This is a genomic window from Neoroseomonas marina, assembly GCF_012927745.1.
In the GTDB taxonomy this organism is placed as follows: Bacteria; Pseudomonadota; Alphaproteobacteria; order Acetobacterales; family Acetobacteraceae; genus Neoroseomonas; species Neoroseomonas marina.
Window position 1 is genome coordinate 1 of the sequence record NZ_JABBKX010000005.1, and the last position, 110,402, is coordinate 110,402.

A 110,402-nucleotide genomic window follows, 5' to 3' on the forward strand; every position below is an offset into this window, starting at 1 on the left:
ATGGCCGCCTCGACACCTCCCGCCTGCAGGCCACCTTCGGCGCCTCCCTCCCACCCTGGACCGCCGGCCTCGCTCGAACCCTCGCGGCTCTACCGCCTTGATCCAGCGACGCTTCATGGCCTGCAGCCATTCGACTGCGGGCCCAAGATCTCCGCGGAAGATCAGTCAGACCTGCGCGCCCCAGGCAATGAAGGCGCTACATGCATCACTTCCAATTGAATATCCGCCCGAGGTCTTTCACCTGATGATCTCGCCGATGGAGGATGCGGCGCCCTCTCCGACCCTGGCGCTACATGCGGGGAGGATTGTGTAGCGTGCTGGCGTTCCTGATTTGGGGCTTGAGACTGGCGTCGGTCGTCCTCGCCATTAGCGGCGGGGCGAGCCTGTGGCACTCGGCGCCCCCGTCGCTGCCCGCCTTTCAGGCTGCCCTGCGGCTTTCCAGCGAATGCCGCCTGCATGCCATGACCCGGAACGTCCAATCACCCGATTGGATCCGGCGCCAGCATCAGCTGCTCGCGCAGTGCCCGCCGCCGCCGCGGCTCGCCTGGGACGCCGACCTGCGCCTCCGGGGCATCCTGCTGGTGATCGCGGCGACGAATTTCCTGCTCATCGCCGAACTGATCTCCTTCATCGCCCGGCGCCAGCGCCTCGACGATCTCCTGCTGCACGTCCATCGTCCTCAGGACTGATCGGATCGGGCCGATGGCCCCGGACGGGCCAGGAAGCCCGCCCGGAGCACATTCACCCTCGGCGGCGGCCGGGGGACCGCGCCGCCCGGCGTCAGGGCCGCAGCGGCCCCTTGAAGCTCTCGCTGGCCTCGCTCGTCCAATGATCCCCGATGGAGGAGGTCCACACTTCCTCCCACGTCCCGGCCGTGCTGGCCTTGGAATACTCGGTGGCACGGTTCTCGAAGAAGTTGGTGTGCTCCACGGCGTTGAGCATCTCGTCGAGCCAGGGCAGCGGATTCTTCTCGATGTTGAACAGCGGCTCGAGGCCCAGCTGCTGCAAGCGACGATCCGCGATGAAGCGGATGTAGTCCTTGGTCTGCTGGGCATCGAGGCCCTGCACGCCACCGAGCTCGAAGGCGAGATCGATGAAGGCGTCCTCGTGGTCCACGATCGTCGCGCAGATCAGGTAGAGGTCCCGCCTGAGCTCCTCGGTCCAGATCTCCGGGTTCTCGTGCACGAAGGTACGGAACAGCCGGATGACGGACAGGCAGTGCAGCGTCTCGTCGCGCACCGACCAGGACACGATCTGCCCCATGCCCTTCATCTTGTTGAAGCGCGGGAAGTTCATGAGGATCGCGAAGGAGGCGAAGAGCTGCAGCCCCTCGGTGAAGGCGCCGAAGGCGGCCAGCGTCTTGGCGATCTCGGTCTTGGAATCGACCGAGAAGGTCTGCATGTAGTCGTACTTGTCCTTCATCTCCTTGTACTTCAGGAAGGCCGTGTACTCGATCTCCGGCATCCCGATGGTGTCAAGAAGATGGCTATAGGCCGCGATGTGCACCGTCTCGATGTTCGAGAAGGCGGACAGCATCATGAGCACTTCCGTCGGCTTGAAGACCTGGGAATAATGCTTCATGTAACAGTTGTTCACCTCGACATCGGCCTGGGTGAAGAACCGGAAGATCTGGGTGAGCAGGTTGCGCTCGCCCTCCGTGAGGTTCTTCTGCCAATCCTTCACGTCGTCGGCGAGCGGCACTTCCTCGGGCAGCCAGTGGATGCGCTGCTGGGTCAGCCAGGCATCATAGGCCCACGGGTAGCGGAACGGCTTGTAGACGGGGTTCGCGGTCAGCAGGTCGAACTTCACCGGAAGTTCGTCGGTCGAAATGCCATCGGCCATGAGCCATCCCCCAGGAACGGTGCGTTGGGCTGATTCCTACCATGATTGGTGGGCACATCAACGGCCCACCCACAACATCTAGTGGGCTGCGGGTTTGCGGCGCGACTCGCCGCCGCGACTACTCCACCCGGATGCCCGCCTCGCGCGCGATCACGGCATTCTCGGCCAGTTCGCGCCGGATGCGGGCATCGAACGGTTCCGGGCCTTCCGCGAGGACGACGCCCCCGGCATCGACGATCCGGCGGCGGATCGCCATGTCGCGCAGCAGGCCCAAAGTGTCGTTGGCCACCCGGTCGACGATCGGGCGGGGAAGGCCCTTGGGACCGATGAAGCCGTACCAGGGGCTGGTGTCGGGGATGCCGAAGCCGGCCTCTTCCAGCGTCGGGACCGAGGGCAGGACCTCGACCCGTTGCGGACCGCCGATCGCGAGCGGGCGAATGCCGCCGTCCCGCGCAAGGCCGATCGCACCGGACAGGGTGCTGAAGGTGGCCGGCACCCGCCCGGCCATCACTTCCTGCAAGGCAGGCGCAGCGCCGCGGAACGCGACATGGGTGATGTCGATGCCCGCTTTGCGGCGGAACATCTCGAGCGCGAAGTGCCCCGACGACCCGTTGCCGGAGGAGGCGAAAGCGAGCCCGCCAGGATCACGCCGCGCGGCCGCGACAAGGTCCGCCACGCTGCGCAGCGGCGAATCCCGCCCGACGAACAGCACGGTCGGCGAGGCGTAGATGTTCACGATCGGCGTAAAGTCGGCGAGCGTATCGTAGGGCAGCCGCGCATAGACGGCGGCGTTGCTGGCATGCGTGCTGGCGGCAAGAAACAGCGTGTAGCCGTCGGCCGGCGAGCGCGCGACCACCTCGCTGGCAATCACCTGGCTGGCGCCGGGCCGGTTCTCGATGACGATGGGCTGGCCCCAGAGTCGGCCCAGCGGATCCTGCAGCAGCCGCCCGCCGAAATCGGTCGGACCGCCGGCGGGGTAGCCGATGATGAGACGCACGGGCTTCTCGGGCCAGGCGACCTGGGCGCGCGCAAGCGGCGCAACGGCGATGGCAGCCCCGGCAAGGCCGAGGGTCCGGCGTGGCATCATGCGCGTTGCTTCCTCCCGTGGCCACGGCCCCGTGGGCCGACCGCCTGGGGGAAGACTAACCGCCCACGCCGGCCGCTGCCATTGCCCCGTTGAGGGCGGGTCGCGTCGGCAAGCGCCCGGGCTGCCGCGACGCGGCCTGATCGACGGTGCGCCAGATCAGATAGGTCAGGATGATCGAGGCGTATCCGTCGATCGCGTAGTGCCAGCCCAGATGGATCGACCCGGCCTGCGTCAGCAGCACCATCAGCACGGCCGGAACGGTAAGCCCCCGGTGCAGGCGGGACATCCAGAGTGCGATCAGCGTCGCCATGGACACGTGCATGCTCGGGAAGGCCGAGATGCCGCTGCCGAATTCCGGCGCGCCCAGCCGATGGAGCGTCCACAGATAGGACTGGTAGATGCTGACCACCAGCGGCGGATCCTGATAGCCGCCGATGTAGTCGAGAAGCGGGCGGAACCGCTGCGGGTCGCCCACCACCCGGTCATAGAAGAGCGGGCCGGCCGAGTAGAACATTCCCGCCAGGACATTTCCGAGGACGATCCAGCACAGGAAGAAGATGACGAAGAACCGCCGCCGTCGCTGGCCGGCGAAAACCATCGTCAGGACCATGGTCAGCATCGCGACCTGCCAGACGACGTTGTAGAAGGCGTCGATATACCGCGTGTAGGGCGTCAGGAACGGGTGCAGCAGCCGCCATGGCGGGGTCCCGCCGTGCATCCATTCGCCCAGGTCCGCCAAGGCGATGTCCCAGTCGAAATGCGAGACCTCGGGCAGCAGGTTCTTGGCCGAGGTGAAGGCGCCGTAGAACAGCGTCACCGAGGTGAAAAGGACGAGGCCCGCGGCGACCCTGGGGCCGCGTGGATGGCCAAGGAACATCACGAGTCCCGCGATCGGAGATCGCGGTCGCGTGAAAATCGCATAGCCTGTCCCGATGCAGGCCAGCGCCGGCAGGACGAGCCCGGGCAGCACCACCATCCATCGTTCCGCGTACATCAGCGGGTCGAATTTCTCGGGGCGGCCAAGGATCTGGGCCGCCAGGAAAACCAGGCCGGCATAGGCGACGACAATGAGATGCAAGGGGACGTCGGCACGCAGCTCGGCCAGAAGGCACCGCGCGAAGGAACCGGGCAGGACCCGAGCCCCAACAAACGCAACCCCTGACCACGAGCCGGCACCGCCCCCCCCGGCGGACCGCTTGCCCGAGCATGCGTGGATCGTACACACGATTTTGTGAGCACTACAACCGTAAGTATTGCTCACCCCATCGCGATTTGCGCCATACAGCGAGATTCGCGTGATTTTGGCAGCCAAATCAACGCACAGGCACACGCATCCGTGATGCCTTCAACCACCATGGGTCCCCTGACACGACGCGGCCGCCGGGAGGGCACCCCCGGCGGCCGCGCTCGTCTCGTGCGCCCGTCAGGCGGGCATGCGCCTTCCCGTTACTGGCAGGCCAGGCATTCCTCGTAGTTGTTGGAATTCCCCGCCGCCTGCGCCGCCGCCACCAGCGGCATCTGCACCGGCACCATGTCGTTGGCCGCCTTCGCCACGCCCAGGGCGGCCTGTGGGGCCACCTTCTCGCTGATCGTATCGGCGCGCTGGATCGACAGCGAACGGCAGTAGTAGAGCGACTTCACGCCCTTCTTCCACGCGCTCATGTGGATCTGGTGCAGGTCGCGCTTATGCACATTGGCCGGCAGGAAGAGGTTCACCGACTGCGACTGGCAGATGAAGGGCGTGCGGTCGGCCGCATGCTCGATGACCCAGCGCTGGTCGAGCTCGAACGCCGTCTTGAACACCGCCTTTTCCTGCTCGCTCAGGAAGTCGAGGTGCTGCACCGAGCCCTTGGTCACGGTGATCGTCGTCCAGGTCTCGTCGTCGTTGCGCCCGTGCTTGTCCAGCACCTTCGCCAGGTACGGGTTGCGCACGATGAAGGAACCCGACAGCGTCTTGTGGTTGTAGACGTTGGCTGCGATCGGCTCGATGCCGGGCGACGCGCCGCCGCAGATGATCGAGATCGAGGCCGTCGGCGCGATCGCGATCTTGTGGGAGAAGCGCTCCATGATCCCGTACTCGGCGGCGTCGGGGCACGGCCCGCGCTCCTCCGCCAGCACGCGGGACGCGACATCCGCCTGGGCGCGGATGTGCTTGAACATCTTCTTGTTCCACACCTTCGCGACCACGGACTCGAAGGGCACGTTCATCTTCTGCAGGAAGGAGTGGAAGCCCATCACGCCAAGGCCGACGGAGCGTTCCCGCATCGCGCTGTACTTCGCCCGCGCCATGGAATCCGGCGCGGTGTCGATGAAGGACTGCAGCACGTTGTCGAGGAAGCGCATGACGTCCGGAATGAAGTCCGGATCGTCCTTCCACTCGAACCAGGTCTCGCAGTTCAGGGACGACAGGCAGCACACCGCCGTGCGCTCCTGCCCATGCTGGTCGAGCCCCGTCGGCAGCGTGATCTCGGAGCAGAGGTTCGAGGTCTTCACCTCGAGCCCCGCCAGCTTGTGGTGCGCCGGCTGCGCGCGGTGCACGTGGTCCGAATAGATGATGTAGGGCTCGCCCGTCTCGATCCGGGCGGTGAGGATGCGGATCCACAGCGCGCGCGCCGAGACCTTGCGCATCACCGCCTGGTCCTTGGGCGAGAGCAGCGCCCATTCCTCGTCATTCTCGACCGCGCGCATGAAGGCGTCGGACAGCAGCACGCCGTGATGCAGGTTCAGCGCCTTGCGGTTCGGATCGCCGCCGGTCGGGCGGCGCATCTCGAGGAATTCCTCGATCTCGGGGTGGTGCACCGGCAGGTAGCAGGCGGCCGAGCCGCGCCGCAGCGACCCCTGGGAGATCGCGAGCGTCAGGCTGTCCATCACCCGGATGAAGGGGATGACGCCCGAGGTCTTGCCGTTCTTGCCGACCTTCTCGCCGATGCCGCGCAGATTGCCCCAGTAGGACCCGATGCCCCCGCCCTTGGCCGCGAGCCAGACATTCTCGTTCCACAGGCCGACGATGCCCTCGAGGCTGTCCGAGGCCTCGTTCAGGAAGCAGGAGATCGGCAGGCCGCGGGTCGTGCCGCCATTCGACAGCACGGGCGTCGCCGGCATGAACCAGAGACGCGAGATGTAGTCGTAGATCCGCTGCGCATGGGCCGCGTCGTCGCCGTAGGCCGAGGCCACGCGGGCGAAGAGGTCCTGGTAGGACTCGCCCGGCAGCAGGTAGCGGTCATCGAGCGTCGCCTTGCCGAAATCGGTCAGCAGCGCGTCGCGCGAACGATCGATACGGACCTGGCCATGGCCCTCGAGCTGGACTGCGTCGAACACTGAAGAACCCCCCGGATAACTCATCCCCTGGACCGGCATCCTGCCGCCCAGGGGCCATCAGACACAAGATGTAGTCTTGCCACAGTCCCGCCACCACCACATGGGGTGGCAAAGAGACCCCTTGCCAAGAGTCCCGACTTTGTCACAGGGCGATACATGTTCCCGTTTCGTTCATGATTCCGCGCAGAGCCGCGGGACGCAAGTCCAGACTTTTCCACAGCTTCGAAGCGCCGCACTCTGGGCACCGACACGTCCGCCGGAGCCCCGACCATGATCCGTCTGCCCCGCCGCAGCCTCCTCGCCACGCCACTCGCCGGCCTCGCCGCCCCGGCGCTGGCGCAGTCACCCTGGCCGACCCGACCGGTGCGGATCGTCGTCCCGTTCGGGACCGGCGGCGGAACGGATGTCACCACCCGCCTGCTCGCCCCAAAGATGGCCGAGATCCTCGGCCAGCCCGTGGTGATCGAGAACCGGCCCGGCGCCGGCGGCGTGGTCGGCACCGACTACGTCGCGAAACTGCCCCCGAACGGAGAGGCCTTCGTCCTCTCGACCCTCTCGCCCATCGCGCTCGCCCGCGGCCTGCCGGCCCCCCTCCCCTTCGACGCGCGGCGGGACCTGGTGGCCGTGGCGCCGACCGTCTTCGTACCGATCGCGCTCGCGGTGACGACGCGCAACTTCGCCCCGCGCACGGCGGCCGAGTTCGTGGCGACCATGAAGGCGGCGCCGAACCGCTACCAGTACGGCTCCTCGGGCATCGGGACATCGGGGCACATCGCCTCGGCCTCCTTCTGCATCCGCACCGGAACCGAGGCGGTCCACGTCCCCTATCGCGGCGGCGGCCAGGTCTTCGCCGCCCTGACCTCGGGCGAGATCCAGTTCTGCTGCGACATCCCCTCCCTGCTGAAGGGCATGCATGAGGGTGGGCAGGCGCGAGTCCTCTTCGTCGCGACAGAGCAACGCTCCTCGCTGCTGCCCGAGGTGCCGACCGCGGTCGAGGCAGGCATCACCGGCTACAAGGCCTATTCCTGGTACGGCTTCTTCGCCCCCGCCGGCACGCCGCAGCCGATCGTCGACCGCATGGCCGCGGCGACCGAGCAGGCGTTGTCCGATCCGGCCATCGCCGGCCGCTTCGAGGACATGGGCACCCCCGCGATGCGCGGCTACACGCCCGCCCGCTTCGCCCAGTACGTCCGCGACGAGATCGCCTTCTGGGAACCCGAGGTCCGGGGCCTCGGCATCACGGAGTAGGCCCGAGGTTCCGCTGGGCGAGGCGCATCCCCGCGATGTAGCCCCAGGCCATGTTCGGCCCGATCGTCGTGCCCGTGCCGACGTTGCGCGTCCCGATCGGGTTCGCCATCGCGATCCCAGCCGCGAACAGGCCGGGGATGACGCTGCCGTCGGGGCGCAGCACCTCGGCGCGCTCATTGGTCCGCGCACCGCCCTTGGTGCCGAGGATCGAGCGGTTGAACGGCATGGCGAGGAAGGCGGGCCGGGCGATCGGCTCGATCCCCGCGCGGCGGCGCTTGTCGCCCGCCGCGGCCGGGTCCGGGCGCGCGGGGCGGCCGAATTCCTCGTCCGCGCCGGCGATGGCGGCGGCGTTGAAGCGCGCGACGCTGTCCGCCAGCGCCGCCTCCGGCACGCCGATCTGCGCTGCGAGTCCCGCAAGGTCCGCCGCCTGGCGCAGCCAGCCCGGATCGGCCCGCGCGGCCCAGCGCGCCGGCGGCAGCCGATCCAGCAGCACCGAATCGCTGATCACCCAGCAGGGCAGGTGCACGGGCTCCCCGGTCGCGGGGTCGCGGCGGTCGATCTGCTCGCCGATGTTGAAGGTGAGCTCGTTCACGAAGCGCCGGCCATGCCGGTTCACCAGCATGGCGTTGGGTTCGGTGTGGAAGGGCACCGGCTGGGCCAGCACCTTGCCCTGGTAGCGCACGGGGATCGACGGCGTGATCGTCGCCTGGTCCATGCGCGCGAGCGCCGCGCCCGCCGCCTCGGCCATGCGCTGCCCGTCGCCGTCATGGGCGTCGGGGCTGCCGAGGTAATCCACCGGCCCGGGGAAGTGCCGCGCCATCAGCCTCGAATCCCATTCGAATCCGCCGGTCGCGATCACCACGCCGCGCCGGGCCGTCCAGCTCTCCCGCCGCCCCTTCCGTTCCACCGTCGCGCCGGTGACGGCACCCGTCGCATCCTGCGTCAGCGCCACAGCCCGCGCGCCGAGCACGACATGCACCCCCGCATCGAGGCATCCCCGCAGCAGCCCGGTGACCAGCGCCGTCCCCTTCCCCCGCGCATTGGTGAGGAACCGCCAGACCAGCTGCGGCCAGAGCGACAGCGCCGTGCGGTAGGGCTTGTGATAGAGGTCGGTCGTCACCGCCTCGTGGTAGGTGAAGATCTCCGGGATGGTGGATCTCCGGATGCGGAAGGCGAAGCGCCCCGCCCGCCAGCGGCTGAGCGGCAGCGGCGACATCATCCGCCCCTGCGCCTTGGCCCCGGGCAGCGTCCGCAGCGGATCGGGTTCCGGCGTCAGCGCGAATTTCAGCGGCGTGCGCGCCTCCACGAAGCGCAGCATGTCGGGGGCGGCGCGCACGAAGGCCTCCCACAGCGGCGCCTCGGTCTCGGCCCAGCCCTCCGGCGCGCCGGCGCGAATATAGGTCAGCGCCTCCTCGACGCTGTCCGCGATGCCGGCGGCCGCCGCGAGGTGGTTCGCCGGGATCCAGGTGCCCGCGCCGGACATCGCCGTGGTGCCGCCGACCCGGTCGGTCTTTTCCAGCACCACGACCGACAGCCCCTGCGCCGCCGCCGTCAGCGCCGCGACCAGCCCCGCCGAGCCCGAGCCGAGAACGAGCACATCCGTCGCGAATTCCGCCATTGCCCCCGCCGATGGTGATGATCCGACCATTCCATTGGCACCGGATCGGCCGCGGCGCCAGATAGGCAGCACGGAAGGACACCCCAGCCATGCCCGACACAATGCCCCAGCCCGCCGCCACCCGCCCCGCGATCCACCCCGGGACGCGCATCGGCCATGTCCACCTCAAGGTCGCCGATCTCGAGCGCGCCCTCGCCTTCTGGCGCGACGTCATCGGACTCGAGGAACAGCAGCGCTACGGGGACCAGGCCGTCTTCCTCTCGGCCGGCGGCTATCACCACCACATCGCGCTCAACACCTGGGAGAGCAAGGGCGGCGCCTGGCCGCCGCCGGGCACGACGGGGCTGTTCCACGTCGCGCTGGTCTACCCGGACCGCAAGGCGCTGGCCCAGGCGCTGCTGCGGCTGCTCGAAGCCGGATGGCCGCTCGAAGGCGCCTCCGACCACGGCGTGTCGGAAGCGCTCTACCTGCGCGATCCGGACGGCAACGGCGTCGAGCTCTACCGCGACCGCCCCGAAGCCGAGTGGCCGCGCGACGCGGAAGGGAAGCTCGCGATGGTGACGCGCCGGCTCGACCTCAACGCCCTGCTGGCCGAGGCGAACTGACGCGGATCCCCCCTCGCCAGGGCGGCGACGGGCGCTTTATGCTCACGTAACGTTTCCGTCAGCGTTGCCACGACCCGCATGCCTCGCCTGCCCTGGCCCCTGGTGGGGCGCCGTTCTGTCCTCGCCGCGCCGCTCCTCCTCGCGGATTGCGCCACCGGCATCGGTGAGCCGCTGCCCGGCCCGCCGCGCGCGCGCGTGGTTCTGTTCCGCGGCATCGCCGAGATCTCCACCGGCCTCGACGACTTCGCCCGGCACCTGCGGGATGCCGGCTACAGCGCCTCGGTCCACAGCCACCTCGCCGGGGACCAGGTGGCCGAGCGGCTGCTGACCCTCGCGCGGCAGAACCGGCTGCCGCGGCCGCTGTGCATCGGCGGGCATTCGCTCGGCGCTGACACCGCGATCGACCTTTGCGGGGAGCTCTACGCCGCGCGGCTGGTGACCGACGGCCTCTTCACCCTCGACCCCGTGCTGGTCGGCACGGTGCCGCCCGGGCCGCGGCGGGTGACGAATTTCTACCAGGCGGGCAACGGCTTCGGCCGGCCGCTGGCGCCGCGACCGGGCTTCGACGGCGCGATCGAGAACATCAACCTCGCGGAGGTCCCGCGCCTCGGCCATTTCAACATGGATGCGAGCGCGCGGATCCAGCACGACATCGTCGATCGGATCAACGCGCTGCGGCGCGCCTAGCCGGCTTCCTCGCGCAGCATCTCGAGTTCCAGCCAGCGTTCCTCGGCCGCGGAGAGGGCCGCCTGCGCGGCTGCCAGCGCCTCGGTCGCCTTGGCGAAGCCCGCGGGATCGCGCGCGTAGAAGCCGCCATCCGCGACCCTGGCGTCGAGCGTCGCGATCTCCTTGCCCAGCGCCTCCATGCGTGCCGGCAGCGTCTTGAGCTCGTGCTGCTCCTTCGCGTTCATGCGCACGCGCTTCGGGGGCGGCGGCGCGGCGCGCTCGGCCTTCAGCGTAGCGGCGGGCTTCGCGGCGGCCTCGGCCGCGCGGGCCTGCACGCCGTGGCCGCGCTGCGCGACCATGTCGGAATAGCCGCCGGCATATTCCTGCCAGCGCCCCTCCCCTTCCCAGGCGATGACGCTGGTCACCGTGCGGTCGAGGAAATCGCGGTCATGGCTGACCAGGATAACCGTGCCGGCATACTCCGCGACGAGTTCCTGCAGCAGGTCCAGCGTCTCGAGGTCGAGGTCGTTGGTCGGCTCGTCCAGCACCAGCAGGTTCGACGGCCTGGCGAAGGCGCGCGCCAGCATCAGCCGTCCGCGCTCCCCGCCGGACAAGGCCAGGAGCGGCGTGCGCGCCTGCTCCGGCGTGAAGAGGAAGTCCTTCATGTAGCCGATGACGTGGCGCGGCTGGCCGTTGACGTGCACCTGGTCGCCGCGGCCCTCGGTCAGCGCCTCGGACAGCGTGATCGTGGGGTCGAGGCTCGCGCGCCGCTGGTCGAGCCCGACCATCTCGAGCCCGGTGCCGAGCCGCACCTCCCCCGCATCCGGTGCCAGCACGCCGATCAGCATGTTGAGCAGCGTCGTCTTGCCGGCCCCGTTCGGCCCGACGATGCCGATGCGGTCGCCGCGGATGATGCGCGTGGAAAAGTCCCGGACCACGAAACGCTCGCCGAAGGCCTTGGCGATGCCGTCCGCGGCGATGACGAGGTTGCCCGACCCCGCCGCCTCGGCCGCCGCCATCGTCACCCGTCCCGGCGCGGTCACGCGTTCCCGCCGCTTCGCGCGCAGCGTGTGCAGGTTCTCGAGCCGGCGGACATTGCGCTTGCGCCGGGCGGTGACGCCGTAGCGCAGCCAGTGCTCCTCGCGGACGATCTTGCGGGCGAGCTTGTGCGCCTCGCGCTCCTCGTCCTCCAGCACCTGGTCGCGCCATTCCTCGAAATGCGCGAAGCCGCGTTCCAGGCGCCGCGTATTGCCGCGATCGAGCCAGACCATGGCGCGTGACAGCCGCTCGAGGAACCGCCGGTCGTGGCTGATCAGCACCAGCGCGGAATCGAGGGCGGCGAGCTCGCCTTCCAGCCATTCGATCGCGGGCAGGTCGAGATGGTTGGTCGGCTCGTCCAGCAGCAGGATGTCCGGCGACGGCGCCAGCGCGCGGGCCAGCGCGGCGCGGCGGGTCTCGCCGCCCGATAGCGCGGCGGGCTTCTCGGCCCCGGTCATGCCGAGCTGCTCGAGCAGGTAGCGCGCGCGATAGGGATCGTCCGCCGGCCCGAGCCCCGCCTGCACATAGGCCATGACGTTGGGGAAGGCCGAGAGATCGGGTTCCTGCTCCAGGTAGCGCAGGGTCGCCCCCGGCTGGACGAAGCGGGTGCCGCCCTCGGCCTCGATGAGGCCGGCGGCGACCTTCAGCAGGGTGGACTTGCCCGATCCGTTGCGCCCGACCAGCGCCAGCCGCTCGCCGGGCGCGACGGACAGCGCCGCGCCCTCCAGCAGGCGGGTGCTGCCGAAGCCGTGGTGGATATCGGTGAGAAGCAACAGGGGCGGCGCCATGCGGCGTTACCTCGCCGCCCGCGCCGTCCGGGTCAACCTGCCCGCGCCACCGATCGGGCCAGCCAGGCCAGGATACGCCCGTCGATCAGCGCCAGGCCGGCCCCGATCAGCGCCATGCCGGCGACGTGCCGCGGTTCCAGCGTCTCGTCCAGGATCAGCATGCCGAGCACGATGGCGCTGACCGGCACCAGGAAGGTCACGAGCAGCAGGTTCACCGCGCCCGCCAGCGCCAGGATCCGGAAATACAGGACATAGGCGACCGCGGTGCAGAGGATGGCGAGGCCGACCAGGGCCCCGAGCGCCGCCGCCGAGGGCAGCGGCCGCTGCCAGGGCGCGTCTGCCGCCATGGCAAGGGGCACCATCAGCGCCGCCGCAACGGTCAACTGGCCGAGCGCCGCGTGCACCGGCATCACACCCACCCGGGCGAGCCGGCGGCCGAAGACCCCGGCGCAGGCATAGGACAGGGTCGCCGCCAGCATCGCGACGGTCGCCGGCAGCGAAGCGGTGGTCCCGCGCAGGACATCGAGGCCGCTCATCGCCGCGACGCCGGCGAAGCCCAGCAGCGCGCCGCCGAGCCGCGCCGGCGTGATCCGCTCCTCCCGCACCGCGAGATGCGCCACCAGCACGCCCCAGAGCGGCGTCGTCGCATTCAGGATCGCCGCCAGGCCCGAGGGCAGGGTCTGCTGCGCCCAGACGATCAGCGAGAACGGCACCGCGTTGTTGAGCAGCCCCATGGCCGCGACCGCCGACCAGGCCGGAAGGCCGCGCGGCGGCGCGATGCCGAGCATCGGCAGGGCCACCCAGAGCATCGCCGCCGCCAGCCCCACCCGCGCGGCGACGATGGTGAGCGGAGGAACCTCCGTCACCGCGACGCCGACGAAGAAGAACGACCCGCCCCACAGGACGGAGAGCAGCAGCAGGAGCAGCCAGGCGATTCTCGACATGCGGGACGACATCGCATGTCACCTGCGCACCGGACACTCCGCCCGTTGCGCCGGTGCGGCAGGCGCGCGCCGCCGCCGCCTCACCCCGCGAAGGGATCGCGCATCATGATGGTGTCGTCGCGCTCGGGGCTCGTGGACAGCAGCACGATCGGCGCCTCGACCAGTTCCTCGATGCGGCGGACATACTTCACCGCCTCGGCCGGCAGTTCGGCGTAGGAGCGCGCCCCCATCGTCGAGCCCGACCAGCCCTGCATCGTCTCGAAGATCGGCTCGGCCGCGGCCTGGGCGCGGAAGGCGGCAGGCAGGCGCTTCACCACCTCGCCGTTGATCCGGTAGCCGGTGCAGATCTTGAGCTCCTCGAGCCCGTCGAGCACGTCGAGCTTGGTCAGCACCAGGCCGTTGATGCCGCCGACCTTCACCGCCTGGCGCACCATGCAGGCATCGAACCAGCCGCAGCGGCGCGGACGGCCCGTCACCGTGCCGAACTCGCGCCCGCGCTCGCCGAGCCGCTTGCCGATCTCGTCATGCAGTTCCGAGGGGAACGGCCCCGAGCCCACCCGCGTCGAATAGGCCTTGGCGATGCCGAGCACGAAGCCGATCGCATCCGGCCCGATGCCCGCACCTGCCGCCGCGTTGCCGGCGACCGTGTTGGACGAGGTCACATAGGGATAGGTGCCGTGGTCGACGTCGAGCATCACGGCCTGCGCACCTTCGAACAGCACGCGCTTGCCGGTCGAGCGCGCCTCGTCGAGGCGTTCCCACACGGTGTCGGCATAGGGCAGCAGCTTCGGCGCGAGCGCGAGCAGCCCGTCGAGCAGCTCCTTCTTGCTGAACTCCGGCGCGCCGAGGCCCCGCAGCAGCGAATTGTGGTGCAGCAGCAGTTCGTCGAGCTTGGCCGACAGGGTCTCGGGCTCCGCGAGGTCGCAGAGTCGGATCGAGCGCCGGCCCACCTTGTCCTCATAGGCCGGCCCGATGCCGCGCCCGGTGGTGCCGATCTTGTCCTGGCCGCGCGCCGTCTCCCGCGCCCGGTCCAGCGCCGGATGCAGCGGCAGGATGAGCGGCACGTTCTCGGCGATGCGCAGGTTCTCGGGGGTGACCTTCAGCCCCTGGGCCGTGACCTTCTGGATCTCGCTCAACAGCGCCAGCGGGTCGAGCACCACGCCATTGCCGATGACGCCGAGCTTGCCGCGCACCACGCCCGAGGGCAGCAGCGACAGCTTGTAGGTCTCGTTGCCGACCACCAGCGTGTGGCCCGCATTGTGGCCGCCCTGGAAGCGGACGACGATGTCGGCGCGGCTGGCGAGCCAGTCCACCACCTTGCCCTTGCCCTCGTCGCCCCACTGGGCGCCGATCACGGCGACATTGGCCATGAGGTCAGTCCTTCGTCACGACGGGGACGGGTGCGCCGTCCCTCAGTTCATGGGTGCAGCGCAGGCGCTGCGGCGTGTCATCGGGCGCGAGGGCCGCCACGGTGGCGAAGCCCTCGGCCCGGAAGGCGGCACCGTCGGCACCGACCGGAAGGAAAAGCCGCGGCTTGGGCGCCATCACCGGCGCCGCGCGCAGCACGGCGTCGGGATAGAGCGACATGCCCGTCGCCGGCTCGTCGTTCTGCGAGACGTAGCGCCCGCCGCGGGCGAGCTCGCCCGACATGCCCGGCCCGTAGATCGTGAAGGCGACCCCGGTGTGATAGCGGAAGCCGCGGAACTCCACCGGGTCGAGCGTGATCCGCAGCCCCGGCGCGCGGGCGGCGATCGCGGCCAGCACGGCGGCCGCATTCTCGGCGATGGCCTGGGCGGATTCGGGCAGCGCCGCGGCCTCGAGCGCAGCAAGCGCGCCGTCCGCCGGCCCGGTTGCCGCCATCAGGCCGGGCAGCACGGCGAGCGCGGCGTCCTGCCCCTGCACCAGCGCGGCGACGGCGGCGCTGTCCTTGCGATCGAGGGCGCGGGCGAGCCGCGTCCGGAGCACCGGGTCGACACCCGCGGCGTCGAGCAGCGCCGGCACCATGGTCGGCAGCGTCACGTCCAGGCTGACACCCGCGACCCCGACGGCGGCCAACGCCTCGACCGCGACGACGGCGATCTCGCCATCCGCGGCCGGGGCCGCCCCGCCGATCAGTTCAACGCCGACCTGGGGCAATTGCCGCGACGGCGCCAGTTGCGTCCCGCGGACCCGCAGCACCTGGCCGGCGTAGCACAGCCGAAGGGGCCGCGCCTGGGCGCCGAGCCTGGTCGCGGCGATGCGCGCGACCTGCGGCGTGGTGTCCGCGCGCAGACCCATCATGCGTTGGCTGACCGGGTCCATCAGGCGGAAGGTCTGCTCGGCGACCGCAGCCCCGGACCCGGCGAGGAGGCTGTCCTCGAATTCGAGCAGCGGGGGCTTCACCCGCTCGTAGCCGTGGGAGGCGAAGACGCCCATCATCGCCTCGACCAGCGCGGCCTCGCGCTCGGCGTCGGGCGGCAGCAGGTCGGCAAGGCCCGCGGGCAGCAGGGCCGGATTGGGCAGGTCGTCGGTCATGGCCGGCGGAGGGTGTGACAGGCGCGGCGGGCCGGGGCAACCCCCGCCCGCGGCAGGGCGCGCATGCCGAATCCGGACAATTCGCCGCACTTCCCGCCCGTGCTCCGGACCGACAGAATAGGCCCGCTGACGAAAGGAGATGCGATCATGCGGCGTCGGACCCTGATGGCGGGCGCGACCCTGCTGGCCCTGGCGGCCTGCGCCGAAGTCGCGGGGCCGCCCGACTTCTCCTTCGGCGGCCAGGGCTTCCAGATCGACAACACCCGGCTGAACCTCGCCTATGCCGAGCGCAACCTCGGCGACATGAGCCGCTTCCGCGGCCAGCCCGCCGAAGCCGCCGCCGCCCTGGCCCAGTTCGAGGCCGCGGTCAGCGGCATGCGCAATCCGGACAACAATATCACCGTGACGCAGGTCGAGGCCGAACTGATCGCCAAGGCGATCCGGACCGAACGCGAAGCCCTCGGCATCCCGCTCTCCATTCCGCCCGGAGAGGTCGCGGCCGCCCTTGCAGATGCGGTGCCGCCGCTGGTCTCGGGCGACCAGGCCGGCATCCAGGCCGCCCTGTCGAACCACATTTTCACCTTCGGCCCGGCGCAGACGCTCGCGCGCCTGTCGAACCTGCCGCCGATGCCGGAACTGGAATCGGTCGCCCCGCTGCTGGCGACCTCGGCCGCCAGCGAGTGGAACCCCGGCGGGACCTTCGTCGTGCCCCACCGGCGCTGAGACGCCCTTCCGGAACGCGCCGTCCGGCGCATTCCGAGGTCCGGCGCCGGATCAGAACGCCAGCGGCGTCGCCTGCACCACCAGCGGCAACCCCCGGATCCCGGACAGCACGGTGTCCGGGATCGGGCCGTCGAGCCCGACCAGGCAGATCGCATCGCCCCCCGGCGCGGCGCGGCCGAGGTGGAAGGTCGCGATGTTGATCCCGGCATCGGCGAGCGCCATGCCGAAGCGCCCGATGAAGCCCGGCTTGTCCTGATTCGTGACGTAGAGCATGTGCGGGGCGAAGTCGGCCTCGACCGAGATGCCCTTGATCTCCACCAGGCGCGCCTTGTTCTCGGCGAGCAGCGTGCCGGCGATCGACTTCTCGTAGCGGTCGGTCACCACCGTCAGGCGCACCAGCGTCTGGTATTCGCCACTGCGCTCGACGGTCGTCTCCGCCACGTCGATGCCGCGCTGCTTCGCGAGCACCGGGGCATTGACCATGTTCACCGCGCCCATCAGCGGCGTCAGCACGCCGGCGAGCGCCGCGGCCGTCAGCGGCCGGCGGTTCAGTTCCGCCGCATGGCCTTCGTACTCGACCCGGATCGCCTTGATCGCGCCGTCCTGCGCCGCCGTCAGCTGCCCGGCCATGCCGCCGAGCAGCCGCACCAGCTCCATGTAGGGCTTGAGGCGGGGGGCTTCCTCCGCCGTCACGCTCGGCATGTTGATGGCGTTGGACACGGCGCCGGTCAGCAGGAAGTCCGCCATCTGGTCCGCCACCTGCAGGGCGACGTTCTCCTGCGCCTCGGCCGTCGCGGCCCCCAGGTGCGGGGTGCAGACGACGTTCTCGAGGCCGAAGAGCGGGCTGTCGGTCGCGGGCTCCGTCTCGAACACGTCGAGCGCGGCGCCGGCGAGGTGCCCGGACTTCAGTGCGTCGAACAGCGCGGCCTCATCCACCAGCCCGCCGCGCGCGCAGTTGATCAGCCGTGCGCCGGACTTCATGCGCGCGATGTTCTCGCGCGAGAGGATGTTCTTGGTCTGCTCCGTCAATGGCGTGTGCAGCGTGACGAAGTCGGCGCGGTGCAGCAGGTCGTGCAGTTCGACCTTCTCCACGCCGAGCTCGACGGCGCGCTTCTCCGACAGGAAGGGGTCGAAGGCGACGACCTTCATCTTCAGCCCCACCGCGCGGTCCGCGACGATGGAACCGATGTTGCCGCAACCGATCAGGCCGAGCGTCTTGCCGAACAGCTCGACGCCCATGAAGCGGTTCTTCTCCCACGTCCCGGCCTTGGTGGAGGTGGAGGCCTCCGGGATCTGCCGGGCGAGCGCGAACATCATCGCGATGGCGTGCTCGGCCGTGGTGATGGCGTTGCCGAAGGGCGTGTTCATCACCACGACGCCGCGCGCGGTCGCGGAGGTGACGTCCACATTGTCAACGCCGATCCCGGCACGGCCGACCACCTTGAGGTTCGGCGCGGCTTCCATCAGCTCGCGCGTGACCTTGGTGGCGGACCGCACCGCGAGCCCGTCATAGGCGCCGATGATCTCGCGGATCTCGGCGGGCTTGAGGCCCGGCTTGAAGTCCACCTCGATGCCGCGGTCCTTGAAGATCTGGACGGCAGCCGGCGACAGCTTATCGGAAATGAGAACCTTCGGCATCGGTCAGGCCACCACCACGTCGGATTCAACGGTGGCGAGCGCCCAGTCGAGCCAGGGCAGCAGCGCCTCGATGTCGGAGGTCTCGACGGTCGCGCCGCCCCAGATGCGCAGGCCCGGAGGCGCGTCGCGATAGGCGCCGGCGTCGAGTGCGACGCCTTCCTTCTCGAGCAGGCTCGCGATCTTCTTCGCCGTGGCCGCCTGGGCATCCGCGCCCATGACGGTGAACCACGGCGCGGTGATCTTGAGGCAGATCGAAGTGCAGGACCGCGTCGCCGCGTCTTCCGCGAGGAAATCGTAGCCCGGCTTCGTCGCGACCCAGCGCGCGATGGCGGCGAGGTTCGCCTCCGACCGCGCGACCAGGCCCTTCAGCCCGCCGATGCTCTCGGCCCACTTCAGCCCGTCGATCGCGTCCTCGACGCAGAGCATGGACGGCGTGTTGATCGTCTCGCCCTTGAAGATGCCCTCGTTGAGCTTCCCGCCCTTGGTCATGCGGAAGATCTTCGGCAGCGGGCGATCGGGGCTGAAGGATTCCAGCCGCGCCACCGCGCGCGGGGACAGCGCGAGCATGCCGTGCGCGGCTTCCCCGCCCAGCACCTTCTGCCAGGACCAGGTCACGACATCGAGCTTGTTCCACGGCAGGTCCATCGCGAAGGCCGCCGAGGTCGCGTCGCAGATCGCGAGCCCTTCCCGCGCATCGCTGATGAAGTCCGCATTCGGCAGCCGCACGCCAGAGGTCGTGCCGTTCCACACGAAGACCACGTCGCGCGCCGGATCGACCTGCGCGACGTCGGGCAGCCTGCCGTAGGGTGCCTCGATGATCCGCGCGTCCTTCAGCTTCAGCTGCTTGGCGACATCCGTCGCCCATTCCTTCGAGAAGGATTCCCACACCAGCACGTCGACGCCGCGCGCGCCGAGCATCGACCACAGCGCCATCTCCACCGCGCCGGTGTCCGACGCCGGCACGATGCCGAGCTTCCAGTCCGCCGGCATGCCGAGCACGGCCTTGGACCGCTCGATCACCTCGTTGAGGCGCGCCTTCGGATCCTTCGCGCGATGGCTGCGCCCGAGCAGAGCGGCGTCCAGCGCGGCCAGCGTCCAGCCAGGACGCTTCGCACAGGGACCGGATGAAAATGCGGGGTTGGCCGGACGGACCTCCGGCTTGGGGGTGGCGATCGCCATGATGCAGCTCCCTCTCAGAAGCGAATGCGCCCCGGTGGGGGGGCGTGGCCCGGGCGGAGGGTTACGCCCGGTGGCCGTGTCCGATCAAGCCTTGATCGACAGGGCGATGATCGAGGCCATCGGATCGGTGGATTGCGCGGCGGACGCCGCCGCGGCCTTGTCTGCCGCCGCGATCAGGTAGCGTTCGGCCAGTTTCCGCACCGCCCGGCCGTCCTGCAGGCTGTCGATCTTCAGCCGGGACGACACGGCGCGCCCCTGCGCTTCCACCGATTGGATCGCGATCTGGTCGGGCAGCCCGAGCGCCCCGGTCACCACCCGCCGCAGCACCGGGTCCCCGAGAACGTCGTAGACGTCCGAGGCGGTCTTCGCGGATTCGAGGAAATACAGCGCGTCCGACAACCCCGCCTGCTGGTCGTCCAGGCCCGAGCGGTACTGGTACTTCAGGTAGGCATTGGTCAGCCGGTCGACCATCGCGGGGTCGCGCAGGCCATTGAGCCCCGTCTTGTAGACCCCGAGCGTCTCCGCCGCCGCCTGCCAGGTGCTGCCGAGCGCCGCGGCCAGTCCCTTCTTGTCGGACGGGTCCGACAGCAGCGCGCGGCGCACCATGCCGGCGTTGCCCTCCTGCCCCGCCAGGCCCAGCGCCGGCAGGACGACCTTCAGGATGCGCGGGTCCTGCAGCGCCTTCTCGATGCTGCCGGCCTTGTCGAGCGCGGTGCGGAACTGCGCCAGGGCGGACAGCGTGACCGGGTCCTTCTTCTCCTGAGCGATGCCCTTGGCCTCGGCGCCATCGGCCGTCGCCCGCCGCAGCGCCGGAATGGCCTGCGCCGCACCGCCCGAAGCGGTGCTGGACGCCGGCACGCCGAACAGCGACTGCACCTGAGCGAGCGACAGGACCATGTCCCATCCTGCCGCCGCGAGGGTGAAGCCGTGGTTAACCAGGGATGCGCGAGGGATCGACCGTCACGCCGTGATCCAGCGGCCCGTGCCCCGCGCCAAAGCCCGGCGCGGCCGCGATCGCCGCCTGCACATAGGCCCGCGCGCGGACCACGGCACCCCGCAGCGACAGCCCCTGCGCCAGCCCCGCCGCGATCGCGCTTGCCAGCGTGCAGCCCGTCCCATGCGTGTGCCGTGTCGCGATGCGCGGGGAGACGAACTCCTCCGCCCCGTCCGCCGTCACCAGCAGGTCGGTCACGACATCGCCCTCGAGATGCCCGCCCTTCAGCAGCACCGCCGGCACGCCGAGGCCGCGCAGCGCCGCCGCCGCCTCCCGCATGCCCGGCACGTCGCGGATCGGCCGGCCGACCAGGACCTCGGCCTCCGGCAGATTGGGCGTGATCACCGTCGCGAGCGGCAGCAGCCGCGCCTTCAGCGTCTCCACCGCGGCCGGCGCCAGCAGCGGATGCCCGCCCTTGGCCACCATCACCGGGTCGGCCACCAGCGGCACGCCCGTCGCACGCGCGGCGATCTCCTCGCACACCGCCTCGATCACCGGGACGTCGTGCAGCATGCCCGTCTTCAGCGCATCGGCGCCGAGATCATCCAGCACCACCGCGATCTGCTGGCGGATGAAGTCGATCGGCACGCCCGCCACGCCATGCACGCCCAGCGTGTTCTGCGCCGTCAGCGCGGTGATCGCCGTCATGGCGAAGCCGCCCAGCGCGGTCACCGCCTTGATGTCGGCCTGGATGCCGGCGCCGCCGCCGGAATCGCTGCCGGCGATGATGAGGACTCGTCCCTTCATGGTCGCTCCGTAAGTCGGGGGGAGAAGGGAACTTCTCCCCCCGATCCCCCCTCAACCTTCTTTGGAATCTGGCGACTGACAGCGGCGGGCGGGGCCAAGAGGAGGCAAATCCTCCCCCGACCTCACGCCCTGGCCTTCGCCCGGATCGTCTCCGCCAGCCGCGCCACCGTCGCCTCGACCAGCGCCTCTTGCTCGGCTTCCGCCATGACGCGGATCACCGGCTCCGTCCCGCTGGCGCGGATCAGCACGCGCCCGCGCGCGCCGAGCGCCGCCTCCTCCGCCGCGATCGCCGCCTTCACGCCCTCGTCGTGCAGCGGCGAGGGGCCGGCATAGCGCACATTCACCAGACGCTGCGGCAGCGGCCTGAAGCAGCGCAGGGCCTCGCTCGCCGGGCGCTTCTCCTCCACCAGCACGGTCAGCACCTGCAGCGCCGCGATCAGCCCGTCACCCGTCGTGCCGAAATCCGGCATGATCATGTGGCCGGACTGCTCGCCGCCGAGGTTGCAGCCTTCCTCGCGCATCCGCTCGCCGACATAGCGGTCGCCGACCGACGTGCGCAGCAGCTTCAAGCCGCGCTGCCCGAGGAACCGCTCGAGCCCCATGTTCGACATCACCGTCGCGACGACGGCGCCGCCGCGCAGCCTCCCCTGCGCGTGCCAGGACCGCGCCACCAGGGCGAGGATCTGGTCCCCGTCGATCACCTGGCCCGCCTCGTCCACCAGCACCAGGCGGTCCGCATCGCCATCCAGCGCGATGCCGATATCCGCCCGTCGTTCCTGCACCAGCGCCGCGAGCTGCCCTGGCGCGGTCGAACCGACGCCCTTGTTGATGTTGAACCCGTCCGGCGCGACGCCGATCGGCACCACCTCGGCGCCCAGTTCCCACAGCACGGTCGGCGCCACCTTGTAGGCGGCGCCATTCGCGCAATCGACGACGATGCGCAGCCCCTCGAGCGTCAGGCCGCGATGAAAGGAAGACTTCGCTGCCTCGATATAACGACCTGGCGCGTCCTCGAGCCGACTGGCGCGGCCGAGCCGCGACGGCGGCACCAGCGCGGCGGCGAGGTCGCCGGCCATCAGCGCCTCGATCTCCATCTCCTGCTCATCGGTCAGCTTGAGACCGTCCGGGCCGAAGAGCTTGATGCCGTTATCCTCGTACGGATTGTGCGACGCGCTGATCATCACGCCGAGATCCGCGCGCAGCGAACGCGTCAGCAGCGCGATCGCGGGCGTCGGCAACGGACCGACCAGCACCACGTCCATCCCCGCGCCGACGAAGCCCGCGGTCAGCGCCGGTTCCAGCATGTAGCCCGACAGCCGCGTATCCTTGCCGATCACCACCCTGTGACGATGCGCGCCGCGATTGAAGTACCGCCCTGCCGCCTGGCCGAGGCGCAACGCCGTCGCCGCATCCATCGGGGCCTTGTTGGCGGTGCCGCGGATGCCGTCCGTGCCGAACAGGCGGCGGGCGGGGGCAGGCGGCGTCGGGGAGTCCTTGGGCATGGCGTCCATCCTCTGCCCCTTCCCTACAGCGCGCGGGAGGGCCGCGTCCATGCGCCGGTTTGGCGCGGCGCGCCGCCCATGCTCTGCTTCCGGCCGAGGAAAGATGGAGTGAACGCGCCCATGGCCAGCCCGCCCACCGCCCAGGTCCCCGCCATCCACCACCGCCGCGTGGGGGACATCGCCCTGACCGTGGTGAGCGACGGCTTCCTCGAGGGCTCGATGGCCGTGCTGCAGAACATCTCGGTGGAAGACTCGTCGGAGATGCTCCGCGCCGTCTTCCGTCCGGTGCCACGGCGAACCTCGCTCAACTGCTTCATCATCCACGGACCCGACGGCCGGGTGGCGCTGATCGACACCGGCGCCGGGACGCATATGCAGAAGACCTCCGGGCAACTGCCGAGGAACCTGGCCGCCGCCGGCATCGCACTGGGGGATGTCGACACGATCCTCCTGACGCACATGCATCCGGACCATTCCAACGGCCTCGCCACGGCCGACTGGAACGCCGCCTTCCCCAAGGCCGAACTCGCGATGCACGCGGCCGAGTACGCCTATTGGACCAGCGCGGACGCCGAGGCCGAGGTCGCCCGATCCGGCCAGGGCGTGCCGACCGGCGGGGCCTACTTCCCGATGGCGAAGCGCCAGATGGCCCCCTACGCCGACCGCATGCGCTTCTTCGCCCATGGGCAGGAGGTCTTCCCCGGCGTCACCGCCATGCACTTCCCCGGCCACACGCCCGGGCATTGCGGCTTCCTGATCGCCTCGGGCGGGCAGTCCCTGCTGATCTGGGGCGACATCGTCCATCTGCCCGAGGTGCAGGTGCCGCGCCCCGAGGTGACGATCCTGTTCGACGTCGACCCGCCCCAGGCCGCCGCGACGCGCCGGCGCGTCTTCGACATGGTCGCGACCGAGAAGACCCACATCGCGGGCATGCACCTGCACTTCCCGGCCACCGCCCATCTCGCGCGGGACGGCGGGACCTATCGGCTCTACCCGGAGGCCTGGACGCAGGTGCTGTAGGCGCCAGAGCCGTTCCCGTTCACCACGGCTCACGGCAACGTCTCCAGGCATTTGCTTTCGCAAGGATCTTCACCCGATCAGGTGATTCCACCTGATCGGGATCTGCTCTACGCCGGCGCGCGGCCGACGGCGCAGGCGCGCCAGACGGCGAGCGCCTGCACGGTCTCCGCGACATCGTGCACGCGCAGCACGGACGCCCCCCGCGCCGCGCCGGCCAATGCGGCGGCGACGCTGCCCGGCACGCGCTTGCCCGCTTCCTCGACGCCCGAGAGCGTGCCGATGAAGCGCTTGCGCGATGCGCCCAGCACAACGCGACACCCGAGGGATGCGATCAGCGGCAGCCGGTCGATCAGCGCCAGGTTGTGGTCGATCGTCTTGCCGAAGCCGATGCCGGGATCGACCGCGATGCGCCCGCGCGGGATGCCCGCCGCCTCGCAGGCGGCGACGCGCTCGGCGAGGAAGTCCGTCACCTGCACCGCCACGTCGTCATAGGTCGCGAGCGACTGCATGGTCGCCGGATCGTCGCCCGGCATGTGCATCAGGATGACGGGGACATGCGATCCACGGACGACGGCGAGTGCCTCGACATCGTGGCGCAGGGCGGAGATGTCGTTGATGACCTCCGCTCCGGCCTCGAGGGCCGCACGCATCGTCGCGCCGTTCCGCGTATCGATGCTGACCGGCGCCGCCTTGGCGAGTTCGCGCACGACCGGGATGATTCGGGCGATCTCCTCCTCGGCGGTCACGGCCGACGCGCCGGGCCGTGTCGACTCGCCGCCGATGTCGAGGATGTCGGCGCCCGCTTCCAGCATCGCGTGGCCTGCGTCGATCGCGACCTTGGTGTCGAAGTGCACGCCGCCATCGGAGAAACTGTCCGGCGTGACGTTCACCACGCCCATCACCAGCGGCCCGTCCATGGTCAGGCCCGCGAAGGGTGCGGGGCGCTGGGCGATCGCGTGCATCGCCTCGTGCCAATCCTCCGGCACTTCGCGGATGGGACCGACGCCGAGATCCTCGCCATCCTCGATCAGGCGGACGAAGGCGAAGGCGATGTCGCCGCCCTGCAGCGGCAGGGCGAAGCCCTCGCGCAGCGCATGGAAGGCGACAGGTCCGGTGATGAGGCCGAGAGGTTCGACGTAGCGGGGCATCGTAGGGGCTCCGCCCCTCCGGACCACCCCGGCACGGGGCGTCCCGGACGGGATCAAATGAAAAGGGGCGCGCCCGGCATAGCGCGCCCCGTATCGGTGTCCAGAGGCCTTTCGGCCTCGGGCGGGGTGGTCCGGAGGGGCGGCACCCCTCCGGGACCGTTCAGGTCGCCGGCGCCGCCCCCGGGTTGAGCCCCGGCGGCCGCGGCGTCGTCGCACGCCCCGCGGACGGCACGCTGCCGCGCCCCGCGTTCACCGGCTCGTCCGGCCGGTTGCGCACCACCGGCTCGCCGCGGATCACCTGCTTGATCTCGTCGCCCGACAGCGTCTCGTGCTCGAGCAAGCCCTTCGCCAGCAGGTGCAGCTCGTCCATGTGCTCGGACAGGATGTGCTTCGCCCGGGCATAGGCGCCGTCGATGATGGCGCGGATCTCCGCGTCGATCTTCTGGGCCGTGGCTTCCGAGAGATTCTTCGTCTGCGTCACGGAGTGCCCGAGGAAGACCTCCTGGCTGTTGTCGCCGTAGGCGATCATGCCGATCACTTCGGACATGCCCCATTCGGTGACCATCATGCGCGCCTGGTTGGTCGCCATCTTGATGTCGCCGGACGCGCCGTTCGACACCTTGTCCGGCCCGAAGATCAGTTCCTCGGCCACGCGCCCGCCCATCGCCATGGCGAGCTCGGACTTCAGCTTGGACTTGTGCTTGGAATAGCGGTCGCCTTCCGGCAGCGACATCACCAGGCCCAGCGCGCGGCCGCGCGGGATGATGGTCGCCTTGTGGACCGGGTCGCACTCGGGCTCATGCATCGCGACCAGCGCGTGGCCGGCCTCGTGATAGGCGGTCATGCGCTTCTCGGCGTCGGACATGACCAGCGAGCGGCGCTCGCTGCCCATCAGCACCTTGTCCTTCGCCGCCTCGAACTCATGCATGCCGACGGTGCGCCGGCCGGTGCGCGCGGCGAGCAGCGCCGCCTCGTTCACCAGGTTGGCGAGGTCCGCACCGGAGAAGCCCGGCGTGCCGCGCGCGATCACCTTCGGGTCCACGTCGGAGGCCAGCGGCACCTTGCGCATGTGCACGCGCAGGATCTTCTCGCGCCCCTGCACGTCCGGGTTCGGCACCACGACCTGCCGGTCGAAGCGGCCCGGGCGCAGCAGCGCGGGGTCCAGCACGTCCGGACGGTTCGTCGCGGCGATGATGATGACGCCCTCGTTGGATTCGAAGCCGTCCATCTCGACGAGCATCTGGTTCAGCGTCTGCTCGCGCTCGTCGTTGCCGCCACCGAGGCCGGCGCCGCGATGGCGGCCGACCGCGTCGATCTCGTCGATGAAGATGATGCAGGGGGCGTTCTTCTTGCCCTGCTCGAACATGTCGCGCACGCGCGACGCGCCGACGCCCACGAACATCTCGACGAAGTCGGAACCCGAGATCGTGAAGAAGGGCACGTTCGCCTCACCGGCGATCGAGCGCGCCAGCAGCGTCTTGCCGGTGCCCGGCGGGCCGACCAGCAGCACGCCCTTCGGAATCTTGCCGCCCAGGCGCTGGAACTTCTGCGGGTCGCGCAGGAAGTCCACGATCTCCTCGAGCTCGGCCTTGGCCTCGTCGATGCCGGCGACGTCGTCGAAGGTGACGCGACCCTGCTTTTCCGTCAGCAGCTTGGCCTTGGACTTGCCGAAGCCCATGGCGCGACCGCCGCCGCCCTGCATCTGGCGCATGAAGAAGATCCAGACGCCGATCAGCAGCAGCATCGGGAACCAGGACATCAGGTAGTGGATGAGCGGATTGACGTCGCTCTCCTCGGGCCGGGCCACCACGCGCACGTTCTTGTCGGTCAGCCGGCTGATCAACTGTGGATCTTCCGGCGTGTAGGTCTGGAAGGTGCGGCCGTCGCTCAGCGTGCCCGACAGGGTGCGTCCCTGGATCGAGACCTCCCGCACATGGCCGCCGTTCACCTCGTTGAGGAAATCCGAGTAGGCGACCTGCTGCGCGCCCACCCGTCCCGTGCCCGAAGGCTGGAAGAGGTTGAACAGCGCCACGAGCAGCAGGGCGACGATCACCCAGAGCGCCAGGTTCCGGCCGAAATTGTTCACGTGCGGTTGTCCGTCTCCGTGCCGGTCGGAAAGTCCCTCCGGCGTTCTGCACTAAACATAGGATCGGTTGACCACGCTTGAATGGTCAGCCGGAAAACTCCGCGCCAGCACCCGCCGCCGGGGCATAGGCCACGGCGAAGGGCGCGCAGTCGGCAGATGAAGGATAGTCCAGCAGCGGCACGGCGGCCAGCATGCCGTGCGGATCCCGGACTGCCGGAAGGGCCTGGAGCACCGCGGCGGGCAGACGATCGCGCCTGCCCAGTTTCCGCGCCTCTCCCCCAAGCGCCCCGAACCGCCATCCCGCGCGCCCCGGCCCGGTCATCCGGTAGCGGCCATCCCAGACGCCGCCGCGGATCGCCGGGACCTCGGGCGCCATCGTTCCCGGGTCGCGGACGAGCAGCCACCGCCCCCCCGATGCGGGCCGCAGCCAGGCGCCGGCGAGCGTCCCATGGCCCCGTGCCATCAGCGCCGCCACGGCCGCGGCCGGCGGCCGGAAGGACCCGCCCCCCACCATGGCCACCAGGCGCCCCAAGGCCGCCCGGGCCACCGGGTCGGTCCCGAGACCGCTCGGGTCGATCGCCGCGAAACCCTCGGGCCGGATCTCGGCGGCCAGGGCCAGCCGGCCCGCGACCGCGGCATCGAGGCGCCCCCGCCGCGCGGCGAAGGCGTCGGCCGCAGCGGCCAGGGCCGCGATCCCGGGCCCCTCGCCCGCCGGATCGTCGAGCACCCGACGCAGCCGGACCCGGGTGAAGCGGGGGTCGCGATTGCTGGGATCCCGCACGGCCGGAATGCCCGCCGCCGCCAGCACCGCCTCGAGCCGCGCCGGGGCGAGGCCGAGGAGCGGCCGCAGCACCAGCACCGCGCCGCCATCCCGTACCGGGGCCATGCCCGCCAGACCCTCCGGCCCGCTGCCCCGCAGGGCCCGGAACAGCAGCGTCTCCGCCTGATCCGCGCGGTGATGGCCGAGCAGCAGCCAAGGCCGCCCGTCCGCGGCCGCCGCCTGCGACAGCGCCGCCAGGCGCGCCGCCCGCGCCCGCGCCTGCAGCCCGGTTCCCACGGACAGGCCCAGCCGCAGCACCCGCGCTTCGATGCCGCGGCCGGCGAGCAGCGCCGCCACCCCCGCGGCCTCGGTGCCGCTGTCCGGGCGCAATCCGTGATCGGCGATCAGCGCGAGCAGGCTGCCGCCCCTCGCCCGCGCCCATGCATCGGCCAACACCGCCAGCGCCAGGCTATGCGGCCCACCCGAGACGCCGGCGGCGACGCGCGGCGCGACCCCGAAGGGTCCGAGCGGCGCCATCAGCCCCGCGAACTCGGCCTGTGTCAGCCCCCCGCTATCCCCATCGGGCGGTCAGCGGCACTGGCCGCGGCGGCGCGCATCCGTGATGCGCTGGGCCAGCTGCGGCGTGACGCGGGGAAATTCCGAGGCGAGCTGGTCGAGCGTGTCGCAGGCCTCGCGTCGCGCCCCGAACCCCAGGAAGGAATTCGACAGGCCGAGCAACGCCTCAGGCGCGCGGGACGACTGCCGGTTCCGGCGATAGGCCTCGTCGAAGGCGAGCGCGGCGTTCTGGTATTGCCGCCGGCCGAGCAGCGCCTCGCCCAGCAGGATGTTGGCATCCTGCGTACGCGGGCCGGGGCGGGCGGTGGTCACCTCGCGCGCGGCGGCCTCGGCGCCGGCGAAGTCGCCGCGCGCGAGCGCGGCCTGGCCGTCGGCGATGGCCCGTTCAGCGGGTCGCGGCCCGGTTGCCGGAGGGTTGGCCTGAGCGGCCGCCGGAGGCTGCGGGGCCGGGGCCTGAGCGGCCGCCGGCCCCTGCGGAGGGCGCGGGGCAGCCGCCCGGCCACCCCCTTCCAGCTGCTGCAGGCGGAAATCCATGTCGCCGCGGAGCTTCTCCACATCCTCGGACAGCCGGCGATTGGCGTTCTCGGCGACGTCGAGCTGCCCCCGCATGCGGCGGACCTGCTCCTCGAGCTCGCCCACCCGGGCGAGGAGCTGCTGCACCAGATCGCCCGGCGCGGCCGCGCCACCGCGCGGCGGGGCAATCGGGACCGGCGCCGCCGCGCCCCCGCCGCGCCGCAGCGCATCGAGGTCGCGGCGCAGCTCCAGGATCTGGTTCTGCAGCGCGATGCCCTCGCGGCTGTCCATCTGCGCCGCCGCCGGGGTGGCGGCGAGCAACGGCAGGGCCGCCACGGTGGCGAGGATGGAAAGGCGAGGCATCATGGCAACGCGGCGGCCCGGCGCGGGTCCGGGCCGCCCCTTCCGCTTACTGGACGACGGTGACGGCGCGGCGGTTCTGCGCCCAGGCGGACTCATCCGAGCCGAGCGCGGCCGGACGGTCCTTGCCGTACGAGATGGTCGTGATGCGCGCGCCGTTCACGCCCGAGGCAACCAGGCCATCGCGGGCCGCATTGGCGCGGCGCTGACCCAGGGCGAGGTTGTACTCGCGCGTGCCGCGCTCGTCGGCGTGGCCTTCGACCTGCACGCGCGTGTCCGAGAACCGGCCCATCCATTCGGCCTGGCGCTGCAGCACCGCGCGCTGGTCGGCGCGGATCACCGAACTGTCGAAGTCGAAGAAGACGCGGTCGCCGACATTGGCCACCAGGTCCTCCTGGCTGCCCGGGCGGATCGTGCCGGCCCCGCCGCCCGTCGCCGAAGCGTTCTGGTCGGTGTTGGAGCAGGCGGCGAGCAGCGCGAGGGCGGCGACGCCAAGAAGACGGGTCTTCATCGGGGGGATCTCCTGGAAGTCGAAAGGAACAAGGCCGGCAAAGCACCGGCGGATGGCAGGGTCAAGGCAGAACGCCTCCGAGAGGGTCCGGAACGGCCGGCAAAGTGCCCGCCCACGGCCGTCGCATCCGGAACGAAGCACATGGAGGGCCCGCTGGGTGCGCAGGCCGGCGCCACAGTCTCAAACGGCATCTCAGGACAGCAACGGCGACCAGGCCGGATCGGTTGCGTCGGTCGGCGTCGGGATCGGCCTCTCGTTGAATCCGGCGATGTCGATCGACACGATGCGGGCGGAATAGCCGCCGCCGCGGGAATCCGACCGGCTTTCCCGGTAGAACATCAGCACGCGGCCGTTGGGTGCGAAGGTCGGGCCTTCCATCTGCCAGCCTTCGGACAGGATGCGCTCGCCCGACCCGTCAGGGCGCATGACGCCGATGGCGAAGCCCCCGCCTCCGCCGAAGCGGGTGAAGGCGATGAGGTCGCCGCGCGGCGACCAGACCGGCGTCGCGTAGCGACCCCGGCCGAAGGAAATGCGCCGGACGTTCCCGCCGCCGGCGTCCATCACGTAAAGTTGCTGGTCGCCGCCGCGGTCCGAGTTGAAGACGATCTGCGTCCCGTCGGGCGAGAAGCAGGGCGAGACGTCGAGCCCGCCGCCCGAGGTCAGCTGCCGTTCCCGGCGCGAACCGAGATCGACGAGGTAGATGTTCGCATCCCCGCCCCGCGTCGCGGAGAGCACCACCGACCGCCCGTCGGGCGAGAAGCGCGGCGACAGCGTCATGCCCGGGAAGTTCCCGAGGACCTGTTGCGACCCGGAATCGAGGTCGAACAGCACGACGCGCGGCTGGCCGCGGTCCTGGTAGGACATGAAGGCGATGCGCCGCTGCGTCGGATGGAAGCGCGGCGTGAGCGCGGCGAAGCGCCCATCGGTCAGGAAGCGGTTGTTCTCCCCGTCCTGGTCCATGATGGCGAGCCGCCGGGTGCGTCGGTCGCGCGGGCCGGTTTCGCTGACATAGACGACCTGGGTGTTGAAATAGCCCTTCTCGCCCAGTAGCCGCTCATAGATGGCGTCGGCGATCATGTGGGCGATGGCGCGCCAGTTGGCGGCCGGCGCGGTGAAGGCGGTGCCCTGCAGCTGCGCCTCGGGCAGGACGTCCCACAGGCGGAATTCCACCCGCAGGCCGCCGCCCTGTTCCAGCACGCGGCCGGTGACCAGGGCCTGGGCCCCGATGACGCGCCAATCCTGGAAGCGTGGCGTCTGCGCCGCGGCTTCGGCCGTCTGGATGAAGGCCTGGCGATCGACGGGGCGGAACAGCCCCGAATTGCGCAGGTCGTTCTGGATGACGCGCGCGATGTCGCGCCCGACCCGCGCGCCGTCGCCGGTGCCGGCAAGATCGGGGATGGCGACCGGGATCGGATCCGTCCGCGCGCGGGTGATGTCGATGACGGCACCCTGCGGCTGCTGGGCGGACGCCGGCAGCGGCGTCGCGAAGATGCCCGGGGCGACCAGGCCGGCGCCTGCGCCCATCAGCACCAGGCGGCGCGTCGGCGCGAAGGGGGAGTCAGGGTTCATCTCACGAGGCCCCTCGGATTGAAGCGGAAGATCGACGCCATGACGGTGCCGTACTTGCTGGGTGGGACGCGAAGTGGGTTGCACTGCGGCGACATAAGGGCGCGGCGCGCGGATTCGTAGACCGAGCGCGCCCTCGGGTCCGATGGCAACGCGCCAGACGGCACGACGTTGCGCACCACCCCCTGGCTGTCGAGCTGCACGCGCAGCTCCACCACGATCTGGTCGAGGCCGAGCATCCCCCGGTCGACGTTCCAGCATTCCGAGATCTGCTCGGCGAGGCCGCGGATCTCGCCCTGGGTCAACGCGGCGGTGCCCGTCGGGCTCCCGCCGCCCTGCTGCGGGCTGCCGGACGGGTTGGGCCGCGCGGTCGGCGCGCGGTCCTGCTGCTGCGTGGTGCGCAGCCGCTCGAGCGTGTTCAGCACCGAATTGCTGCGCTCCTGCGGCCGCTGGACGGGCGGCGTCTGGCCCGTGCCGGCCTGCTCGGACGGCTCGGGCGGCGGCGGCACCGGGGGCGGCGGCAGGGGCAGCGGCGGCGTCGGGCGCGGCGGCGCGGCGGCCTGCTGCTGCGGCGGCTGCGGCGTGGGCGGCGGCGGGGTCTGCTGCGTCTGGCGCGGCGCCGGCGTGGGTTCGGGTGTCGGCGCCGGCGGCGGCGCGGGCGGGGACGGCGTCGGCGGCGTCGGGCTCGGCGGCGCGGGCGACGGCGACGGCGCCGGCGGCGGAGGGGGCGGCGGCGGCGGCGGTTCGGGCGGCGTGTTGCGCGGCGGCTCGGGCGCCGGGGGTTCCGGCGTCGGCGGGCGCGGTTCGGCCTGCGGGGTGGGTGGTGCCGGGATCGGCGCGGGCACGTCCGCCTGGGCGAGCAGCGGCGGCCCGGGCGAGACGAGCTCGACCGCGATGCCCTGCTCCTCGGGCTCCGGGATCGGACGCGCAAGCACGAACAGCGCCCCGATGCCGAGCACCAGCGCATGCAGGCCGGCGGAGATGCCGGCCCAACGGTTCAGGCGGGAATCGTCGCGGGAGGGCTCGTACACCCCTCCGTCTCCTTCCTCAGCCGCGCGGCTGGCCGCCCTGCGGGCGCGCCGGCGGGGCGGCGGGACGCTGCGGCGCCCCGGACGGGCGGGCGGCGGCGGGCTGGCCGGAGGGCTGTTCGGCGAGCAGCGCGACGCGGGTGAAGCCGGCGCTCGAGATGATCCCCATCACCTCCATGACGCGGCCATAGGCGATGGCCCGGTCGCCACGGACGAAGATGCGGCGTTCCGGCTGGCCCTGGGGCTGCTGGCCGATGATGGCGCGCAGGCGCGGCACCAGGTCCTCCGCCGTCACCTCGGTCTCCTGCAGGAAGATCTTGCCTTCCGGGTTGACCGTGATGGTGAGCGGCTCGGTTTCCTGGTTGAGCGGCGTCGCCGCCGTGCGCGGCAGGTCGACCGGCACGCCGACCGTCATCAGCGGGGCCGCGACCATGAAGATGATCAGCAGCACGAGCATCACGTCGACCAGCGGCGTGACGTTGATTTCCGCCATCGGGCGGTAGCGCGACCTGCGGTCGCGCCCGCCGATCAGGGACCCGGCCATGATCGGGCTATTCCGCCGCGGAGGCGGCAGGCGCCGCCGCGTCGTTGGCCGCCGTCTCGGTCTGGCGGGACAGGATCGCGCCGAACTCGGTCGCGAAGGATTCCAGCCGCGCGCCGAACCGCGCGAGATCGGTGTTCAGCTTGTTGTAGGCGAGCACCGCCGGAATGGCGGCCACCAGGCCGATCGCGGTGGCGAACAGCGCTTCGGCGATGCCGGGGGCGACGACCGCGAGGTTGGTGTTCTGCATCCCCGCGATGGCGGTGAAGGAATTCATGATGCCCCACACCGTGCCGAACAGGCCGATGAAGGGCGCGACCGACCCGACCGAGGCCAGGAAGACCATCCAGCGCTCGAGCCGTTCCATCTCGCGCCCGATGGTGACCGACATCGCGCGCTCGACGCGTTCCTTGGCACCGCCGAGCAGCGCGGCCTTGCCCGTGCTGCGGCGCCATTCGCGCATCGCGGCGCCGAAGACGGCGGCCATCGGATTGGTCGGCTCCTCGCCTTCGCGGGCATAGAGGTCGTCGAGGCTGCCGCCCGACCAGAACCGATCCTCGAAGGCGTCGGCGGCCTTGTTGGCGCGGCGGATGCTCGTCACCTTGTCGAAGACGATCGCCCAGACCCAGATGCTGGCGAGCAGCAGGCCGATCATGACCAGCTTCACGATCCAGTCGGCCTGGAGGAAGAGCCCCCAGAGCGAGATGTCGTGGGCTGCCTGCCCGAGTGCCTGAGCGGTGACGTTACCGTTCACGCCGAGTCTCCTTTCCCGTCCCCGCCGGGGACGATCGCGGCCGCGGCCGCCTTCAACGAATACGGGGGCTCAGCCCGGCGCCTCGACGCGGACCAGCCCCTTGAGCACCGTCCGCCAGGGTTCGGGCAGCGGCACGGGCTTCAGACTGTCCTGGTCGACCGATACGAGGCCGACCTTCAGCAAAGCGAGCCGTTCGCCCGGTGCGCCCTGCCCTTCCGCCCCTCGGACGGTCTGGTCAAGCACGATCTGGGCGCCGGTGACCCGGCGGACGGCCGTCTCCACCACCACGGCATCGTCCAGGCGGGCGGGCCGCCAATACTCCACTTCGATGCGCCGCACCACGAGCAGGGCGCGATGACGTTCTATCATCAGATTGTGTGGCAACCCAATGGCACGCAAGGATTCTGTCCGGGCGCGCTCCGCCCAGTGCAGATACCGGGCGTGATAGGCCATGCCGCCCGCATCCGTATCCTCGAAATACACCCTGAGGTTGTATCGATGGATGCCATCCCCCGCATCCGGTTCGGCCGCGCTCACGAATCTGTGTCCCGCAAGAGGTCCAGCTGGGCGACCATCGACGCCGGCGGCGCCAGGCCGAGATGCCGCCAGCCCCGTTCCCCGAGCATCCGCCCCCGCGGGGTCCGCAGCACCAGGCCTTCCTGGATCAGGTAGGGCTCGACCACTTCCTCGAGCGTGTCGCGCCCTTCGGCCAGGGCCGCGGCCAGCGTCTCGATCCCGACCGGCCCGCCGCCATGGTGTTCGGCGATGCGCCGCAGGTAGCGGTGGTCCATGGCATCAAGGCCGAGTTCATCGACCTCGAGCCGCTTCAGCGCGGCATCGGCCATGGCGCGGTCGGCGACGCGGTTCTCGACCATCGCGAAGTCGCGCACGCGGCGCAGCAGGCGGCCGGCGATGCGCGGCGTTCCGCGCGACCGCTTGGCGATCTCCATCGCCCCGTCCTCGGACAGCGCGAAACCGAGCTTCCGCGCCCCGCGCGTGACGATGCCGTGCAGTTCCTCGGCGGTGTAGAACACCAGGCGCAGCGGGATGCCGAAGCGGTCGCGCAGCGGCGTGGCCAGCAGCCCCGCGCGCGTCGTCGCCCCGATCAGCGTGAAGGGCGGGATGTCGATGCGCACCGTCCGCGCCGCCGGCCCCTCGCCGATGATCAGGTCGAGGCAGAAATCCTCCATCGCGGGATAGAGCGTCTCCTCGATCGCCGGCTGCAGGCGATGGATCTCATCGACGAACAGCACGTCGCGCGGCTGCAAATTGGTCAGGATCGCCGCGAGGTCGCCGGACCGCTGCAGCACCGGCCCGGAGGTCGCGCGGAAGCCGACGCCCAGTTCCCGCGCAACGATCTGCGCGAGCGTCGTCTTGCCGAGGCCCGGCGGCCCGTGGAACAGCACGTGGTCCATCGGTTCGGCCCGCGCCTTCGCCGCCGCGATGAACACTGCGAGGTTCTCCCGCAGGCTCGCCTGGCCGGTGAAGTCGGCCAGGGTCTGCGGGCGCAGCGCGTGCTCGCCGTAATCGTCGTCCTGCTTGTCCGGCGAGGTGAGCCGCTCGCTCATCGCGCCATCTCCTTCAGGCCCTCGCGGATCAGCGCGTCGAGCGTCGCGGCCTCACCCAGGCGTTTCGCCACGCGCGCGATGGCGGTCACGGCCTGGGGCTGCTTCCAGCCGAGATTGACCAGGGCGGAGACGGCATCGGCTTCCGCGCCGCGTTCGGGGGCGGCGGCGGGCAGCGCGCCCTCCCCGTCCGCCTCGGGCGTCGCGCGGCCCACGGCCCATTTCTGCATCGCGGGTTCGTCCACGATGCGGTTCGCCGTCGCCGCGCCCAGGCCCTTCACCTCGGACAGCCGCTTGCGTTCCTTGCCCGCGATCGCGCGCGCCAGGCCATCGGGCGTCAGCGAGGAGAGCACGATCAGCGCCTTCTGCGGGCCGACTGTCTTTACTTCGATGAGCGCGCGGAAGGCCTCGCGCTCGGCGACGTCGGCGAAGCCATAGAGCGTGATCGCGTCCTGGCTGACGCGCGTCTCGACCAGCAGCCGCTGCGCGCCCTCGCGCCCCGCGAGCGCATCGAGCGTCTTGCGCGAGCACGACAGCAGGTAGCCCACGCCGTTCACGTCGAAAACGCAGCCGCCCTCATGCGTGGACTCCACGCGCCCTTTCAGCGCACCGATCATCGCGCCAGCCCCCACCAAAGGCCGAAAGGCCTTTGGAAGCCGGTTTGCAAAGGCCTTTCGGCCTTTGCCGGGGTGGCTTGGAGGGGCAGCGCCCCTCCAACGACGCGCCGCACGATCATGCCGGCTGATACCCCCGTGCCAGCGCCCGCTTCGACTGCCGGTGATGCGCGTGGCAGATCGCCACCGCCAGCGCGTCCGCAGCATCGGCGCGCCTGAAGGTCACGCCGGGCAGCAGGTGCTTCACCATCGCCTGCACCTGTTCCTTCGCCGCATGCCCGTTGCCCACCACCGCGCGCTTCACTTCCATCGCGCCGTATTGCGCGACCGCGAGGCCCGCAAGCGCCGGCGCCAGCACCACGACGCCGCGCGCCTGGCCGAGCTTCAGCGCGGAATCCGGGTTGCGCGCGACATAGGTGTTCTCGACTGCGGCTTCCTCCGGCGCGTGCAGGTCGATCACGGCGGCAAGGCCGCGGTGCAGCGCGAGCAGGCGGTCGGGCAGATCCTCGGCGGGCGTGGTGGACACGACACCCTCGGCCACGAAGCGCAGCCGGAAGCCGTCATGCTCGATCAGCCCCCAGCCGGTGTGCTGGAGGCCGGGGTCGAGGCCCAGGATGCGAATCGGCCGGCGCGACATGCGGCGCGGTTCTACCAGAAGCCGCCCGGCCCTGCCCGCTTACCCGGCCAAATGCTGCCAGGCGGCCCATCCGGCGGCGAGACCGAGCAGCGCCCAGACCGCGACGATGAAAGCCGCCCCCGCCCGGCTCACCGGCCGCGCCGCCGCGGCCTCGGCCCGCGCCCGGCATTCGGCCATGACGTCCCTCGGCACCAGCGCCACCACCGCGAGAATGCCGAGCGGCACCAGGATGACGTCGTCCAGATAGCCCAGCACCGGAATGACATCCGGGATCAGGTCGATGGGTGACAGCGCATAGGCCGCGACGGCCAGCGCCAACGCCCGCGCATACCAGGGCGTGCGCGGGTCGCGTGCCGCGAGCCAGACGGCCAGCACGTCCCGCTTGATGACCCGCGCCCAGCCCTTCAGCCGCGCGAGCATCGCGCTTCAGGCGGCCGAGAGCCGTTCCGCCGCCGCCTCGTCGACCTCGAAATTGGCGTAGACGTTCTGGACGTCGTCATTGTCGTCCAGCGCGTCGACGAGCTTGAGCACCTCGCGTGCCTTCTCCTCGTCGAGGTCGACGGTCGTGGACGGCCACCATTCCAGCTTCGCCGCCTCGGCCTGGCCGAAGGTCGCCTCGAGCGCATCGCGCACCGCGGCGAAATCCTCGACCGAGCAGGACACCTCATGCCCTTCCGCGTCGGATTCCACATCCTCGGCGCCGGCCTCGATGGCCGCTTCCAGCATGGCGTCGGCGGAAGCCGCATCCGGCTTGTAGCGCAGCACGCCCTTGCGCTCGAACTGGAAGGCGACCGAGTTGGTCTCCCCCAGCGCGCCGCCGTTCTTGTTGAAGATCGACCGCAGGTCGCCGCCGGTGCGGTTGCGGTTGTCGGTCAGCGCCTCGACGATGATGGCGATGCCATGGGGGCCGTAGCCCTCGTAGCGGACCTCCTGGTAGTCCTCGCCCTGCCCGGCGCTGCTGGCACGCTTGATGGCGCGGTCGATGGTGTCGCGGGTCATGTTGGCGACCAGCGCCGCCTTCACCGCCGCCCGAAGCCGCGGGTTCATCGCCGGGTCCGGGATGCCCATCTTGGCGGAGACCGTGATCTCGCGGATCAGCTTGCCGAAGGCCTGGGCCCGCTTGGCGCCCTGGGTCGCCTTGCGGTGCATGACGTTCTTCGCGTGCGAATGGCCGGCCATGGCCGCCTCTCTCTCGAAAATCGGTGATGTCGGATCGGCCGCGCTTCTACCCGCCGCCCGCCGCCCCGGGCAAGCACGGGCTGGCCGGACGGTGCGCAACCGGGCCAGACTGGCCCCATGGACACGCAGACCCCCGCCGACCCCTTCGCCGTCACCACCGAGGCCCGCCTGAGGGACCTCTACGACCAGCCGCTGGAAGGCCCGCTCAAGAAGGTGGCCTACCGGATGGAGGCGACCGCCCGCGCCTGGATCGCGGCCTCCCCCTTCTGCATCATCTCGACCGTCGGGTCCCGCGGGGTGCATGCCACCCCGCGCGGGGACGCGCCGGGCTTCGTGGCGGTCGAGCCGGACGGCTCGCTCGTCATCCCCGACCGGCGGGGCAACAACCGGCTCGATGCCCTGCGCGACATCCTCGAGGACAATCGCGTCTCGGTGATCTTCTTCGTCCCCGGCGCGTCCGAGGTGCTGCGCGTGCACGGCACGGCGCGCATCACGGCCGACCCGGCGCTGACCTCCCGCTTCGTCGAACGCGGCAAGACGCCGACGACCGTGCTGGTCGTGACCGTCACCGAACTCTTCATGCAATGCGCCAAGTCGATCATGCGGTCGCGGCTGTGGGACGGGAAGGCACGGCCCGAGGGGCTGCCGACCATGGGCCAGCTGATCGCGTCCCATCGCGGGGACGGGCAGGTGGACGCCTCGGCCTATGACCGGGACGCACCGGAACGGCTGAAGCAGACGATGTACTGACGAAAGGTCGGGGGAGGAGAACCTCCCCCGAATCCCCCTCCCTTCTTTGGGAACCGGGGAGCTTACAAAAGGCCGCGCGCGATGCCGCCGTCGACATTCACCGTCTGGCCGGTGACGTAGGAGGCACGGGGGCTCGAGAGCCACACCACCATCGCGGCGATCTCCTCCGGATTGCCGAAGCGGCCCAGCGGGATCTCGTGCGCGAATTCCGCGATCACGTCCTCGGCGGTGACGTTGCGCTCCGCGGCCAGCTTCGCGGCGCGGTCGGTCCACAGCCTGGTCAGCGTGCGCCCGGGCGCGACGCAGTTCACCCGGATGCCCTCGGCCGCATACTCGCCGGCCAGTGTCTTGGTCAGGCCGAGCAGGCCCGCCTTGTGCACATTCGACACGATCTGGTTCGGATAGGGCATGCGCGACGCCGCGGCGCCGAGCAGCACCACCGACGGCGCGCGCCCCTTGCGCAGCAGCGGCAGCGCCGCGCGCACCACGCGCACCGCAGACAGCACGTTGAAGGTGTAGTTGCCGATCCAGTCCGCGTCGCTCAGCGCCTCGAAGCCCGACCGGATGGACCCGCCCACCGCATCCACCACGGCATCGAGCGCCTCCCAGCGCGCCGCGACCTCCGCCAGCAGCGCCTCCGCCGCACCGTCCTGCGTGATGTCGGCGACCGCGGTCGCGGGCCGGCGCCCGGTCGCGGCCGCGGCCGCGATGCGATCCGCCGCCGCGGCGATGCCCGCCGCGTCGCGGGAGGCCATGACGACCTCCGCCCCTTCCGCCGCCAGCGCCTCGGCCGTCGCGAAGCCGATCCCCGCGGAGGCGCCGACCACGAGCACCCGCCGCCCACCGAAGCCCAGATCCATCCCTACCCCCTTGGAACGCGTTCCCGCGCGTCCCTAGCAGGCGGACGGCGATCCGGCCACGCGCCGCGGCCTATTCGGCCGCCCGCGCAGCCCCCGCGAAGAAACGGTTCTCCGGTCGCGGCAGGCCGAGATGCTCCCGCAGCGTCGTGCCCTCGTACTCGGTGCGGAAGATGCCCCGCCGCTGCAGTTCCGGCACCACCTGGTCGACGAACTCGTCGAGCCCGCCCGGCACGTAGGGGAACATCACGTTGAAGCCGTCGCAGGCGCCGGTCTCGAGCCATTCCTGCATCTCGTCGGCGATGGTCCGCGGCGTGCCGACGATGGCGGCCCCGCCATAGCCGCCGAGGCGCTGCGCCAGTTGCCGCACCGTGAGGTTCTCGCGCCGCGCGATGGCGATGGCGCGCTCGCGTCCGCTCTTGCTGTGCTCGGTCTCGGGGATGTCGGGCAGCGGCCCGTCCGGGTCGAAGGCGCGGGCATCGACGCCGAGCGCGATGGACAGCGAGCCGATCGCGCTCTCGTAGTGCACCAGGCCGTCGAGCGTCGCGCGCTTCGCCTTCGCGGCCTCGACGGTGTCGCCGACGACGACAAGCGCGCCGGGCAGGATCTTGATGTGGTCGGGGTTGCGCCCGACCGCGGCCGCACGGGCCTTCACATCGTCATAGAAGGCGCGCGCATCGGCGATCGGCCCGCCGGCGGCGAAGACCATCTCCGCCGTCTCGGCCGCGAGCTGCCGCCCGGCATCGGAGGCACCCGCCTGCACGATCAGCGGCCAGCCCTGCACGGGCCGCGCGACGTTGAGCGGCCCGCGCACCTTCAACTCCGGCCCCACATGGTTCAGCACGTGCATCTTTGCGGGATCCCAGAAGATCCCGCTCTCCGCGTCGCGGATGAAGGCGTCGTCGGCGAAGCTGTCCCACAGCCCGGTGACGACGTCGTAGAATTCGCGCGCGCGCTTGTAGCGCTCGCCATGGGCCATGTGCTCGTCATGGCCGAAGTTCAGCGCGGCGTCGGGGTTCGCGGTCGTCACCACGTTCCACCCCGCCCGTCCGTTCGAGATGTGGTCGAGCGAGGCGAACTTCCGCGCCACGTGGTACGGGTCGTTGTAGGTGGTCGACGCGGTGGCGATCAGCCCGATGCGCTCGGTCACCGCGGCGAGCGCGGGCAGCAGCGTCAGCGGGTCGAAGGAAGTGACGGTGTGGCTCCGCCGCAGCGCCTCGATCGGCATGTTCAGCAGCGCCAGGTGGTCGGCCATGAAGAAGGCGTCGAACTTCCCGGCTTCCAGCTTCTGGATGAGAGTCTTGAGCCTCGGGAAGGAGAAGTTCGCATCCGGCCAGGCGCCGGGATAGCGCCAGGCGCCCGTATGGATCGACACGGGGCGCATGAAGGCGCCGAGATGCAGGCGACGCGGTGCAGGCATGGGATGCTCCGGACCAGGCGCGCGGCGTGGCGGCGCCTGACAAGGTGGCTTCGACGTGGCCGCTTAGATCGTGACGCGCCGGGCCCGGAGCAAGGCGCCGCCCCTAGTCCTGGAACTCCATCCAGAGCTCATGGCCCGCGGCCGTGACCCGCATGCCGTGCTCGCTCGTCTCGCGCAGCGCGAGCCACAGCGCCGTCATCTCGAGAGCGTCGCCACCCGCCTCGATATCCTCGGTGCGCGGCCGTCGCGCCGGCTTCGGCAAGGGCGCCCCGGTGAAGGCGACGGCAATGCGCACCCGCTCCTCGAGCTGCGTCGCCGTGACCACCGCCTCCTGCAGGCCCCGGCCCGCGAGAAGATCGCAGGACTCCATCAGCGCGTGGTGCATCTTGCGCACCGTCTCGGGCCGCAGGCCCCACGCGCCGCCCATCTGCGCGGTGCGGTCGTCCAGCAGGTCCCCCGCACGGGCATCGAGCCGCACCGGGAAGGTCTCGACGCGCTTGACCAGCGGCAGCGTGACCAGGTTCGCCAGGAAGGCCGCGAGGCCACCGACCGCGAGCGGCGCGGCGAGAGCGGGCATCGCCGCCGCGAAGAAGGCCGGCGCCACCAGCGCCGAGAGCCCCGCGGAAAGGCCAAGCCCTGCCACCACCGTCCGCCGGGCATCGAGCTTGCGGATGACCATCATCTCGCTGCCCTGCGCCATCATGAAGCAGGCGACGTAGAGCAGCATCGCCGCCTGCACCGGCGCCGGCACCAGCACGAACAGCGCGACGAGCTTGGGCGAGAAGGCGAGCAGGAACAGGATCCCCGCCCCCGCGAGCGCGATGGTCCGCGCGAAGGTACGCGTCGCGATGGCGAGTCCGACCGAGGCCGAGGACACCGCGGACGGCATGCCGCCCATGAGCCCGGCGAAGGCCGCCGCGACGCCGTGCGCGAGCAGGCCGCGCCGCAGCGGTCCCGGGTCCGGCCGGGTCCAGTCGCCGTCCACCGCGCGCTGGAAGGCGACGAGCGAGCCGAGCAGCGCGGCGATCGCCGCGACCGTGCACAGCAGGAAGGAAACGACGAGCGTCGGATCGAAGGCGATGCCGCCATGCGCGCCGGGTCGTGGCAAGGCGAACCACGGCGCGGCTTCCAGCAGTTCCGACGCGCCCGGCGTCGCCATGCCCGCGGCGAGCGCGCCCGCGGCGCCGGCAAGCGCGCCGACCAGCACGGCGTAGCGCGCGAAGCGCCAACGCAAGACGCCGACGACCACCATCACGAAGAAGCAGCCGAACATGACCAGCATGCGCGGCAGCGCCTCCCAGGGCCGCGCCGCGTCGGCGCCCGCCATGGCGAGGATGCTCGGCAGCACCGAGGCGCCGATCAGGAAGACGATGACGCCCATCACCTCGGTGGGGAGCAGCGCGGAGAGCCGGCGCACGGCGGGCGCGACCGCCATGGTGACGATGCCGACCATGATCACCATGGTCGAGGCCTCGGCGAGGCTCGCGCCGAGCTGCGCCGCCAGCAGCATGGGCGCGAGCATGACGATCGAAGGAATGCCCGGTATCGGGTAGCCGGAGCCGAGCGGCCCGCGCGTCAGCGCCTGCAGCGCGGTCGCCACCGCCACCGAGATCAGCGACAGGCAGAGGAAGTTCGTCGCCTCGAGCGGGCCGGCGCCGAAGGCGGTCGCGACCATGCCGGGCAGCAGGAAGTAGATCGACTGGATGGCGATCTGCTGCAAAGCGAGGGCGAAGGTCTGCGCCGGCGGCGGCCGGTCCTCGAGGCCGAGCACGACGTCGGGCACATGGCCCGGCACACGGTCGCCCGATCGGCCGAAGGCGGCCGCGAATCCCCCGAACAGGCCGGGACGCTCCGGCATCGCCCTCATGCGACGGGTCGTTCGGGCGCGAGCGAGCCGCCCATGCGCAGCGGCGCGACGCGGCGCGCGAGGCCGGTGGCGTCGTCGGTTTCCACGAACAATCCGCAGATCGTCGCCTCGCCTTCCGCCGGCGCCAGGCGTTCCGCCGGCACCTTGCGCCAGAAGCGGATCGACGCACCGCCCTTCTGCATGCCGATGACGCTGTCGTAGTCGCCGCACATGCCGGCATCGCTCTGGAAGGCCGTGCCACCGGGCAGGATCCGCGCATCGGCGGTCGGCACATGGGTGTGGGTGCCGATGACGAGTGAGGCGCGCCCGTCGAAGGAATGCCCCATGGCCTGCTTCTCGGACGTCGCCTCGGCGTGGACGTCGACGATCGCGGCCTGCACGCTGCCCTGCGCGCCGAGGGTATGCTTCGCGAGTTCCGCCTGCACGGCACGGAAGGGGTCGTCGAGGAGTTCCATGAACAGCCGGCCCATCGCCTGCACGACCAGGACCCGCCGGCCGCCGCGCAGGTCGATCACCGCCGCACCGCGCCCGGGCGTGCCGGGCGGGTAGTTGAGCGGGCGGACGATGCGCGGCTCCTCCTCCATGTAGGGGATGATTTCCTTGCGGTCCCACGCATGGTTGCCGAGGGTGATCGCATCCGCCCCGGCGGCGAACAGGGCACGCGCCATGTCCGGCGCAAGGCCGAAGCCATGCGAGGCGTTCTCCGCGTTCACCACCACCAGGTCGAGGGCGAGGTCGCGCCGCAGTCCGGGCAGCGCCGCCGTGACCGCGTCCCGCCCGGATCGGCCCACCACGTCGCCGAGAAAGAGAATCCTCAACTCGCCCCCGCGCAGTTCACCACGCCCTGTTCCGTCGCCACCCTGCGGAGCCGAACGTCGGTGGGCCCCGCCGGCACGCCGGGCGGGTCATGCATTTCCTGCGCGGCATAGGCAACCCCGATCGCGACCGCGTGAGGCCAGGCCGCCAGCGTCCGGTCGTAGTACCCGCCGCCGTAGCCGAGCCGCCGCCCGGCCCGGTCGAAGGCGAGCAGGGGCACGAGGAGCCAGTCCGGCGTGACCTCCTCGCCGCCGGCGGGCTGCCGCGTGCCCATCGGGCCGGCGGCCAGCGGATCGCCCGGCTGCCAGCGGCGGAAGTGCAGCGGCTGTCCGCGCCGGGGCGTCACCGGCAGGCACAGCGGCTGGCCGCGCGCGTGCAGGGCCTCGAGCAACGGCCGCACGTCGATCTCGGGCCCCATCGGCCAGAAGGCTGCGACGAGGGCGCCGGGCGGCGGCGGGCAGTCGCGGAGGACGACGGCGGCGAGCGCCTCCCCCTTCCCCGCCGGATCGACGGCGGCCCGGCGCGCGAGGGCGCCCCGCCGCGCCTCGGCCTTCAGTTCTGCCAGGAGAACGTCGCAATAGGGCGCGCTGTCGCTCATGCGCCGAGGTCAGCGCGTTCCGGCCTCCGGCGCAACCGGCCCCATCAGTCGGCCTCGGCGCGCCAGTTCACGGCGCGCAAGCCAAGCCCGCGGATGCCGGCGCCGGCGCTTGAGGCACGAAAACAACGGCCCGAGGCCCTGCCTCGGGCCGGGAGCGCGAAGCGCGACCGCGCCCAACCCGCCTGCCGCGCCGGGCGATCCAGCACACGGCGCGCGAGCCAAGCCGGCGGATGCCGGCGCCGGCGTCTGAGGCAGAAGACGACTCCGGCGTTTGAGGCAAAAAACAACACGCCCCCCGAGGCCAGGCCTCGGGGGGCGTGTTGGAATCGAGTGCGGAGCCGCCCTGGCCGCTGGCGTCTCATCCTCCCAAGGCCTGCTAATGCAGGTGGGCGCCGGGTACCCGAACCACGGTCCGGACAGAGCCAGCTCCCGGAGGATGCTTATTGGCCCTGGGGATGAAGTGCCTGGCGCGCCGGGCAGCCCCGCTTCCGATACCTAGGCGCCCTCAAGGGTCGCGGCAATGGCCTCGATGGCCTCGGCGATGCGCCCCAGGCGTTCCGCCAGGGCGGTGTCTGGGACCGGGGCCGCGGCGGGCGGTGCCGCCACCGCCCCGCCGGCCTTGAGCGCGGCGATCTCGGCCTGCAGGTCGCCGGTCTCGTCGGCAAGTTGCAGGGCGGCGAGGAGCAGCATGCGCGTCTCACCGAACTGCATGCCCATGGCCTTGAGCGTGCCGATGCGCTTGTCGACCTCGGCGGCCATGTTCGTGAGGTGGCGCTCCTGCCCGTCCTGGCAGGCGACGGGGTGGGAATAGCCGCCGACGCGGACCGTGACCTGGGCCATCAGCTCTCCTCGCCCAGCACGCCGCGCAGCCGCGCGATCGTCTCGTCGAGGCGGGCCGCCAGCGCGGCGACCGCCTCCGGATCGACGCCGGACGCCGGCAGCGCGGCGGATGGCTCGGCGGCCGGCGACGCGGGACGGGCTGCCATCGCACGGCCCAGCCGCGCGACCGCCGATTCCAGCCGCAGCGTGGCCTCGGCCACCGGATCCACCGCTTCGTTCATCCGACCCCTGGGTTCCACCGTTCCCTTGCCCCGCGGAACACCGCAGGATGACCGGGAAAGCCTTGGCAGAGAGGGACCTCGGGGTCAACGGTGACGCAGCGTGTCAGCAGGCCGGCGGTCACGGTCCACGCGCTCGCGCACGCCGAAGCGGCGTTGACGGCGGCGGGACCGGCGGGGGTGGCCCTGATCTCGGCGCCGGGCGCCGCGGGCTTTCTCGGCCCGGCCTGGTTCCTCGCCCTGGCGGCGGAAGCGGGCCGGCGACACCCCGGCGCGGCATGGGATGCGGTGCTGGACTGCGCCGACGCGGCCGGAACCGCGCTCGCGGCGATCCGGGCCGGGGCGCGCTGCCTGGTCCTGGCGGCCGATGCCACGGGCTTCGCCGCCGTTGCGGGCGCGGCGGCGGAAGCGGGCGTCGTCCTGCTGCCCTCCCGCCCCCCCTCCCTGGACCTCGCGCGGCTCGACCTGCGGCGCCGCGCGGGCGCCGCGCGGCTGGCGGCCTGGCTCGCCATGGAAGCGCCACAGGGATCGCCGACACCCCGGGCCCCGTGACAGGGCGCATCGCCTGCGGTATCGCGCGCTGCGCTAGACTTAAGGCCCCGAAGGAAGGACGCCACGATGAAGCTGACCCGCCGCGTGAAGGAAATCCTCTCCTGGTACGAGAGCGACAACCCCGGGACGAAGGCCAATCTCGCCCGCATCCTGATGGAGGGGAAGCTCGGCGGCACCGGCCGGATGGTGATCCTGCCGGTCGACCAGGGCTTCGAGCACGGCCCGGCCCGCTCCTTCGCGCCGAACCCGGCCGCCTATGACCCGCACTACCATTTCGAGCTGGCGATCGAGGCGGGGCTGAACGCCTATGCCGCGCCGCTCGGCATGATCGAGGCCGGGGCGGCGACCTTCGCCGGCTCCATCCCGACGATCCTGAAGGTGAATTCGTCGAACAGCCTGTCCACCACGAAGGACCAGGCGGTGACGGCGACCGTCTCCGACGCGCTGCGCCTCGGCTGCTCGGCGATCGGCTTCACCATCTACCCGTCCTCCGAATACCAGTTCGAGATGATGGAGGAGCTGCGCGAGCTCGCCGAGGAAGCGAAGGCCGCCGGCCTCGCCGTCGTCGTGTGGTCCTACCCGCGCGGCCCGATGCTCGATAAGACCGGCGAGACGGCCTACGACATCTGCGCCTATGCCGCGCACATGGCCGCCCTGCTCGGCGCCCACATCATCAAGGTGAAGCCGCCGACCGACGCGCTGTCGCTGGACGCTGCCAAGAAGGTCTACATCGATCGCAAGATCGACGGCTCGGACCTCGCGACGCGGATCAAGCACATCGTGCAGTCCTGCTTCAACGGCCGCCGCCTGGTTGTCTTCTCGGGCGGCGAGGCGAAGGGCACCGACGCGCTGCTCGCCGAGGTGAAGGCAATCCATGCCGGCGGCGGCAACGGCTCGATCGTCGGCCGCAACGCCTTCCAGCGCCCGAAGGACGAGGCGCTGAAGCTGCTCGCCGCGATGATCGAGGTCTACAAGTCCAAGCCGTAAGACCGGCCCGGGACCGATCGCAACGCCGCCGCGGGGGATGCCCCGCGGCGGCGTTCGTCGTTCAGGACCCCCGACCGTCGACGCGTTCCTGCCAATGGCGATGCAGCATCCCGACATCGCCGGCGGTCAGCAGGGGCATGGCGTCCCGCAGCTGCGCATCGGTCCAGCCCCACCACTGCATCGCGAGCAGCATGGCGCGATCGGCTTCCCCGAAGCGGTGGCGGATCACCTTCGCCGGATTGCCGGCCACGATCGCGTAGGGTTCGACATCCCGGGTCACCACCGCGCGCGCACCGATGACGGCCCCGTGCCCGATCCGGATGCCCGGCATGACCATCGCTTCCGCGCCGATCCAGACATCGTGCCCGATGACCGTGTCGCCCGCCGGACGATAACCGTCCGCCGCGCCGGCGAAGGCGGGTTCGTCCGGCACGTAGTGGAAGGGAAAGGTGCTGATCCAGTCGAGCCGATGGCCCTGGTTGCCGGCCATGACGAAGCTCGCGCCCGTGCCGATCGAACAGAAGCTTCCGATGACGAGCCGGTCCGCGCCGTCATGCGGCAGGACGTAGCGCGCGCAATCCTCGAAGCCGTGGCCGTGGTAGTAGCCGGAATAGTAGCTGTGGCGCCCGACCACGATGTTCGGGTGGGTCACCTGGCGCGACAGGGGAATGCCCTTGAACGGGCTCTCGAAGACATTGTGCATGAGGAACTCGCCCCCTGACGCTCCGTCGTCTCGACGGCCGGCGTCAGGTCATGAAGGAAGGCCGCCTGCGAGCCGATGATGGGTCGCCGGATCTCAGGATCCTCGCGCCACGGGCGCGGGACCGGCTCAGGTGGTACTCGGGGCGGCCTTCATGCGGCGGCGAGTCTCGATGGAGCCGCCGCGGCGGTCAAGCGGGCGTCACGCCTTCCAGGGATCGTAGGTCCCGAAATCCCACAGATATCCCCCCGGGTCCCGCGCGACGTATTCCCGCGATCCGTAATCGCGATCGAGCGGCCCCTCCAGAATATCGGCGCCCGCGGCGCGCGCCTTGGCGCAATGCGCGTCGACATCCTTGACGATGACGTAGATGCACTCCGTCACCCCGCCGATCTGGTTCGGCAGGCGCATATCGAAGAAGGCGCGGTCGGCGCCGCCCAGCATCACCATGCCGCGATGCTCGCCCTCGCCATAGGACAGCTCGGCATGGATCACCCCGCCGTCGGGCCCCGGCACCACCAGCTTCTCGACGAAGCCGAACGCCTCGGTCAGAAAGCGGATCGCGGCCTTAGGGTCGGCATAGCGCAGACAGGGGATCACGGCGGATGAGTGCGGCATCTCGGGACAGCTCCTCGGCAGGCTGCCGACTCTACCTGATCACGCCCCCACGGTTCGCGGTCACGCGATTTCGTGAAGACCTCGCCGCCGCCCTCGATGCCGGCGACGTGGCCTGCCTGCAGCTGCGGCTGAAGGATGCCACGCCCGACGACGTCAAGCGCGCGACCGAAACGCTGATGCCCGTCTGCCACGCGCGCGACGTCGCCTTCATCCTGAACGACGATGCCGGGCTCGCCCATGCGCTCGGCTGCGACGGCGCGCATCTGGGCCAGACGGATGGCGACCATGCCGGGGCGCGCAGGCTGCTCGAGGGCAGGATCCTCGGCATCACCTGCCACGCCTCCCGGCACCTCGCGATGGAAGCGGGCGAGCTCGGTGCCGACTATGTCGCCTTCGGCGCCTTCTTCCCGACCGACACGAAGGAGGTCGTGCACCACGCGGCGCCCGAGATCCTCGAATGGTGGTCGCAGATGATGGAGATCCCCTGCGTCGCGATCGGCGGCATCACGGCGGAGAACTGCGGCCCGCTGGTCCGCGCCGGGGCGGATTTCCTCGCCGTGGTGGGCGCGGTGTGGAACCACGCCGACGGCCCCGAGGCCGGCGTGCGCGCCATGAATGCGGCGATCGGAGCGGCCTGACGCCGCCTACAGCGTCCAGCCCCCGACATCGGCGAGGAACACCTCCGTCCCCGCCCCGACCGACACCAACGACGTGGTGATCAGCACATGGCTCGCCCAGGCCGGCGCCTCCTGCGGGGCGGTCGCGGTGTGGTCGAGGGCCCGGCTGTTGAACCGCACCTCCCGCCAGTCGGCGAGTTCGGCCGCCGCGGCGGGGGACTGCACCTCGCCCCAGAACTGCGTGTCGCCGAACCGCGTGACGCCATGGGCATCGGTGGCGAGCGCCCGACCCCAATGGATCTGGAACCAGATCGGGCCGAGCGGCCCCGGTCCATCGACGCGATACCACAGCGCGGCCCCGAAGCCCTGGCCCGGACGGATCGGCGCGGCGACGGAGAAGGTGAAATCGGTGCCGCCGCCGACCTCCTTGAGGATGCGCAGGCAACGCGACCCGCTGCGCGGGCGGGCGGTGGACAGCGCTGCCTCCCCGCGCGCGCTATTCCAGCGGATCAGGTGGGCCGTTTCACGCTGCGTGCCGTCGCCGCCGACCCAGCAGGGCAGCGTCAGCGTCTCCCCGCTGAAGCGGCCGGCATCGCCGAACACGTTGTGGCGCCGGTCATCCTTGGTGATGGCCGGGACGTGGCGGTTGCCCTGCCCGGCCATGCCGTCGATCAGGATGCTGCCCTCCCCGCCCGCCAGCGCGCCGCTCGCTGTGCGCCAGTTCCAGGCGAAGCAGTCGCGCAGGACGATTCGCGCCTGGCGATCGCGCGCCATGAACATGAAGCGGTTGCGGTTGCCCTGCGCGAAGTCGACGCCGGAGATCTGGATGCCGCCGCCCTGCAGCAGCAGGTTGCCGGCGACCAAGTCGAAGGGGATGTCCTGTTCGGCGGTCGGGCGGTGCTTCTCGAACCAGCAGCCGAAGAACTGGTTCAGCCCCGATCCGACGAACCATTGCCGGCAATAGTCGAAGGCGCAGCCCTGGAAGACCGTCATCGCCCCCGCGCGGTTCGCCACGGCGACGTCCGAATTGCCGAGCGTGCAGCCGTAGAAGGACATGTTCTCGCCGGCATCGTCGTTGCTCGTGAAGGCCAGACAGGTGCGGCAGCCATGCACCTGCAGGCTGAAGGCCTGGCAGAGATAGGTCTTCGCCCCGTAGTCGATGCCCGTCCCGAATTCCGAGATCGACAGGTTGCGCAGCGTGATCCGGCTCGACCGCGTCTCGGTCGTCGTCGCCATCGCGATGCCGGTGCTGGGGCTGCGGGATCCGGGGCCGCGCAGGATCAGGCCCTCGATCACCTGCGGTGCCTGGTCGTATTGGGGCGCGTCCGGCGGCGCCGTCACGGTCAGCAGCGCCGTTCCCGCGGGCAGGCGCCGGCCGTCCAGCACGGCGCGGGCACCGCTGATCGAGACGCGGGTCGGATCGAGCCGCAGCCCCCGATCCACGCGATAGGTCCGCGCGGCGAGGACCAGGACGCCCCCCTGCGGCCCGAGCGCAGCGATCGCGGCCTGGATGGCCCCTGCGTCGTCGGCCTGTCCGTCGCCGCGGGCGCCGAAGGCCTCGGCCGTGACGCGGCCCGTGCCGGGTGCCTGGGCAGCCGCGGGCATCGCCGCAAGTGCCAACGGGGCGGCGGCGAACAGGGCACGACGGTCCGGACCGGCCATGCGGCAACTCCCCAGCGAAACCGCGACCATAGGCCGCGCCCCCCGCCGGCCCGGTCTGCAGGAGTCGAAAACTGCTGGGGCGATCGCCTGGCGATGCTATGGCCAGGATCATGGACGAGACCCGCTTCCACACCCTGCTCCATCGCCCCGGCACGCTGGTCGATGTCGGTGCTCATGACGGGCTGATCACCATTCCCCTGGCGCGGCTGCCCCGATCCCGCGTGATCGCCTTCGAACCCCTGCCACCCGCCTTCGCGCGCCTGCAGGCGGCGCTGCGCGGCGCCTTCGGCGCGGTGCCGCCGCATGTCGACTGCCGCGCCGCGGCGCTCGGCGACAGCGCGGGGGAGATCATGCTCGCGATGCCGGTGCTCGACGGCGTCGCGCAGGAACAATGGGCGAGCACCGCGAAGGATTACGCGGCGCATCTCTCCGCGCGCGTGTCCGTCGAGCGCTTCGCGGTGCCGGTCGAACGCCTCGACGATCTCGGCCTCGCGGACCTCACCGCGATGAAGGTCGATGCGGAGGGCGCCGAATACGAGATCCTGCGCGGCGCGCGCGAGACGCTGCTGCGCTGCCGCCCGGTGATGACGCTCGAGATCGAGGAACGCCACCGCGAGGGCAGCACCTGGGCGGTGCCGGCCTATCTCGATGCGCTCGGCTACGAGGTGCTGTTCGAACTGGGCGGGGAATGGTTCCCGGTCGCGTCGCTCGACCGCGCGACGATGCAGCGCGCCTCCCCCGATCCTTCGGTGTTCGAGGCGTCCGACCCTTACGTCTTCGTCTTCTACGCCCTGCCGCGCGAGATCGCGCCGGCCCTCCTGGCGCGCCTCGGGGCAGCGGCGTAACCTCCGCGCAAACGGAGGGAAACATGTCCATCACTGCGCAGCGCCTCATCGTCACGCGCGCCTCGGGGTCCTGCGGGGCCGAGGTCTCGGGCCTCGACCTGCGGGACGGGCTCGACGATCGCACCGCCGCCGAATTGCGCGCGATCTGGCTCGAACACGGCGTGATCTTCCTGCGCGACGCGGACCTGCCGCCGGCGCGCTTCCTCGACTTCGCGCGGAAGTTCGGCACGCCCGTCGAATACCCCTTCGTGCGCGGCCTGGACGGCTTCCCGCAGATCACGCCGGTCATCAAGGAACCGCACGAGCGCATCAACTTCGGCGGCGTCTGGCATTCCGACACCGCCTATCTCGAACGTCCGCCCATGGCGACGATGCTGGTCGCGCGCGAGGTGCCGGCGGCCGGCGGCGACACGCTCTTCGCCGATGCGCGCGCGGCGTACGACGCGTTGTCGCCGGGCCTGCGCGCGACGCTCGACGGGCTGCGCGCGATCAACTCCTCGAAGAAGGCCGATGCGTCCAAGACGCGTGAGGACCGGCAGAAGGAACGCGGCGCGGTGACGAACGCCGAGGTGCTCGAAGCCTCGCATCCCGTGGTCCGCACGCATCCCGAGACGGGGCGCCGCGCGCTCTACGTCAACCTCGGCCACACCGCGCAGTTCGAGGGCTGGACCGCTGAGGAGTCGAAGGCGCTCCTCGACTACCTGTTCGCCCACATCACCAGGCCGGAATTCACCTGCCGCTTCCGCTGGGCGCCGGGCTCGCTCGCCTTCTGGGACAACCGCGCGGTGCAGCACTATCCGGTGAACGATTATCACGGCCACCGGCGCGAGATGCATCGCATCACGCTGCTCGGGGACGTCCCAGCCTAGGGTCGTTCCCGTTCGCCATGGGTCATGAGACCCTTGTTGTCGCGAGCATCTTCACCCGATCAGGTGATCCCGCCTGATCGGGATCCGCCCTAGCGCTCCAGGCTGCGGAGATAGGCCAGCAGGGCATTGATCTCGGGCTGGCTGAAGGACTGTTCGGGCATGTCCGGATGGCCGGTAACGATGCCTTCGGCCAGCGCCTCGGCGAGGTCGTCGACCGGATAGCGGCGGTGCAGGTCGCGGAAGGCCGGTGCGTTCGGCCGCGGGCTCGCCCCCGTGCGGCCGACCGCGTGGCAGGACCCGCATCGTTCGGTCGCGAGGCGTTCGCCCTGGGCCACGTCCTGCGCCTCACCCGGCGCGGCGCAGGCGGTGACCAGCAGAGCGAACACGGCCAGGGCGCGCATCGTCACGACCCGCAACTCGTCAGCGCGGCGGTCGCGAAGCCCCGGATTTCCGAGGTCACGCTCAGCGCCAGTTCCGCATTGCCGAGCACCACCACCTGGCGCTGCGGCAGGCCGGTGAAGGTCTGCGGGTCCTGCCCCGCCACCGTCACGACGACATTCGCCGTACGATTGATCTCATCCGTCTGGTTCGCCGAACTCACCACGACGCGGACCAGGCCTTCGGCCAGCTCGATGCCGGAACTCTCCGGGATGCGGGGGCCGTAGACGATGGCGAAGCGGCGGGAGGTGCCGCGCGCCTCGCAGCGGCGCACCGGGGCGGCGTCGCGCAGCACCTGCTCCACGCGCTCGCGCGGGATGCCGGCGGCGATGCGCTGCTGGGCCAGGGAGAACAGCGCCGCGGCGTCGCCTGCCGGCACGTCCCGCCGGTAGCGCGCCTGCAGCGCGGCGTAGTCCGCGCGGGACTGCCGCAATTCGCCCTCGAGCTGGCCGTTGCGGGAATTGAGCTCGCGGATCTCGTTGCCCTGGGTCTCGATCCGTTCCTCGAGGCCCGTGACCTCGGCCCGCGCCAGGTCGAGGCCCGTGCGGTACGACCAGAAGCCCAGGCCCAGGAAGATGGCGAGCCCCGTCACCCACTTCGCCGCCCGCACGGCGAATTGCGCGTTGCGGCGCCTGCGTTCCCGGCTGCGTCTCGATCCGATCGACATCGACCCCGTGCTCTAGTTCCGGCCGGGGGCTTATAGACGCGAGGCCACCCGCCAAGGCAACCCGCCCCGGCGTCATGCCAGGGGCAGCCAGAGCACGTCCTCGATCCGCGGCGCGCCCGAGGCGAGCATCGCCAGCCGGTCGAAGCCCAGAGCGATGCCGGCCGTCGGCGGCAGCCCCTGGTCCAGCGCGGCGAGGAAATCCTCGTCCACCTCCCACCCCTGCTCGCCGGTGATGCGGCGGCGCTCGGCGTTCGCTTCCTCGAAGCGCAGGCGCTGCTCGGCGGGGTCGGTCAGCTCGTCGAAGGCGTTGGCGAGCTCGATGCCGGCCACGAACAATTCGAAGCGCAGCGCGGCGCGGGGGTCGGCCGGGTCGCGCCGGGCGAGCGCCGCCTGGGGGGCCGGCCAATGCGTCAGGAAGGTCGCCCGCCCGCGGCCGATCGCGGGTTCCACCCGTTCCAGCAGCAGGCGGAAGAACAGGTCCTCCCAGCTTTCGTCGGGGCGGGGCGGCAGGCCGGCGGCGGCGGCCGCGGCATGGAGCCGGGCCGCGTCGCCCTCGGTGCCCAGGATGTCGAGACCATTGCAGTGGCGGCGGAAGGCCTCGGCCATGGTCAGGCGCTCGAAGGGGAGGCGCAGGTCGGTCGCGACGCCCTCATGCGCGACCACCGGCGGGCAGACTGCGCGGACATAGGCTTCCGTCTCCTCCATCAGCCCCTCGAAGGACAGGCCGGGGCGATACCATTCCAGCATGGTGAATTCGGGGGCGTGGCGGGCCGAGACCTCCCCGTTCCGCCACACCCGCGCCAGTTCGAAGACCGGCCCTGCCCCGCCCGCCAGCAGCTTCTTGATCGCCAGTTCGGGCGAGGTCCGCAGCCACAGCCCCCGCCCCTCCCCCGCGCCGAGATGCGGTTCGAAACGGGTGCCGAAGGCGCGGATATGGACCTCGGCGCCCGGTGCGGGGACCAGGCAGGGGGTCTCGACCTCCCGGTAGCCGCGCCCCGTGAAGAAGGCGCGGGTCGCCGCGACCAGCGCGGCGCGGCGGTCGAGGAAGGGCAGGCGCGCGGCGAGCCGCTCGGGGCTCCAGGGGGCATTCGGCATTGTGCGGACAGGGGCGTTGCAGTAACCGCCCGACCATGCCGGACGGTGACACGACACGCCAGGGACGCACGCTGCGCAGCGCCCGCGCCCTGCGCGAGGCCGGGCTGATCCCCCCCGCGGCCGAGGCCGCCGCCGCGCGCGTCGCCGAACGGTACGCCATTTCCGTCACGCCCCACGTCGCGCGGCTGATCGACCCCGCCGACCCGGCCGACCCCATCGCCCGGCAATACATCCCCGACGCCGCCGAACTGGCGACCGCCCCGCACGAGGTCGACGACCCCACCGCCGACGGCCCCTTCACCCCGGTCAAGGGCGTGGTCCACCGATACCCGGACCGGGCGCTGCTGAAGCCGCTGCTCGCCTGCCCCGTCTATTGCCGCTTCTGCTTCCGGCGCGAGGTGGTGGGCCCCGATGGCGGCCTGCTGACCGAGGCGGAGCTGGACGCCGCGCTGGCCTGGTTCGAAGCCACGCCCGCGGTGAAGGAGGCGGTGCTGACCGGGGGCGACCCGCTGATGCTCTCGCCCCGCCGGCTCGGCGCGATCCTGGCCCGCCTGGCGGCGGCGGCGCATATCGAGACGCTGCGCATCCACACCCGCGTCCCGGTCGCCGACCCGGGGCGCATCGACGCCGCCATGGCGGCGGCGCTGGACCAGGACAAGCCCGTCTTCCTCGCCGTCCATGCCAACCATGCGCGGGAATTCACGGCCGAGGCGCAGGACGCGCTCGCGCGCCTCGCCCGCGCAGGCGTGCCGCTGCTGGGCCAGACGGTGCTGCTGCGCGGGGTGAACGACAGCCCCGAAGCGCTCGAGGCGCTGTTCCGCGCCATGATCCGCGCGCGGGTGAAACCGTATTACCTGCACGCGCTGGACCCCGCGCCGGGGACCGCGCGCTTCGCGGTGCCGGACGAGGACGGGTTGGCCCTGCTGCGCGCGCTGCGCGGGCGGGTGCCGGGGCACGCCATCCCGGACTTCGTGCGGGAACGCCCGCAGGGCGGGGGGAAGAGGCCGGTCGGGCAGGCGTGAGGGTGACGCCGCGGGGGCGCCGCCCCCGGACCCCCGCCGAGGGCCGAAAGGCCCTCGGAACCCGATTTTCCGCCCTTGGGCCATGGGGGCGCTATTTCAGGCGCCAGCGGCGGCGGTTGCCGGCGGAGCTACTATGAAGGTCTCACTAGACTGCCCTTGTGCAGGGCTGGGACTTACAGGGATGACTTGTGTTTCACTTCATCAATTCGTCAGCCTATTAATGCCAATTGCTCGTTCGATCTGCTTACGAAGATTTATCAATCCCCTGTTTTCACTCGGAGTCGTTGGTATAGTAAGAGGTTCAAGGCCATCAAACCCTTCCGCAGCTTCAAGTCTAATGTGTTTGTTGTGAGATTTTTCAACGTATCCGTGCTGCCGAAGCAATGACACCAGTTCACTGGCAACACGCCTAGGGTCCTTAGTGGCTCGTTCTAGATCGCGAGATAGCTCGCTCAGCGCCGGCGCGACGCGAAGTCGTTCGACAACTCGCCCCAAGATCGATTTCGTTCTCCCATCAAGTCCAATTTGATCTGCAATATCTAAAGTCATTTTAGCAGCAAAACGCAATCTATCAGAAATTTCTCCAAGATATATTTCAGGCCCAAGTTGACGAGCGAAACCCTCCTCTTCAAAATCGCTGTCACTACGCCCAACATTAACATCTGCATGAGCACTAATTTGTCGCTCTAACTCTCCGATTTTATCTTGAAGATTTTCAATCTCTTCCAAATAAAGTCGTTCATTTTCTGCGGCGGTAAGTCTCTTCTTTTCGCGCTCACGATGAGCACGAAGTGCCTGCTCCTGCAGTTCAGTCCAGTCCCAACCAAAGGCTGGCATTTGGCTACGCATACTAGAAGCCGCCGCCCGAACTGCAACCGATAGATCCTTCCCGCCCTGCATCTGCCATCGCAAATAGTAACGCTTGACTATCCCAGCACCGGGGGCCGAGAGCCCCAATGTCCCGCCGTAGACGTTTCGCCCGTCGCTTTCATTGCGGAGCCGGAGAGAAAATGCGCGATTTGGCTCGACGACAACATGAGCGACGCCACCCAAATCGTATGCTAATTTCTCGATCTCTCTGCGATTCAAAATCCAGCGATTATTATCAGATGCAGAAATATATAAAATAGGAAGCCATCTTGTTGCCTCACCGAGCGTTATTGCCTTAGCTGTTTCTAAGCTCTTCTTGTTTTCTTTTAGCCAAAACGGCTGATCGGATATTGATAAGAGATTGTCGTTACCACCCCACCCATTCTTCAAAAGCGACTTAACGAGGTAAGGTTTGCGCGGGCTTTCCAAATGCGCCCCGGGCGTTCTCGCGAAGCATTGGGTACGAAGACGTACAAGTTCCTGCGCCCCTACCCCGGCAGAGCGCTTCAGGACACCTTCCGTTCTCCAGAGTCTCCCCTCTTCGTCAGGAAAGTCGTGCCGAAAGCCAACCGCGCTCCAGTCGTCTCCGTCACGAAGTTCCCGAAGGCGCAATTCTTCTCCAGTCGGGGATCGCAGATGTGCGTTCTCGCCATCCAATTCCGCTTCAGCGCCCAAAGCTAGAACTGTGCTGTAAGATGTTCCCTGTAACCAAGCGATCACCTCGGCGACAAAAGCAGCGCGGCTTGATGCCGGCTTCAAAGGAAATTCTGTCGAGAACGGGAGCATATTGAGAGCATTGGCGCTCGACGCCCGCCGGTCAACGTCGAAGTAAGGAGCGCCGTAGTGACGGGGTGGCAACACCGGTTGCTGCCTTGGAGGCCTATCTGCAGCCGCCTAGGATGGAGCCCAGTTGGGTTGCTGATCGCAGTCCGACGTTGTATCGCCCTCGCCTCTCTCACACGAACGCCCGGACCCGACCTCATGGCAAAGATGCAAGCCAACCAGATGCGTGCCGGCATGGTCATCGAGTTCGAAGGGGCTCGCTACACCATCCTCAAGCAGAACATCATGATCCCGGGGAAGGGCGCGGCGGTCATCCAGGTGGAGATGCGCAACGTCAAGACCGGCGCCAAGAAGGACCAGCGCTGGCGGACCGCCGACACGGTCGAGCGCCTGACCACCGAGGACAAGGAGTTCACCTACTCCTACACCGACGGCACCAACCTGGTGCTGATGGACCCGGAAAGCTTCGAGCAGACCATGGTCCCGCAGGACATCCTCGGCGACCGCCTGCCCTATCTGCAGGAGAACATGACGGTCAACGTCAAGCTCATCGAGGGCGAGCCCGTCTCGATGGACCTGCCCGAGACCATCGTGCTCGAGGTGGTGGAAGCCGATCCGGTCGTGAAGGGCCAGACCGCCTCTTCCTCCTACAAGCCGGCGGTGATGTCGAACGGCGTGAAGGTCATGGTGCCCCCCTTCATCACGGCGGGCGAGAAGATCGTCGTGAAGACCGCCGACGGGACCTATTACGAACGCGCGAAGTAAGACTTCGCGCGTTCTGAGTGCCTCAGGCGCCGGCGCGCGCGTCCGCGCGCTAGGCTTGCGCGCCGTGGACTGCCGCGCCGGGTGCTACTGACGGTCTGGGCGCGGTCGCGCCTTCGCGCTCCCGGCCCGAGGCATTGCCTCGGGCCGCTTTCGTTTCGGTTGCCGCGGGTCCGGGGGGCTGGCCCCCCGTCGCCGCCTCCGCTAACCCTCCATCCGCTCTTTCCCCCGCAAGGTTCGTCTGATCATGCCGCCCGTCTCGTCGCGTCTTTCGCCTGCCATGCAGGTCGTCACCTCCGCCGTGCGCAAGGCGGGCCGCCGGCTGCTGCGCGACTTCGGGGAGGTCGAGCAGCTCCAGGTCTCGGTGAAGGGTCCGTCCGACTTCGTGTCCACCGCCGACCTGCGCGCCGAGCAGACGCTGAAGGAGGAGCTGTCCAAGGCCCGGCCCGCCTTCGGCTTCCTGATGGAGGAATCGGGCGTCAGCGGGAATGAATCCTGGGAATGGCGCTGGGTGGTCGATCCGCTGGACGGCACCACGAACTTCCTGCACGGCATTCCGCATTGGGCGATCTCGGTCGGGATCGAGAAGCGCATCGACGCCGAGAAGAGCGAGATCATGGCGGGCGTGATCTACAACCCCGCCTCGGACGAGCTGTTCTGGGCCGAGAAGGGCGTGGGCGCGTTCCTCAACGACCGGCGCCTGCGCGTGTCGGGGCGGAAGGAGATGCGCGAGGCGGTCTTCGCGACCGGCATTCCCTTCGCCGGCGTGCCGCGCAAGGCGGAGTTCAGTGCGATCCTGCACAAGGTCATGCCGCAGGTGGCGGGCGTGCGGCGCTTCGGCGCGGCGTCGCTCGACCTGGCCTGGGTGGCGGCCGGCCGGTACGAGGGCTTCTGGGAACTGGGCCTGAAGAAGTGGGACATCGCCGCCGGGCTGCTGATGGTGAAGGAGGCCGGCGGCTTCTGGACCGACCCCGAGGGCGGCGATGCGTACGAAACCGGCAATGTGGTGGCCGGCAACGGGGCCCTGCAGCCCAAGCTGCGGGAGGTGGTGGCCGAGGGCATCGCCGCCGTGAAGGCGCGTCCGGCGGGATGAGGCGGCGGGCGGTCCTGGCGGGGCTATTCGCGGGCTCGGTCGCGCGGGCGCAGGACGTGCCGGCCGAGTTGCCGCCCGAGCCGCCGCCCGCCCCGCCCGCGCCGCCGCGCCTGGCCCCCGAGGGCGCGCCGGCCCCGGCGCAGCCGACGCCGGGCGATCCGTTGCCGACCGGGATGGCGGTCCTGCCGACCGGGGGCGTGCGACTCGTGCTCGAGTCGGCTGCGCTCGACCCGGCGCAGGCGCGGGCTCTCGAAATCTTGGGCCGCCGGTTGGCGGCGCTGCCGGCCGGGCGCATCACGGTCGAGGCGCAGGTGTCGGCGCCCGCCAACGACGTGTCGGTGGCGCGGCGGGCCTCGCTTGCGCGGGCGCAGGCGGTGAAGGCGGCGCTGATCGCCGGCGGGCTGCCGGCGACGCGGATCGACCTGCGGCCGCTGGGGCGGTTGCCGGCGGGCGTCGACCGGGTGGACGTGCTGCCCCCAGGCGTGGCAAGCCCCAATGCGGAGGCGCGGGGGCGATGACGCAACCCAAGGTCTATCTGTGGCGGATGCTGGGCTTCCTCGGCGCCGTGGCGATCGTGACCGCCGCGCTGTCGGGGGAATTGGCGCACGCCTTCGCGGCCAACCCCGTGCTGAACGGCGTGATCGTCGCGGTGCTGCTGTTCGGCATCCTGTGGAACCTGCGCCAGGTGCTCTCCCTGCGGCATGAGGTCGCGTGGATCGAGGGGTTCCGGTCCGTGCGCGGCACGGGTGAGGAACCGGTGACGCCGCGGTTGCTCGCGCCCATGGCGTCGATGCTGGCGGCGCGGCGGGCGGAGCGGGTGTCGCTCTCGGCGATCGCGCTGCGGTCGGTGATGGACGGGATCCTGTCGCGGCTGGACGAGAGCCGCGAACTGTCGCGCTACATGACGGGGCTGCTGATCTTCCTCGGCCTGCTCGGGACGTTCTGGGGGCTGTTGCTGACGATCGGGTCGGTGGCGGACGTGATCGGCAACATGTCGGTCGGGTCGGGCGACCTGAACCAGCTGTTCAACCAGTTGAAGACCGGGCTCGCGCGGCCGCTGGAAGGCATGGGGACGGCGTTCTCCAGTTCGATGCTCGGCCTCGCCGGCGCGCTGGTGCTGGGGTTCATGGACCTCACCGCGGGGCAGGCGCAGAACCGCTTCACCAATGAGCTCGAGGAATGGCTCGCGGGGCTGACGCGGCTGTCGTCCTCCGGCGTGCAGGACGCGGACGGGAACGTGCCGGCTTATGTCTCCGCGCTGCTGGAGCAGACCGCGGAGAACATGGAACGCCTGCAGGCGATCCTCGGGCGCGGGGAGGACGGGCGGGCCGAGACCTCCCGCGCCCTGGTGACGCTGACCGAGCGCCTGACCGTGCTGACCGAGCAGATGCGCGCCAACAACCGGCTGATGCTGCGGGTCGCGGAGGGCCAGGCGAATCTCGGACCCGCGCTGGCCCGCATCGCCGAAGGCGAGGCCATCGGCGGCATGGACGAGGAAACCCGCGGGCACATCCGCAACCTCGACATCCACATCGCGCGCCTGTCCGAGGACATCGCCCAGGGACGCGCCCAGGCGACCAACGAACTGCGCAACGAGATCAAGGTGCTGACCCGGACGATCGCCGCGATCGCCGAGGAGCAGGCACGGTGAGGGTTGCGGACGCGGGAGGGCGCTGCCCTCCCGCACCCACCCGCCAGAGGCCGAAAGGCCTCTGGACACCAGCACATTGGCCGGATGGGAGGAGGGGCGCAGGCTGCGCGCCGGGCCCGGCGGCCGTTCGGGGCCCCTCCTCCCATCCGGCCAAGTATCGGGTTCCGAGGGCCTTTCGGCCCTCGGCGGGGGGTCCAGGGGGGCGGCGCCCCCCTGTCCGCGCCTGACCCATGGCTGGCTCCTCCAACCGACGGCGTGGCCAGGGTGGGCTGGATGCGTGGCCGGGCTATGTGGATGCGCTGTCCACGCTGCTCATGGTCATCATCTTCGTGCTGCTGGTCTTCGTGCTCGCGCAGGGATTCCTGTCGGTCGCGCTCGGCTCGCGCGACCGGGCGCTGGACCGGCTGAACCGGCAGGTCGCGGAGCTGGCGGAGCTGCTCTCGCTGGAACGCGGCCAGGCGGAGGAATTGCGCAGCAACCTGGCGCGCGCGACGCAGGAACTCGCTTCGGCGGCATCAGTGCGCGATGCGGCGCTGCGCTCGCTGGGGGAGGTGCGCACCGAGCGCGACCGGCTGACGGCGGAACGCGACGCGGCGCGCGGGGAGCGCGAGCAGCTGGCCGCGCGGCTGGCGGATCTGGGGCTGACGGGGCGCGGCACGGCGGAACGCGTGGCGACGCTGGAACGCCAGCTGGGCGAGGCGCTGGCGCGGGCGGAGAGCGTCGGCGCGGATGCCGCGCGCACGGCGCGCGACCTGACGGACACGCGTCGCGGCCTCGCCGAGGCCGAGCAGCGGCGCAGCGCGCTCGAACGCCAGGCGGCGGCGACGGCAACGCAACTGGCCGCGGCGCGGCAGGAGCTCGACCGGCTGCGCGCGGAGGCGATCGCGCTCGACCAGCAGGTGCGCACCGATCGCGCGACGATCGAGGCGCGGTTGTCGGACCTCGCGCGCATGACGCGGGAGGTGCAGGCGCTGACCGCGCTGCGCGACGAGCTGGAACGCCAGACGCAGGCCGCCCTGGCCCGCGCGGAGAACGAGGAGCGCGGCCGCCGCGCGGCCGAGCAGTCCTCGGCGCAGATGTCGGCCGCGATGGCGGAACTCGAGCGTCAGCGCGCGGCGCTCGCGGCCGCCGAGCAGGCCGCGCTGGCGCGGCTCGCGGGCGCCGAGGAGGCGCGCCAGGCCGCGGAGGCCGAGGCTGCCGAGGCAACCCGCCAGCGCGCCGCCAACGAGGCCGCGGCGCGCGCTGCCGAGGGTCGCGCCGCGGAGGCGGATCGTGCCCGTCAGGTCGCCGAAGGCGTGGCCGCGCGCATGCAGAACGAGACGGCCGAAGCCTCCCGCCGCCGGGTGGACGCCGAGGCGCAGCTCGCCGCGGCGATCGCCCGCGCCGGCCAGTCCGATTCCGCCGCCCAGGCGGCGCAGCGGCAGGCCACGGGGGCCGAGCGCGCCGCGCAGGACGCGGCCCGCCGCGCCGGCTTCGCCGAGGAAGCGCGACGTCTTGCGGAAGCGCAGGCGGCCGAGCACGTGCGGCTCGCCGAAAGCGCGCGGGCCGAGGTCGCGCTGCTGACGCGCCAGATCGAGGGGCTGCGGCGCGAGATCTCGCGCCTTGCCGCGGCACTGGACGCCGCCCAGGGCGAGACGCGGGCGCGCGACACGCAGATCGCGCAGCTCGGCGCGCGGCTGAACGCCGCGCTGGCGGCGCGGGTCGAGGAGTTGCAGCGCTACCGCTCGGACTTCTTCGGCCGGCTGCGCCAGGTGCTGGGCGAACGCCCCGAGGTGCGCATCGTCGGCGACCGCTTCGTCTTCCAGGGCGAGGTGCTGTTCGCGCCGGCCTCGGCCGAGCTGAGCGAGGCGGGACGGCAGCAGGTGCGCGACCTCGCGCGCGTGCTGCTGGAGGTGACGCCGCAGATCCCCTCGGAGATCGCCTGGGTGGTGCGCGTCGACGGCCATGCCGACCGATCGCCGATCCGTTCGGCGCGGTATGCGAGCAACTGGGAACTGGCGGCCGCGCGCGCGATCGCCGTCGCGCAACTGCTGATCGCCGAAGGGCTGCCCGCCAACCGGGTGGCGGCGACGTCCTTCGGGGACACGCAGCCGCTCGATACCGGCGATGGGCCCGCGGCCCTCGCCCGCAATCGCCGCATCGAGTTGCGCCTGACGGATCGCTGAGGCCGCATCGCGCGGCGAGGCGACGGGCGGCGGCCCCGCCCGGCGTGCCGCCGCCTGCCGGCAATGCCGATCACCCTGCTTGCGGTCGGCGTGGGCCTGGTGCCCTACGATGGGCGGGAGGATGCGGCATCGCGCCGCGAACCGCCGCCGCTGCCGGCGATCCTGTCGCAACGCGCGCAGCAGGAACGCGACGGGGTGGTGCTGCCCGCCGCCCCACGGAAGGTCAGATCAAGCGCGCCTCGAAGGGCGGCATCAGGTCGGGGGCCTCGAACTCCACCACCCAGAGGTCGGGGTCGCGCTTCACCTGGCGGTCGACATAGGCGGTCGCGACCTCCTCCTCGACCGGCGCCGGGCCGGTGCCGCGCAACCAGGCTGGGCGACCCTCGGCGTCGCGCGCCTGGGAGAGCACCACGACCCCGTCCCGTCCCCGCAGCACAGCGAGGATGCCGCCGGAATCGGGGTCCCCCTTGCGCAGCACCGCGGCCGGCCGTCCCGCCATGTCCGACAGCCGGATCGCCATCGAGACCCAGATGCCTGCCTTGACCTTCGCGTCCATTGTCCTGGCCTCAGGCGCCGGCGCGCGCGTCCGCGCGCTTGGCTGGCGCGCCGTGGGTAGGACCGCCCGGCGCGGCGGGCGGGGTGGGCGCGGTCGCGCGTCGCGCTCCCGGCCCGCGGCCATGGCCTCGGGCCGCAAGAAGTTTCGGTCGTTTCGCTTCGGTCGGTGCCATGCGGCGAAACTCGCATGGCGGGGGCCTTGCCGGAAGGCGCGCGGCGCGCCATTCACGCGGCGCGGCGGAGGTTCCCCCATGAGTGATCGCAAGATGACGGACGCGCAGCGCGCCTACGAGGCGAAGCGCGCGGCCAAGGCCGGCATGAGCCTCGACAAGTGGCTCGCCGACAAGGACAGGCGTGCCCAGGCCGAGGCGAAGGAAGCCGCGGCCGCGGCGGGCCCGCCGGCGGCGGCCGCGAAGAAGCCCGGCTTCTTCGGCCGGCTGCTGGAAAAGGCGCAGAAGCCGCTCTGACCGGTGTAGCCTCGCCCCCATGAGGGGCGGGACCGTGGCTCTGCTGGGTGCGCTGGCGCTGGTCGCCGCGCCGGCCCGCGCGCCGGCCTTCGTGCCCGAGGGCACGGTGATGCTGTTCGCGCCGGGATCGGCCGAGATCAGCCAGGCGGCGCGCGACGCGCTGCTGGCGTTCCTGCGCCCGCCGCGGCCGGCGCCATTTCGCGGGCACTGCATCGTCGCCCATGCGGATCGCGGCCCCGATGCCGCGGCGCTGAGCCGGGCGCGCGCCGAGGCGGTCGCCGCCATGATGGGCCGGCAGGGCGTCAGCCGGGCGGACATCGCGATCGAGGTCCGCGGCGATGCGAGCCCGGCCAGGCTCGCCGCGCCCGGTGCGACGGAACCGATGAACGACCGCGTCGAGCTGGCCCCCTGCCCCGGCCCGCGCCTGGCGGGCGTTGCCGAGGCGACGGCGATCGCCCTCGATGCGGCCGTGGTGCCGCCCTATGTCGCGGCGCTGACGCCGATGATCGCCCGCGCCGTCGGCTGCGCCGCGCCCGACCTGCCGCGCGGCGCGTTGGCGCCGCCGTCCCTCGCCTGCCCGACGGAGGTACCGCCCGCCGCGGTCCCGGTCGTCACGGTGCTGCGGATGGATGGCTCCCGGCGCGTGGCGGTGACGCTGGAATGGCCAGACGGGATCGGCGCGGCGCCGGACCGGGCCCGGGCGGCGGCGGGCGCCGTGCTGGACCTGTTCGGCTTCGTGCCGGCGCCGGTGCTCGCGGTGCTGGGAACGGACGCCGGAGCCGCCCGGCGGACAGACTTCACCGCGCCGGGCTTCCGCGCCGAGGTCGAGGCCGGGCCAGGCGCGTTACGGCGGCTCAGGATCGTGCCGACCCGCGGGGACGGGCCGTAGCGCCGCCGCGCCCGGCGCGGGCAGCGTCCGGCCGGCGGCGCAGGAACAGACCACGGACCCGTCCGCGCGCCTGTTCGGCTGCGTCGGCTCGCCGCAATGGGGGCATTCGACGGGGTCCCGCGACGGACCCATTCAGAGCATCCGCATCAGCGTGCCGTCCTTGCGGATGGCGTGGTGGAAGATGGCGCCGCCGATATGGGCGGCGAGCAGCAGGACGAAGAGGTAGCCGCCGATCGTGTGCAGCAGGGACAGCGTCTGCGCGAGGCCCTCCGAGGCCTCCATGAACTTGGGCAGGTCGATCAGCCGCAGATAGGCCGTCTGCCCCTGCAGCGGAAAACCCCAGGCGTTGGTCGCGAGGAAGCCGAGCAGAGGCTGCACGATCAGCAGGGCATAGAGGCCGTGATGGACCGCCGTCGCCGCGACGCGCATCGCGCCCGGCAATTCGGGCGGGTGCGGCGGCGCGGGGTGCGTGGCCTTCCACAGCACCCGGGCGATCGCCGCGAGGAGCACGGTGAGCCCCGCACTTTCGTGGATGGCGTAGAAGCCCATCTTGTAGGCCCCGTCCGCTTCCCCGGTGATGAACTTGATGACGAAGCCCGTCGGCAGGGCGATGGCGATCAGCCCGACCGTGATCCAGTGGAACCATTTCGCGACGGTGCCGTACTGCCCGTCGGGGTGGGCGGCGTCCTGGCCGGGAAGCCTGGCGGTGCTGGCATCCATGCTGCTGTCCCCTCGGATCATGTCCGCAGCGTATCGCAAGCCGAGGGCGCCCCGCACGTGCGGATGATCGCGGCCCACGCGGATTGGAGCATCGATCCGCGCAAGCGTTGGGTCACGGTCGCGCGCCGTGGGGCCGATGGCTGGCGGGCCGAGGCGCCGGTGCCGGTCGGCGATCCCGCGACGATGGTGGGGGGACTGCTGGCCGAAGGGCGGCCGGTGGCGCTGGGGCTCGACCTGCCGCTTGGGGTACCGCGGGCCTTCGCCGCGGGGCGGGCGGAACCCGGCTTCGTCGACTTCCTGCGGGGGCTCGCGGCGCGGCCGGCCTTCTTCGCCGTCGCGCCCACGCTGGCGGAGGTCAGCCGCGACCGGCCCTTCTACCCGGCGCGGGGGTTGAAGGGGATGACGCGGGCCGCCCATGCCGAGGCGCTGGGGCTCGGCGATGCGGGCGGCCTGTCGCGATGGTGCGACCGGGCGACGGCCGAACGGCCGGCGGGCGCGCCGGTCTTCTGGACGCTGGGGGCGAACCAGTCGGGCAAGGCGGCGATCGCGGCCTGGCGGGACTGGCTGTCGCCGGGGCTGGCGGCCGGGGCGCCCTATGCGCTCTGGCCCTTCGCGGGTGCGCTGCACGGGCTGCTCGCCCCGGGCCGGGCCGTGCTGGCCGAGGTCTATCCGGCCGAGGCCTTGCGGCATTGCGGCATCGCCCTGCGCGGGTCGAAACGGGTGCGTGCCGACCGGGTGGCGGCCTGCGAGGCGCTGCTGGCCGCGATGGCGGTCCGGCGCGTGCTGCCGGCGGCGACGCTCCGGGCGGCCATCCAGGATGGGTTCGGGGCGGATGCGGCGGGCGAGGACCGCTTCGATTCCGTCATCGGCCTGCTTGGCCTGGTCGGCGTGCTGGACGGGTTGCGCCCGGATTTCGTGCCCGAGGACGAGGCGATCCGCCGATGGGAAGGATGGGTGCTGGGCCAGACCGCGCTGCCGCGGTGGTGACCGCGCCGAGACGGCGGCGGGGGTGACGCGGCGACGGGGATGCGCGATGACGGTCCTCCGGAGCGGGGAACGAACGAATGCGCATTGCGGTCATCACGGACATCCACGGCAACGCGGCTGCCCTCGAGGCCGCGCTGGCCGATATCGCGACGCGAGGGGCGGACTCCACGATCTGCCTGGGCGACATCGCCTCCGGCGCCGGCTGGCCCGCGGAGACGGTGGAGCGGCTGCAGGCGGCCGGGATCCCCTGCGTCCGCGGCAATCACGACCGTTGGATCAGCGAGCACGAGGGCGAGAAGCTGGGGATGCAGGATCGCATCGCCCATGAGGGCCTGACCGCCGCGCAGCGCGACTGGCTGATGGCGCTGCCCGCGACGCTGGAACCGGCGCCCGGCGTGCTCGCGGTCCATGGCACGCCGTCATCGGACGTGCAGAACCTGATCGAGGAAGTGGTCGCCGAGCGCCTGCGGCCTGCGCCGATGGCGGTGCTGCGCGAACGGCTCGGCGACCGCGGCATGGCGGCCCGGGTGGTCCTGTGCGGGCACAGCCATCGGGCGGGGATGGTTCAGGTGCCGGGGGGACCGCTGGTGGTCAACCCGGGCAGCCTCGGCCTGCCGGGCTTCCGTATCTCGCGCGAACCGGCGCACCGGCAGGAAGCCGGGACGCCGCATGCGCGCTACGCCATGCTGGATATCGGGGGCCGCGAGCCGGCGGTCGAGATGATCGCCCTCGCCTATGACTGGGACCGCGCGGCGCGACGCGCCGAGGAGCATGGCGCGAACGCCGCGTGGCCCCACGTCATCCGGACGGGGCTCCTCCCCGAAAGTGCCTGACCGGAGCCAGGCGCCGCCGGAGATCAGTGGCGCTCGATACTGACGCCGCCGCGGCCGACGGAGATCTCGACGCCGTCGCGCTGGCGGTCCTGGTACGCCCAGACGCCGGCGCCGATCAGGCCGGCCAGCACGAGGCCGACCAGGAAATACATCACATTGGAGTTCATCGCTGCCCACCTTCCACGCTGACGGGATCCTGTCCTGTGAACGCGGAAGGCGGGCCAGGGTTTCATGAGGTTGGCCTGTAGAGTCCCGCGGCCGTGGCGGCCTGCGTGGCCAGCCGCGCGCAGAGCTCGAAGGTGGGCATCGGCACCCCCTTCTCCCGCGCCATGGCGAGCGGCACGGTGAACAGCGCGTCGATCTCCATCGCGCGGCCGAGTTCCAGGTCCTGCAGGATCGACGGCTTGTGCGCGATCATGCCCGACCGGCGGATGCGCGCCTCGGAGGAGGTCTGCAGATCGTGCCCGTAGGCGAGCGCGAGCGCCCCGCCCTCGTCCGAGATGCGCACGCCGGCGGCGAACAGCACCGGGTCGGCGAAGGTCGTCATCATGTCCTGGCGCGACAGGATGCAGAGCGGCCCGCTGGTGAGGTTGCCCATCAGCTTGCCCCAGATGCGGTGCCGGATGTCGGCGACCACCGGCGTCGGCATGCCGCCGGCGTCGATCGGTGCCGCGATCATCCGCGCGCGGTCGCTCAGCGTGCCGTCCGGTTCGCCGAGGAAGAGGCGGATGTCGGCATGCTCGGACTTCACCACGCCGGGCTCGACGACCGCGCTCGCCGAATAGACGACGCCGCCGAGCGTGCGGGCGATGCCGATCTTCGCCTCGATCTCCCCGCCGGGGTCGAGCAGGGGCAGGCGCCGGCCGTCCACCTCCCCGCCATGGCGCAGGAAGTACCACCAGGGGATGCCGTTGGTGACGAAGGCGACCGGCGTGTCGGGCCCGAGCAGCGGCGCGATGGCGCGCGCGACGGAGGGCAGCGCCGGCACCTTGGTCGTGACGATCACCGCATCGACCGGTCCGATCGCCGCGGGGTCGGCTTCCGCGCGGACACGGACAGTGTGCTCGCCGTCATGGGCGATGAGGGTGATGCCCTTCTCCCGCACCGCGGCGAGGTGCGGGCCGCGCGCGACGATCGACACATCGGCCCCGCCGAGCGCAGCCCGGGTCGCGAGGTGGCTGCCGATCGCGCCGGCGCCGAAGACGCAGATGCGGGTCACGGCGCGTTGTCCCGAAGCTGCTGGCACATCGCCGCACCCGCGGCGATGAGCCGCTCGGCGATCGCGCCGCCATGTGCGGCATTGGCGCTGCGCGGATCCGGCGCGGCGACGCCGCCCGGCGCGACCTCCTCGACCCACATCGGCACGGCGAAGTCCACGCCATGCGTGCGGATCGCGCCGAAGCCCGTCGGCGGCAGGCCGAGATAGGGCCCGGTCGCGCGCTTCTCCCGCGCCGCATCGGGCCGGCAGAGATCGGGGCGCAGATACATCGTCACCGAGGCGACGGGATCGCCGCCATGGCCGAAGGCGGCCTGGCTGCCGCCGAGTTCCGCATGCAGCTTCCCGGCCTCGCGCCACAGGTGCAGGGCGGGGATGATGACGCCGTGGCGGTGGCGCATGGCGCGCGCGGCGGCTTCCGCCGGGGCGATGGTGCCGGCATGGCCGTTCACGATCATGATCCGCCGCGTGCCGATGCGGATGAAGGCCTCGGCCATCTCCTCGATCACCGCGGTCAGCGTCGGGACGCTGAGCGTGATGCCGCCGGCGACGCCGGCGAAGAAGTCCTCACCGCCGAAGGGGATCGCGGGCGCGACCAGCGCATCGGCGCCGAGGCCGAGGGCCGATTGCGCGATCCGCGCGGCGATCTCCTCGGCCACCAGGTAGTCGCCCATCGGCAGGGCGGGGCCATGCGTCTCGATGCTGCCCATGGGCAGCAGGGCGACGGCGCCGGCGGCGAGGCGATCCGCCACCTCCGGCGCCGTCAGTTCGGCGATGCGCGAGCGCGTCACGACAGGAGGTCCAGCGCCGCGCGCGAGAGCGCCTGCACGCCGAGGCCGATGGTCTTCTCATCCGGCTGGTAGAAGGCGTTATGGAGGCGGTCCGCCCGCCCCGGCGCGCCGGAGCCGATGCGCAGCTGGAAGGACGGCGCGAGGGCGGCGAACTCCGCGAAATCCTCCGAGCCCATCGAAGGCTCGCCTTCCTCCACCGCCACGCCCATCTGGCGCGCCACCGCGGCGATGACCGGGTCGAGCACGCGGTCGTCGTTGACCAGCGGCGGCACCTTGCGGACGTAGGTCATGTCGCAGGTCACGCGCATCATCTGCTGCAGGCCGTCCGCCAGGCGGCGCAGCGCGGCCTCGGCGGTATCGCGTGCATCGGCATGGAGCGTGCGCACGGTGCCCTTCAGGTGCACCCGCTCGGGGATGATGTTGTAGGTCGTCCCGCCCTGGAACATGCCCACGGTGACGACCGCGGGATGCAGCGGCTTGATCTCGCGGCTGACGACGGTCTGCGCCTGGGCGACGAAATGCGCCGCGGCGACGATCGGGTCGACCGCATCGTCGGGATGCGCCGCGTGGCCCGACTTGCCGCGCACGATCAGGTCGAAGCGGTCGGAGGCCGCGAGGCAGGGGCCGCGCACATAGCCGAAGGTGCCGACCGGCATGTCCGGGTGGTTGTGGAAGCCGATCGCGAGGTCGACGCCCTCGGCCGCGCCGTCGGCGATCATCGCCGCGGCACCTTCGAGCACTTCCTCGGCCGGCTGGAACACCAGGCGCACCGTGCCGGCGATCTGCGGCGCGAGGTCCTTCAGCACGGCGGCGACGCCGAGCAGCGTGGTGGTGTGGATGTCATGCCCGCAGGCGTGCATCTGGCCATCGACGGTCGAGGCGAAGGCGATGCCTGTCTCTTCATGGATCGGCAGCGCGTCCATGTCGGCGCGGATGGCGAGCGTGGGGCCGGGCCGGCCGCCCTTGATCTCCCCGATCACGCCGGTGCGGCCGATTCCGGTGCGGTGCGGGATGCCGAGGCGCGCCAGCTCGGCGGCGACGATGCCCGCGGTGCGGGTCTCCTGGAAGGCGAGTTCCGGGACGCTGTGGATGTCGCGACGCATCGCGATCAGGCGTGGCTCGGCGGCCACGGTGGCGTCGCGAATGGCACGCTGGGGATCGTTGGCGATCATCGGCGGGGGTCCTGCTGAGCGAATATTGCCCGGGAGCATAGGTTCAAGAGGCACTTAGGCAAGGCGCGGTGCTTGTCTGCATCGGAGGCGCATGCCATAGGGCGAACCGGGAAGAGGGAGGCGGAATGTCCTGGGCGCTGCGCCGGCGGATCCTGCTGGCGGGAATGATCCCTGCATCGCTGACGGCGCGCGCCGCGATTGCCCAGGCTTGGCCTGCGCAGCCGATCCGGCTCGTCGTGCCCTTCGCCCCCGGCGGCACGACGGATCTGGTCGCGCGCCTGGTCGCGGCCGGGCTGCAGGACCGCCTCGGCGTCTCCGTCATCGTCGAGAACCGCGCCGGGGCCGGTGCGACCGTGGGCACCGACATCGTCGCCCGCTCCACCCCCGATGGATACACGCTCGTGATGTCGAACATCGCGAGCCATGCGATCAGCCCGTCGGTCTACGGCGGGCGCGTGCGATACGACGCCGTCACCGACTTCAGCCACATCGCCCTCGTCATCACCAACCCCACCGTCTGGGTGGCCAACCCGCGCTCGGGCATCCGCACGCTGCAGGATGCGGCGGCGCGCGCGAAGGGGCCCTCAGGGCTCGACGTCGCGACCTCGGGTGCCGGGTCCTCGAACCACCTGATGGTGGTCCGCATGGGCCAGCTGATCGGCAAGGAGCTGAACCACATCCCGTTCCGCGGCGCGGGGCCCGCCATGCAGGCGGTGATCGCCGGCCAGGTGCCGATGATGTCGGACAGCCTGCCGTCCGCCGCATCGCATATCCGGCAGGGATCGGTCACCGCGGTCGCCATGGCGTCGGCGCAGCGGCATCCGGCCTTCCCGGACGTCCCGACCTTCCGCGAGCAGGGCTTCGACCTCGCGAGCGATTCCTGGTTCGGGCTCTCGGCCCCCGCGGGGACGCCGGCGCCGATCGTGCAGCGCATCCATCGGGAAACCATGGCCTTCCTGGCCGTGCCCGAGACCCGGGCGCGCTTCTCCGAACTGGGCGGAACGCCGGGCGACCTCACGCCCGAAGGTTACGCAGATTTCGTAAGACGGGAGGTGGCCGCCTGGGCACCTCTGGTGCAGGCTTCCGGCGCGACGCCGGACTGACGGCTCTTTTTTCGACAACTTCATCGTGGGTGGACCAACGGGGATGAAGATCAACACGAAGGACCTGCTTTCCGCAGCGCTCCTGATCAGCCTGGCCCTCATCGGGCTCTGGCTCAACACCGACCACACCATGGGCTCCGCGCGCCGCATGGGACCGGGCTACATGCCCTGGTTGTCCTTCATGCTGCAGCTCGGACTGGGTTGCATCGTGCTGGGCTTCTCGTTGTTCAACGGGCCCGACCCTCTCGAGAAGTGGACGGCGGCCGAGATCGGCTTCCTGATCGCGGGCGGCGTGGTCGGCATGGCCGCGGGCATCGCGGCGTCGCATGTGCCGGGCTGGGTCTCCGCGGGCTGGAACCCTCTGGGCATCGGCATGTTCGTGGGCTGCATGGTCCCGGCCATCGTGAAGTCCTGGCGCCCGCTCTTCCTCATCAGCGCAGCCTTCGCGCTGTTCGGCCTGGTGCTGGAGCCGCTGGGGCTGATGGCCGCGATCGCGCTGTCGGTCATCCTGTCGGCCTTCGCGGACGACACGCACAAGCCGGTCGGCGTGGTCGGGCTTGTGGTCTTCCTCTGCGTGCTGTGCTGGGCCGTCTTCATCTACGAGCTCGACATCCGCGTGCCGGTCTGGCCGCAGTTCTGAGACCGGGGGGGAACGCTCAATGGATCTCGTCACGAATCTGGCGCACGGCTTCGGCGTAGCGCTGACACTCAACAACCTCTTGTTCTGCCTCATCGGCTGCGTCATCGGCACGGCGATCGGCGTGCTGCCGGGCATCGGCCCGGTGGCGACCATCTCCCTGCTGCTGCCGATCACCTTCGGCCAGCCGGCCACCACCGCCATCATCATGCTCGCCGGCATCTACTACGGCGCGCAGTACGGCGGTTCGACCACGGCCATCCTGCTGAACTTGCCAGGTGAGGTCAGTTCGGTCGTCACGACGCTCGAGGGCTACAAGATGGCCCGGCGCGGGCGCGCCGGCGCGGCGCTGACGATCGCCGCCCTCGGCTCGTTCTTCGCCGGCACCGTCTCGACGCTGCTCGTCGCCGCCTCGGGCCCGCTGCTGACGCAGGTCGCGCTGTCCTTCGGCCCGGCCGACTACTTCTCCCTGATGCTGCTCGGCCTCGTCATCTCCGCCGTGCTCGCGCAGGGCTCGGTGGTGAAGTCGATCGGCATGGTGGTGTTCGGCGTCTCGCTCGGCATGGTCGGCACGGACGTGCAGACGGGCCAGCAGCGCTTCACCTTCGGCATCCCGGAACTGTCGGACGGCGTCGGCTTCGTCTCGATCGCCATGGGCATGTTCGGCATCGCCGAGATCATCCTGAACCTCGAGCGCCCGGAAGCGCGTTCGGTGATGTCGGGCAAGGTCGGCTCGCTGATGATGACGCGCGAGGAGTTCAAGCGCGCGACCCCGGCCGTGCTGCGCGGCACCGTGGTCGGCTCGCTCCTCGGCATCCTGCCGGGCGGCGGCGCCGCCCTCGCCTCCTTCGGTTCCTACATGATGGAGCGGAAGGTCTCGAAGGGCCGCCACGAGTTCGGCACCGGCGCCATCGAGGGCGTGGCGGGTCCGGAATCGGCGAACAACGCCGCCTCCCAGACCTCGTTCATCCCGCTGCTGACGCTCGGCATCCCGGCCAACGCCGTGATGGCGCTGATGGTCGGCGCGCTGATCATCCAGGGCATCCAGCCCGGCCCGCGCATGGTGGAAGCCCAGCCGGACCTGTTCTGGGGCCTGATCGCGTCGATGTGGGTCGGCAACCTGATGCTGCTGGTCATCAACCTGCCGCTGATCGGCGTGTGGGTGAAGCTGCTGGCCGTGCCGTACCGCCACATGTACCCCTCGATCATGATCTTCTGCGCGATCGGCGTGTACTCGCTGCAGAACAACGTGTTCGACGTGTACCAGACGGTGTTCTTCGGCATCTTCGGCTACCTCTGCTCGAAGCTGCGGCTCGAGGCGGCGCCGATGCTGATCGGCTTCGTGCTCGGCCCGATGATGGAGGAGCACCTGCGTCGCGCCATGCTGCTCTCGCGCGGCGACCCCATGGTGTTCATCGAGCGCCCGATCAGCGCCGGCATGCTGACCGTCGCTGCGATCGCCCTGGCCGCGATGCTCATGCCCAACATCCGCAAGGGCAAGGACGCGGCGCTGGCGGAAGGCGGGTGATGTTCGCCCCGACCGCTTAGGTCGGAGGATTGGGAAGGCGGGTTCCTCGGAGCCCGCCTTCTTTTTTTGGCCTCAGACGCCGGCGCCGGCATGCGCCGGCTTGGCTTGCGCGCCGTGCACGGGTGCGCTGGCGGCGATGGGCGGTCCGGGCGCGGTCGCGCTTCGCGCTCCCGGCCCACGGCAAGGCCGCGGGCCGCGGTGGTTTGGGGCCTCAGGGGCCGGCTTGGCTTGCGCGCCGTGCATGGGTGCGCCGGCGGCGATGGGCGGTCCGGGCGCGGTCGCGCTTCGCGCTCCCGGCCCACGGCAAGGCCGCGGGCCGCGCCCGGCTGATGGGTTCAGGGTACCGACAGCGGCTGGGGGCGGTCGCTCAGGCCTTGGGCCGGGGCAGGCTGAACACGCCGCTGGCCCGGAGGACCGGCACGCCATCGGCCTCGAAGCGGCCTTCGACGAACATCAGCCGCGACGTCCGGCGCAGCAGCGACGGGCGGCATTCCAGCCAGGCGCCGAGCGGCGCCGGCGCCAGGTAGTCGGTCACCAGGCTCACCGTGACGAAATGCCCCGGGGTCCCGCCCTGCTCGCCCCCGCCGATGCCCAGCACGATATCCGCGAAGGTCGCCAGCATGCCGCCATGCGCGACCGCCTGGTTGTTGCAGTGGCGGCGTTCGAGGCGGATGCCGAAGACGGAACCGCCCTCACCCGGCCGCAGCCAGATCGGCCCGATCGGTTCCAGGAACGGCCCCCCGGCCCGGCGCGCAACGAACCCCTCGGGGATACCCAGCCCCGTTTCCATATCCGCCACGCGCACACTCCTCGGGTGAATTCAGGCGGCACGATCCTACAGCCCGGCCAAACTTGTGCCGAGATGCCTTCCCTTCGCCCTCTTTGCATCGCATAGGACAGGCCGTTCCCGACACGACCGCCGGACGGCCATGACAGCGCACGAATCCATGATCCTCCCCGTGATCCTCTCGGGTGGCACCGGCACCCGCCTCTGGCCCCTGTCGCGCGAGGGCTATCCGAAGCAGTTCTGGCCGTTGGCCTCCGACCGCCCGATGCTGGCCGAAACCGCGGCGCGCGCCGAGGGGCCGGGCTTCCTGCCCCCGATGGCCGTGTGCAACGAAGCGCACCGATTCCTCGTGGCCGAACAGCTGCGGGGCCGCAACGCGCGCATCGTTCTGGAGCCCGCCGGCCGCAACAGCGCCCCGGCGATCGCCGCCGCCGCCCTGTTGGCCGAGGAAGCCGGGCCGGAGACGGTCATGTGGATCATGGCCGCCGATTCCGCGATCGGCGACGTCCCGGCCCTGCATGTGGCACTCGCCGCCGCCGCTGCCGGCGCGCGGGCGGGCCGCATCGTCACCTTCGGCATGAAGCCCACCGCGCCCGAGACCGGCTACGGCTACATCGAGGCCGGCGCCGAGCTGCCGGGCCTGCCCGGCGTGCGGGACATCGCCCGCTTCGTCGAGAAGCCCGACGTCACCCGCGCGGCCGAGTTCATCGCGGACGGCAAGCACCTGTGGAACTCGGGCATGTTCGTCGCGACGGCCTCCGTGCTGATCGCGGAACTCGAGCGGCATGAGCCGGAGCTCCTCGCCGCCGTCCGCGCCGCGGTCGAAGGCGCCAAGCGCGACATGGATTTCGTCCGCCTCGCGCCCGACGCCTTCCTCGCCGCCCCGTCGATCAGCATCGACTATGCGGTGATGGAGCGGACCAAGCATGCCGCCGTCGTGCCGGCCGCGATCGGCTGGTCGGACATCGGTTCCTGGGCCGCGCTGTGGGACATCAGCCCCAAGGACAGGGCGGGCAATGCCGCGACGGGGCCGGTCGAGATCCTCGACAGCCGCAACTGCTACGTGCGCAGCGAAGGCATCCTGACCGGCGTGGTGGGCCTCGAGAACGCGGTCGTCGTCGTGACCGACGACGCGGTGCTCGCGATGCATCGCGACCGCGCGCAGGACGTGAAGAAGCTGGTGGACCAGCTCAAGGCCAAGGGCATCCCGCAGGCGACCGAGCACCGCCGCGCCTATCGCCCCTGGGGCCATTACGAGGGCGTGGTGCGCGGCGAGCGCTTCCAGGTGAAGCGCATCCAGGTACGCCCGGGTGCGAAGCTGTCCCTGCAGAAGCACTTCCACCGCGCCGAGCATTGGGTGGTCGTCTCGGGCACCGCCATCGTGCGGCGCGACGACGAGGAGATCCTGCTGCGCGAGAACGAGAGCGTCTACCTGCCGCTCGGCTGCGTGCACCGCATGGAGAATCCGGGGATGATCCCGCTGGTGCTCATCGAGGTGCAGTCCGGCTCCTATCTCGGCGAGGACGACATCGTGCGCTTCGAGGATACCTACGGCCGCGCGTAGCGCGGCCTGTCGTTTCGCCTCGATCGCCGGCGCGCGCGTCCGCGCGCTTGGCTTGCGCGCCATGGACTGGAACGCGGGGCACCATGGTCGGTCCGGGCGCGGTCGCGCGGTGCGCTCCCGGCCCGGGGCTTCGCCTCGGGCCGGCCTCGTTTCGTGTGTCAGGCGCCGGGGGCTGGGCCGCCGGGCTCCGGCCTTTCGAATCGTGGGGGGTTCGATGGCGTTCCTTGATGCGGCGCAAGGCGCCGAGGCGAAATTGGCGGATTATGGCCCCCGAAGCACCACCGCCAGGAAAGGCCGGCCATGAACCATCGCCACCGCAAGGTCCTCCATGCCCTCTTCGCGCACCCGGTCAGCGCCAACATCGACCCCAAGCTGGTCCATGCGGTGTTCGAGGAACTCGGCGCCGAGGTCTCGCACAACGGCTCCGGCCGCGTTGCCGTGAAGCTCAACGGCAAGGCGCACGCCTTCCACGACACGCACCACAGCCTGTCGAAGGAAGAAGTCGTTTCGATCCGCAACTTCCTCACCGAGGCAGGGGTCGACCCCGCCGCCTATCCGGCGTGAAATTCCCCGCGGCGGGTGGCTTGATCACCCGCCGCCTTCGCGCGGTATCCTCTCGCTCCAGGCGCCGCTCCCGCGGCAGCCACCGGGAGAGGACAACGCCCGCATGACCCTTCACCGTCGCGCCCTGATGGGCGCCGCCGGCCTCGCCGCCATGGCCCCGCTCGCCGCCCGCGCGCAGTCACGCTGGCAGATGGCGACCGCCTATGCCGACGGGAACCTGCACACCCGCAACATCCGCACCTTCCTGCAGGAGATCGAGCAGGCCTCGAACGGCCGGCTCGCCGTGCAGCTGCATTCCAACGGCGCGCTGCTCAAGATGACGGAGATCAAGCGCGGCGTGCAGACCGGCCAGGTGCAGGCCGGCGAGATCCTGCTGACCGCGTATGCGAACGAGGATCCGATCTTCGACGCGGATGCGCTGCCGCAGCTCGTCACGAACTTCCCGCAGGCGAAGAAGCTGTCGGACCTGCAGAAGCCCTTCATCGAGGCGCGCTTCGCCCGCCAGGGCCTCACGCTGCTCTACATGGTGCCGTGGCCGCCGGCGGGGCTGTACGCGCAGCAGCCGGTCACCTCGCTCGAGCAGCTGCGCGGGTCGCGATTCCGCACCTACTCGCCGATGACGAACCGCTTCGCGCAGCTGATCGGCGCGCAGCCGACGCTGGTGCAGTCCGCGGAACTCGCGCAGGCCTTCGCGACCGGCGTGGTGCAGGCGCAGGTCACCTCGGCCGCGACGGGCGTCGACACCCAGGCCTGGGACTACGCGCGGGTCTTCATTCCGCTCGGCTTCACGATGACGAAGAACGCGGTCTTCGTGTCGCGCCGCGCGCTGGAAGGCCTGCCGCGCGATCTGCAGGACGCGATCCGCGCCGCCGCGGTGCGGGCCGAGGCGCGCGGCTACGAACTCGCCGAGGCCGCGACGCGCGAGACGGAAGCCACGCTCGGCCAGCGCGGCATGCAGGTGCTGCAGGCCTCGCAGCAGCTGCTGGACGATTGCGCCCGCGTCGGCCGGACCATGGCCGATGAGTGGGTGCAGCGGGCCGGCGATGACGGCAAGCGGCTGATCGACCAGTACCGCGCGGCGATCGCCTGACGCGACGCGACGCGGCCGGCTGCGCGCCAGGCGCGCAGTCCGGGCCGGCATGGCCTAGCCGGCAGGCAGGTCGGGCGGGGCGGGGCGATGCCCCCCGCCCCTGCCCCCTTGCGCCGACCGCCCCCCGCTGCGGAAGATGCGTCGTCTAAGAACAACAGGGGGCTTCCGCATGACCATCCTTCATCGCCGCGGGTTTCTCGCGGCTTCCGGCGGCCTTGCCGCCGCCGGCCTCGTCGCCGGCGAGAGCCGGGCCCAGACGCGCTGGCAGGTCGCCTCCGCCTATCCGGACGGCAACTTCCACACGCGGAACCTGCGCGCCTTCGTGGAAGCCGCGCAGGCGGCTTCGGGCGGGCGGCTGCAGATCCAGCTCCACACCAACGCCTCGCTGCTCAAGATGCCCGAGATCAAGCGCGGCGTGCAGACGGGCCAGGTGCAGATCGGCGAGATCCTGCTCTCGGCCTACGGCAACGAGGATCCCTTCTTCGAAGTCGACAGCGTGCCGATGCTGGTGACCAGCACCGCCATGGCCCGCAAGCTGGCGGAGCTGCAGAAGCCCTATGTCGAGGCGCGGCTGAACCGGCAGGGATTGTCGCTGCTCTACTGGGCGCCCTGGCCGCCCTCGGGGCTCTACACCAACGCCGCGGTCGACAGCGTGGAATCGTTGCGCGGGTCGAAGATGCGCACCTTCAATGCGCTGACGAACCGCTTCGCGACACTGTGCGGCGCGACGCCAACCCTCGTGCAGCAGGCCGAGGTGCCGCAGGCCTTCGCGACCGGCGTGGTGAATGCGATGGTGACCTCCGCCGCGACCGGCGTCGACGTCCAGGCGTGGGATTTCTGCCGCTTCTTCACGCCGATCGGCTTCACGCGGACGAAGAACGCGATCTTCGTCCGCCAGCGCGACCTTGCCGCGCTGCCGGCCGATGTGCAGGCCGCCGTGCGCAGCGCCGCCGCCGCGGCGGAAGAGCGCGGCTGGGCCATGTCCGATACGGAAGCGGTGAGCCAGCAGGCGACGCTCGCCCAGCGCGGCATGACCGTGCAGGACGCGTCGCCCACGCTGATGCAGGGGCTGATGCGCATCGGTGCAACACAGGCCGACGAATGGGTCGCGAAGGCGGGGGACGAGGGCAAGCGCCTGATCGACGCCTACCGCGCGGCCGTTGCATGATCCTCCGGGGGGCGTCGCGTCCCCCGGACCCAACTGGACGGAAGCACCAGACATGATCGAACCGCCCTGCCCGCGGCGCGCGCCAGCATGAGTCCCGTGCGTCGCGCGCTCGATGCGCTCTACCTTCTCGGCGGAATCGGGGGCGGCATCGCTCTTGCAGCCATCGCCGGCATCATCGCGGCCCAGGTGATCGGGCGACAGTTCGGCCTGACGGTGCTCGGGGCGGACGACCTCACGGCGTTCTCGGTCGCCGCCTCGGCGACCCTGCCGCTCGCCTACGCCTTCCGCCACGGCGCGCATATCCGCGTGGACCTGATCATCGGTCGCCTGTCGGGCAAGGCGCGCTTCGTCATGGAGACGATCGCCCTCCTCCTCACCACGGGGCTCTGCATCTTCTTCGCCTATTCGATGCTCGACCTCGCGAGCGACAGCTTCGAGTTCGAGGACGTCGCGCAGGGCTCGGTCGCGTGGAAGCTGTGGGTGCCGCAGGGCATGGTCGGCGCGGGCGTCGCGCTGTTCGCGGTCTGCCTGCTGGATGACCTGATCGTGCATCTCACGGGGGGCACGCCCTCCTATCGCAAGGCGGTCGAGGCGTCCGCCCTCGAACGCGCGGCGGAGGAACTCTGATGGAACTCGCGCTGACGGAAGCCGGGCTGCTGCTGCTCGTCTGCCTGTTCTTCTTCCTGGGCCTCGGGGTCTGGATCGGCCTCGCGCTCGCGATGGTGGGACTGGTCGGGATCGTCGCGCTGCCGATGCTGATCCCGGCCATGCCGACCTTCCCGGCGGAGAAGGTGATGGGCACGGCGATCTGGCAATCGCTGGCGTCCTGGACGCTCGCCGCCTTGCCGCTGTTCATCTGGATGGGCGAGATCCTGTTCCGCACGAAGCTGTCCGAGGACATGTTCCGCGGCCTCGCGCCGTGGGTGCAGCGGCTTCCCGGTCGCCTCATGCATGTGAACGTCATCGGCTGCGGCATCTTCGCGGCCGTCTCCGGCTCCTCGGCGGCGACGGCGGCGACGATCGGCAAGATGTCGCTGCCGGCGCTGACGCAGCGCGGCTACCACGTGCCGATGGCGATCGGCAGCCTGGCGGGCGCCGGCACGCTCGGCCTGCTGATCCCGCCGTCCATCGTCATGATCGTCTATGGCGTGGCGGCGGAGGTCTCGATCGTTCGCCTGTTCATCGCCGGCGTGCTGCCGGGAGTCATGCTGATGGTGCTGTTCAGCGGCTACATCGCAGTCTGGTCGCTGCTGAACCCGTCGTTGACGCCGCCGGCCGACCCACCGATGCCCTTCCTGCGGAAGGTGCGCGAGAGCGGGCAGCTCATCCCGGTCGTGCTGCTGATCGCCTTCGTGATGGGCAGCATCTATCTCGGCTGGGCGACGGCGACGGAAGCGGCGGTGTTCGGCGTGGTCGGGGCGCTGGCGCTGTCGGCCTGGGGCCGGTCGCTCACCTGGTCGTCCTTCACGGACAGCCTGATGGGCGCGGTGCGGCTGTCCTGCATGATCAACCTGATCCTGGCCGGCGCGGCCTTCCTGACGCAGGCGATGGCCTATTCCGGCGTGCCCGCCGCGATGGCCGCCTGGGTCGGGTCGCAGGGCTTCAGCCCATACATGATCATCCTCTGCCTGACGGTGATCTACCTGATCCTCGGCTGCTTCATCGACGGCATCAGCATGATCGTGCTGACGGTGTCGGTGGTGCTGCCGATCATCCAGGGCACGGGCTTCGACCTGGTGTGGTTCGGCATCTTCATCGTGCTGGTGGTGGAGATGGCGCAGATCACGCCGCCGGTCGGCTTCAACCTCTTCGTGCTGCAGGGGCTGACCGGCAAGGGCATCTTCGAGGTGACGCGCTACACCCTGCCGTTCTTCATCCTGATGCTGGTGGGAGTCATGATCGTCACGGTCTTCCCGGCCATCGTGACCTGGTTGCCGCAGTCGATGCTGGCGCGATAGGCGGCCATCCACCCCACCGCCGAGACGGCCCGTCCTGTCATGGGGCGGGCCGTTTGCGTTCTCATGCGGTGGCTGCGATCCGCTTGTGGACCAGGGCCCGCGACGGGCGCGGCCACCACCGGTCAGCGCTGCGCCGTCTGACCATCGCGGCCGCGCATCCCGTGCAGCCATTGTGTCCGGGGCAGCGGAGAGTCCCGACCGTTGACGCCGTTGCGCGCCGGCCGATGGTCGGATCCTGGAAATCGTCGGGTCGGAGACATGTCGCCCGCCGCCGGTGCCGGGGCGGGCGTGCGTCGCGTCAGCCCGTGGCCGCGGCCCGGCGGCGCGACCGCCGCCAGTAATGCCGGCCGATGAAGCCGACCAGCGCCAGACCCGCGATGGAGCAGATCGTCCAGAACAGCATGTCCACGCCGAGCCACGCGCCGAGGAACCAGCCGGCCGCGACGAAGGACGACGACCAGATGCCGGCGGCGGCGAAGTTCAGCACCGCGAAGCGCAGCCGGTCATATCCGGCGATGCCGCAGGCGACCGAGGCCACGTTGCGAATGCCGTAGAGGAACCGGAAGCTGAGGATGAACAGGGTGCCGTAGCGATCGAGCAGCGCGCTCGCGCGTTCGACCTGCGGCTGGCTGCGCGGAAAGCGGCAGAGGATCGCGGGGCCGTAGCGTCGTCCGAGATAGAACCAGGTCTGGTCGCCGAGATAGGAGCCGATCCAGACGGACGCCATCAGCACCCATGGATCCACGAGGTCCATGGTGGCGCCCAGCGCGGCGGCGGCGAGCACGAAGGTTTCACCTTCGAAGAATGCCCAAATGGCGGCCAGCAGATATGCGAGGTCACCCCATTCGGCCCAGAACTCGGCCAATTGCGGAAGTCTCCCTGGTTCGTTACCGGGCACACTGCCCTGTCCGGCGACGGAGGGAAATGGGAATCCCGCTGTTGCGCCGCACAGTTGCGTCGAAAGTTGGATGCCGCCGTCTTACCGCGCCGGATCAGGTGCCCGGCGCCGGCCAGTCCGGACGCTCGAAACGCTGGATTTCCAAGGTGTAGCCGGCCGGATCCTTGAAGAAGAACGACGTCACCCGGTAGGTGTCGGAGAAGCGCGGCGGCGCGGCGATCTCGACGCCTTTGTCGCGCAGCCTGTCGTGCCAGCCTTCCACATCGGAATGTACGAAGGTGACGACCGCGCCGCCCTGCACGCGAGGGTTGTCCGTGACGCGCGGACCTCGCGCACGACACACCCCGAGGAATGCGCGCCCGCCGGCCGCGACCGCGTAGATGCGGCAACTGCCCTGGTCCTGCGCCAGCGGCAGGCCGAGGACGTCCTCATAGAAGCGCCAGGACGGCGCGGGGTCCTCGGCATAGAGGAAGGTCACGTGCTGATCGAAAGGGCCGGTCATCGGAGCAGCATCGCCGGGCGCCGCATGACTGCCAAGCGGATGGACGCGTCCTTGCCGCCGTCGCGTCGTTCCGTCCGGTGCTGCGCCTGCTCGCCTCGCTGATCCGCCAACGAGCGGTGAGAGCCGCGGCGCCCGCGCTTCTCGACTTCGACGACCGGGCCGTGCGCCGACCCTTCCTGACCGCCCGACATTCCCCCGGGGCGGCGTCTCGATCGCCGAGGCCCCGCCGGATCGCGCGCTGACGCTGCTCGTCTCCATCATGCAGGAGGTCCATCGGCCGCGGACGCTGTTCGCGGCGCAAGGCGCGTATCCGAACGCGCCCGCGCAGGGTCTGACGATGAACGGGCCAGCCGAGCGGTACGACGCGCGCGGCCGCTCCGTCCCGCGATCCAGGCTACCCTTCGGGGTCGCGGTGCTGGTCGAACGGCTCCTCGTCATCCTGTTGCCCGTCATCGGCATCGACCGGGTGGAGAGCCTCTGACGGCCGCCGGTCGCACCGCGACACTGGAAAGAACCTCCCCGGCCATGGATGATCGGACGGTTCCACCGACCACAGGGAAGGCCCGACGGCATGAGCGACCTCGCCAACAAGATCACCAGCCAGATCCCCCTCAAGGAGCCCGAGTGGCTGAAGGAGTTCAAGGCCTTCATCATGCGCGGCAACGTCATCGACCTCGCGGTCGGTGTCGTGATCGGCGCGGCCTTCACCGCCATCGTCACCTCGGTGGTCGAGGACCTGCTGAACCCGATCGTCGGCATCCTGATGGGCGGGATCGACTTCTCGAACCTGTTCGTCGTGCTGTTCGGCGAACGCCGCGCCTCGCTCGAGGCCACGCGGCAGGGCGGCGCCTCGGTGCTCGCGATCGGATCCTTCCTGAACGCCGTCATCAAGTTCCTGATCGTCGGCTTCGCCGTCTTCTGGCTGGTGAAGATCCTGAGCAAGCTGCAGGCCTCCCAGGCCGTCGAGAAGGCGAGGACGCCGCCGGCGCCCACCGCGAGCGAGAAGCTGCTGGCCGAGATCCGCGACGAGCTGAAGGCGCAGCGCGGCGCCGCGCCGCCGTCGGCGGGCTGAGCAGGCCGGGACGCCGGGCTTCGCCCCCTGGGCGCGGCCCGGCCCCCATTCTTTTTCACCCTTGGGGAGTGCAAGCGGCCGCGCATTGCGTCTAGGCTCCCATTACGGGGGCGAAGCGGGCGGGAGGAGAGGGCATGAGCGGCTCAAGCAACACGACCCGGCTGCTCGACATGCAGGTGACGGCGCTCGGTTCGAGCGCCATCGTCCCCTACGACCTGGTCGGCGAGGACGCGATCTCGAAGCCCTTCGTCTTCACGGTCCGCTTCGCGACAGACGCCGCGATCGCCGATGTCGCGAAGCTGCTGGGCGGCGAGGTGACGGTCTGGTTCGGCGAGCCGGAGGCGAGCGCCACCATCGCGGACCCCTCGGTCGCGCGGCGCCCGCTGCACGGCCATTTCCGCAGCCTGTCGCGCATCGGCCGGCGCCCCAACAAGGCCTCGACCACCGCCCTGTTCGACTGGGAGGCGGAGATCGTCCCCAAGCTCTGGTTCCTCTCCCAGACCAGCGACTTCCGCATCTTCCAGGACATGACGGTGCCCGCCATCGTCCAGCAGGTCCTGGCGGATCACGGCATCACCTCGAACACGGTCTCCACGACGGGCAGCTACGGGACGCTCGAATACTGCGTGCAATACGGGGAGACGGCGCTCGACTTCATCTCGCGGCTGATGGAGCAGGCGGGCCTCTACTACTGGCACGAGCACACGGATACGTCGCACACGCTCGTCATCAAGGACATCAAGACCGGCGCGCGCGTCCCGAGCCCGTCGCTCGGCACGCTCGCGGTGGGTGGCGCCGGGAAGCTCACCAGCATCGCCCAGCGTTACGCGTTCCGGACAGGCAAGTGGCACGCGCGCGACTACAACCTGCTGAATCCCGCCTCGGCCTACGAGGGTGATTCGGAATGGGCGGATTCCTACGGCGCGTCGAACAGCACCGGCGTGCCCACCGAGGTGACGACCCGCCTCAAGGACCACGAGCGCTACCGCTATCCGGCCCTGCCGCTCGCGCGGGTGCACAATTCGAGCGCCGGCACCTCCTACGTGACCAGCACCGACGTCCGCGGCGTGAGCGACCTGCTGATGGAGGTCGAGGAGGCGAATTTTCAGCGCTGGGCAGGCCGCGGGTCCGCTTCGCAGCTCGACGCCGGCACCAAGGTGGCGATCGATCCGGAGGACGACGCGACGACCTCGGTCGATTTCGTCGTCACGCGGATCGGCCATCAATGCTCGGACTACAGCTACTGGGCGGACCAGACCTCCCCCCCTGCCTACGCGAACGCGTTCGATTGCATCCCCTACGCCGTGCAGTTCCGGCCTGACCGCGTCACGCCCAAGCCCGCCGTTCAGGGCCCGCAGACGGCGATCGTGGTCGGCACGTCGAGCGACACGGCGGGGACGGTCCGGACGGACAACTATGGCCGCGTGAAGGTTCGGTTCGCGTGGGATCGCGTGTCCTACAGCTCCCCCGACGCCGCCTCCTGCTGGGTCCGTGTCTCGCAGGCCTGGGCCGGCGGACGCTGGGGGCACTTCTTCGTCCCGCGCGTCGGGGATGAGGTGATCGTCGACTTCCTCGAGGGCGATCCCGACCGGCCGATCATCACCGGGCGCGTGCATCACATGAGCAACATGCCGCCGCTGCTGGGGAATGGCGGGGCGGCCGACGTCCCGGCGACGACCGCCCTGTCGGGGATCAAGACGCGATCCACCCCGAACGGCACGGCCGACAACTACAACGAGCTGTCCTTCGACGACACCAAGGGATCCGAGAAGGTCCTGCTGCACGCGGAGAAGGACTACGAGGTCGAGGTCGAGAACAACGAGACGCGCACGGTCGGCATCGGGTCCGGCACGGGCAACCGCACCACCACGATCAAGACCAACGAGACGATCTCCGTCGGCGGCGACAAGTCCACCACCGTGACGGGGAACGTCACCGAGACGATCAGCGGCACGGAGACCCGCACGGTGACGGGCGCCGTCAGCGAGACCTTCGGCGCGTCGGAGACGCGGACCGTGACGGGAGACTTCACCGAGACGGTCACCGGCTCGATCGCCGTGACGACCTCGAGTTCGATGACGCTGACGTCCGCCTCCATCATCACGCTCAACGCGCCGCAGGTCATCCAGCAGGGGCCCTACTGGTTCATCACCGGCGGCTATGCCGGCACCGCCTATGGCTTCACGGCCTCGGTGGTCGGCCTGAGCACCAGTTTCACCGGCACCGCGCTGGCGACCGCGGGCACGCAGTGGACGTCGCTCGGGATCGTCGGGCAGGCGGCCGGCATGAACCTCGATGCCGCGGGCATGCGGATCGTCAACGACGAGCTGGACGTCAAACAGGAGGTCCTCGCGGTCTTCAAGCACAGGATCAAATGCGAGTGGCACGACGCGGTCGGCGCCGAGAAGGCCTCGATCAAGCTGTTCCTCTAGCGATGCGCCTTCGGACCCTCACCCCCGTCTCGGAGCCGCGCCAGGCGGGAAGGCCGGGCAACCCGAGAGGGAGCCGCGCGGCGTCGGTCCGCCGGCGTCGGTCGAGGCATCTCCCGGGACGGTGCGCATGCCGCCGCACAGGCGCGGCATGAAGGTCAACAAGCCCTTCGCACTCGGCTTCATGTCGCGTCCGGTGGAGTTCCGCCGCCGGTTCTTCCTGAGCGTCGCCGCCATCGGCTTCTGCGACATGAGCGACAGCCCGAAGCTGCTCGGCGAGGTCGCGATGTGGAAGTTCCTGCCCGAGGCGCTGCCTCCCGGCCAGGTACTCGACCTCGGCCTGCCGAAGATCGGCGCCGAGTTCCTCGTCGCCGGCAGCGCCTTCGCCCCGGGCAGGCAGCCGGTGCGCACGCTCGAGGTCGCGATCCGCCTCGGCAGCCTGACCAAGCGCGCCGCCGTGGTCGGCGACCGGCACATCGAGGATGGCCTGCCGACCGATCCCCTGCCCTTCACCGAGATGCCGCTGGGCTGGGACCGGTCCTATGGCGGGAAGACGTATGCGCAGAACCCGCTCGGCCGCGGCATCGACGAGGCGCCGATCCCGGGCGTCGGCTACCGCGTCGCGCTGCCCAACATCGTCCTGCCGCGCGGGGCGGCGGCGCCGGGCCGGCCCGAGCCGTTGAACTTCGGCCCGATCGACATCGCCTGGCCGCAGCGCGCGAGCCTCGCCGGCACGCATGACCAGACCTGGCTCGAGGAGGACTTCCCGGGCTTCGCGCGCGACGTCGACTTCCGCATGGCCTTCGCCGGTCAGCCCGACCAGCGCTTCGCGGGCTTCCTCACGGGCGACGAGGACTACGCCGTCACCAACATGCACCCGGAGGAACCGGAGATCACCGGTCGCCTGCCGGCCTTCCAGCCGCGCATCCTGGTGCGCCGGCGCGGCTCGGACGCGCTCGAGGACGTACCGCTGTCCCTGACCACCGTCTGGTTCTTCCCCGCGCACAAGCGGCTGGTGACCATCCACCACGGCCGCGTGCAGGTCGCCGAGGAGGATGCCCGCGACATCACGCTGGCGATGCTCGGCGCCGACCCGCTCGGGGCGCCGCGCGGCGTCGACGAATTCGCCGCGATCCTGCACGCGCGCACCGATCCCGACGGCGACCCGCTCGAGATCCTGCGCGACGCGCCGCTGGTGCCCGAGGAGGTGCTCGGCCCCGATGACATCCTCGCTGACGTCGAGCGCCGGATGGCCGAGGGCAACGTCGCCCAGAAACGCGCCCGCGCGCGCGCCGAGCGCGAGCACGAGCGCGCGCGCGCACGGCTGGCCGAGCGCGGCCTCGATCCCGACAGGCATCTCGAACCGCTGCCTCCGCCGCTGAAGATTCCGCCTCTGCGGGAGTTGCCGGCCTTCATCGCCGAGCAGGAGGCAACGGCGGCCGCGAAGCGGCGGGAGACCGAGGAGCGGGCCGCGAAGGAGCGGGCCGCGATCGAGGAGAAGGCGGCCGCCGTGGGAGGCACGCCGCCGCAGCTGGGCCGGCCGTCAGGCCCGCCGCGCCTGGATGGTGATCGCCGGAAGATGCTGGTCGATGCCCAGGTCGCGCGCCAGGTGGCCGATGGCGCCGACCCGACCGAGGCACGACGCATCGCGGAGGATCCCTCGCAGCCCGGCCAGGCCCGGGAGATCGAGGAACACGCGCGGCGCGGCTACCAGGCGGGGGCGGACGTCCAGGATCCGGCGCCGCGGCTCGACGCCGCCGCGAATGCCGCCCTCCGCACGCGCCTGCTGGACGGGCGCCGCGGGGGGCCGCGCCTCGATCTCTGCGGCGCCGATCTTTCGGGGCTCGATCTATCGGGCTTCGACCTGACGGCAGCCTGGCTCGACGGGGCTGACCTCGCCGGGAGCGATCTCCGCGGGGCGAAGCTGACCGATGCGGTCCTCGCCCATGCACGGCTGGACGGCGCGCGTCTCGCCGGCGCGGACCTGACCGGCGCCAATCTCGGCCGCGCATCGCTGCGCGGCGCCGACCTGACCGGCGTCTCGCTGCGCGACGCCGTCCTGCGCAAGGCCGACCTTGGCCAGGCGGTGCTGCACGGCGCCAACCTGACGGACGCGCAGCTGATGGAAGCCGTGCTCGAAGGCGCCGACATCAGCGGGGCCACTGCGCCGCGCGCGTTGCTCAACGAGATGACCCTCACGGGCCTGCGCGCGCGGGGCGCGATGCTGGAGGAGGCGATCTTCGTCAAGGTTCGAATGGACGGGGTCGACTTCTCGGATGCGAAGCTGAATGGCGCGAGCTTCATCGAGACCTCCGGAGAAGGCGCGGTGTTCGACGGGGCGGAACTCGCCCGCGCGGTCTTCGCCTCGGGCTGCGCGCTGAAGGGCGCGCGCTTCGCGGGAACGATCTGCAAGGGCGCGACGTTGCGCGGCACGCCCCTGGATGGCGCCGCCTTCGACGGCGCGGTACTGGACGAGGCGGACTTCACGGATTGCGCGCTGCAGGGCGCCTCCTTCGACCGCGTCTCGGCACGCGGCGCCCGGCTGACGGTCGCCGATCTGCGGGGGGCGCGGCTGACGCGGGCGGACTTCGCCGGGGCGAGCCTCGCGCGCGCGGACATCCGCGGCGCGGACCTCAGCGACAGCAGTTTCTACGAGGCGGACATCGCGCGCGTGAACTCGGACACCGCGACACGCTACGAGCGCGTCCAGCGCACCCGCGTCCGCATCCATCCGCGGAGGACGCCGGCGTGAGCCGCGCGGATCTCGAGACCCTCGTCCGGTACGGCGAGGTGGTCGACGGATCGCGGAGCTGGGCGGGCCTCGACCTTGCCGGCGCGGACCTGTCGGGCGGAATCTTCGACGGGGCGGACCTCGCGCAAGCCGACCTGCGCGGCGCGGACTTCGGCGATGCGGTCCTGCGGGGCGTGCGCCTGGACGATGCGAATCTCGAGGGCGCGAAGCTCGCGGACGCGGCCTTCAACAAGTGCAGCATGCGGCGCAGCAACCTCGCGCGCGCCGAGGCCGCCGGCTGGGTGGCGGTCGAATGCATGATGCGCGACGCGAGCCTGCCCGGGGCCGACCTCGACCACGCGATGATCATGCGAAGCCGCCTCAGCCGCGCTTCCTTCGCCGGCGCGAACCTCGTGCAAGGCGGCATCATGGAATGCCGCACGGACGGGATCGACCTGTCGGGCGCCAATTGCGAAAGCGGCGTCTTCGTCGAAGGCGACTTCACCGAGGTCGGCATCGCCGGCACGCGCTTCGTGCGGACCAACTTCGTCAAGGTCGGCTTCGCAGGACGCGCCCTCCGCGGCATCGTCCTCGCGGGGTGCTTCTTCAGCGAATGCGACTTCACCGGTTGCGACTTCTCCGGGGCCGACCTGACGGAAGCGGGCCTGCAGAAGTCCAAGGCCGCCGGCGCGAATTTCGAGAATGCACGGATGGCGCGCGCGGTCCTGCTCGAGGCGACGCTGACGCGCGCCGTCCTGCGCGGCGCGAACCTCGAGAACGCGATCCTGCAAGGTGCGGACCTGACCGAGGCGGATGCGACCGGCGCGCGGCTCTACCAGGCGATCTGCGTGCGCATGACGGCGGCGCGCGCGCGCTTCGCCAATTGCGACATGACCTATGCCGACCTCAGCCACGCGGACCTCGACGCAGCGGACCTGACGGGCGCGACGCTGTTCCGCGCCAACCTCCATGCGATCCGCGACGTGGATGCACGGATCCCCGACCGCCGTGCCGCGCTGCCGCCCGACAAGGACCGGACGGAAGCCGAGCAGTGGCGCCAACGCTTCGTGCCTGGGTGAGACGATGACCGCGAAGGAGACGTCCCGATGAATGCGATGACCGGCATCGCCCAGCAGATCGGCGCGGCGACCGACAGCGCCGAGGTCCTGTCCTGCGACGGCGGCGCCGTCCTCCTGCTGCGAGACGGTCAGGAGGAGGAGGCCCGACGCGCCTTCTCCTGCCTGGTCGAGCCCGCGCCGGGCGACTTCGTGCTGGTCGGGCGCGCCGGCGGGCAGGCTTACGTGCTGGCGGTGCTGGAACGGCGCGGCGATGCGGCGATGCGGCTCGCGATGCCGGACGGGGCAACGATCGGGGATGGGGCGGGGCGGTTGAACCTCGCCGCCGGGACGCTGGTCGTCGAGACCGAGGCGACGCAACTCGCGACGCGCCACCTCGACCTCGTCGCCACGCGCACCGAGGCGCATCTTGGCCGCGTCGGCCTCTTCGCCGAGGCGATCGAGACCATCGCGCAGCGCATCATCGGCCGCTTCCGCAACGTCTTCCGCTTCGTCGAGGAAACCGAGCAGCTCCGCGCGCGCGACATCGACCAGCGCGCGAGCGGACACCTGAACATGCGCGGCGCCACGGCCTCCCTGCAGGCCAAGGCGCTGGTGAAGCTGCAGGGCGATCAGATCCACCTGGGCTGAGGAGAGACCATGTTCGCGAATTGCCAGACCGGCGGCGTGGATCTCGCCTTCCCCGACGTCTGCCTGACCCCTGCGGTGCCGGCGCCGGTGCCGATCCCCTACCCGAACATCTCATCGGGTTCGACCGCGATCCCGAGCCAGTTCACGACCATCATCACCGGCGGTCCGATGCACAACCTCGGCACCACCATCCCGATGACGAATGGCGACAATGCGGGGGTGGCGACCGGCGTCGCCTCGGGCACCGTGATGGGGCCGGCACGGCATACGCTCGGCGCCTTCACGGTGATCGTCTCCGGTCAGCCGGCGAGCCGGATGACGTCGATGTCGATGCAGAACAACACCAACGCCGTCGGCGCCCGCATCGCGCCGAGCCAGACGAAGGTCATCATCCTGGCCGGCTGACCCGGCCCGTTCAGCCGAGCCGGATCGTCCCGCCGCCGACCAGCGCCGCGATGCGCGCCGCGATCGCCATCTGCGCCCCGGCGTCGAGGCCGAGCGCGGCGTGCACCGCCGCCGCGAGGTCGCTCTCCGCAAGCCCCGGCCGCGCGGCGAGCACGGCGTCCGCCGTCGCGGCGATCTCGGCTGGCGGGACCGCGGCCGCGCGGCGCAGATGCGCCGCCGCCGCCCGGCGGTCGCGCGGGACCACCTTGGTCGCCGCGGTCGCGAGCACGCCGGCCGCCTCGGTCACCCCATGGCCCGTCTTCGCCAGCGCCGTGGCCTGACGCACAGCATCGCGTTCCTTCGTCGTCAGCGCCTGGCGGCCGGCGCAGAGGCGCAGGCGCTCGGCCAGGCTGTCCGGCGTGATCGGCGCCTCGACGGCGACGATCTCACCGATCGCGGCGGCAAGATCCGCCGGCGGCAGCGCGTCGAGGGGGCTCTGCGCCAGGGCAGGCGCCGCCTCGCGATAGGGTTCGGCGATGCCGGGCAGGGATGGGGCAGGTGGCGCCTCGGGCGCGGGGGCTTCGGCGGGCGCGGCGCCGAGGGCCTCCTTGATGCGCGCCGCCTCGGCCTCCGGGCGCGCATACCAGGCGAGCGACCAGGCTCGTGCCAGCTTCCAGCCCATCGCCTCGAGCGCCGCCGCGCGGCCGCGCTCGCGATCACGAGCGCAGCGCAGCGCGGCCCAGTCGCCGGCATCGGCCTCGATGCCAAGCTCGTAGCCCTGCTCCCCCTTCGCCGCGACGTCGAGGAAGAGGCCCGCAAGGCCGACATGCGGCACGGGGTCCTTGCCGGCCTCGCGCACCGCCTCGCTGATCGCCTCGGCGATCGGACTGCCGGTCCCCTCCCCGCCCGCGCGAGGCGCGGCGGGCGGTGCCGCGGCGAAGGCGAGGAAGGTCTTGAGCGCGGCGACGCCGCGGCCCGAGGCGCGCGCCAGGTCGATGTCGTCCGCGCCGATGCCCGAGAAGACGATGCAGCGCTTCTTCGCCCGGGTGATCAGCACGTTGAGCCGCCGCTCGCCGCCTTCCGCCGAGAGCGGGCCGAAGCGCATGGCGAGCCTGCCGTCCTTGTCGCGGCCATAGCCGACCGAGATCAGGATCGCGTCGCGCTCGTCGCCCTGCACGTTCTCGAGGTTCTTGACGAAGAAGGGTTCGTCCTCATGCGCGGTGAAGAAGGCGTCGGCCGAGGGATCGGCGCGGCGCGCGGCCTCGACCGCGTCGATGATGGCGTCGCGCTGCTTGATCGAGAAGGCGGCCACGCCGAGCGTGTCGCCGGGCGTCTCCTTCGCGTGGCGCATCACCGCCTGAGCGACGGCCTCGGCCTCGGCGCGGTTGACGCCCTCGCCGGTCTCCCAGGCGCCGTCGATGCGCACCAGCGACAGGCCGAGCAGCGCGGAGCGCGGGCGCGGCGAGGGCAGCACCAGCAGGCGGTTCTCGTAGAATTCCGCGTTACTGGTCGCGATCAGGCTTTCGTGGCGCGACCGGTAGTGCCAGCGCAGCATCGCGGCGGGCACGCCGCGCGCGTTGCACAGGCCGAGGATGCTCTCCACGTCGCGCGCCGCGACCGCCTCCGGCGCGTCCTCGGGCGGCGTGTCGTCCTCCTCGCCGGTCATGCGCTGGAAGAAGCGGGTGGGCGGCATCTGCCGGTCGTCGCCGACCACCACCACCTGGCGGCAGCGCGCGATGGCGCCCAGCGCATCCACAGGTTCGACCTGCGACGCCTCGTCCATCACCATCAGGTCGAAGGTCAGGCCCGGCCGCAGCCCATGCGGCGGCGCGAGGAACTGCGCGACCGACAGCGGGCTCATCATGAAGACCGGCTTGATCTTCTGCACCGCGGGTGCTGCGCGCAGCAGCAATTCGCGCACCGGCAGATGGCCGCGCTTCTTCTCCATCTCGCCGCGGATGACGGTCATGCCGGGCGCGCCGTCGCGCACTTCCTTCACGCGTTCGGCGTGGGTGCGCGCGGCCTCGGCGCGGGTCAGCGCGATGCGGGCGCGGTCGGCCTCGCGGAACTCGGCGACCAGGCGGTCGTAGCCGGCGGCATCGAAGGCGGCGAGGTCGGGATGCTTCGCACTCGCCGCGCGCATCAGGCCTTCGTGCAGGGCGTAGGCGAAGGCGTCCTCGGCCGTCTCGGGCGTCAGGCGGCCATCCTGGAGGCGCTCGACGATGGGCTCGATGCCGCGTGCCTCGGCAAGTGCGCGGCGCCAGCCCTGCCAGAGCGGCAACGCCTCGGGGCGTTCGGCCCAGGCGCCGAGGCGCTCGGCGATGGCGGTGAAGGACGGGTCGGCGGTGCCGAAGGCGGCCTTGGGGTCGAGGCCGGTCGCCGCGACGAGTTCCGCCCAGGCCGCGGCCCCGGCCTCGAGCACTCCGGCGTCGCCGGCGGGGGCATCGGCGGCGAGCGCGGCAGCGGCATCGGGCCCGTGCTTCTGGCGCCAGAGGATCAGCGCCGACATGGCCGAGGGATCGGTGTCCTCGCCGCGCCACAGCCGACCGAAGGCGGCCTGGCCGAGCGCATTGCCGTTGCGCACGCGCAGCCGCGCCGCCTGGCCGGCGATCGCGGCGTCGAGCGCCTTGACCGCGTCGGTGCCCTCGCGCGCGACCTTGTCCGCGACTTCCTGCGCCGTGCGGCGCGCGGAGCTGAGGAAGCCGAAGAAACCGCCGGAGGAAGCGAGCGTCGCGCGCGCTTCCTCGAGCCCGCCGACGTCCAGCGCACCGGGCTTCAGCCGCGCGTCGCGCCGCGCGATGGCGAGTTGCGCCACCGCCTCGGTCAGGCCCACCAGCGGCGCGGGATCGGCGCGCCAGGCGGCGCTGCCCATCGCGGCCTTGTCGTGGTCCGGCGCCTCGCGCAGCGCCGCGGCGGCGCGCAGCCGCGTGGCGATGCCCGCAGGTCCCGCGGTACCACCCGCCGCCGCGCCGGCCGCGGCCAGGGCACGGATCCAGCCGGGCAGCCGCGCCATCAGCCGGTCGGCATCGGCGGGGCCGATATCGGCCGTCACGCCGCGCCAGGGATTGTTCGCGCCGTCCGCTTCCACCGCGCGTGCGGCGAGGTCGCGCACCGCGTCGCGCTTCGCCGCGATGGTCGCACCGTCCCAGGCGGCGGGATCGAGGGTGAAGTCCGGCACCGCGACGCGCCGCCGGCGCAGCCCGACCAGCGCGCCGACCACCTGGTGCAGCGGCATCCCCGAAGCCCCGGCCGGCTGGCGCATCGCCGCGGCGTGGCGGTTGAGCCGCCCGCGCAGCGTCGCGAGGCGTTCCACCACCGCTTGGCGGTTCGGCTTGGGCGGCGGCGGCAGGGCGAGCGTCGCGCGCAACTCGTCCAGCACCGCGCGCTTGGACTGCTTCTCGGAATGCAATTCGAGGCACGCCGCGCCGAGGCCGATATTCTCGAGCCGCCGCTTCACCACCTCGAGCGCGGCGAGCTTCTCCGCCACGAACAGCACGCTGCGCCCGTCGAGGATCGCCTGGGCGAGGATCGTCGCGATGGTCTGCGACTTGCCCGTCCCGGGCGGCCCCTGGATCACGACATGGCCGCCGCGTCGGACGGATTCCGCCGCCAGCGCCTGCGACCCGTCCATGTCCATGACGTGGTCGAGGCGCTCGACCGGGATCTCCTCATCGACATCGGCATCGTCGGGGAAGGTCGGCGGGGTGGACAGCGCCTCGCCGCCGACCAGCGAGCGCACCAGCGGGTGGTCGCCGAGGCCCGGATTCTCCTCCGGCCCCAGGTCGCGCCACATCAGGAACTTCGCGAAGGAAAACAGCCCGAGGGCCAGCGCGTCCGGATCGACCGTCCATTCCGGGCGATCCTTCACCGCGGCCTTCACGGCATCCGCCCAGGCGGTCGGGTTGTAGGCCTCGGGGTCGAAGTCGGGCAGCGCCGTGCCGAAGTTCACCTTCAGCATCTCGCGCAGGGAGAGGTTCTCCGCGACCTCGTTGGTGCCGGCGCGCAGGCGGAAGGTCTGGGAGACGCCCTCGCGTTCCAGCGCGACGGGCAGCAGGGCGAGCGGCGCGCGGCGCTCAGTCTCGGGCGTCGCGGGATCGCGCCAGGACAGCACGCCGAGCGCGAGGTAGAGCGTCGGCACGCCCGTCTCCTCGCGGGCCGTGCGCGCATCGGTCATCAGGTCGCGCAGGCGGCGGGCGAGGTCGCTCGGCGCCAGGCGCACGCGCAGCGCGTCGTCGCGCTGCCATTCCTCGCGCGTCGCCTTGTCGTCGGCCTTGCCGACGCCCTCGGCCTTGGCGGCGGCCTTGGTGGTGCGGCGGCGGCGGGGCTTGGCACCTTCCTCGCCGGCCGGCGGGTCGGCGGCTTCCTCGGCCGCGGCCTCGAAACCGAAGGCGCGGCCGGCGGCGAGCGCGCCCACCACGAAATCCGCATCCTCGTCGTCGAGGATGACGACGCCGCGCGACCGGCCCGGCTTGGGCAGGGACAGCAGGCGATTGCGGGTCGAGAGGTCGAGCAGCGCCCGGCGGGCGTCCTCGAGGGCCTGGCGGAGCGCGGTCATGGCCTTCCCCTATAGCGCGGCGGATGGAGTCCCGCCCGCATCACGCGTCGGTCGCGCCGAGCAGGCGGCGCAGGCGCAGTTCCTCGAGGTCGAGTTCCTCGGTGAGGCGGTTCATCAGCTCCTCCTCCACGCCATCCTCGGCGCGGTGGCGCAGCAGCCGGGCGCGTGCCGCGCGCAGCGCGTGCAGGCGGTGTTCCAGCCGGGCCGTGCGCTCGGCGACGATCGGGCCCTGGCTGATGCCGTCCAGCAGGCGCACCCGGTCGCGGTACTCGGGCAGCAGGTCCTGGGCCATCGCACCCGACAGCACGTCCTCGGCCCGCCGTTCCATCTCGCGCAGCGCGGCGTGGGCGATGAGGGTGCGGGCGGTGGCCTCGTCGATGCCCATGCCGGGCTTGCGCTTCTCCTCCACGCCGAGCCGCTTGATCAGCCATTCGAGCGTCGTGCCCTGCATGACGAGCGTCGCGAGGATGGCGCAGAAGGCGAGGAAGACGATCAGGTCGCGCTCGGGGAAGGTGACCGGCAACGCAAGCGCGGCGGCGAGCGAGACCACGCCGCGCATTCCGCACCAGGCGATGATCACGGTGTGCGACCAGGGCCGCGCCGAGCCGAAGCGCGCCAGCGCCGGCACCAGCCGCGGCGTCAGCGAGGCCGGGAAGACCCAGATGAAGCGCGAGACGATCAGCGCCGCCGAGACGACAAGAGCGCAGGAGGCGAGCTGCCAGACGCCGTAATGGTCCATGCGGCCCAGGATCTCGTTCAGCTGCAGTCCGATCAGGATGAAGACCAGGCTGTTCAGCACGAACTCGATGAACTGCCAGACGACGCGCGCCTCCCGCCGCGTCCGCGCGGACAGCGCGTGCTGCGCCCGCCCCAGCACGAGCCCGGTCACCACCACGGCAATGACGCCCGAGACATGGACGAACTCCGCCGCGAAATAGGAGGCGAAGCAGGCGATGAAGGACATCGCGGTTTCGAGCAGCGTGTCCTCGAGCCGGCGGATGGCGAGGATCGCGCCGCGCCCGAGCAGCCAGCCGATCATCGCCCCGCCGATGGCCAGGGCGATGAAAGTGAAGCCGGCCTCAGCCCAGGAATAGGCGCTGGCCAGCGTCGCTGCGACCGCGAGCCGATAGAGCACCAGTGCCGACGCGTCGTTGATCAGGCTTTCGCCTTCCAGCACCGCGACGATGCCCTTGGGCAGGCGCAGGCGATGCAGCACGGCACCGGCCGCCACCGCATCCGGCGGCGCGACGATGGCCCCGAGCGCGATCGCGGCCGAGAAGGGCAGCCACGGGATCACCATCAGCGCCGCGAGCGCGACGCAGACGGCGGTGAAGAGCACCGCGCCGAGGGCGAGGAAGAGGATCGGCCGGATGTTCCCGGTGAAGGCGCGCCAGTCGGTCCGGTAGGCGCTGGCCATCAGCAGCGGCGGCAGGAAGAAGGCGAGGGCGAGATCCGGGTCGAGCTCGACCTTCGGCGCGCCGGGGATGAAGGCGAGCACCATGCCCCCCAGCACCAGCACGACGGCGTAGGGCAGGCGTGCGCGGCGGGCCAGCAGGGCGAAGCCGATGCAGGCCGCAATGAGGGCGAGGAGAGCCTGGACGATCGGCATGCGCCCCCTTAGTGCCAAGGCCGCAACGGGTTGGGAAGGCGGGGCTTGGGCCGCCGCGCCGGGCTGCCCATCTCTGCCGCATGCTCGACGCTCCCCTCCCGCTTTCCGACGATCCCCTGCTCGATGCCTATTCCCGGGCCGTGACCGAGGCCGTGGCCCGCGTCGGACCGGCCGTGGTCCATGTCGCCGTCCGCCGCGGCAAGGGCGGCGGCACCGGATCGGGCGTGGTGATTTCCCCCGATGGCCTGGTGCTGACCAACAGCCATGTGGTGGCCGGCGCCGAGGCGGTCGAGGCCACGGCCCCGGATGGACGCCGCTTCGCCGCCCGGGTGCTGGGCGAGGACCGGGCGACCGACCTCGCGGTGCTGCGGGCCGAGGCGCATGGCGCGCTGGCCGCGGCGGAGCTGGGCAGCTCCGCCGGGCTGCGGCCGGGCCAGCTCGCCATCGCCATCGGCAATCCGCTGGGCTTCGCCAACACGGTCACGGCCGGCGTGGTCAGCGCGGTGGGGCGGGCCCTGCCCTCCCGCAGCGGCTGGCCGATCGAGGACCTGATCCAGACCGACGCGGCGCTCAACCCGGGCAATTCCGGCGGGGCGCTGGCCGATTCGGCCGGGCGCGTGATCGGCATCGCCACCGCGGTGATCGCGGGCGCGCAAGGCCTCTGCTTCGCGGTCGCGGCCGACACGGCCCGCCTGGTGCTGGGCGAGGTGCTGCGCTTCGGCCGGGTGCGCCGTGCGGTGATCGGCCTCGCCGCGGAACGCGTGGACGTCCCCCCCGCCCTGATGCGGGCCGCGGGACGCGACGGCCAGGGACAGGGCGCCCGGATCGCCACCGTCACGCCGGGCGGGCCCGCCGAGGCCGCCGGCCTGGTCGCGGGCGACGTGATCCTCGCGATCGGGGAGGCGCCGGTGACGGGGCCGGACGCGCTGCTGCGCTGGCTCGGCGGGGAGCGGGTCGGCGTGCCGGCGCGCCTCGTGTACCTGCGCCGCGGCGAACCGCGCGAGGCCACGGTCACGCCGGCCGAACGTGCGGCCGGCTGACCGGGCGCTACTCGTCCTTCTTCCAGCGCCAGAGCACGATGATGCCGACGACGCAGACGAGGACGACGGTCGAGAGCATGCCCTGGACCACGCCGAAGTTGGGCGAATCCTCGGCGACGAAGAGCGCTGCGACGGCGCCGCCGGCCGCGAGCAGGATTCGGACCACGAGGTTGATCATGCCGCGCCCCCCTTGGTTTCCAGCGATTCGATCCGCGCCAGCGCGGCCTTGAGCAAATGGGTCAGTTCGATCAGCTCGCGCTCGCGCATCAGGTCGATCTTCTCGTGCAGCAGGGCGATCTCCGCTTCGGCGCGGATATTGACCTGATAATCGGCCAGGGCGCGGTCGCGGTCGATATCCGCCTGGCGATTCTGGCTCATCATGATGACCGGGGCCGTGTAGGCGGCCTGGAAGGACAGCAGCAGATTCAGCAGGATGAAGGGATAGGGATCCCAGGCGCCACCGCCGAAGATCGCGTTCCCGGTGATCCATGCGGTGATCAGCCCGGTCTGGACGATGATGAACCGCCAGGACCCGACGGTCGACGCCACGGCATCGGCCAGGACGGCGCCGAGCGGCACCCGAGGCGCGGGCCCCAGGCCGCGGCGCCGCCGGCGCGCGAGGTGGATCGCCGCACGCAGGTGGCGTCGATAGGCATTGCCGCGTTGGCGGGCGGCTCCAGGAACGGCGGGGACGGCAGGCTGGGTCATCGCGACTCCTCGTCGCCTTGTGGTCCGGCAGCCTGGAACCGGGGGCGCCTTCCACTCAATGGCTGGATCGCAGCGTGCCACCGTCGACGTGGATGACCTGCCCGGTGATGTAGCGGGCGCGCGGGGAGCAGAGGAAGGCGACGAGAACCGCAAGGTCCTCCGGTTCCCCGATATAACCGACCGGCACCTCCGTCTCGGCCCAGGCGCGCTGCGATTCGGGCGTCGGCATGATGCGGGTGTCGATCTGTTCGGAATGGAGACGGCCGGGCGGGACGCAGTTCACCGTGATCCCGTCCTTGCCCAGCACCCGCGACAGGGCCTTCGACCAGATGTGCACCGCGCCGTTGGGGGCATTGGCGGGGTTGATGGAAAAGGGTTCGTCCGTGCCGGTGAGGCTGACGATGCGGCCCCACTTGCGCGCCTGCATGGCCGGGACGAGGGCATGGGCGATGCGGCGCCCGGCCTCGAAGTTCAGCAGCATCGCCTCCTGCCAGACCGCGTCGTCGCCGAGGTCGGGCTGCGGGCGCGATCCGCCGGCATTGTTCACCAGGATGTCACAGCAGCCGAAATGACCGAGCACCGCATCGCGGATCCGCGGCGCGGCGTCGGAGGCGGTGATGTCCTGCTCGACGACGAAGGGCGTCGCGGACGCCGGGAGTTCCGCGGCGAGCTCCTCCAGCAAGGGGCGTCGGCGCGCCAGGATGGCGAGCCGGCAGCCCTCGGCCGCCAGCATCTTCGCGATCGCCCGGCCAAGCCCCGCGGAGGCGCCGGTGACGAGCGCCACCTTGCCGGTCAGTTGAAGGTCCATGCCTGCGCTCCCGTTCCATGCGGGACGCAGGCTCGCATGCGGCGGCCGCCGGCGCGACGGGGGTCGCGACGGCCGCGGCGGTCAGGCGGCGGTGACGAAGGCGCGGAGCGACTCCGCTTCCTCCTCGGCCTGGGCGATGCGGGCCTTCACCAGGTCCCCGATCGAGACCATGCCGGCAAGCCGGCCATGATCCATCACCGGCAGATGCCGGCACCGGTGGTTGGTCATGATGGCGAGCGCCTCGGCCACCGAGGTGGCCGGCGCCGCGGTGACCAGGTCGGCGGTCATCAGGTCCCGCGCCGTCCGGGCCAGGGCGGACGTGCCTTCGCGCGCCACGGCGCGGACGATGTCGCGTTCGCTGACGATGCCGAGAACGGCGCCGTCCTGGTCGCGCACCAGCGCCGCACCGATGCGGTGCTGCGCGAGCGACTGGGCGATCGAGGTGGCGTCCTCCCCGGGACCGACCGAGAAGACGTCGCTGCCCTTGTGACGCAGGATGGACTGGATGGTCATGCACGCACCCTCCCTGCTCCGCCGCGGGCCGGGGGGCCCGCAGGGGCGCGGCAACGGGGCCCGCCGGGAGGTCCGTCTCGCGATGGGTCCGGCACCACCCGTCCGCGCAACCGATGCGCGAGCGTGCCAGGGGGGCGGCGCGCGATGCAAGGAAGAAGCGTGGAACCTCGCGGATCAATGAAGCGCGGCGAACCACGGGACGGCGCGGCGCGCGGCGGCCTCCGCCTCGGCGCGCGTCGCGAAGACGGCCGAGGAGAACCAGGCGACCGGCGTCCAGGCGCCGGCATCCTCGGGATCGCGGCGGAACTCCTCGAAGCCGAAGGTGCCGTCCGGGCGCAGGAAGACGTCGATGCAGCGATTGCCCTCGGCCGTCTCGATGCTGGCGAGCACGACCCAGGATCGGTCGATGCGGCGCGACATCAATGCGCCGGCGCCGCCCCGCCCGCGAGCTGCGTGCGGACCAGTTCCGCGAAGCGGCCGCCCTGGGCGACCAGCTCGGCGAAGGGCCCGCGCTCGGCGATGCGGCCGCCGTCGAAGACCAGGATCTCGTCGGCCTCCCGCACGGTCGACAGGCGGTGGGCGATGATGAAGGTGGTGCGGCCGGCCATCAGGGCGGCGAGCGCCTTCTGCACCCGCGCTTCCGTCGCGGCGTCGAGCGCCGAGGTCGCCTCGTCCAGGATCAGCACGGGCGGGTTCTTGATCAGGGCCCGCGCGATGGCGAGGCGCTGCCGCTGGCCGCCCGAGAGGTTCGACCCGCGTTCCCCCACCACGGTGTCGTAGCCCTGGGGCTGGCGGAGGATGAAGTCGTGCGCCTCGGCCTGGCGGCAGGCTTCCTCGATCTCGGCCTGGGTAGCCTCGGGGCGGCCGACCAGCAGGTTCTCCCGGATGGTGCGGCTGAACAGCATGGATTCCTGGAACACCACGCCGATGTTGCGGCGCAGCGATTCCAGGCTGATCTCGCGCAGATCGTGCCCGTCCAGCGTGATGCGCCCGTCGACCGGGTCCCACAGCCGCTGCAGCAGCGCCATGGCGGTCGACTTGCCGGCGCCGGTCTGGCCGACCAGCGCGATCGTCTTGCCCGGCGACGCCGCGAAAGTGACCTCCCGCAGGATGGGTGGGCCGCCGGGATAGGCGAAGCCCACGCCTTCGAAGGCGACCTGGCCGGTGGCGCGGCCGACATCGATGGCCGCCGGCGCCTCCGGCACCGTCGAGCGGGCGTCGAGCACCTGGAACAGCTCCTCGATGCGCGGCTGCACGAAGACCATGTGGGAGACGAAGCCGATTGCGCTTTCGAGCCGCCCGATCAGCAGCGTCGCGAACCCCATGAAGGAGACGATCTCGCCGACGCTCGCCTGGCCGTGCACATGCAGAACGGTGCCGAGCACGAAGATCGCGATGACGCAGATGGTGGATGCGGCCCGCGTCAGCACGGCCACGATCGCCCACCAGTTCAGCACCGGGAACTGGTGGTCGAGCACCTGGCGGATGATGTCGCCGAACATCCGCGCCTCGGAGCTCAGGCGGGTGAAGGACTGCACCACCACGACGTTGGACAGCGCGTCCTGCGCATTGCCGGCGAGGCGCGAATGGAACTGTTCCACCTGCGCCTGCGCGTCCTGCGTGCGCCGGATGACGACGGCGGCGACGACCACGAAGACCACCACGAGCATCATCAGCAGCAGGCCGAGCCGCCAGTTCATCACCAGAGTCAGCGGCAGCAGCACGATCAGCGAGACGAAGGTGATGATGTGTTCGCGGAAGAAGCCGAGCCACAGGCCGAACAGGTTGTCCGTGCCCACCAGCATGATCTTCATCAGCCGGCCCGACTGCGTGTCCCCGTGGAAGGACAGCGGCAGGGCGAGCACGTGCTGGAAATACTCGTGCATCACCTTGAGCCGGTTGCGATGCGCCATCCGGTCGGCGAACAGGCCCACCGCGACATTCGCCCCGATGCTCGCGAGGCCCACCACGGCCCAGACGCCGAGCAGCGTCGTCGCCTCGGACCAGAGCAGCGTCGGCTCCATGCGTTCCGAGCGGGCGAGCAGATCGACCACCCGGCCGAACAGCACCGGTTCGAGGAACTGAAGGCCGGCGAGCGCGAGCGCGGCCACCGCGAGCCCGGCCGCCATCGGCCGGTCGCTGCCGAGCATCCAGAGCACGCGGCCATACAGCCTGAGGAAACCCATCCCGCTGCGACTCCCCCTGCCCCCCCGGGGCCCGGCGCAGACTAGTCGGGACGGCCGATCCAGGCGAGGTTGAACGCGACGCCGCGGCAGGTCAGTTTGGGACGTTCGTCAACGGGCCGCGATGCGGTCCGCCGGGAGGAGAAGACAAGAATGATCGACCGCCGTGCCCTGATGGGTGCCCTCGCCCTTGCCCCGCTCGCGCGTCCCGCCCTCGGGCAGGCCTGGCCCTCGCGCCCGGTGCGCCTCGTCGTCGGATTCCCGCCAGGCGGCACGACCGACCTCGCCGCGCGCGTGATGGTGGAACCGCTCACGCAGCGGCTCGGGCAGCCGGTTGTGGTGGAGAACCGGCCGGGCGGATCGGGCGGGAACATCGGCGCGGACGTCGTCGCGAAATCCGACCCGGACGGCTACACGCTGCTGATGCAGACCGTCTCCTCGGGGGCGATCAATTTCGGGCTGTATGGCGCGCGCATGCCGCACCGGCCCGAGGACCTCGCCGGCGCGGCGCTGGTCGTGAAGGTGCCCAACGCGATCTTCGTGAACAACAATCTGCCGGTGCGGACGCTGCGCGAACTGGTGGACCTGGCGAAGCGGCAGCCGGGCAAGCTCAACATCGGCTCCTCGGGCGTCGGCACCTCGCTGCACATGACGGGCGAGCTGCTGAAGCAGGCGGCGGACATCGACCTCACCCACGTGCCCTTCCGCGGCGCCGGCCCGATGATCCAGGAGATCATCGCCGGGCGCGTCGAGGTCGGCGTGGACAACCTGCCCTCGGTCATCGGGCATCTGCGCGACGGGCGGCTGCGGCCGCTCGCGGTGACGACCGCGACGCGCACGCCGGCGCTGCCCGACGTGCCGACCACCGCCGAGGCCGGCTTCCCCGCGGTCGAGGCAACCGCCTGGTTCGGCATCTGCGCCCCGGCGCGCACGCCACGCCCGGTCATCGACCGCGTCGCCCAGGCGGTGAACCAGTCCCTGGCCGACCCCGCGGTCTGGTCGAAGATGGCCGACCTGGGCGGCATGAAGCCGGACCTGACGCCGGACGGCTTTTCCACGCCGGCGACCTTCGACACCTTCATCCGCGCCGAGATCGCGAAGTGGGGCGAGGTCGTCCGCCGCGGCAACATCACCGTCGACTGACGGCGTGACGCTGGTCGATGCGGTGGGCACGACGGGGACGCTCCTCGTCGTGCTGGCCTATCTCGGCACGCAGTTGCGCGCGCTGGACGCGGCCGGGCTTGCTTTCCCGGTCGTGAACCTGATCGGATCGCTGCTAATCACCGTCTCGCTGTGGGTGAACTTCAACCTCGCCTCGGCGCTGATGGAGGGGTTCTGGATCGCAATCAGCCTGTTCGGCATCGCGCGCTGGGCGCGCGAGAGACAGCAGGCGCGCGGCGGCAATCGTTGCCAATCGCCCCCCGCCGGGGCGTGATGGAGCAAAGCCGGGCAATCCGGCCGCCAAGGGAAGGAAACATCGTGACGATCACCCGCCGTACGGCATTCGCCGCCGTCTCCGCTGCGCTCGCCGCGCCGCGCCTCGCCTCCGCGCAGGGCTTCCCGTCGCGCCCGATCCGCATCGTCATTCCGTTCACCCCGGCGGGCACGACCGACCTCGTCGGGCGGCTGACGGCCGAGATGCTGGGACGGCGGCTCAACCACCAGGTGGTGGTCGACAACCGGCCCGGCGCCTCGGGCAATGTCGGCGGCGAGTTCGTCGCGCGCAGCGAGGCCGATGGCCACACGCTGCTGCTGACGACGATCGGCACCGGCGCGATCAACTTCGCCGTCTTCCGCGACCGCATGCCCTACAAGCCGGAGGACCTCGCCGCCGTCGGGCTGATGACGCGCGTGCCGAACGTGCTGATGGCGGCCAACAACACGAACATCCGGTCGGTCGCCGACCTGGTGCGCGAGGCCCGTGCGCGGCCGGGACAGATCAACTACGGGACGGCGGGCATCGCGACCTCGCCGCACGTCGTCGTCGAGCAGCTGCGCCTCGCGACCAACATCGACATCACGCATGTGCCCTACCGCGGATCGGCGCCCATGCTGACCGAGATGGTGGCCGAGCGGATCGAGATCGGGATGGACAACATCCCCTCCGCGCTGACCTTCATCCGCGACGGGAAGATCCGCGCCATCGCGACCACGGGCGCGCAGCGCAATCCCTCCCTGCCCGACGTGCCGACGGTCGCCGAGCAGGGCCTGCCGGGCTTCGAGGCGACGGCCTGGTTCGGCGTGCTCGCCCCGGCGGCGACGCCGGCGCCGGTGGTGCGGAAACTGGGCGCGGAGCTCAATGCCATCGCGCTCGACCCGGCGTTCCGCCAGCGCATGGAGGCCCTCGGCGCGGAACCCCCGCGGCTGACGCCGGACGGCGGCACCAGTCCCGAGACCTTCGCCGCGTTCCTGCGCGCGGAGATCGCGAAATGGGCCGACGTCGTCACCCGCGCCAATGTGCGGGTGGAGTAGGCCGCGCAAGCGTCCGGCCGGGTAAAGCGCTAGGCGAGCAGGCGCGGCACGAAGAACGAGAACAGCACCGCTGCGCCCCCGAGCACGGCGAGCGCCGAATACCAGAACACCGCCGCGTCCAGTTGCTCGACGAGCCGCTTGACCACGGCGACGCCGATCATCTCGCCGATGCGCCGCGTGACGATGCGCTTCAGCAACGGGTTGCGGATGGCCTCCACCGCCTTCGCCGCGCGGGCGCGCACGCCGTCGGGCGATTCGTCGCGCAGCGCCTCGCGGAAGGGGCGGCGCAGGCGTGCGAGGGCCATCGCGAAGGCCCCGCCCAGCACCGCCGCGGCCAAGCCGAGGATCGCCACGAGAGCCGCCGCCAGATACGCCATGTCGTCTCCGAATCGCGCGCCGGCCCAGCCCGGCGTCGCGGCATGACACATGATGGTCTCGCCGGCGCCAGTGACCGATTTCACACCGCGTGATGCGGGGCCGTCAGGCGGGCAGGCCCTCGGTCACCGCGCGGATGTAGCGCGCGACGCTGTCCCGCGCGGCCTGCTTGCCGCCGCTGGGCAGCACGCGGTCCCACCAGCCGCCATAGATCGCGTCGAACTCCAGCGCATCGAGCCGCGCGCCGATGCGCGCGACCTCGGCCACGGGCAGCGGCACCCAGTTGGGAAAGGACCACATGAAGGACAGGTGCTTGCGGTCGGCCGCGACGGAAGCGATGTCGCCGGTCAGGATCGCGCCCTTGCCGGCCGACCAGTGCAGGATCGTCCCGCCGGCGAAGTGGCCGCCCAGGCGGTGCAGGGTGACGCCCGGCATGATCCCGTGCGTCTCGCCCGACCAGAAGGTGACCAGGGGATCGGGGTCCTTCACCCAGTCCCGGCTCGCCTCATGGATCAGCACCGGGCAGTCGAAGGCGCGCGCCCATGCGGTCATCGCGGTATGGAAATGCGGATGGCTGACGGCGATCGCCGCGAGCCCGCCCAGCGCCTTCACGATCCGCACCGTCGCGGGGTCGAGCAGCGCCACGCAGTCCCACAGCACGTTGCCCGCCGGCGTGCGCAGCATCAGCGCGCGCTGCGCGATGCCGAAATCGGGGAAGACGCCGACGCCGAGCAGATCCGGCGCGACCTCCCGGAAGCCCACCGCGTGGCGCCGGCTGAGCGCCTCCATCGTCGTCCAGGCCTGGCCGGATTGCGGCACCCATTGCCGCGGATCCTCGCAGACCTCGCAGCGCGCGGGCGGCGCCGCGGAAGGCGCATACTGCGTGCCGCAGGTGACGCAGATGAAGGCGGTGCCGGTCATCGCCGTCGTTCCCTTTCCGCCTGGACCAGGCGCTCGATCTGCGAGGCCGGCAGCGCGCCCGGGATCAGCGTGTCGCCGATGACGAGCGCGGGCGTGCCCTCGATCTGCAGCCTGCGGGCAAGCGCGATGTTCGTGTCGAGCCGCTGCTGGATCGCCGCGTCCTGCATGTCGCGGAACAGGCGGTTGGCGTCGAGGCCGATACGCTGCGCCTCGGCGCGGATCGCCTCGTCGGTCGGCTCGCCCCGCAGGCGCATCAGCGCGTCGTAGAATTCCGGGTACTTGCCCTGGCGCTGCGCGGCGAGCAGCGCCCGCGCGCCGACCACGCTCTGCGGCCCGAGGATCGGCAGGTCCTTCATGATGATCCGCAGGTTGCGGTCGCGGCGCAGCACCTCGGCCATCTCGCCATGGAGGCGCTTGCAGTAGGGGCAGCGGACATCGAAGAACTCGACGATCGTCACGTCCCCGCGCGGGTTGCCGCGGATGGGGTCGCCGGGCGTCTCGAACAGCGCGGCGCGCTGGGCGACGATGCCGCTGCGCTGCGCCTCGGCGCGTTCGCGTTCCTCGGCGGCCTGGATGGCGGAGAAGGCCTCGCGCAGGATGGTGGGGTCGCGGCGCAGCGCGTCGCGGATGATGTCGACGATCTCGGCGCGCTGCGCATCGGAGAAGGACTGCGCCATCGCCCGTCCGCCGAACATCACCCCGGCCGCGGCCAGAAGGAAGCCTCGCCTCATCGTCTCTCCTCGCGTCGCCGCGCTTCTTCCGCCGCCCGCTGCTCGGACGTCAGGTTTTCCCGCCGCGTCGCTTCCTGGATGTCCCGCGCGCGAAGGCGCGACGGCCCCGGGGGCAGGTGCGGCTCCGCCCGCAGGGCCAGCATGCGGGCCGTGGCGAAGTCGCTCAACAGCATGGCTTCCTCGGCCAGCGCAAGGTCCGCCCCGGCCACGTTCCCGCGACGGCCCCGGGCGGTGGCGAGCAGGCGCCAGATGAAGGCGGCCTCCGGGTCGCGGGCCAGCGCGGCCTCGATCTCCCGTTCCGCCAGGGCAAGGGATTGCGGGTCCCCCGCCTCGGTCAACGCCCGGCCATAGGCGGCGCGGATCAGCGGTTCCTGGGGCGCGATGCGCGCGGCCGCGGCATAGGGGGCGAAGGAATCGCGGATCCGTCCGCTTTCGAACAGGATCTGGCCCTTGAGCTCGAGCAGGTAGGGATCGGTCGGCGCCTGGCGGATCAGCCCGTCGATCAGCGCGACGGCTTCCGCCCGCCGCCCGGACCGATGCAAGGCGACGGCCCGGGCATAGCGCGCCGGCGCCGCGGCATCGGCGGCATTGTAACGCGCGAGCGTGGTCGCCGGAGGATCGAGGAAGCCGTCCAGCTTCGCCCGGACCATGGCGTAGCGTGCCGCGATGGCCGGCGGCACGGGCCGGTCCGTGTCGCCCAGCCGCGCCGCCTGTTCCCGCACGAAGTCGAGCCGGTCGCGCGACAATGGGTGCGTCTGCAGATAGGGATCCTGGCGGGAAATCTGGAGATTCTCCTGCTCCAGCAGCCGTTCCAGCAGGTTCGCGAGGCCAAGGGGCGACCAGCCGGTGCGGACCAGCAGCCCCATCGCGGCCTGGTCGGCGGCCTGCTCCTGGGCCCGGGTGAAGGCCAGGAGTTCCCGCAGGGCCAGGTTCTGGCCGGCCATGGCAATCCCCATCCCGGCCTCGGCGCCGCCGCGTCCGCCCCCGGCCGCTGCCGCGGCCCCGCCCAGCAGCAGGGCCGCGACCTGCCGGATCATGGCCGCACGCAGTTCCTCGGGCAGGCGGGAGACGTGCCCGCCGACGATGTGGCCGGTCTCGTGGGCCAGGACGCCGGCGAATTCGGCGGCGCTGTCCGTCTGCTGGATCACACCGGTGTGGACGAACAGCCGGTTGCCGGTCGTGACGAAGGCGTTTATGGCCCAGGCCTGCAGGAGCGTGATGCGGATCGACGCCGGGTCCAGCCCCGCCTCCCGGAACAGGGGATGCGCGATGGCCCGGACCAGGGCCTCGGTTTCCGCATCCCGCACCGTGACCACCCGCGCCTGGCCCTGGGCCTGCGCGGCAGGAGGGGCCAGGACCAGCGGCATGAGCACAAGGACGACCAGGAGCGCCAGCGCCTTCCGCATGGGCGCGAGCCTAGACCACCCGGAGCCCCGGCGCGAACGGCGCGGCGGGGCGGTGGCCCTGGTGCTCGCCGCCGCGGCGCTGCTGCCGGGCTGCTCCTCCATCATGCCGTCCTTCGTGCGCGGGCCGTCGGTGCCGATGGGCACGCCGGGCTTCGTCAGCGGCTTCTTCGGGGGCGTGGCGACCGAGGAACCCCGTGCGGCGATCGTGTCGCGGGACATCCTGTCGGCCGGCGGGTCGGCGGTGGACGCGGCCGTGGCCGGCGCCTTCGCGCTGTCCGTCACCCTGCCCTCCCGCGCCGGGCTCGGCGGCGGCGGGGCCTGCATCGTCTACAACAACCGCCGGCGCGAGGTGGAGGCGGTGGCCTTCCCCGCCGGGGCGCGCAGCGTGCCGCCGCAGGGGGCCGATCGCCCGGCGGCCGTGCCGATGATGGCGCGGGGCCTCTACCTCCTGCACACGCGCGGGGGGCGCCTGCGGTTCGAGCAGCTCGTCCGCCCCGCCGAGGATCTGGCCCGTTTCGGCACCGAGGTCAGCCGCGCGCTGACCGACGACCTCGCGGCAGTGGCCGCGCCGCTCCTCAACGACCCCAACGCCCGGGCGGTGTTCGGCGCACCGGGCGGCGGGCCGCTCCGCCCCGGGGACCGCATCACGCAGCTCGACCTCGGCGCGACGCTCGCGCAGATGCGCACGGGCGGCGTCGGCGAGCTGTACCAGGGCGGGCTGTCGGACCGCTTCGCGGACGGATCGGTCATCGCGGGCGGCGGCGTGACGCAGGACGAACTTCGCGCCGCCCGTGCCCAGGTCGTCGCGACCGAGCGCGTGGATGTCAGCATCGACAGCGTCTTCTTCCTGCCCGGCGCCGTCGATGGCGGCGCGGGCACGGCGCAGGCCTTCCAGGCGGTCATGGCCGGGCAGCCGGCGCTGCCGCCCGTCGGCGCGCCGGTCGGCGCGTCCACCACGCTGATCACGATGGATCAGGAAGGCAACGCGGTCACCTGCGCCTTCAGCATGAACAACCTGTTCGGCACGGGCCGCGTGGTGCCGGGGACGGGCATCCTGCTCGCCGCCGCGCCGGGGATCGGCAACGTGCCGCCCGCGCCTCTCGCGGTGGCACTGGCGACGAACCGCGACCGGCGGTCCTTCCGGGCCGCGGCCGCAGGGTCGGGCCAGTACGCCGCCGGTGCCGCAGCGGGGGCGACGATGGCCGCCGCGCTGCGCCGCGTCGCGCCGGGTGACATGTTCACCGCCGTGCCCGATCCGGGCCGCGGCATGGTCATCGCCTGCCCGTCCTACGCGCCGGGGTCGAACGCGTCCTGCATCGGCACCGCGGATCCGCGCGGCACGGGCGTGTCGATCGGGACCTTCGGGCGGTGAAGGTCGGGCGCGCGGCCGACGCGCCGCCCTTCCTCGTCATGGACGTGATCGCGGCCGCCAATGCGCGCGCCGCGAGCCTGCCGCCGGGCGCGCCCGGCATCCTGCGCATGGAGGTCGGCCAGCCCGGCACCGGCGCGCCGCGCGGCGCGCGGGAGGCCGCGATCCGCGCCCTGCAGGACGCCCATCCGATGGGCTACACGGAAGCCTTCGGCCTGCGGTCGCTGCGCGCACGCATCGCGCGGCACTACCGCGACCATTACGGCGCCGAGGTGCCAGAATCGCGCATCGCGGTGACGGTCGGCGCCTCGGGCGCCTTTCCCCTCGCCTTCCTCGCGGCCTTCGATCCGGGCGACCGGGTGGCGATGGCCGCGCCCTTCTACCCGCCCTATGCGAACATCCTGACCGCGCTCGGCATGCAGCCTGTGCTGCTGCCCTGCGATGCGACCACGCGCTTCCAGCCGACGCTCGCGATGCTGGAGAAGATGGATTCGCGGCCCGAGGGGCTCATCGTCGCGAGTCCCTGCAACCCGGCCGGCACCATGCTCTCGCCGGCCGAGCTGCAGGCGATTGCGCGCTGGTGCCACGCGCATGGCGTCCGGCTGATCAGCGACGAGATCTATCACGGCCTGACCTGGGGCACGGTCGAGGAGAGCACCGCGGCCGCGGTCAGCCCCAGCGCGGTGGTGGTGAACTCCTTCTCGAAATACTGGTCCATGACGGGCTGGCGCATCGGCTGGCTGGTGCTGCCCGAGGACCTGGTCCGCCCGGTCGAATGCCTGGCGCAGAACATGTTCATCAGCGCCCCGCATGTCGCGCAGATCGCGGCCGAGGCGGCGATGGACTGCGTCGCGGAGCTCGAGGCGAACAAGGCGGCCTATGCGCGCAGCCGCGCCGCCCTGCTGGACGGGCTGCCGAAGGCGGGCTTCACACAGATCGCGGCGGCCGACGGCGCCTTCTACCTGTGGTGCGACGTCGGCCACCTGACCAACGACAGCGCCGCCTTCTGCGCCGAGATGCTGGAACATGCCGGCATCGCGGCGACCACGGGGCTCGATTTCGACCGTGACCGCGGCAGCCGCTTCCTGCGCTTCTCCTATTGCGGGCCGGAGGCGGACATGACGGCCGCGCCCGGGCGGCTCGCGACCTGGCTGAAGCGCGCCTGAAGGCAGGCTACAGCCCCCAATGCGCGTTGCTGTCGGCCGGCGCCTGGTCGCGCCGCTCGGTCATGCCGTAATCGCGGATGACGCCCGCCACGCGCAGCCGGTAGCCGGCGAAGACTCCCTCGCGGCCCGATTTCTGCGCGCCGCGATGGCCCGCATGGCAACGCCAGTTCCGCACCGCTTCCTCGTTCTCCCAGAAGGACAGGGAGAGCAGCTTCGACGGGCTGGTGATGCTGCGGAAGCGCTCCACGGCGATGAAGCCCGGCTGCTTCTCGAGTTCCGCCCGCATGGTCGCGGCGATCGCGAGATAGTCATCCTCCCGCCCGGCAGCCGGTTCGACCTCGAAGATGATGGCGATCATGGCGTTACCCTGCATGGCGCGTGGCGACGAATGCTTCGGCCTGGGCCGAAGCGCATCGCGCCAAACGGGGATAGCATCCCCGCATGACCGATCCCACCGCCCCAGGCCCCCTCGCCGCCATCGCCGCGCTGATGGCCGACCCGGCCCGCGCGCGCATGCTCGCCGCCCTGATGGGGGGCGAGGCGCTGACCGCCGGCGAGCTCGCGCGCGTGGCCGGCGTCACGGCGGCCACGGCGAGCGGGCATCTCGCGCGGCTGAGCGAAGGCGGGCTCGTCCTCGTCCATGCCCAGGGCCGGCATCGCTACCACCGGCTGGCGTCGGAGCAGGTGGCGGCGGCGATCGAGACACTTGGCGGCCTCGCCGCCG

General features: G+C 71.3%; 110 protein-coding genes and 1 other RNA gene (1 of these 111 running past the window's edge). 45 read left to right on the forward strand and 66 right to left on the reverse strand.

Annotation, left to right across the window (positions count from 1 at the left end; translation table 11 throughout):
- The first annotated feature begins 314 nt into the window (after positions 1 to 314).
- Positions 315 to 689 carry a hypothetical protein gene (locus tag GWK16_RS14905; RefSeq protein ID WP_170054775.1) on the forward strand — a complete coding sequence of 125 codons (375 nt, stop codon included), beginning with the start codon at positions 315 to 317 and terminating at the stop codon, positions 687 to 689.
- A 91-nt stretch (positions 690 to 780) separates the two neighbouring features.
- Here the strand turns inward: GWK16_RS14905 and GWK16_RS14910 are convergent, their stop codons facing one another.
- The 4 genes from GWK16_RS14910 to GWK16_RS14925 all read right to left on the reverse strand — a co-directional run bounded on the left by GWK16_RS14910 (position 781) and on the right by GWK16_RS14925 (position 6,247).
- Positions 781 to 1,842, reverse strand: a complete 1,062-nt coding sequence (locus GWK16_RS14910; protein WP_170054776.1) for a ribonucleotide-diphosphate reductase subunit beta — start codon at positions 1,840 to 1,842, stop codon at positions 781 to 783.
- A gap of 118 nt (positions 1,843 to 1,960) precedes the next feature.
- The gene (locus GWK16_RS14915) at positions 1,961 to 2,929 is read right to left on the reverse strand and encodes a Bug family tripartite tricarboxylate transporter substrate binding protein (protein WP_170054777.1); all 969 of its coding nucleotides are present in this window, start codon (positions 2,927 to 2,929) and stop codon (positions 1,961 to 1,963) included.
- A gap of 55 nt (positions 2,930 to 2,984) precedes the next feature.
- Positions 2,985 to 4,007, reverse strand: coding sequence for a phosphatase PAP2 family protein (locus GWK16_RS14920; RefSeq protein WP_170054778.1), 1,023 nt, complete (start codon positions 4,005 to 4,007; stop codon positions 2,985 to 2,987).
- Between the two features lie 368 nt (positions 4,008 to 4,375).
- Positions 4,376 to 6,247, reverse strand: a complete 1,872-nt coding sequence (locus GWK16_RS14925; RefSeq protein WP_338144485.1) for a ribonucleoside-diphosphate reductase subunit alpha — start codon at positions 6,245 to 6,247, stop codon at positions 4,376 to 4,378.
- A gap of 270 nt (positions 6,248 to 6,517) precedes the next feature.
- Between GWK16_RS14925 and GWK16_RS14930 the strand changes: the two genes are divergently transcribed.
- Positions 6,518 to 7,495, forward strand: coding sequence for a Bug family tripartite tricarboxylate transporter substrate binding protein (locus tag GWK16_RS14930; protein ID WP_170054780.1), 978 nt, complete (start codon positions 6,518 to 6,520; stop codon positions 7,493 to 7,495).
- Here the strand turns inward: GWK16_RS14930 and GWK16_RS14935 are convergent.
- Positions 7,485 to 9,113 carry an FAD-dependent oxidoreductase gene (locus GWK16_RS14935; protein WP_170054781.1) on the reverse strand — a complete coding sequence of 543 codons (1,629 nt, stop codon included), beginning with the start codon at positions 9,111 to 9,113 and terminating at the stop codon, positions 7,485 to 7,487. The two genes, GWK16_RS14930 and GWK16_RS14935, sit on opposite strands and share 11 nt — an antisense overlap.
- An 89-nt stretch (positions 9,114 to 9,202) precedes the next feature.
- Between GWK16_RS14935 and GWK16_RS14940 the strand changes: the two genes are divergently transcribed.
- Positions 9,203 to 9,718 (forward strand): VOC family protein, encoded by a 516-nt coding sequence (locus GWK16_RS14940; protein ID WP_211187460.1) that lies wholly within the window; start codon positions 9,203 to 9,205, stop codon positions 9,716 to 9,718.
- Between the two features lie 78 nt (positions 9,719 to 9,796).
- Positions 9,797 to 10,405, forward strand: a complete 609-nt coding sequence (locus GWK16_RS14945) for an alpha/beta hydrolase family protein (RefSeq protein WP_170054782.1) — start codon at positions 9,797 to 9,799, stop codon at positions 10,403 to 10,405.
- On the opposite strand, the gene GWK16_RS14950 is transcribed toward GWK16_RS14945, so the two are convergent.
- The 4 genes from GWK16_RS14950 to GWK16_RS14965 all read right to left on the reverse strand — a co-directional run bounded on the left by GWK16_RS14950 (position 10,402) and on the right by GWK16_RS14965 (position 15,668).
- Positions 10,402 to 12,210: an ABC-F family ATP-binding cassette domain-containing protein gene (locus GWK16_RS14950; protein WP_170054783.1), complete on the reverse strand. Its 1,809-nt coding sequence runs from the start codon at positions 12,208 to 12,210 to the stop codon at positions 10,402 to 10,404. The genes GWK16_RS14945 and GWK16_RS14950 overlap by 4 nt on opposite strands.
- 32 nt (positions 12,211 to 12,242) lie before the next feature.
- A complete protein-coding gene (locus tag GWK16_RS14955; RefSeq protein WP_248291410.1) occupies positions 12,243 to 13,154 on the reverse strand; it encodes a DMT family transporter in 912 nt (303 codons plus the stop codon).
- 80 nt (positions 13,155 to 13,234) lie between these two features.
- Entirely contained in the window at positions 13,235 to 14,524 is a 1,290-nt protein-coding gene (locus GWK16_RS14960) for an adenylosuccinate synthase (protein WP_170054785.1), read from the reverse strand.
- Positions 14,525 to 14,528: 4 nt separating this feature from the next.
- Positions 14,529 to 15,668 carry an ATP phosphoribosyltransferase regulatory subunit gene (locus GWK16_RS14965; protein WP_170054786.1) on the reverse strand — a complete coding sequence of 380 codons (1,140 nt, stop codon included), beginning with the start codon at positions 15,666 to 15,668 and terminating at the stop codon, positions 14,529 to 14,531.
- Positions 15,669 to 15,815: 147 nt separating this feature from the next.
- Between GWK16_RS14965 and GWK16_RS14970 the strand changes: the two genes are divergently transcribed.
- A complete protein-coding gene (locus GWK16_RS14970) occupies positions 15,816 to 16,391 on the forward strand; it encodes a hypothetical protein (protein WP_170054787.1) in 576 nt (191 codons plus the stop codon).
- 51 nt (positions 16,392 to 16,442) lie between these two features.
- On the opposite strand, the gene serA is transcribed toward GWK16_RS14970, so the two are convergent.
- The 5 genes from serA to glmM all read right to left on the reverse strand — a co-directional run bounded on the left by serA (position 16,443) and on the right by glmM (position 22,451).
- The gene (gene serA, locus GWK16_RS14975) at positions 16,443 to 18,029 is read right to left on the reverse strand and encodes a phosphoglycerate dehydrogenase (protein WP_170054788.1); all 1,587 of its coding nucleotides are present in this window, start codon (positions 18,027 to 18,029) and stop codon (positions 16,443 to 16,445) included.
- Positions 18,030 to 18,032: 3 nt separating this feature from the next.
- On the reverse strand, positions 18,033 to 19,208 hold the full coding sequence (locus tag GWK16_RS14980) for a phosphoserine transaminase (RefSeq protein ID WP_170054789.1): 1,176 nt from the start codon (positions 19,206 to 19,208) through the stop codon (positions 18,033 to 18,035).
- Between the two features lie 84 nt (positions 19,209 to 19,292).
- On the reverse strand, positions 19,293 to 20,105 hold the full coding sequence (locus GWK16_RS14985; protein WP_170054790.1) for a DUF1217 domain-containing protein: 813 nt from the start codon (positions 20,103 to 20,105) through the stop codon (positions 19,293 to 19,295).
- Between the two features lie 34 nt (positions 20,106 to 20,139).
- Complete coding sequence (gene thiD / locus GWK16_RS14990) at positions 20,140 to 20,949, reverse strand: bifunctional hydroxymethylpyrimidine kinase/phosphomethylpyrimidine kinase (RefSeq protein WP_170054791.1); 810 nt, start codon at positions 20,947 to 20,949, stop codon at positions 20,140 to 20,142.
- A gap of 122 nt (positions 20,950 to 21,071) precedes the next feature.
- Positions 21,072 to 22,451: a phosphoglucosamine mutase gene (gene glmM / locus GWK16_RS14995; RefSeq protein ID WP_170054792.1), complete on the reverse strand. Its 1,380-nt coding sequence runs from the start codon at positions 22,449 to 22,451 to the stop codon at positions 21,072 to 21,074.
- 108 nt (positions 22,452 to 22,559) lie between these two features.
- On the opposite strand from glmM, the gene GWK16_RS15000 reads away from it, so the two are divergent.
- Positions 22,560 to 23,471, forward strand: coding sequence for an MBL fold metallo-hydrolase (locus GWK16_RS15000; RefSeq protein ID WP_338144486.1), 912 nt, complete (start codon positions 22,560 to 22,562; stop codon positions 23,469 to 23,471).
- 107 nt (positions 23,472 to 23,578) lie between these two features.
- Here GWK16_RS15000 and folP read toward each other — a convergent pair whose 3' ends face one another.
- From folP to GWK16_RS15075, 15 genes are all read right to left on the reverse strand, one after another.
- The gene (gene folP, locus GWK16_RS15005) at positions 23,579 to 24,619 is read right to left on the reverse strand and encodes a dihydropteroate synthase (protein ID WP_170054794.1); all 1,041 of its coding nucleotides are present in this window, start codon (positions 24,617 to 24,619) and stop codon (positions 23,579 to 23,581) included.
- 160 nt (positions 24,620 to 24,779) lie between these two features.
- Positions 24,780 to 26,705: an ATP-dependent zinc metalloprotease FtsH gene (gene ftsH, locus GWK16_RS15010; RefSeq protein WP_170054795.1), complete on the reverse strand. Its 1,926-nt coding sequence runs from the start codon at positions 26,703 to 26,705 to the stop codon at positions 24,780 to 24,782.
- 85 nt (positions 26,706 to 26,790) lie between these two features.
- Positions 26,791 to 28,002 (reverse strand): tRNA lysidine(34) synthetase TilS, encoded by a 1,212-nt coding sequence (tilS, locus tag GWK16_RS15015; protein ID WP_170054796.1) that lies wholly within the window; start codon positions 28,000 to 28,002, stop codon positions 26,791 to 26,793.
- Positions 28,003 to 28,053: 51 nt separating this feature from the next.
- Complete coding sequence (locus GWK16_RS15020; protein WP_248291411.1) at positions 28,054 to 28,920, reverse strand: tol-pal system YbgF family protein; 867 nt, start codon at positions 28,918 to 28,920, stop codon at positions 28,054 to 28,056.
- Positions 28,921 to 28,963: 43 nt separating this feature from the next.
- Positions 28,964 to 29,425 carry a peptidoglycan-associated lipoprotein Pal gene (pal, locus tag GWK16_RS15025; RefSeq protein WP_170054797.1) on the reverse strand — a complete coding sequence of 154 codons (462 nt, stop codon included), beginning with the start codon at positions 29,423 to 29,425 and terminating at the stop codon, positions 28,964 to 28,966.
- A gap of 192 nt (positions 29,426 to 29,617) precedes the next feature.
- Positions 29,618 to 30,994, reverse strand: a complete 1,377-nt coding sequence (gene tolB, locus GWK16_RS15030; protein ID WP_170054798.1) for a Tol-Pal system beta propeller repeat protein TolB — start codon at positions 30,992 to 30,994, stop codon at positions 29,618 to 29,620.
- Positions 30,991 to 32,022 carry a hypothetical protein gene (locus GWK16_RS15035; RefSeq protein ID WP_170054799.1) on the reverse strand — a complete coding sequence of 344 codons (1,032 nt, stop codon included), beginning with the start codon at positions 32,020 to 32,022 and terminating at the stop codon, positions 30,991 to 30,993. The genes tolB and GWK16_RS15035 overlap by 4 nt, the downstream gene beginning before the upstream one ends.
- A gap of 16 nt (positions 32,023 to 32,038) precedes the next feature.
- Entirely contained in the window at positions 32,039 to 32,563 is a 525-nt protein-coding gene (tolR, locus tag GWK16_RS15040) for a protein TolR (protein WP_170054800.1), read from the reverse strand.
- Positions 32,564 to 32,570: 7 nt separating this feature from the next.
- Positions 32,571 to 33,314: a protein TolQ gene (gene tolQ, locus GWK16_RS15045; protein ID WP_170054801.1), complete on the reverse strand. Its 744-nt coding sequence runs from the start codon at positions 33,312 to 33,314 to the stop codon at positions 32,571 to 32,573.
- Between the two features lie 69 nt (positions 33,315 to 33,383).
- Positions 33,384 to 33,851, reverse strand: coding sequence for a YbgC/FadM family acyl-CoA thioesterase (locus tag GWK16_RS15050; protein WP_338144487.1), 468 nt, complete (start codon positions 33,849 to 33,851; stop codon positions 33,384 to 33,386).
- Positions 33,848 to 34,882, reverse strand: coding sequence for a Holliday junction branch migration DNA helicase RuvB (gene ruvB, locus GWK16_RS15055; protein ID WP_170054802.1), 1,035 nt, complete (start codon positions 34,880 to 34,882; stop codon positions 33,848 to 33,850). Before ruvB ends, GWK16_RS15050 begins: the two co-directional genes overlap by 4 nt.
- Positions 34,879 to 35,700 (reverse strand): Holliday junction branch migration protein RuvA, encoded by an 822-nt coding sequence (ruvA, locus tag GWK16_RS15060; protein ID WP_408903921.1) that lies wholly within the window; start codon positions 35,698 to 35,700, stop codon positions 34,879 to 34,881. The genes ruvB and ruvA overlap by 4 nt, the downstream gene beginning before the upstream one ends.
- On the reverse strand, positions 35,612 to 36,130 hold the full coding sequence (ruvC, locus tag GWK16_RS15065; RefSeq protein ID WP_170054804.1) for a crossover junction endodeoxyribonuclease RuvC: 519 nt from the start codon (positions 36,128 to 36,130) through the stop codon (positions 35,612 to 35,614). Before ruvC ends, ruvA begins: the two co-directional genes overlap by 89 nt.
- 39 nt (positions 36,131 to 36,169) lie before the next feature.
- On the reverse strand, positions 36,170 to 36,550 hold the full coding sequence (locus tag GWK16_RS15070; RefSeq protein WP_170054805.1) for a YkvA family protein: 381 nt from the start codon (positions 36,548 to 36,550) through the stop codon (positions 36,170 to 36,172).
- Between the two features lie 6 nt (positions 36,551 to 36,556).
- Complete coding sequence (locus GWK16_RS15075; protein ID WP_170054806.1) at positions 36,557 to 37,309, reverse strand: YebC/PmpR family DNA-binding transcriptional regulator; 753 nt, start codon at positions 37,307 to 37,309, stop codon at positions 36,557 to 36,559.
- Positions 37,310 to 37,426: 117 nt separating this feature from the next.
- On the opposite strand from GWK16_RS15075, the gene GWK16_RS15080 reads away from it, so the two are divergent.
- Positions 37,427 to 38,059 carry an MSMEG_1061 family FMN-dependent PPOX-type flavoprotein gene (locus tag GWK16_RS15080; protein WP_170054807.1) on the forward strand — a complete coding sequence of 211 codons (633 nt, stop codon included), beginning with the start codon at positions 37,427 to 37,429 and terminating at the stop codon, positions 38,057 to 38,059.
- Between the two features lie 62 nt (positions 38,060 to 38,121).
- Here GWK16_RS15080 and GWK16_RS15085 read toward each other — a convergent pair whose 3' ends face one another.
- From GWK16_RS15085 to GWK16_RS15120, 8 genes are all read right to left on the reverse strand, one after another.
- A complete protein-coding gene (locus GWK16_RS15085; protein WP_170054808.1) occupies positions 38,122 to 38,919 on the reverse strand; it encodes an SDR family oxidoreductase in 798 nt (265 codons plus the stop codon).
- Positions 38,920 to 38,989: 70 nt separating this feature from the next.
- Complete coding sequence (locus GWK16_RS15090) at positions 38,990 to 40,336, reverse strand: LLM class flavin-dependent oxidoreductase (protein ID WP_170054809.1); 1,347 nt, start codon at positions 40,334 to 40,336, stop codon at positions 38,990 to 38,992.
- 103 nt (positions 40,337 to 40,439) lie between these two features.
- A complete protein-coding gene (locus tag GWK16_RS15095) occupies positions 40,440 to 42,194 on the reverse strand; it encodes a solute carrier family 23 protein (RefSeq protein ID WP_170054810.1) in 1,755 nt (584 codons plus the stop codon).
- Positions 42,195 to 42,199: 5 nt separating this feature from the next.
- Positions 42,200 to 43,021, reverse strand: a complete 822-nt coding sequence (locus tag GWK16_RS15100) for a TIGR00282 family metallophosphoesterase (protein WP_170054811.1) — start codon at positions 43,019 to 43,021, stop codon at positions 42,200 to 42,202.
- Positions 43,018 to 43,617, reverse strand: coding sequence for a 5-formyltetrahydrofolate cyclo-ligase (locus GWK16_RS15105; protein ID WP_170054812.1), 600 nt, complete (start codon positions 43,615 to 43,617; stop codon positions 43,018 to 43,020). The genes GWK16_RS15100 and GWK16_RS15105 overlap by 4 nt, the downstream gene beginning before the upstream one ends.
- Positions 43,618 to 43,948: 331 nt before the next feature.
- A non-coding RNA gene (gene ssrS / locus GWK16_RS15110) (6S RNA) lies at positions 43,949 to 44,103 on the reverse strand.
- A 9-nt stretch (positions 44,104 to 44,112) separates the two neighbouring features.
- On the reverse strand, positions 44,113 to 44,457 hold the full coding sequence (locus GWK16_RS15115; protein ID WP_170054813.1) for a cell division protein ZapA: 345 nt from the start codon (positions 44,455 to 44,457) through the stop codon (positions 44,113 to 44,115).
- Positions 44,457 to 44,678, reverse strand: coding sequence for a hypothetical protein (locus tag GWK16_RS15120; RefSeq protein ID WP_170054814.1), 222 nt, complete (start codon positions 44,676 to 44,678; stop codon positions 44,457 to 44,459). Before GWK16_RS15120 ends, GWK16_RS15115 begins: the two co-directional genes overlap by 1 nt.
- A gap of 90 nt (positions 44,679 to 44,768) precedes the next feature.
- Here GWK16_RS15120 and GWK16_RS15125 point away from each other — a divergent pair, with 90 nt between their 5' ends.
- Both GWK16_RS15125 and GWK16_RS15130 read left to right on the forward strand, forming a co-directional pair.
- Entirely contained in the window at positions 44,769 to 45,227 is a 459-nt protein-coding gene (locus GWK16_RS15125) for a hypothetical protein (RefSeq protein ID WP_170054815.1), read from the forward strand.
- Positions 45,228 to 45,293: 66 nt separating this feature from the next.
- Entirely contained in the window at positions 45,294 to 46,214 is a 921-nt protein-coding gene (locus GWK16_RS15130; protein WP_170054816.1) for a class I fructose-bisphosphate aldolase, read from the forward strand.
- A gap of 61 nt (positions 46,215 to 46,275) precedes the next feature.
- Here GWK16_RS15130 and catB read toward each other — a convergent pair whose 3' ends face one another.
- Together catB and GWK16_RS15140 are read right to left on the reverse strand one after the other, a co-directional pair.
- Entirely contained in the window at positions 46,276 to 46,917 is a 642-nt protein-coding gene (catB, locus tag GWK16_RS15135) for a type B chloramphenicol O-acetyltransferase (RefSeq protein ID WP_170054817.1), read from the reverse strand.
- Positions 46,918 to 47,115: 198 nt separating this feature from the next.
- Positions 47,116 to 47,532, reverse strand: coding sequence for a VOC family protein (locus GWK16_RS15140; protein WP_170054818.1), 417 nt, complete (start codon positions 47,530 to 47,532; stop codon positions 47,116 to 47,118).
- Here GWK16_RS15140 and thiE point away from each other — a divergent pair.
- Positions 47,520 to 48,170 (forward strand): thiamine phosphate synthase, encoded by a 651-nt coding sequence (thiE, locus tag GWK16_RS15145; RefSeq protein ID WP_170054819.1) that lies wholly within the window; start codon positions 47,520 to 47,522, stop codon positions 48,168 to 48,170. The two genes, GWK16_RS15140 and thiE, sit on opposite strands and share 13 nt — an antisense overlap.
- Positions 48,171 to 48,176: 6 nt before the next feature.
- On the opposite strand, the gene GWK16_RS15150 is transcribed toward thiE, so the two are convergent.
- Positions 48,177 to 49,811, reverse strand: a complete 1,635-nt coding sequence (locus tag GWK16_RS15150) for a glycosyl hydrolase family 28-related protein (protein ID WP_170054820.1) — start codon at positions 49,809 to 49,811, stop codon at positions 48,177 to 48,179.
- Between the two features lie 110 nt (positions 49,812 to 49,921).
- Between GWK16_RS15150 and GWK16_RS15155 the strand changes: the two genes are divergently transcribed.
- Positions 49,922 to 50,656, forward strand: coding sequence for an FkbM family methyltransferase (locus GWK16_RS15155; RefSeq protein ID WP_170054821.1), 735 nt, complete (start codon positions 49,922 to 49,924; stop codon positions 50,654 to 50,656).
- Positions 50,657 to 50,679: 23 nt separating this feature from the next.
- Complete coding sequence (locus GWK16_RS15160; protein WP_170054822.1) at positions 50,680 to 51,525, forward strand: TauD/TfdA dioxygenase family protein; 846 nt, start codon at positions 50,680 to 50,682, stop codon at positions 51,523 to 51,525.
- Positions 51,526 to 51,614: 89 nt separating this feature from the next.
- Here GWK16_RS15160 and GWK16_RS15165 read toward each other — a convergent pair whose 3' ends face one another.
- The 3 genes from GWK16_RS15165 to epmA form a co-directional block, all read right to left on the reverse strand.
- Positions 51,615 to 51,926 (reverse strand): c-type cytochrome, encoded by a 312-nt coding sequence (locus tag GWK16_RS15165; protein ID WP_170055075.1) that lies wholly within the window; start codon positions 51,924 to 51,926, stop codon positions 51,615 to 51,617.
- Between the two features lie 2 nt (positions 51,927 to 51,928).
- Positions 51,929 to 52,630 (reverse strand): hypothetical protein, encoded by a 702-nt coding sequence (locus GWK16_RS15170; RefSeq protein ID WP_170054823.1) that lies wholly within the window; start codon positions 52,628 to 52,630, stop codon positions 51,929 to 51,931.
- Positions 52,631 to 52,702: 72 nt separating this feature from the next.
- A complete protein-coding gene (epmA, locus tag GWK16_RS15175) occupies positions 52,703 to 53,725 on the reverse strand; it encodes an EF-P lysine aminoacylase EpmA (protein WP_170054824.1) in 1,023 nt (340 codons plus the stop codon).
- A 35-nt stretch (positions 53,726 to 53,760) separates the two neighbouring features.
- Here epmA and GWK16_RS15180 point away from each other — a divergent pair, with 35 nt between their 5' ends.
- Positions 53,761 to 54,747 (forward strand): lysine-2,3-aminomutase-like protein, encoded by a 987-nt coding sequence (locus tag GWK16_RS15180; RefSeq protein ID WP_170054825.1) that lies wholly within the window; start codon positions 53,761 to 53,763, stop codon positions 54,745 to 54,747.
- Between the two features lie 201 nt (positions 54,748 to 54,948).
- On the opposite strand, the gene GWK16_RS15185 is transcribed toward GWK16_RS15180, so the two are convergent.
- A complete protein-coding gene (locus tag GWK16_RS15185) occupies positions 54,949 to 56,478 on the reverse strand; it encodes a hypothetical protein (protein ID WP_170054826.1) in 1,530 nt (509 codons plus the stop codon).
- Positions 56,479 to 56,598: 120 nt separating this feature from the next.
- Here GWK16_RS15185 and efp point away from each other — a divergent pair, with 120 nt between their 5' ends.
- From efp to GWK16_RS15210, 5 genes are all read left to right on the forward strand, one after another.
- The gene (gene efp, locus GWK16_RS15190; RefSeq protein ID WP_170054827.1) at positions 56,599 to 57,165 is read left to right on the forward strand and encodes an elongation factor P; all 567 of its coding nucleotides are present in this window, start codon (positions 56,599 to 56,601) and stop codon (positions 57,163 to 57,165) included.
- Between the two features lie 244 nt (positions 57,166 to 57,409).
- Positions 57,410 to 58,255 (forward strand): inositol monophosphatase family protein, encoded by an 846-nt coding sequence (locus GWK16_RS15195; protein ID WP_170054828.1) that lies wholly within the window; start codon positions 57,410 to 57,412, stop codon positions 58,253 to 58,255.
- Positions 58,252 to 58,773 carry an OmpA family protein gene (locus tag GWK16_RS15200; protein WP_170054829.1) on the forward strand — a complete coding sequence of 174 codons (522 nt, stop codon included), beginning with the start codon at positions 58,252 to 58,254 and terminating at the stop codon, positions 58,771 to 58,773. The genes GWK16_RS15195 and GWK16_RS15200 overlap by 4 nt, the downstream gene beginning before the upstream one ends.
- Positions 58,770 to 59,906, forward strand: a complete 1,137-nt coding sequence (locus GWK16_RS15205) for a flagellar motor protein MotA (protein WP_170054830.1) — start codon at positions 58,770 to 58,772, stop codon at positions 59,904 to 59,906. The genes GWK16_RS15200 and GWK16_RS15205 overlap by 4 nt, the downstream gene beginning before the upstream one ends.
- Before the next feature lie 230 nt (positions 59,907 to 60,136).
- A complete protein-coding gene (locus GWK16_RS15210; protein ID WP_170054831.1) occupies positions 60,137 to 62,071 on the forward strand; it encodes a peptidoglycan -binding protein in 1,935 nt (644 codons plus the stop codon).
- Between the two features lie 223 nt (positions 62,072 to 62,294).
- Here GWK16_RS15210 and GWK16_RS15215 read toward each other — a convergent pair whose 3' ends face one another.
- Entirely contained in the window at positions 62,295 to 62,627 is a 333-nt protein-coding gene (locus tag GWK16_RS15215) for a DUF1491 family protein (RefSeq protein WP_170054832.1), read from the reverse strand.
- Positions 62,628 to 62,877: 250 nt separating this feature from the next.
- On the opposite strand from GWK16_RS15215, the gene GWK16_RS15220 reads away from it, so the two are divergent.
- On the forward strand, positions 62,878 to 63,093 hold the full coding sequence (locus tag GWK16_RS15220; protein WP_170054833.1) for a hypothetical protein: 216 nt from the start codon (positions 62,878 to 62,880) through the stop codon (positions 63,091 to 63,093).
- A gap of 34 nt (positions 63,094 to 63,127) precedes the next feature.
- A complete protein-coding gene (locus tag GWK16_RS15225) occupies positions 63,128 to 63,982 on the forward strand; it encodes an OmpA family protein (RefSeq protein ID WP_170054834.1) in 855 nt (284 codons plus the stop codon).
- A gap of 132 nt (positions 63,983 to 64,114) precedes the next feature.
- On the opposite strand, the gene GWK16_RS15230 is transcribed toward GWK16_RS15225, so the two are convergent.
- A complete protein-coding gene (locus tag GWK16_RS15230) occupies positions 64,115 to 64,702 on the reverse strand; it encodes a cytochrome b (protein ID WP_170054835.1) in 588 nt (195 codons plus the stop codon).
- A gap of 63 nt (positions 64,703 to 64,765) precedes the next feature.
- Here GWK16_RS15230 and GWK16_RS15235 point away from each other — a divergent pair, with 63 nt between their 5' ends.
- Entirely contained in the window at positions 64,766 to 65,689 is a 924-nt protein-coding gene (locus tag GWK16_RS15235) for a DUF429 domain-containing protein (RefSeq protein WP_170054836.1), read from the forward strand.
- Between the two features lie 77 nt (positions 65,690 to 65,766).
- Positions 65,767 to 66,522, forward strand: coding sequence for a metallophosphoesterase family protein (locus tag GWK16_RS15240; RefSeq protein ID WP_170054837.1), 756 nt, complete (start codon positions 65,767 to 65,769; stop codon positions 66,520 to 66,522).
- Between the two features lie 23 nt (positions 66,523 to 66,545).
- On the opposite strand, the gene GWK16_RS15245 is transcribed toward GWK16_RS15240, so the two are convergent.
- The 4 genes from GWK16_RS15245 to GWK16_RS15260 all read right to left on the reverse strand — a co-directional run bounded on the left by GWK16_RS15245 (position 66,546) and on the right by GWK16_RS15260 (position 69,701).
- Positions 66,546 to 66,689, reverse strand: a complete 144-nt coding sequence (locus tag GWK16_RS15245) for a hypothetical protein (RefSeq protein ID WP_170054838.1) — start codon at positions 66,687 to 66,689, stop codon at positions 66,546 to 66,548.
- 62 nt (positions 66,690 to 66,751) lie between these two features.
- Positions 66,752 to 67,741 (reverse strand): 2-dehydropantoate 2-reductase, encoded by a 990-nt coding sequence (locus tag GWK16_RS15250; protein ID WP_170054839.1) that lies wholly within the window; start codon positions 67,739 to 67,741, stop codon positions 66,752 to 66,754.
- Positions 67,738 to 68,529: a creatininase family protein gene (locus GWK16_RS15255; RefSeq protein WP_170054840.1), complete on the reverse strand. Its 792-nt coding sequence runs from the start codon at positions 68,527 to 68,529 to the stop codon at positions 67,738 to 67,740. The genes GWK16_RS15250 and GWK16_RS15255 overlap by 4 nt, the downstream gene beginning before the upstream one ends.
- Positions 68,526 to 69,701 carry a M20 metallopeptidase family protein gene (locus tag GWK16_RS15260; protein ID WP_170054841.1) on the reverse strand — a complete coding sequence of 392 codons (1,176 nt, stop codon included), beginning with the start codon at positions 69,699 to 69,701 and terminating at the stop codon, positions 68,526 to 68,528. The genes GWK16_RS15255 and GWK16_RS15260 overlap by 4 nt, the downstream gene beginning before the upstream one ends.
- A 125-nt stretch (positions 69,702 to 69,826) precedes the next feature.
- Between GWK16_RS15260 and GWK16_RS15265 the strand changes: the two genes are divergently transcribed.
- From GWK16_RS15265 to GWK16_RS15275, 3 genes are read left to right on the forward strand one after another with little or no spacing between them, the layout of a single operon-like run.
- Entirely contained in the window at positions 69,827 to 70,804 is a 978-nt protein-coding gene (locus GWK16_RS15265; RefSeq protein WP_170054842.1) for a Bug family tripartite tricarboxylate transporter substrate binding protein, read from the forward strand.
- A gap of 43 nt (positions 70,805 to 70,847) precedes the next feature.
- Positions 70,848 to 71,444: a hypothetical protein gene (locus tag GWK16_RS15270; RefSeq protein ID WP_170054843.1), complete on the forward strand. Its 597-nt coding sequence runs from the start codon at positions 70,848 to 70,850 to the stop codon at positions 71,442 to 71,444.
- A 19-nt stretch (positions 71,445 to 71,463) separates the two neighbouring features.
- Complete coding sequence (locus GWK16_RS15275; protein WP_170054844.1) at positions 71,464 to 72,969, forward strand: tripartite tricarboxylate transporter permease; 1,506 nt, start codon at positions 71,464 to 71,466, stop codon at positions 72,967 to 72,969.
- A 367-nt stretch (positions 72,970 to 73,336) separates the two neighbouring features.
- Here GWK16_RS15275 and GWK16_RS15280 read toward each other — a convergent pair whose 3' ends face one another.
- On the reverse strand, positions 73,337 to 73,759 hold the full coding sequence (locus GWK16_RS15280; protein WP_248291428.1) for a PaaI family thioesterase: 423 nt from the start codon (positions 73,757 to 73,759) through the stop codon (positions 73,337 to 73,339).
- A gap of 139 nt (positions 73,760 to 73,898) precedes the next feature.
- Between GWK16_RS15280 and GWK16_RS15285 the strand changes: the two genes are divergently transcribed.
- The 6 genes from GWK16_RS15285 (at position 73,899) to GWK16_RS15310 (ending at position 80,100) form a co-directional block, all read left to right on the forward strand.
- Positions 73,899 to 75,320, forward strand: coding sequence for a mannose-1-phosphate guanylyltransferase/mannose-6-phosphate isomerase (locus GWK16_RS15285; RefSeq protein WP_170054846.1), 1,422 nt, complete (start codon positions 73,899 to 73,901; stop codon positions 75,318 to 75,320).
- A gap of 300 nt (positions 75,321 to 75,620) precedes the next feature.
- Complete coding sequence (locus GWK16_RS15290; RefSeq protein WP_170054847.1) at positions 75,621 to 75,884, forward strand: hypothetical protein; 264 nt, start codon at positions 75,621 to 75,623, stop codon at positions 75,882 to 75,884.
- A gap of 103 nt (positions 75,885 to 75,987) precedes the next feature.
- Positions 75,988 to 76,974: a TRAP transporter substrate-binding protein gene (locus tag GWK16_RS15295; protein WP_170054848.1), complete on the forward strand. Its 987-nt coding sequence runs from the start codon at positions 75,988 to 75,990 to the stop codon at positions 76,972 to 76,974.
- A 169-nt stretch (positions 76,975 to 77,143) separates the two neighbouring features.
- Entirely contained in the window at positions 77,144 to 78,142 is a 999-nt protein-coding gene (locus tag GWK16_RS15300) for a TRAP transporter substrate-binding protein (RefSeq protein ID WP_170054849.1), read from the forward strand.
- An 87-nt stretch (positions 78,143 to 78,229) separates the two neighbouring features.
- Complete coding sequence (locus GWK16_RS15305) at positions 78,230 to 78,769, forward strand: TRAP transporter small permease (RefSeq protein WP_170054850.1); 540 nt, start codon at positions 78,230 to 78,232, stop codon at positions 78,767 to 78,769.
- On the forward strand, positions 78,769 to 80,100 hold the full coding sequence (locus GWK16_RS15310) for a TRAP transporter large permease (protein WP_211187465.1): 1,332 nt from the start codon (positions 78,769 to 78,771) through the stop codon (positions 80,098 to 80,100). The genes GWK16_RS15305 and GWK16_RS15310 overlap by 1 nt, the downstream gene beginning before the upstream one ends.
- 298 nt (positions 80,101 to 80,398) lie before the next feature.
- Here GWK16_RS15310 and GWK16_RS15315 read toward each other — a convergent pair whose 3' ends face one another.
- Positions 80,399 to 80,965: a DedA family protein gene (locus GWK16_RS15315; RefSeq protein ID WP_170054851.1), complete on the reverse strand. Its 567-nt coding sequence runs from the start codon at positions 80,963 to 80,965 to the stop codon at positions 80,399 to 80,401.
- A 127-nt stretch (positions 80,966 to 81,092) separates the two neighbouring features.
- Entirely contained in the window at positions 81,093 to 81,500 is a 408-nt protein-coding gene (locus GWK16_RS15320; protein WP_170054852.1) for a VOC family protein, read from the reverse strand.
- Positions 81,501 to 81,837: 337 nt separating this feature from the next.
- Here GWK16_RS15320 and GWK16_RS15325 point away from each other — a divergent pair, with 337 nt between their 5' ends.
- From GWK16_RS15325 to GWK16_RS15355, 7 genes are all read left to right on the forward strand, one after another.
- Positions 81,838 to 81,981: a hypothetical protein gene (locus GWK16_RS15325; protein ID WP_170054853.1), complete on the forward strand. Its 144-nt coding sequence runs from the start codon at positions 81,838 to 81,840 to the stop codon at positions 81,979 to 81,981.
- A 90-nt stretch (positions 81,982 to 82,071) separates the two neighbouring features.
- Positions 82,072 to 82,572, forward strand: coding sequence for a large conductance mechanosensitive channel protein MscL (gene mscL, locus GWK16_RS15330; protein ID WP_170054854.1), 501 nt, complete (start codon positions 82,072 to 82,074; stop codon positions 82,570 to 82,572).
- Positions 82,573 to 82,706: 134 nt separating this feature from the next.
- On the forward strand, positions 82,707 to 85,004 hold the full coding sequence (locus tag GWK16_RS15335; RefSeq protein ID WP_170054855.1) for a type VI secretion system Vgr family protein: 2,298 nt from the start codon (positions 82,707 to 82,709) through the stop codon (positions 85,002 to 85,004).
- A 127-nt stretch (positions 85,005 to 85,131) separates the two neighbouring features.
- Entirely contained in the window at positions 85,132 to 87,753 is a 2,622-nt protein-coding gene (locus GWK16_RS15340) for a DUF2169 domain-containing protein (protein WP_170054856.1), read from the forward strand.
- Positions 87,750 to 88,811: a pentapeptide repeat-containing protein gene (locus tag GWK16_RS15345; RefSeq protein WP_170054857.1), complete on the forward strand. Its 1,062-nt coding sequence runs from the start codon at positions 87,750 to 87,752 to the stop codon at positions 88,809 to 88,811. Before GWK16_RS15340 ends, GWK16_RS15345 begins: the two co-directional genes overlap by 4 nt.
- 27 nt (positions 88,812 to 88,838) lie before the next feature.
- A complete protein-coding gene (locus GWK16_RS15350; RefSeq protein WP_170054858.1) occupies positions 88,839 to 89,438 on the forward strand; it encodes a DUF3540 domain-containing protein in 600 nt (199 codons plus the stop codon).
- Positions 89,439 to 89,447: 9 nt separating this feature from the next.
- Positions 89,448 to 89,843 (forward strand): DUF4150 domain-containing protein, encoded by a 396-nt coding sequence (locus GWK16_RS15355; protein ID WP_170054859.1) that lies wholly within the window; start codon positions 89,448 to 89,450, stop codon positions 89,841 to 89,843.
- Between the two features lie 10 nt (positions 89,844 to 89,853).
- On the opposite strand, the gene GWK16_RS15360 is transcribed toward GWK16_RS15355, so the two are convergent.
- Both GWK16_RS15360 and GWK16_RS15365 read right to left on the reverse strand, forming a co-directional pair.
- Positions 89,854 to 94,377, reverse strand: a complete 4,524-nt coding sequence (locus tag GWK16_RS15360; RefSeq protein WP_170054860.1) for a DUF4011 domain-containing protein — start codon at positions 94,375 to 94,377, stop codon at positions 89,854 to 89,856.
- 40 nt (positions 94,378 to 94,417) lie between these two features.
- The gene (locus GWK16_RS15365) at positions 94,418 to 95,986 is read right to left on the reverse strand and encodes a Na+/H+ antiporter (RefSeq protein WP_170054861.1); all 1,569 of its coding nucleotides are present in this window, start codon (positions 95,984 to 95,986) and stop codon (positions 94,418 to 94,420) included.
- Positions 95,987 to 96,066: 80 nt separating this feature from the next.
- On the opposite strand from GWK16_RS15365, the gene GWK16_RS15370 reads away from it, so the two are divergent.
- Positions 96,067 to 97,026 (forward strand): S1C family serine protease, encoded by a 960-nt coding sequence (locus GWK16_RS15370; protein WP_170054862.1) that lies wholly within the window; start codon positions 96,067 to 96,069, stop codon positions 97,024 to 97,026.
- Between the two features lie 7 nt (positions 97,027 to 97,033).
- Here GWK16_RS15370 and GWK16_RS15375 read toward each other — a convergent pair whose 3' ends face one another.
- The 6 genes from GWK16_RS15375 to GWK16_RS15400 form a co-directional block, all read right to left on the reverse strand.
- Complete coding sequence (locus GWK16_RS15375; protein ID WP_170054863.1) at positions 97,034 to 97,204, reverse strand: hypothetical protein; 171 nt, start codon at positions 97,202 to 97,204, stop codon at positions 97,034 to 97,036.
- Positions 97,201 to 97,605 (reverse strand): DUF1003 domain-containing protein, encoded by a 405-nt coding sequence (locus GWK16_RS15380; protein ID WP_211187466.1) that lies wholly within the window; start codon positions 97,603 to 97,605, stop codon positions 97,201 to 97,203. The genes GWK16_RS15375 and GWK16_RS15380 overlap by 4 nt, the downstream gene beginning before the upstream one ends.
- 184 nt (positions 97,606 to 97,789) lie before the next feature.
- The gene (locus tag GWK16_RS15385; RefSeq protein ID WP_170054865.1) at positions 97,790 to 98,542 is read right to left on the reverse strand and encodes an SDR family oxidoreductase; all 753 of its coding nucleotides are present in this window, start codon (positions 98,540 to 98,542) and stop codon (positions 97,790 to 97,792) included.
- 81 nt (positions 98,543 to 98,623) lie between these two features.
- The gene (locus GWK16_RS15390) at positions 98,624 to 99,055 is read right to left on the reverse strand and encodes a CBS domain-containing protein (protein ID WP_170054866.1); all 432 of its coding nucleotides are present in this window, start codon (positions 99,053 to 99,055) and stop codon (positions 98,624 to 98,626) included.
- 174 nt (positions 99,056 to 99,229) lie between these two features.
- The gene (locus GWK16_RS15395) at positions 99,230 to 99,475 is read right to left on the reverse strand and encodes a hypothetical protein (protein WP_170054867.1); all 246 of its coding nucleotides are present in this window, start codon (positions 99,473 to 99,475) and stop codon (positions 99,230 to 99,232) included.
- Positions 99,475 to 101,241, reverse strand: coding sequence for a glucan ABC transporter ATP-binding protein/ permease (locus tag GWK16_RS15400; protein WP_170054868.1), 1,767 nt, complete (start codon positions 101,239 to 101,241; stop codon positions 99,475 to 99,477). The genes GWK16_RS15395 and GWK16_RS15400 overlap by 1 nt, the downstream gene beginning before the upstream one ends.
- 150 nt (positions 101,242 to 101,391) lie before the next feature.
- On the opposite strand from GWK16_RS15400, the gene GWK16_RS15405 reads away from it, so the two are divergent.
- From GWK16_RS15405 to GWK16_RS15415, 3 genes are read left to right on the forward strand one after another with little or no spacing between them, the layout of a single operon-like run.
- Positions 101,392 to 102,381 carry a Bug family tripartite tricarboxylate transporter substrate binding protein gene (locus tag GWK16_RS15405; RefSeq protein ID WP_170054869.1) on the forward strand — a complete coding sequence of 330 codons (990 nt, stop codon included), beginning with the start codon at positions 101,392 to 101,394 and terminating at the stop codon, positions 102,379 to 102,381.
- 4 nt (positions 102,382 to 102,385) lie between these two features.
- Complete coding sequence (locus tag GWK16_RS15410; protein ID WP_170054870.1) at positions 102,386 to 102,673, forward strand: CBU_0592 family membrane protein; 288 nt, start codon at positions 102,386 to 102,388, stop codon at positions 102,671 to 102,673.
- A 44-nt stretch (positions 102,674 to 102,717) separates the two neighbouring features.
- Entirely contained in the window at positions 102,718 to 103,710 is a 993-nt protein-coding gene (locus GWK16_RS15415) for a Bug family tripartite tricarboxylate transporter substrate binding protein (protein WP_338144488.1), read from the forward strand.
- 29 nt (positions 103,711 to 103,739) lie between these two features.
- Here the strand turns inward: GWK16_RS15415 and GWK16_RS15420 are convergent, their stop codons facing one another.
- The 4 genes from GWK16_RS15420 to GWK16_RS15435 form a co-directional block, all read right to left on the reverse strand.
- Positions 103,740 to 104,087, reverse strand: coding sequence for a hypothetical protein (locus GWK16_RS15420; protein ID WP_170054871.1), 348 nt, complete (start codon positions 104,085 to 104,087; stop codon positions 103,740 to 103,742).
- Between the two features lie 103 nt (positions 104,088 to 104,190).
- Positions 104,191 to 105,006, reverse strand: coding sequence for an MBL fold metallo-hydrolase (locus GWK16_RS15425; RefSeq protein ID WP_170054872.1), 816 nt, complete (start codon positions 105,004 to 105,006; stop codon positions 104,191 to 104,193).
- A complete protein-coding gene (locus tag GWK16_RS15430) occupies positions 105,003 to 105,737 on the reverse strand; it encodes a DsbA family protein (RefSeq protein WP_170054873.1) in 735 nt (244 codons plus the stop codon). The genes GWK16_RS15425 and GWK16_RS15430 overlap by 4 nt, the downstream gene beginning before the upstream one ends.
- Positions 105,734 to 107,143, reverse strand: a complete 1,410-nt coding sequence (locus GWK16_RS15435) for a M48 family metalloprotease (protein WP_170054874.1) — start codon at positions 107,141 to 107,143, stop codon at positions 105,734 to 105,736. The genes GWK16_RS15430 and GWK16_RS15435 overlap by 4 nt, the downstream gene beginning before the upstream one ends.
- On the opposite strand from GWK16_RS15435, the gene GWK16_RS15440 reads away from it, so the two are divergent.
- Together GWK16_RS15440 and GWK16_RS15445 are read left to right on the forward strand one after the other, a co-directional pair.
- Complete coding sequence (locus GWK16_RS15440) at positions 107,103 to 108,515, forward strand: gamma-glutamyltransferase (protein ID WP_170054875.1); 1,413 nt, start codon at positions 107,103 to 107,105, stop codon at positions 108,513 to 108,515. The two genes, GWK16_RS15435 and GWK16_RS15440, sit on opposite strands and share 41 nt — an antisense overlap.
- 38 nt (positions 108,516 to 108,553) lie before the next feature.
- The gene (locus tag GWK16_RS15445; protein ID WP_170055078.1) at positions 108,554 to 109,678 is read left to right on the forward strand and encodes a pyridoxal phosphate-dependent aminotransferase; all 1,125 of its coding nucleotides are present in this window, start codon (positions 108,554 to 108,556) and stop codon (positions 109,676 to 109,678) included.
- Positions 109,679 to 109,685: 7 nt separating this feature from the next.
- Here GWK16_RS15445 and GWK16_RS15450 read toward each other — a convergent pair whose 3' ends face one another.
- A complete protein-coding gene (locus GWK16_RS15450) occupies positions 109,686 to 110,036 on the reverse strand; it encodes an antibiotic biosynthesis monooxygenase family protein (RefSeq protein WP_170054876.1) in 351 nt (116 codons plus the stop codon).
- Positions 110,037 to 110,119: 83 nt separating this feature from the next.
- Here GWK16_RS15450 and GWK16_RS15455 point away from each other — a divergent pair, with 83 nt between their 5' ends.
- Positions 110,120 to 110,402: the 5' portion of an ArsR/SmtB family transcription factor gene (locus tag GWK16_RS15455; protein WP_170054877.1), read on the forward strand. It continues 431 nt past the right edge of the window; 283 of the gene's 714 nt are visible here — the first part of the coding sequence; its start codon is at positions 110,120 to 110,122; its stop codon lies beyond the right edge, outside the window.

Excerpts from the sequence above, each read along its gene's own strand:
- GWK16_RS14910 (WP_170054776.1), bottom strand. The coding sequence starts at position 1,842 with ATGGCCGATGGCATTTCGACCGACGAACTTCCGGTGAAGTTCGACCTG.
- GWK16_RS14915 (WP_170054777.1), bottom strand. The coding sequence starts at position 2,929 with ATGATGCCACGCCGGACCCTCGGCCTTGCCGGGGCTGCCATCGCCGTT.
- GWK16_RS14930 (WP_170054780.1), top strand. The coding sequence starts at position 6,518 with ATGATCCGTCTGCCCCGCCGCAGCCTCCTCGCCACGCCACTCGCCGGC.
- GWK16_RS14935 (WP_170054781.1), bottom strand. The coding sequence starts at position 9,113 with ATGGCGGAATTCGCGACGGATGTGCTCGTTCTCGGCTCGGGCTCGGCG.
- GWK16_RS14940 (WP_211187460.1), top strand. The coding sequence starts at position 9,203 with ATGCCCGACACAATGCCCCAGCCCGCCGCCACCCGCCCCGCGATCCAC.
- GWK16_RS14945 (WP_170054782.1), top strand. The coding sequence starts at position 9,797 with ATGCCTCGCCTGCCCTGGCCCCTGGTGGGGCGCCGTTCTGTCCTCGCC.
- GWK16_RS14950 (WP_170054783.1), bottom strand. The coding sequence starts at position 12,210 with ATGGCGCCGCCCCTGTTGCTTCTCACCGATATCCACCACGGCTTCGGC.
- GWK16_RS14955 (WP_248291410.1), bottom strand. The coding sequence starts at position 13,154 with ATGTCGAGAATCGCCTGGCTGCTCCTGCTGCTGCTCTCCGTCCTGTGG.
- GWK16_RS14960 (WP_170054785.1), bottom strand. The coding sequence starts at position 14,524 with ATGGCCAATGTCGCCGTGATCGGCGCCCAGTGGGGCGACGAGGGCAAG.
- GWK16_RS14965 (WP_170054786.1), bottom strand. The coding sequence starts at position 15,668 with ATGACCGACGACCTGCCCAATCCGGCCCTGCTGCCCGCGGGCCTTGCC.
- GWK16_RS14970 (WP_170054787.1), top strand. The coding sequence starts at position 15,816 with ATGCGGCGTCGGACCCTGATGGCGGGCGCGACCCTGCTGGCCCTGGCG.
- serA (WP_170054788.1), bottom strand. The coding sequence starts at position 18,029 with ATGCCGAAGGTTCTCATTTCCGATAAGCTGTCGCCGGCTGCCGTCCAG.
- GWK16_RS14980 (WP_170054789.1), bottom strand. The coding sequence starts at position 19,208 with ATGGCGATCGCCACCCCCAAGCCGGAGGTCCGTCCGGCCAACCCCGCA.
- GWK16_RS14985 (WP_170054790.1), bottom strand. The coding sequence starts at position 20,105 with ATGGTCCTGTCGCTCGCTCAGGTGCAGTCGCTGTTCGGCGTGCCGGCG.
- thiD (WP_170054791.1), bottom strand. The coding sequence starts at position 20,949 with ATGAAGGGACGAGTCCTCATCATCGCCGGCAGCGATTCCGGCGGCGGC.
- glmM (WP_170054792.1), bottom strand. The coding sequence starts at position 22,451 with ATGCCCAAGGACTCCCCGACGCCGCCTGCCCCCGCCCGCCGCCTGTTC.
- folP (WP_170054794.1), bottom strand. The coding sequence starts at position 24,619 with ATGCCCCGCTACGTCGAACCTCTCGGCCTCATCACCGGACCTGTCGCC.
- tilS (WP_170054796.1), bottom strand. The coding sequence starts at position 28,002 with ATGGCGCCGCTCGGACCCTTCGGGGTCGCGCCGCGCGTCGCCGCCGGC.
- GWK16_RS15020 (WP_248291411.1), bottom strand. The coding sequence starts at position 28,920 with ATGATGCCTCGCCTTTCCATCCTCGCCACCGTGGCGGCCCTGCCGTTG.
- pal (WP_170054797.1), bottom strand. The coding sequence starts at position 29,425 with ATGAAGACCCGTCTTCTTGGCGTCGCCGCCCTCGCGCTGCTCGCCGCC.
- tolB (WP_170054798.1), bottom strand. The coding sequence starts at position 30,994 with ATGAACCCTGACTCCCCCTTCGCGCCGACGCGCCGCCTGGTGCTGATG.
- tolR (WP_170054800.1), bottom strand. The coding sequence starts at position 32,563 with ATGGCCGGGTCCCTGATCGGCGGGCGCGACCGCAGGTCGCGCTACCGC.
- ruvB (WP_170054802.1), bottom strand. The coding sequence starts at position 34,882 with ATGAGCGAGCGGCTCACCTCGCCGGACAAGCAGGACGACGATTACGGC.
- ruvA (WP_408903921.1), bottom strand. The coding sequence starts at position 35,700 with ATGCTGCGGACGCGCTGGCGGTGGCGATCTGCCACGCGCATCACCGGC.
- ruvC (WP_170054804.1), bottom strand. The coding sequence starts at position 36,130 with ATGTCGCGCCGGCCGATTCGCATCCTGGGCCTCGACCCCGGCCTCCAG.
- GWK16_RS15070 (WP_170054805.1), bottom strand. The coding sequence starts at position 36,550 with ATGCTCGCGCGGCTGAAGGGCTGGGCGCGGGTCATCAAGCGGGACGTG.
- GWK16_RS15075 (WP_170054806.1), bottom strand. The coding sequence starts at position 37,309 with ATGGCCGGCCATTCGCACGCGAAGAACGTCATGCACCGCAAGGCGACC.
- GWK16_RS15080 (WP_170054807.1), top strand. The coding sequence starts at position 37,427 with ATGGACACGCAGACCCCCGCCGACCCCTTCGCCGTCACCACCGAGGCC.
- GWK16_RS15085 (WP_170054808.1), bottom strand. The coding sequence starts at position 38,919 with ATGGATCTGGGCTTCGGTGGGCGGCGGGTGCTCGTGGTCGGCGCCTCC.
- GWK16_RS15090 (WP_170054809.1), bottom strand. The coding sequence starts at position 40,336 with ATGCCTGCACCGCGTCGCCTGCATCTCGGCGCCTTCATGCGCCCCGTG.
- GWK16_RS15095 (WP_170054810.1), bottom strand. The coding sequence starts at position 42,194 with ATGCCGGAGCGTCCCGGCCTGTTCGGGGGATTCGCGGCCGCCTTCGGC.
- GWK16_RS15105 (WP_170054812.1), bottom strand. The coding sequence starts at position 43,617 with ATGAGCGACAGCGCGCCCTATTGCGACGTTCTCCTGGCAGAACTGAAG.
- GWK16_RS15115 (WP_170054813.1), bottom strand. The coding sequence starts at position 44,457 with ATGGCCCAGGTCACGGTCCGCGTCGGCGGCTATTCCCACCCCGTCGCC.
- GWK16_RS15120 (WP_170054814.1), bottom strand. The coding sequence starts at position 44,678 with ATGAACGAAGCGGTGGATCCGGTGGCCGAGGCCACGCTGCGGCTGGAA.
- GWK16_RS15130 (WP_170054816.1), top strand. The coding sequence starts at position 45,294 with ATGAAGCTGACCCGCCGCGTGAAGGAAATCCTCTCCTGGTACGAGAGC.
- catB (WP_170054817.1), bottom strand. The coding sequence starts at position 46,917 with ATGCACAATGTCTTCGAGAGCCCGTTCAAGGGCATTCCCCTGTCGCGC.
- thiE (WP_170054819.1), top strand. The coding sequence starts at position 47,520 with ATGAGTGCGGCATCTCGGGACAGCTCCTCGGCAGGCTGCCGACTCTAC.
- GWK16_RS15140 (WP_170054818.1), bottom strand. The coding sequence starts at position 47,532 with ATGCCGCACTCATCCGCCGTGATCCCCTGTCTGCGCTATGCCGACCCT.
- GWK16_RS15150 (WP_170054820.1), bottom strand. The coding sequence starts at position 49,811 with ATGGCCGGTCCGGACCGTCGTGCCCTGTTCGCCGCCGCCCCGTTGGCA.
- GWK16_RS15155 (WP_170054821.1), top strand. The coding sequence starts at position 49,922 with ATGGACGAGACCCGCTTCCACACCCTGCTCCATCGCCCCGGCACGCTG.
- GWK16_RS15160 (WP_170054822.1), top strand. The coding sequence starts at position 50,680 with ATGTCCATCACTGCGCAGCGCCTCATCGTCACGCGCGCCTCGGGGTCC.
- GWK16_RS15165 (WP_170055075.1), bottom strand. The coding sequence starts at position 51,926 with ATGCGCGCCCTGGCCGTGTTCGCTCTGCTGGTCACCGCCTGCGCCGCG.
- GWK16_RS15170 (WP_170054823.1), bottom strand. The coding sequence starts at position 52,630 with ATGTCGATCGGATCGAGACGCAGCCGGGAACGCAGGCGCCGCAACGCG.
- epmA (WP_170054824.1), bottom strand. The coding sequence starts at position 53,725 with ATGCCGAATGCCCCCTGGAGCCCCGAGCGGCTCGCCGCGCGCCTGCCC.
- GWK16_RS15180 (WP_170054825.1), top strand. The coding sequence starts at position 53,761 with ATGCCGGACGGTGACACGACACGCCAGGGACGCACGCTGCGCAGCGCC.
- efp (WP_170054827.1), top strand. The coding sequence starts at position 56,599 with ATGGCAAAGATGCAAGCCAACCAGATGCGTGCCGGCATGGTCATCGAG.
- GWK16_RS15195 (WP_170054828.1), top strand. The coding sequence starts at position 57,410 with ATGCCGCCCGTCTCGTCGCGTCTTTCGCCTGCCATGCAGGTCGTCACC.
- GWK16_RS15200 (WP_170054829.1), top strand. The coding sequence starts at position 58,252 with ATGAGGCGGCGGGCGGTCCTGGCGGGGCTATTCGCGGGCTCGGTCGCG.
- GWK16_RS15205 (WP_170054830.1), top strand. The coding sequence starts at position 58,770 with ATGACGCAACCCAAGGTCTATCTGTGGCGGATGCTGGGCTTCCTCGGC.
- GWK16_RS15210 (WP_170054831.1), top strand. The coding sequence starts at position 60,137 with ATGGCTGGCTCCTCCAACCGACGGCGTGGCCAGGGTGGGCTGGATGCG.
- GWK16_RS15215 (WP_170054832.1), bottom strand. The coding sequence starts at position 62,627 with ATGGACGCGAAGGTCAAGGCAGGCATCTGGGTCTCGATGGCGATCCGG.
- GWK16_RS15220 (WP_170054833.1), top strand. The coding sequence starts at position 62,878 with ATGAGTGATCGCAAGATGACGGACGCGCAGCGCGCCTACGAGGCGAAG.
- GWK16_RS15230 (WP_170054835.1), bottom strand. The coding sequence starts at position 64,702 with ATGGATGCCAGCACCGCCAGGCTTCCCGGCCAGGACGCCGCCCACCCC.
- GWK16_RS15235 (WP_170054836.1), top strand. The coding sequence starts at position 64,766 with ATGATCGCGGCCCACGCGGATTGGAGCATCGATCCGCGCAAGCGTTGG.
- GWK16_RS15240 (WP_170054837.1), top strand. The coding sequence starts at position 65,767 with ATGCGCATTGCGGTCATCACGGACATCCACGGCAACGCGGCTGCCCTC.
- GWK16_RS15245 (WP_170054838.1), bottom strand. The coding sequence starts at position 66,689 with ATGAACTCCAATGTGATGTATTTCCTGGTCGGCCTCGTGCTGGCCGGC.
- GWK16_RS15260 (WP_170054841.1), bottom strand. The coding sequence starts at position 69,701 with ATGATCGCCAACGATCCCCAGCGTGCCATTCGCGACGCCACCGTGGCC.
- GWK16_RS15265 (WP_170054842.1), top strand. The coding sequence starts at position 69,827 with ATGTCCTGGGCGCTGCGCCGGCGGATCCTGCTGGCGGGAATGATCCCT.
- GWK16_RS15270 (WP_170054843.1), top strand. The coding sequence starts at position 70,848 with ATGAAGATCAACACGAAGGACCTGCTTTCCGCAGCGCTCCTGATCAGC.
- GWK16_RS15275 (WP_170054844.1), top strand. The coding sequence starts at position 71,464 with ATGGATCTCGTCACGAATCTGGCGCACGGCTTCGGCGTAGCGCTGACA.
- GWK16_RS15280 (WP_248291428.1), bottom strand. The coding sequence starts at position 73,759 with ATGGAAACGGGGCTGGGTATCCCCGAGGGGTTCGTTGCGCGCCGGGCC.
- GWK16_RS15285 (WP_170054846.1), top strand. The coding sequence starts at position 73,899 with ATGACAGCGCACGAATCCATGATCCTCCCCGTGATCCTCTCGGGTGGC.
- GWK16_RS15290 (WP_170054847.1), top strand. The coding sequence starts at position 75,621 with ATGAACCATCGCCACCGCAAGGTCCTCCATGCCCTCTTCGCGCACCCG.
- GWK16_RS15295 (WP_170054848.1), top strand. The coding sequence starts at position 75,988 with ATGACCCTTCACCGTCGCGCCCTGATGGGCGCCGCCGGCCTCGCCGCC.
- GWK16_RS15300 (WP_170054849.1), top strand. The coding sequence starts at position 77,144 with ATGACCATCCTTCATCGCCGCGGGTTTCTCGCGGCTTCCGGCGGCCTT.
- GWK16_RS15305 (WP_170054850.1), top strand. The coding sequence starts at position 78,230 with ATGAGTCCCGTGCGTCGCGCGCTCGATGCGCTCTACCTTCTCGGCGGA.
- GWK16_RS15310 (WP_211187465.1), top strand. The coding sequence starts at position 78,769 with ATGGAACTCGCGCTGACGGAAGCCGGGCTGCTGCTGCTCGTCTGCCTG.
- GWK16_RS15320 (WP_170054852.1), bottom strand. The coding sequence starts at position 81,500 with ATGACCGGCCCTTTCGATCAGCACGTGACCTTCCTCTATGCCGAGGAC.
- GWK16_RS15325 (WP_170054853.1), top strand. The coding sequence starts at position 81,838 with ATGAACGGGCCAGCCGAGCGGTACGACGCGCGCGGCCGCTCCGTCCCG.
- mscL (WP_170054854.1), top strand. The coding sequence starts at position 82,072 with ATGAGCGACCTCGCCAACAAGATCACCAGCCAGATCCCCCTCAAGGAG.
- GWK16_RS15335 (WP_170054855.1), top strand. The coding sequence starts at position 82,707 with ATGAGCGGCTCAAGCAACACGACCCGGCTGCTCGACATGCAGGTGACG.
- GWK16_RS15340 (WP_170054856.1), top strand. The coding sequence starts at position 85,132 with ATGCCGCCGCACAGGCGCGGCATGAAGGTCAACAAGCCCTTCGCACTC.
- GWK16_RS15350 (WP_170054858.1), top strand. The coding sequence starts at position 88,839 with ATGAATGCGATGACCGGCATCGCCCAGCAGATCGGCGCGGCGACCGAC.
- GWK16_RS15355 (WP_170054859.1), top strand. The coding sequence starts at position 89,448 with ATGTTCGCGAATTGCCAGACCGGCGGCGTGGATCTCGCCTTCCCCGAC.
- GWK16_RS15360 (WP_170054860.1), bottom strand. The coding sequence starts at position 94,377 with ATGACCGCGCTCCGCCAGGCCCTCGAGGACGCCCGCCGGGCGCTGCTC.
- GWK16_RS15365 (WP_170054861.1), bottom strand. The coding sequence starts at position 95,986 with ATGCCGATCGTCCAGGCTCTCCTCGCCCTCATTGCGGCCTGCATCGGC.
- GWK16_RS15370 (WP_170054862.1), top strand. The coding sequence starts at position 96,067 with ATGCTCGACGCTCCCCTCCCGCTTTCCGACGATCCCCTGCTCGATGCC.
- GWK16_RS15375 (WP_170054863.1), bottom strand. The coding sequence starts at position 97,204 with ATGATCAACCTCGTGGTCCGAATCCTGCTCGCGGCCGGCGGCGCCGTC.
- GWK16_RS15385 (WP_170054865.1), bottom strand. The coding sequence starts at position 98,542 with ATGGACCTTCAACTGACCGGCAAGGTGGCGCTCGTCACCGGCGCCTCC.
- GWK16_RS15390 (WP_170054866.1), bottom strand. The coding sequence starts at position 99,055 with ATGACCATCCAGTCCATCCTGCGTCACAAGGGCAGCGACGTCTTCTCG.
- GWK16_RS15395 (WP_170054867.1), bottom strand. The coding sequence starts at position 99,475 with ATGTCGCGCCGCATCGACCGATCCTGGGTCGTGCTCGCCAGCATCGAG.
- GWK16_RS15400 (WP_170054868.1), bottom strand. The coding sequence starts at position 101,241 with ATGGGTTTCCTCAGGCTGTATGGCCGCGTGCTCTGGATGCTCGGCAGC.
- GWK16_RS15405 (WP_170054869.1), top strand. The coding sequence starts at position 101,392 with ATGATCGACCGCCGTGCCCTGATGGGTGCCCTCGCCCTTGCCCCGCTC.
- GWK16_RS15420 (WP_170054871.1), bottom strand. The coding sequence starts at position 104,087 with ATGGCGTATCTGGCGGCGGCTCTCGTGGCGATCCTCGGCTTGGCCGCG.
- GWK16_RS15425 (WP_170054872.1), bottom strand. The coding sequence starts at position 105,006 with ATGACCGGCACCGCCTTCATCTGCGTCACCTGCGGCACGCAGTATGCG.
- GWK16_RS15430 (WP_170054873.1), bottom strand. The coding sequence starts at position 105,737 with ATGAGGCGAGGCTTCCTTCTGGCCGCGGCCGGGGTGATGTTCGGCGGA.
- GWK16_RS15440 (WP_170054875.1), top strand. The coding sequence starts at position 107,103 with ATGAGCACAAGGACGACCAGGAGCGCCAGCGCCTTCCGCATGGGCGCG.
- GWK16_RS15435 (WP_170054874.1), bottom strand. The coding sequence starts at position 107,143 with ATGCGGAAGGCGCTGGCGCTCCTGGTCGTCCTTGTGCTCATGCCGCTG.
- GWK16_RS15445 (WP_170055078.1), top strand. The coding sequence starts at position 108,554 with ATGGACGTGATCGCGGCCGCCAATGCGCGCGCCGCGAGCCTGCCGCCG.
- GWK16_RS15450 (WP_170054876.1), bottom strand. The coding sequence starts at position 110,036 with ATGATCGCCATCATCTTCGAGGTCGAACCGGCTGCCGGGCGGGAGGAT.